The sequence below is a fragment of the Anabaena subtropica FACHB-260 genome (genome assembly GCF_014697105.1).
Lineage (GTDB): Bacteria > Cyanobacteriota > Cyanobacteriia > Cyanobacteriales > Nostocaceae > Trichormus > Trichormus subtropicus.
In genome coordinates, this window is record NZ_JACJRF010000003.1 from 1 (window position 1) to 115,343 (window position 115,343).

Below are 115,343 nucleotides of genomic sequence, written 5' to 3' on the forward strand. Positions count from 1 at the left end.
TCTTAGGTAGACTACTCATATTTTCTACAACTACTCAACCTGATCTAGATTAAAATCTAGTCCAGATTACTCAAAAGCTCTTTAGATTTTCTTTACGAATCACCTCTTATAAGCTTTATTTTCCTTAGTGATAATTGACTGCGATCGCACTTTTAAAGGTAAAGCTGTTATCCAAGCCTGTCGTTGTTTGCTTTCTAGCGACTCTGCTATCCGAAAAGGACTATCAGCAGGAGTTTCTACCCATATTTGTGATGTTATTCCTGGCTGGGTCAGTAAAGGTGCATCACTAATCCAAACCACTGACTGTGGTTTAATCGGTAGCTGCTTTTGCAGGCGATTTTGATTAATTTGAGCAATCCCTTGATAAATAATTAACTCTGCTCGTTGAATATCTGTACCATAGCGATTGGGGTCAGACACAAAAGGTATTTTCTCTAATACCTTGTCAATATCTGCTTTACTTCTACTCCTAAAATTTATGGGTACTCCCAATTCATTGACAGTCGATGTTCCTTTTGCATCTAAAACCACATCCCTAGCAAAAGGAACAACATACACAGAATCTCCAGGCTTCAGACTATCTTCAACTATCTGACGTAAGCGAATACGACCCTCATCATTTAAGCCCACGCTTTCTGTCATATCGATTGCCAATACAACATCTCGTCCGCCACCAAAAACAGATACCAAGTTTAAACCGATTTTTTGTGTAGAACTAAGCGGTTCTCCAGGGGTAATTTGTGTAATTGTCACAATCAGAGCAGCCTATCAAGTAAAATATTAGAAACGCATGAATCCTGAGGAAATATAGTTTTGATTAATTTGATTTGTGTAGATATATTAAATATTACTAAGTATTTAGTATATTGTTTGGTGTGTTGAAATCAACCAATAAAAAACAAATAATTATTGAGCCATTAAAGTAATCTTACTGTAGTACTCGATTATTTTAGCAAAATCTATACACAATCTGTATAGTTGCCATAATCCAGTAATACAAATTGCTTCTCGGGAAATATAAATACTTAAAAATAAACTAAATTTTTATTTAAAAACATACTAAATCCCCAATAGTTACTGACAAAGAAGACTATCGGGGGAAGACAATCTGAAAAATATGATGTAGTTATTATGGCTCATAGAGCCAAATTAATGAACACCATAACGATTTTTATAGTATGTCAAAATTTGCTGTACGCGTTGCCGACTTTCAGAGTTAGCATTTGCTGTCCAACAGATACACAAGCTATCAATTTGACTTTGATAGTAATCAAACTGTTGGGATGATTGGGGAATCAGGCTCACTTCTACCTCTTCAACTTGACGTAGATGAGCAGCTATCTCTCGATACACGGCTAACGGTAAACCAGCAAATTCGATTTTCTCTTTAGTCTCCATCTTTATGAGGCTCCAACAGCAGGAAGATTAGTAGTAGGAGTTACCACAGAAATCGGACTACCAGCAGGGTTTGTGTTCCCTGGAGTTGCTCCGATAGGTGCTTCACCCACCATTCTGGCAACTTCAATACCATATTGTTCCAGAATTACAATCGGATTGGAACCTGCATTCATTTCAATTCGTTTAACCAGCAAACCATTCGCTAGTCTCTGTCCAGCTTGTACATAACGACTGGCAATTTCGTCAGGTATTTTGATGATGGCTTGGGGTTCTTTCCCCACTATAACTACACCTGTTACCATAACGGCTCTAGCTAAATCAGGTTGTGCTGGTGGTGGTAATACCGAAACTAACGTGGGATTAGGGACTACTTGGGGTAAAACCTTAGGTAAAACCGGCATCAATCTAGGGCTAGATGGTGATTTTGCTACTGGTGTTGTCTTATTTGTAGTCGAAATTGCGTTATTTTTTGGATTTACCGTTTGTGGTCTAGTACCAGGCGGTAGAGGAGGTAATGAAGGAACTGTTCTAGCAGGTGTATTTGCTGACATTTCAGCAATTGGCTGTCCGATAATTTGAGCAAAGGGGTCAATTCTTCCTTTAGAAACTATATTTACCCTTTCAGTACCATTGGTCAATTGAATTAAGTTAGGAGTCGTAGAAGCGACTTTGACAGACACGTCGGGAGACACCACAGGATTATTGAAGGATTCAGCCTTAACTGGCGCTTTCGCTACAGGCGCAGCAGTTGAGGCGGGGTTAGGATTCTCGGCTTGTTGTGTATCCTCTGTGGCACATCCGGCGATCGCTACGCTGACAATAGCTGCAATTAAAATTTTTGATTTTCTGCCCATTAGCCGTTCTCAATAGCTACAGGAAACTGCATTGATGGAAATCAACGATACCCGAAATACAAACAGGTATTGTTGTCGTTTCCTTTATAACCTAATTTTGGAAATTTTAAGGGTTATCTTTGGCACTAATAGTTCAGAATAATTGCTGATGACTTAGTTGAACTTTAATCATCCGCCACACACATGAGGTCTTTTAACAAGTCCAACCCTTTTTTGACTCTTCTAGAAACTGTAACTACGCTGATCCCCAAGTGTTCTGCTACTTGTTTTTGTGTCAAGTCTTGCAAAAATACACACTCTAAAACTTCACGAGTGCGTTGTTCTAGCTGAAACAATGCTTGTTGTAAGCGAAGTTGGTCTTCTTGCGCCAACTGAAAACTGCGGTAATGATGATCGGGAACTAATTCTCCCAGGCTAGTAGCTCCTTCTTCACCATCCTGCACGGGTACATCTAGACTCAAAGGAGCGCGATTGATCCATGCTAATTTGATTTCCTGCCATTCCTCCGGGGAAATTTCCAGCGCTGTTGCTAATTCCGAGTCAGTTGGTTGGCGATTGTATTGTTCTCGCAAAGAACGCGAAACACCTATTGCTCGTTGTTGTATCGCTAAGTAGCGCCGGGGAATTCTCACTGTCACACCTTTATCACGGAGGTAGTGTTGAATTTCCCCCCGGATATAAGGAATAGCAAAGGAACTAAAAGCATGACCTTTGCCAATTTCAAATCTTTCAATAGCTCTAATTAAACCTAAACACCCAACTTGAACCAAATCATCATAGTTTTCCCGGCATTGATTCATCCAGTAGTGAGCTTCTTTTCTCACCAGTCCCAAATTAAGTTTTACCAATTGATTCCGAACAGTTTCTGAGCGAGATTGCTGATATTCTCGCAACAACTGCCAAATTTCGTACTTCAGTTCGTTGGTAGCTGTTGTAGGCATAGCACCATATTTTTGGAGAAAATTATTATTTGAGTAATCGCTTTTAAATGATGCTGCGAGAGATTAAGATCAAAGCAAATTTGATATTATTTGCACTGTGGAAATTTTTAGTAAATCACAGTTTTTATCATCAAAATGCCAATAATCTGTTAATCGAGCAGAATTTAAATGAGCGACAAAGGCTTTGTATTTTTATTGATTTTTGGTATTTTACGTAGCTCAAATAAAGCTACATACAGACAAAATATAAAATTTTTAGTTAAAATTAAAACCGGGATTGTACTTAACTTTATTAACAATTATTCAGGCTGAATTTCTACTATATTTTTGGCAGTCTTAACATCTTTATTCTCAGTAAAGTTACTAATAGATGAAAGTAAATTCATATGAACTTTAAAACTTGCAAGTCAAAAAATGTAAATTAAGATAGTGATTATGATTTTAAAAAAAGTCAAGTGTAGTAAGTGCAACACTTAAGGAACTAATTACTACTGAAATAACAGCCAGTAAGTTTATATATCTTTACAAATAGCTCATGCTTTTCCTTTATACCTCTACATCCTCTTTGAATCGCGATCGCTTTATAGGCAAACTCAAAAAAAAAGGGCTTATAGCCCTTTTTTTCATTTACTCTTAGAGTATTAAGATGTTACACACTTACCTGAAAGTTTTAGTAATCAAGAGAATTTAGGCACGGTTGGGTTCAACACGAGCGTAAAATATCCCCCGAATCTTCACTTCCTTAGGTTCATCCGCGCCTAAATCGGTATCTGAGGGCTGTTCGCTCTCAAAAGTACCAGCAATTTCACCACTAGAGCTATCAACTTTAGCTATTTGTAGAGAAATTTTGCCGTTGAGAATTTCAGCGCGCTTAACGTTAGTGCGGGTGAGTTCTTCATCATCGGCTTGAGCTGGAAGAGCAACCGCATTATCATAGCCGCTAACAACACCGCGACCTTTAGGATCTAGGAATGCAGCACCACGATAGGAAGGTACTTTGAATGTACCTTCAAAGTCTGTGGAAGTATTCAGACTGCTTAAACCAGGTTGTGTTTGAGCAACTAAGTTTTTAATGGTGAAGAGGAAGGGTACTCGCTCACCACCGGGTAGTTGCACAGTAATGGCTTGGAAGTCAAGACCATCTTTTTCCACAAAAGTCAAGCTGTTATCATCATTGAACTTGAGATCACCTGATACCTGATCAATAGTCGAAGTGTATCGAGTTAACAATTTGCCAGCTACAAATTCTGCGGTTTGGCGTTTATTAGCAGGTTCTTCTTTTACGAAGAAATTGGTTGGTTCCAAGCAAAGTTCTTTAATGACGTAGGACTGGCTAGAATCCAAAGGAATTGAACCACGGCTTGTTTCTGTCAGTTGGGGACATTTGTTAGCCAAGCCAGTGCCTCGAATTTGTTCGTAAGTGAGTATATCCTTACCACTAGCTGCTGGAGCGTCACTACAAGCAGTGAGTAGCCCCAAGCATACAGCTAAGAATGCAACAATTAAAGCGCGATACCTCATGATCAACCTCAATGTCAAAAATCGATATATAAATGGTTTGAGCAGATGGATAAGTACATTTTCGTCCAAAGTGGCATCACTACTTACTCCAAATAGCGCGAAGATTGGGTTTTGCTTCACGCTTTGCCAATGCTTGTGGTATTGGCAGGGTTGCCCAAGTCGTTCTGTACGTATGTGTTACCACTAAATACAGCCGATTGCTTTATTAGGGAAATCAGCCAGATCATACGATTTTTTTTAACTCAAAATCAAAGCACTCTAGTCTTGAGTAATTAGCGTTGATCCCATCAGGCTTCTTTTGAGGCTGTGTGAAGCGTTACTGCGCCATTTTAGTATTAAAGGTTAGGGATGGCAGATTAGGGATTAGGTACTGGGAAAATGTCTGTAAATTTGTATTAGAGCAAGAAAGACAGCTATATTCGGTAAGTTTGAGTAGACTTAATTTAAACAGAGAGGGTTGCATGAGCAACAAAAGTATTACGGAATCAGGACAATTTGCTGATAAATTACAAAAAATTACTACTGTAGTACATGATGCGACTAAAAGTTGTCAAGGAAATACTACGGCTCTTTTACAATTGCTGCGCCAGTTGGAGCAATTACACAGAGAGATTCGTGATGGAACATTTCAAGAGAGTTTGCCCAATAATCGCCAGCAACTCTACGCTTTACTGAAAGACATTGAGTCTGAGGGGGGATGGCCATACATTGAACGCATGAGATTGCAAGCTTTTTTAAGAAATTTGTTAGAGGCAGAGATAGAAGAAAATAAGCAAGATGATAGTATTGATGATTTGTTAAGTGGCGATCGCTCTTAGAACTAGTGCAGCTATGCGGAATAGAAAAAGCGTGCATAGCGGATATCATGTATGACTTTTAGATATGAGTGTCGATATCATCACAAAGTAAGCGATCGCCCTCGTCTACATTATTGTTGTGTTTGAGATAATTATTGACCCAACTACAACCACGAGAGAGTAAGTCATCAAGATGTAAGTTCCATAAAATAATTGTGTTGTCATCACTAGCTGAAGCTAAAGTTTGCCCATCTGGGCTAAAACCGACACTTAAGACCGCAGCGTGATGGCCGTTGAGGGTTTTAATCAATTTGCCCTCACGGCTCCATAATTTGACTGTTTTATCCCAATTCGCAGCAGCTAGTACCTCACCATTGGGGCTGAAAGTTACGGCATTAACACTGTCGCTGAACCCTCTTAATAAGGTTTGTAACAAAGTTCCATCCCGTCGCCATAACCTCACTGTGTTGTCCCAACCCGCAGAAGCTAGCAATTGTTCAGTGGGGCTAAAGCTGACACCTAATACCCAGCTATTATGGGGATCAAAAGTTTTGATTAAACTCCCATCAGACCGCCAAAGTTTGATGGTTTTGTCGTCACTAGCAGAAGCTAAAACTTCTCCATCTGGACTAAAACTGACGCTGTTGACTCGTGCTTCATGCCCCACTAAGGTTTTAAGCAGATTTCCATCACGATTCCACAGTTTAATTGTCTTATCCCTACTAGCTGATGCTAATAAATGTCCATCAGGGCTGAAATTAACACTGACGACAGTGTCGCTGTGTCCTGGGAGAGTTTTCAGGAGAGTTCCATCCAGTCGCCAAAGTTTGATTGTTTTGTCTTCACTGGCAGAGGCTAAAATTTCACCTTTGGGGTCAATACTCACACTGTGAACTGTGTCTGTATGACCAACCAATGTTTTGTAAAGATGAGCATCAAGTCTACCCTTATTTGATTCTCGTCGCCATAGCTTCACAGTGCGATCGCGACTACCCGAAGCCAATATCTGACCATCAGGACTCCACGCAACACTAATAACTCGATCCTCATGCCCCCGCAGAACTGGTAATCTAGGAGCATCTAAACTCCAAAGTTTGAGACTCTTGTCATAACTTCCTGACACCAGCATTTTATTATCTGGACTGAAAGCCACGCTCACAACAGCATCGCTATGACCCTTAAAAGTTTTGATTAAGTTGCCACTCTGGCTCCACAGGTTGATACTATTGTCATCACTTGCAGAAGCTAATTGTTTGCTGTCAGAACTGAAACTAAGACTCCAGACTGTACTGGTATGTTGCCGTAAAGTTTTATATGCTTGAACTTCTGGGATGTTTTGATTAGTCTCGTCCCATTGCCACATTTGAATTATGTTGTCCCGGTCTGCTGAAGCTAGTAACTTACCGTCAGGGCTAAAGGTGACAACTGTCACACCCTGTTGATGCCCCGATAAAGTTTTCACCAAACTACCATCCCGCCGCCAGATTTTTACAGTCTGATCTTCACCTGCTGAGGCAATAAATTGACTATCAGGACTGAAACTAACCCAATTCACAGCACCTTGATGTCCCTTGAGGGTTTTGACTAAGCTACCGTCCCGATGCCAGATTTTAATAGTTTTATCTTTGCTGGCAGTAGCTAGCAATTCTCCATCAGGACTAAAATTCACGCTATAAATCCAATCTTTATGTCGGATGGGATGTTTGGCTACTTCTTGGGAAAATTTTCCTGTTATTGGGTTTTTGTGCCAAATCTGCACTGTTTGGTCGAGACTAGCTGAAGCTAGAGTCTGACCATCGGGACTAAAACTAACGTTGGTGACAGCACTAGTATGACCTTCCAGGGTTTGGAGTAAAGTCCCGTCAGGTCGCCATAGTTTTACTGTCCGGTCAGTACTACCTGATGCTAATAACTGCCCATCAGGGCTAAAAGCCACACCCCAGACAATATCACTGTGTCCTTCCAAACGATTTAACTCTGTAACTCCATAAACTGCCTGTTGTAAGGCTGTCACCACGCGCATCCGGGTTTCTGGTTGTACTTCCTTGGCTCGTTTGAGTTTTTGCCAAGCTCTTAAACTTTCTAATAAAGCATCAAATTCTTGGTTGGAGGAAAACAGGGCTTCACTGGATGCGGCGATCGCACTGATTTGCAAATTGGTTTCGCTGGTTTCAGCGCGGATTGTTTGTAGTTCTGCTGCTCGTTTCTGCACATCGGCTTGCCACCACAAAGAAGCGATCGTGCCGCCCATAATTGCCAACAGAACACCTGCTGCCCGTGCTTCCCGCAATCTGCGCCGCAAAACCAAATTGAGATGCTCTTGCGATAATTTTTGGGCTACTTCTGCTTTGTTTTTTTCCGATTTGATTTTCTCTAGTTCAGCAATGATGCCATAATCATTTTTCTGCCGAATTGGTTCTACTAAATAATCATGAACTAGCTGGTAGCGATCGCCTAATTCTTCTCGCCAGCACAATATTAAACCTGAACCAATTAAAATTTCTAAAATCAACTCCCAACACGAATCAAATTCAGACTTAGCATCAATATTTTTTTCTAAAGCAACTGCCAAATCGGCTTTAGTTTTTAGCGGGCGTGTACCTTTTTCATCGGTTAACTCATATAATAATTTCCAGCTAAAATCTTCATTCTCTTGACCACAATCTTGAATAACTTCTTCTAACCAGCGTTCTATAAGTTTTTTTGTCCCACCACACAGTTTGTATTTCTCTAGAGTTGTTATATTTTCTGCTTGTAGCTGTGCGCCTACTATTTGCAATTCAATGGGATTAATTTCTCCAGTGTCTCCTGCCAAATTATGTACTAATTCGTTAATTAAATCATCCTTGGCTTCATATTGAGAAGTTTGAGTAAAATAGTGGATAACAGCTACTGCATCCTCAATGGAAAACTTTCCTAAAAAGTAGCGAATATCTTTATCTAAAATATTCTTATTTATTACATCTAAATCATGACAAGTATCTGGCTGATTTTTATCCCACCGTTCAAAATCTAATAAATAATGTAGATAGTCTTCTCGAATAGAAATAATAATTTTTATATAGGGAATATTTAAACATTCGCTAAAAAACTGATAAAATTCTAGCCTTTGCTGAAAATTGCTAACAAAAAAGAACTCTTCAAATTGGTCAAAGATAATAATTATTGAGTGATTGCGTGTAGTAGCAGAACGGAGTTTTTCCAGTAAAATAGAGGGGGTGAACTCTAAGGAACTTGATATATTTAACGGTGTTATTGAATTGTAAAAACTGCGTCCCAGAGTTGTTATCCAATCAGTATAAGCTGATAAAATAATAGGTAAAGGTATTCTCTCACCAATGACTTTGTTCTTTACAGCTGGTAATAAACCAGCTTTGAGTAGTGAACTTTTACCAACTCCTGATGGGCCATGAACTACTGTGAGTTTATAGTCTGCACGGGTAATTCTCTCAATTAAGCGATTCACATCTTTCTGTCTCCCGGATGCAGCTATCTCTTGGGCAATTTCTTCAGGAATAAATGGGATATTTTGCGGTTCTACGACTGAGTTGATTTTGTAACGTTGTGGCTGTAACTGGCTTGCACCAATGAAAGCACGCAGTCCATACTGATGTTCAATTTGGATTTTTTCTTGCTTAAGTTTAAATGCTTCTAAGTATTCATGTCGCTCGATAAAATAAAGCGATCGCAATTCCTCTAAAATTTCTAAATATAAAGAAGGCTCATACTGTAACTCACAAACTACTCTTGCCCATTCTAAGTTACTGATAGCTTCTTCCCATTCTCCTAAATGCCTCTGTGAACGTGCTAATAACAAAAGATACCAACTTTCATGCTGCCGCGATTCTGTTGCTTGCTCGGCAATTTCTAAAGCAGTATTAGCTAATTCATGAGCTAGTATCCAATCAGAATTTGCACCTGCTATGGATGCTAGAAAGCCATAGTCTTGAGCTACTTGATCTGGATTTCCGTAAGTTTTATGTAGATATAAAGACTTTTGCGCTAATTTTCTTAAATCTTCCCAAATTTGCAAGCGGTGCAACATTTCACAGGCTGGCAAAATAAATTTAGCTACTAAATCTTGTCTTTTCTTATCTTCCAATACATCCAAACATTGCTGAAACCATAATAGGGCGTGTCGCCAATAAATTTTGTTAGCACTCTGATGTAAATCTGCCATTCGGCGATAACATAACCCTAAGTGAAATAATATAATTGCTTGCCACAGTCGTTGATGATAATTCAGTTCTAGAGATTTGCTATCTTGGCTTTCTTTTTTCTCTTCTTGCTGCCATAGAGCTAGGCTTTTTTGATAATGAGATAAGGCACTATTAATTTGATCATTAGCATATTTATCTCTTCCTAGAACAAACTCTAAACTAGCTTCTAATCCTGGTTCTAATTGGATATTATACGAACGTTGTAAATCATTACGGGCTGACTCAATTTCGTGGCGACGTTGTGACTTTGGGGCTAAATCAAGGGCATCATTAGAAATAAATTTCGCTGCACCTACTTCTAGAATTTTAGTAAATAGAGATTCTGTTTGCTGTCTTATTAAATTGATTAAATCTTCTTGAGGCATCTCAAATTTAATCGTGGTTGCAGCCCAACTTTTAAAGTCAGGAGCCAACCGAGAGAGCAATGATACGACTTCATCTTGTAACCACAATATTAGAGGAAAAGGAAAACTAGCTGCATAAATATCTCTTGACTGATTAATTCCAGTTAATAAATCTTCAAGTGAAATAACTGAATCTAAACCAAAAACCATTACGGCGGATGGTAAACAATCTGTAGTAACAGTTGGATTGTCTAGAAATAATTGTGATGTAATTGTAGTGTGTAAAGCAGTAATTGAGGGTTGAATATATAGCTCTCGAACATTAATATCCTTACTGAAATTCCGAATATTATCTCGCATTCGTTCGCGTAATTGCTGGTAATTACAACGAACTAAAATAAGTGAAAATTCGCCTTTAGATAGCTTGATCGCTCGAATTAATCTTTGCAGTGAATGCTCATTATTGTTGGCGATCGCTGTTGTGATTTCACACTGATTCATAATTATTCTTTACAATTGAAATGCTAAAAATTTACATGGCAAAATTTAAAAAGGCTGATAAAACCTTTTTGAATTTTGTACTTAGAATGTTAACAAAACATAATTCAATCTAAATAAAGATTGAATTATTAGTTTTTGATATTAAATCGTTCTATTCTTTATTGTGAATTGTGACTATTTAAGTTGTCGCCAAGCAAGAACCTTTTCTGTCTCCGCTAAAGCTGGACTAATACCAAACCAACGACCCACAGGATCGCGGTATTCAAATAAATACATACTTCTGAGTAAGCTTTGGTAATCAGATTCGCCCTTAACACTTTGTTGTTGTACAACTTCAAACAACAATTCCCATTGGCAATCATCAATAGCCAAGAGTAAATCATCACGGTAATCTTTAATTACAGCTTCCAAACAATCTCTGGAAAAAGGTGGATCTTGTCGTTGGAGGCAACTGTATAGTAAACCTAATAAATTACGAATGTGACCACCACTGACGCGACATAAACGATCTAATGTTTCTGTTTGCTCAAATAACTCTGTAATGAATTGTTGTCTTTCTTGACTGGTTACTTCTGGAAAAGCTCTTGCTAGTACTAACTGACGCAGGAGTGACATTCCAGGTTCGTAGTCACTACCATCCCTCTGTCGCACTAGCACCATTGGTAATACCTTAGGCGCAATACCTCCACCCAAGCGATTTTTGAGAGTTTCGTATTCACTAGAAAAAATTAATGCTAGTGGAATTGTATAAACTACATGACATTTGAGCCTACGTAGCTGCTCACCTCGGTCAATAAATAGATATTCTGGTTGTGTCCTCCCAGAAGCTACGGGACGCATATCTACTCGATCTAAATTATCTACAATTACTACTAGTCCTTTTTGACCTCGCCGCTTGAGTTGTTCGACCGCTTTCTCTAAAATTTCTTCATTAATTGCTTGTAAGATACTATTAGTGCGAGGTTCTAAATACTGCCTAAGTTGATTACGTAACTGAGTACTGTCTTTAGTTTTCGCTGTAATTTTTGCAATTCCTAAGGAAAACTCTGCTTCACCAGAAAGTTCTATGGGAGCTTGTAAAAAATCTCCTATTTCTTTAAACAAGTTGGTAAAGTAACCAGGTTTCAGTTTGATACCAATGGCTTCTAGACTTACACAGACTTGACGAGCTACACTCAACAAAATATCACTAACGTCAATATCTGCCATGTCTAGGTCTTGACTAGACTCAAAATAAACTACATGAAATTCTGCTGCTTCTAACTCTGCCTTAAGGCGTTGCAATTCTGTTGATTTTCCACAACCAATATGACCAGTAAATAGCTGACAAGTGGGTTCATCGGGAGAAATACGACTAATAGTACGTTGCAATTCTTCTACAATTTTGCAACCACGGACATTAGCAAAATCGATATAGTACTGGCGGTCAAGCATCACACCCATGTTTAAAGTGTAGCTAGGGTTACATGCTTTGTAGAAGCGTGACAAATTGATTGTATTTCTCATTCTAAATGTAGATGCTTCTTTTTTTTGTATTTTTATATACTAATTTTCTCTCAATATTAGTATTTTTGTATAAGTAATAATGCGGAATTTTATTTAAAATAACCACAAATGCTGTTACTTTTTTTGCAGTGTACTTACAGCAAAATCATAAAGATAGGATACTTCCCACTAGAGTATGGTGTTGTTTTTTGTCGCAGTTTTGCTGGCAAGATACATGGAAGTTGTGCCATGATTCTGATGTGATTGCGGTAAAGTGTTACTAATTTGTTAATTCCAGCTAACCTGCTGAAATTAACCAATCACACAAGCGTAGTTAAGGAATTTAAACTGAACCGAAAAGAGGTATTGATGCCGGGTATAGTATCAGTTAGCCAAAAGGAATTAGCCCAACGCCGTAAAAAATTACGTCGGCAGCGTCAGATGAAGATTATTCAGGCTATTTGGCAGACTTTGGCTATTAGTGGACTAGCTGGTGGTTCGCTGTGGCTGGCACTCCAACCAATATGGGTGCTAAAAACTTCTGAGCAGGTAGTAATGAAATCAGGCAATCAATTACTGTCCAAAGAAGCGATGCAGTCTCTGCTAATTTTATCTTATCCTCAATCTTTATGGCGGATTCAACCTGGTGCGATCGCTGATTCCTTGAAGAAACAACCAACTATTGCCCAAGCAAGCGTCAGTCGTCGTCTTTTCCCGCCAGGGCTAATTATCGAAATCGAAGAAAGAATACCTGTGGCAATAGCTCAAAAGACTAATTCACAATCTGATGATACTGGCAACAAAAAAATAAACACAGGTTTAATAGATGCCAATGGAGTTTGGATACCTCTGGAAAAATATCAACTAGTGAATCCTCAACTCAAACTTCCTAACCTCACAGTAATCGGATTACCAGAACAATACGCTCCCTACTGGAGCAAACTTTATCCATATCTCAACCAGAGTTCTGTAAAAATTACGGAAATTGATTACCAAGACCCAAATAACTTAATTCTGAAAACCGAATTAGGAAAAGTCTATCTTGGTGGTACAAGCACCCATTTACCTGATCAAATTAATTTATTAGCCCAATTACGTCACTTAAATAAAAAATTGAATCCTTCGGAGATAAACTACATTGATTTAAAAAACCCTGAATCTCCCTTAGTACATATGAACCAAAAAAAAGATGAGTCTAAAACTCAAACTCCATAACAATGTGTCACCAATTCCTCGTAGTATTAATTAATTTTATTTTATAAATAAATATTATTGTTTGCTTTATATTCTTGTAGAGTGCTTCTGAAAAGCTCCTTTTTATGCCTTATAACTTACGTACAAAGTTAATTCTTTGACACTTGCTATCACCCTGTAGTTAGTTTTGAGTAGTGAGGTTTTAGTCCTTGGTAGATATTTAAATTTGTTAATCTTATGACTGAAAAGCTTGATAGGCTTAGATAGTGTTGCTATTTAGTCACAAAAAGTAATAAATTAACCGATCAGTAGGGTCTTCCTTTCTTCCTTAGCTGTGAATATGAGGATAAATAGTACATAGAAGACTAATTTTGTTGACAGAGTTGCAATTATCACCAATTTGGAAACCTATCAACTATATTATTAAGGCAGTGAAGATTGGCTTTAGCTTCTCTTTACACATAAAGTTATCTACTGAAAATTTTGCGTTATGTTATTACTTGTATTTTTATAAAGTGTATGTTTAATTGCATAGAGTTAGCCCTTAGAGCTACTTATTCCAGAGTAAATACGTCATATTGTCAGTATTTTTTATATAAAAACATAGCAAAATATACAAAATGTCATCAGTGTTAAAAGCTCTTGCTCACAATACAAACACTATTAGTAGTCAGATTTACAACCAATCAGAATTTTTAACAGAATTATTATCTGGGTATTCTGTATCCCAAAGGTATACTAGGCAAAAACTACAATATGGAGAAATTATCAATAAATTGTGGAAGTTATACAGATCAATTTTAAGTAAATGTATGTATACTTCTCTAGAATTAGCTGTGCGTTTACCTGTGGTGAGCGAAACGCTATCACTTTGGGAAGCTGCTCCAAAACCTCAGATCAGGCGAAGTCCATCGCTTGTATTGATGGCTTGTCTCATAGCAGACTTTCACACTTACAATCTTGTTAAGGTTGGCAGTAGTGATAACAATAAAGAACAGTGCCAAAATGTCTAGCACTGTCAAACTTATAGTTGACTCCTAAATGCATAACCCTTAAAAAGTCGTTTATCTACCTTTCTGAATCCAATGACACTTGATAATAACCAAGAGCTTACCTATAGAAACTCCCAATCGTTGGGACAGCCAGGTTTCTCACTGGCAGTTAACTCAAGCAACCCCTTTAATCACTCTGGGCTGAATTTTGCACAAAATAACGATAGTAAGAAAATTTCTGTGGAAAATAGTCGCATTGGCGAGATTGTCCCAGGACGCGTTGCCAACATCAAGGTAATTGGTGTTGGTGGTGGTGGTGGTAATGCGGTTAACCGCATGATTGAGTCTGATGTCTCTGGTGTAGAATTTTGGTCAATTAACACTGATGCCCAAGCTCTGACTCTGGCAGGCTCTCCTAGTCCTTTACAAATCGGACAGAAACTCACACGAGGTTTAGGTGCAGGTGGTAATCCTGCCATTGGTCAAAAAGCAGCTGAGGAATCACGAGATGAAATTGCCACTGCATTAGAAGGAGCTGATTTAGTATTTATCACAGCTGGGATGGGAGGTGGCACGGGTACAGGTGCAGCTCCGATTGTCGCAGAAATAGCCAAAGAAATGGGCGCTCTCACGGTGGGAGTGGTAACACGTCCTTTTGTTTTTGAAGGTCGTCGTCGGACTACTCAGGCAGAACAAGGCATTGAAGGACTAAAAAGTAGAGTTGATACTTTAATTATTATTCCTAACAATAAACTGCTGGAGGTGATCCCAGAGCAAACACCAGTCCAAGAAGCTTTTCGTTATGCAGATGATGTATTACGTCAAGGGGTACAAGGAATTTCGGATATTATCACCATCCCCGGTTTAGTGAACGTAGACTTTGCTGATGTGCGGGCTGTAATGGCAGATGCGGGATCAGCGCTGATGGGTATTGGTGTAAGTTCAGGAAAATCAAGAGCTAGAGAAGCTGCGATCGCCGCTATTTCGTCACCACTACTAGAATGTTCTATTGAAGGTGCTAGAGGTGTTGTTTTTAATATTACTGGTGGCAGCGACCTCACCCTACATGAAGTAAATGCCGCCGCAGAAACAATATATGAAGTAGTTGATCCCAACGCTAATATTATTTTTGGGGCAGTGATTGATGACAGGTTGCAAGGAGAGGTAAGAATTACCGTCATTGCTACTGGATTTACTGGGGAAATACAAGCAGCGCCTCAACAAAACGCTGCTAATGCACGGGTAGTATCTACTGCTCCAAAACGACCAGCGCCACAAACACCACCAGTTAATTCCCCTGCACCTATTCCCGAATTTAAAGAAAAATCTGGCTTGGATATCCCTGATTTTCTCCAGAGACGGCGGCCACCAAAGAATTAAGCGGTTTTAGATGTGAGATTATTCAAAATTTGTAGTCTCTAGTCAAGCTTAATGCTGTATAAAAACTGCTAATTTTCAAGTTCAGAGATACATTTGTGATCTCCGGTAATTCTTGTTGCTGTTACAAATAAATTGCTACTATTCAAAAGCTAGATCCACTTGGGCAAGAGTCTATTGACTTTTTTGCCCAAATTTGCATTGCAAAATAAAAGATCAGCCAGGATTGGGAACTTGGAAGAGAGGTATTCCCAACCTTTTTGGGGAATTTTCCCGTGATTAGCTATCTTTAATTTTGAATTCGTAGATTCTGTTCTACCCATGCAATTACTTGATGAGCCAGGCGAGTACCATCTAGTCGGTCAATTTCACGTATTCCCGTGGGGCTAGTGACGTTAACTTCTGTCAGATAACCACCAATCACATCAATACCTACAAAGATTAACCCATCTTGGCGTAAATTTGCGGCAATTTGGCTACAAATTTCTTGCTCTCGTGGTGTAATCTCAGTTCTTGCGACGGTTCCACCAGTTGCCATGTTATTACGAAAATCGTTGCCGCTTGCCAAACGATTGAGAGCGCCAATAGGTTCACCATTAAGTAAAATAATCCGTTTGTCTCCCTCTTTCGCCTCTGGTAAATAGGTTTGTACCATTACTGGTAATCGACCTTGTTGAGTACTAAGTTCGACTATGGAATTAAAATTGCGATCGCCTGCTTGTAAAAATAAAATTCCTTCCCCAGCTTTATTACCCAGAGGTTTGAGAACAGTAGCTCCTTTAGCTTCGACAAATTGCCGGATAAACTCTTTATCAGCACTGACAATGGTTTCTGGAATTGCCTTAGTAAACTGAAGGGCGTACATTTTTTCATTTGCCCCACGAATACCATGAGGATTGTTAACTATCAAAGTTTGATTTTGGTCAATATAATCCAGAACATAGGTTGCATAAAGGTAAGCATCGTTCACTGGTGGATCTGTCCGCATGAATATAGCATCCATCGTTTCCAAAGAATTGAAGGAACGAGCTTTTAATTTATACCAAGGATTTGCTGCTACCCAGCGTCCATCAACCAACTGCACTGGTACAAGTTCTACCTGCTGCAAGATAGCCCAAGCTTTGCTGTCTACCACACTCAAACAATTAGCCTGAGTTACCCAAACTTCATGTCCTAAAGTTTGCGCTGCTTCCATCAGCGCCACACTGGTATCATGACATGGATCTAACTGATGGATGGGATCAATAATAAAAGCCAGTTTCACGCCTTTTGCCTCAATGCCAGGAAATTCTCAGATAAATTATCCCCCGATATCCTGGCAGATTAACAATTACTAGTGAGGGAAAAAGCGTAACTCTGTTGCTTGTTCGCCTAGAGACTAGTGCTAGAGGCCAATAATTCGTCTAGTTTACCTTGACTTTCGAGAGCATGAATATCATCACAACCACCAACATGGCGATCGTTGATGAAGATTTGTGGTAATGAGCGTCTACCATTAGCTCTCTGAGCCATTTTAGCCCGTGCTTCCTCATCGCCATCGATGCTGTATTCAATAAATTCCACACCCTTCTGATTGAGCAAATTTTTAGCTCGAATGCAAAAAGGGCAAGTTCTCCAAGTGTAAATTTCTACTGTGGCAGCCATAACTTCCTCAAATTGATCTAATAATTAATTTTAGAACTTTGGTACTGATAGTAGATGCTTAACGTATTTGTGATCTGTAACGTTGCTAGATGCCATGAAATACACTGGTGAACTTGCATAACTATGCTGGAGCCAAAAGGTATAAGAACAAAAGCTTATCTGCTGTTGCGTTTTTTTTGAGTAGAAAAGCAAAAAGAAATAGAAATGTGCAAAAAAATATTATATTTACCCAATTTTCTTTTCTTTTGCTGTCTACCTTTTACCTTGCCTTAGAGAAAAATATTCATGGTGAGTTATTTAACTACTTAAGTTCTTTTGGCAATTCGGTGCTAATTAGACTTACGACGCCGACTAATGAGCATACTACCCATAACGATACCCAGACCTATGCTAGCAGTTGGTTCTGGTACTTTGACTTTCGGCGGTTCGGGAAGCTTGGCATAAGTAGCCTTAAAGATTGAGGCGTGGGACAAATCCTTACCTTGTGAACCACTCCCATTTAACGCAACACCGATTGTATTAAAGAATCCTGTTAAACCTGTTTGAGAGAAATCAATGTCTTGAAACAGATAGGTGCTATATGACGTACTTGTTTTGAGGCTAATAACAAACGTAGTAGGGCCGTTGCCAAGAGCTGTACCTAAGCTCCATGTACCGGAACTCCGTCCGTTTTGTGCTTCAAAGCCAAAATTGTCTGAACTATCAGATTTTCCAACTAAGTCCCAAGTTGCGTTAGCACCGATATTAAACAGCCCTTGATTCAAATCATTAAGTAAAGTACTTTGCGCTCCAGTGTCGTTACCGCTAAAGGGGCCTTTACAAGCAGAAGCTTGTGTACTTCCAATAGAAACATCTGTAACACTACAAGACACGCTGGAGGTAGTAGATGTAGTGGTAGTTGTAGTGGTATTGGAAGTGGAACTTTGGTTAGAGTTACCATTACCATTGCCATTTCCGTTAGATGTGGTGGTAGTTGTAGTGGTGTTGGAAGTGGAACTTTGGTTAGAGTTACCATTACCATTACCATTACCATTGCCATTTCTTGCTAAAGCGGAGGGAGCTAAAGCTAAACAATATAGTCCTATGAAAGATGTAATGGATAGCCGGAGAAATAATTTTGAAAAATTTTTGGACATTTTGATTTTTTCCTGTGTCTTATTTTTGGATAACTAGACCAAGGTCTTATTTGCTTTGCGGGCTAAAGACTTTTTAATTATCTGATAAAAAATATTAATCGAGTATAAAAATGACACAGGTTATTTATATCTTTATTTATTATTGATTTACACTAAAGATTTTATAATTAGCGATATTTTTTTTAGTACACAAGAAGCTTTATGACGAAGTTTAAGTATATTTTCTGAAGTTATAATTAAATAATTATCTGCATCATTAATGTATGTAATAAAAGGTTTTCCAGTCATCAATCGTGAAAAATACTCAAAAAACAAGCTTTATAATAGTAGGAGTTTTTGTTGTTAAATTTAATTATTAAAAATATTGATATTTTGGAAATATACATAAGAGCAAATACTATGTTGTATTTACTGAAAGATAGATAAATTATTCTTAAAGCGTGGCTGACAATATGTGTAAGTATCTATAAAACCTGGATAAAGTGGTTCTTTCGATATTTTCTAAAGATCATTTATCTCGATACCCGCCAGCATAGGTAATCACACATATCGTTCTATAGGTTTTGTGGTTTCCATAAGCTACACCAGCTACTTTAAAAGCATCATTAAAAATATTTGTGCGATGGCCCCGTGATGGTACTCCATCATCAATAATCAATTGCATGACTATATCTTGAGCAGTGTTGGGGCCGTAGCTAATATTTTCCGCAGCTGTGGTTTGCCATTCACCATAGCGATTCATTCGCATGAAGGGGGTACTACCATCATTACCGTAATGTCCTGTAGCGCCGGTTTTTCCTTGATCTTGGACGTGATCTCTGGCTGCTAAAGACATTGCCGGAGATATGCTTAATGTTCCCACAGGACGGGCTGAATTGAGAAATGCGATCGCCTCATCTACTGCTTTTATCCCTTCCTGAGTTTGCAAATAAACATAATCTGCCAACTTAACCTTGTTCCCCTGAAAGCGCTGGCGGTAACTTTGCAAAATAGGTAAGTATGCTTGGGGATTTGTCCGTACTATGTTCATCTCCTCTAGCACTCGTTGTTCTAACGGTGAGAGGATATATTGTTGTAGTGATATTTCCGGGCTTTTTCGTGATGCTTCGGCAATAAAGTTCCAAAATTGCAATTTATTCTTCAGTAATTTCATGACTGGGTAGCTAATCATCAAGATATATTTAGCTCCACAGTATGAACAGCAGTTTTCGGAAGCAGGAGTATTGTTATATCTCTACACCTATAGGTTGAGCTTCTCTTGCTAAACCGATGTGCGCTAGAGATAGTGAAATATTGTTATACTTTATTCCCGCTAAAGCCCATTGAAGTTCAGTTGATCAAGGTTTTTTGATAACGCCATAGGTGAGGAAACAAAATTTCCTGAACCTGCTCATACAAATCTAACCAATCTTGAGGCGATCGCTCTGCACCTGAAGAAGATATCCCCGCATTGACTAAAAATAGCATATTTATTTTTCTAAATATCCACCAGCGTAAGTAATCACACATATCGTTCTATAGGTTTTGTGATTACCGTAAGCAACACCCGCGACCTTAAAAGCACCGTTAAAAATATTAGTACGATGACCGCGTGATGGTACTCCATCATCAATAATCAATTGCATGACTATATCTTGAGCAGTGTTTGGGCCGTAGCTAATATTTTCTGCTGCTGTGGTTTGCCATTTACCATAGCGATTGACACGAGTGAAGGGAGTGCTACCATCGCTACCATTATGACCAGTTACACCTTTTGATCCTTGGTCTTTGACATGATCTCTAGCACCTAAAGACATTCCCTTAGATATTTTTAATGTTCCCACAGGACGGGCTGACTTGAGAAAAGCGATCGCCTCATCTACCGATCTAACACCTTCTTGGGTAATTAGATAAGTATTACTAGAAATTCTCACCCGATTTCCTTGGAAACGTTTTCTATAATTTTCTATGATAGGGATGTATGATCTAGGGTTAGTCCGCACTTTGTTCATCTCTTCAATCACCTGTCGTTCCAATGGTGAGAGGTAATTTGCTGCTAACAAAGTTGGACTACCTGTTTGAACTATTGACGAAGTAGATTGTGCCAATGAGGAACTATATGTTAACAGTGGATAAGCAATAATGCTTAATAAGCTAGTGAAAATAGATACGCAAGACTTATGAAGAAGCATCAATGACCTCAAAATTCTATACTTTGGTATTAAGTTGACGAATGATGAACAACAAGTATTTATTTAAGGTTTTGATGCTTGTAGTGCATAAAAACGCTTACAATGCTATTTTCTTTGTAGCATGACAATTCAGTATGTGCAAATGCTAATTTTACTTAGCCTATAATTTCCTAGCTTTTGATTTAACAAAATTACGTTGATCAAGCTGTGAATAACAAACAATACTTTAAATAAACCTTTTCAGGATATCTTAGTTATTATTATCAATTGCAGAATTCTCTCATTAACCGACAAGAACTGCTGACATTAGTTAATAGCAGTAACCTTAGCTTTAACACAATCCTGTAATAATGTTTAATCGTCTCAAAATTGGCTCTAAAATTGGAGCGGGCTTCACTATAAGCATCGCAATTCTGAGCATGATAGGTTTTATTTCCTATCAAAGCATTCAAGAACTAATTGCTGCTTCCCGCAAGGAAAGACATACTTACCAAGTACTCAGTCAAATAGCAGACCTTAATGCTCTATTATCCACGGCAGAGGCTGGACAAAGGGGTTACATTATTACAAAAGAACAGCGATATCTAGAACCTTATCAACAAGCTACAAAATCGTTAAATAATAAAATTCAAGAACTTGAAAATTTAATTTCAGATAATCCTAATCAACAGCGCTATTTTGATAAATTAGAGCCATTGATTAATGAAAGAATAGCTCTCATGCAAGCTGTGCTTAATCTGCGGCAAACGCAAAGTTTTGAAGCCGCTCAAAAATCTATGCTGACAGATAAAGGCAGATTACTGATGAAGCAAATCAGGAACATCAGTCAGCAGATGAATTCGGAAGAATCAAAATTATTAGAACAGCGAACACTAATAGCACGAACTGCTGCAAATAACACCCTTGCCACTATTACTTATAGCATTCCATTTATATCTATTATTATTGCTTTAATTGGATATTTGCTGACCAGACATATCTCCTTTCCATTGCGGCGCATTTCTCATGCAGCAGAAAAGATGTCTAGTGGAGATTTATCGGTTAGTTTACTTGATAGTAAACGCCAAGATGAAATTGGTGTGCTGACACGCACCTTTAACCAAATGGTGGTAAATCTGAGAGCCTCAACCCAGAAAAATGAAGAGCAAAATTGGCTCAAGTCTAATTTGGCTGAATTTACCCAGTTACTTCAAGGACAGCGTAATCTCGAAAATGTTTCTCGTTTAATTTTGTCAAAACTAACACCACTGATAGAGTCTCAACAAAGTGTTTTTTATATACTTGATAAAACTAATGATGAGCCTATATTCAAGTTAATAAGTAGCTATGCTTACAACGAACGCCGACATCTAAATAATCGCTTACGTTTGGGTGAGGGATTGGTAGGACAATGCGCCCTAGAAAAGCAGAGAATTTTGTTAACTGAAGTTCCTAGTGATTATATCCGCATTAATTCCGGGTTGGGAGAAGCTTTACCACTAAATATTCTTGTATTTCCTGTAATATTTGAAACGGAAGTAACTGCTGTTATTGAAATTGCTTCTTTTTCTCGTTTTAAAGAATTACAATTGACATTCCTTGAGCAGTTTAGTGAAATTATAGGTGTATTTTTAAATAGTATTGCCGCCAGTGTACAAACGCAACAACTCTTGGAAGAATCTGTAGCTTTAACAGAAGAGCTTAGACAAAATAATCAACTTTTAGAAGAGCAAACACAAGAATTAGAAAACTCAGAAATTCTTTTAAGAAAACAACAACAAGAGCTACAACAATCAAACGAAGAATTACAGCAACTAAATGAAGAGCTAGAGGAAAAAGCAGAATTATTAGAAATACAAAATAGTGAAGTTGCTCTAAAAAATCAGGAAATTGAAAAAACAAAAAAATCAATAGAAGAAAAGGCAGAGCAATTAGCATTATCTTCTAAATACAAATCAGAATTTCTGGCAAATATGTCCCATGAGTTACGGACACCACTTAATAGCTTATTAATTTTAGCCAAACTACTTGCCGATAATTCAGGCGGTAACTTAACTAGTAAGCAGGTAGAGTATAGTCAAACAATTTATACGGCAGGAACCGATCTTTTAGGATTAATTAATGACATTTTAGACCTAGCAAAAATCGAATCGGGAACTTTATCAGTAGAACTGGAACAAATAGATTTTAGAGATTTGCATCATCATATAGAACGTAATTTCCGACAAATTGCCCAAGATAAAGAACTAAGTTTTAGGATTGAACTTGATGATAAATTACCACCAACAATATTTAGTGATCCTAAACGCTTGCAGCAAATTTTGAAGAATCTGCTGGCTAATGCCTTCAAGTTTACTGAGCAAGGAGGAGTAACTTTAAAAATTGCTGTAGCTCAAAATAATATCATTGCATTTGCTGTTGGCGATACAGGTATTGGCATTCCTGTTGAAAAACAACAAATTATTTTTGAAGCATTTCAGCAAGCAGATGGTACAACTAGCCGCAAATACGGCGGAACTGGCTTAGGTTTATCGATCAGTCGGGAACTAGCACAAATGTTAGGTGGTAGACTCGGATTAGTCAGTCAACCAGGAAAGGGAAGTACTTTCACCCTCTATTTACCGCAAACTTATCCAGTAAATAAGACAACAGCAATTCCACAACAGCAGATATCACCCCAATACCAGCTACCGCCAGCGTCTACAGAAAACTTACAATCTGCCACTTTTTCTAGTACGACAAGCTATACCCCACCTTTAGTGATGGTTTCCGACCGACCGCAGGTCATCGCCGATGATCGAGAGATAATTCAAAAAGGTGATAGGGTTTTACTAGTCATAGATGATGATGAAAAATTTGCCCGCATCTTACTAGACATGGCAAGGCAACAAGGCTTTAAAGTGATAGTTTCTTTAAGCAGTAAACAAGGTTTAGCTTTAGCAAGAGAGTATCAGCCGAATGCCATTACTTTAGATATTTATATGCCAGATATGGATGGGTGGACGTTGCTAGACCGCCTCAAGCACGATCCCCAAACCAGACACATTCCCGTTCATATACTTTCTGTTGATGACCGAGAACAAAGAGCGTTAAAACTAGGTGCAATTACTTTCTTACAGAAACCAGTTTCTTCAGACATATTAAACCAAACATTAACTGGGATAAAAAGTTTCCTTGACCGCAAGGTAAAACGTCTTTTAGTGATAGAAGATGACCCTGTACAAGCCCAAAGTATTATTGAACTTATCGGTAATGGTGATGTTCAGACTATGGGAGTGAATACAGGAGCCGCAGCATTAGATGTTTTACGCTTACAGCACTTTGATTGTATAGTCTTGGATCTTGGTTTACCTGATATGAGTGGCTTAGAACTGCTGGAGCAAATCAAACAAGAACCAAACCTAGCGAAATTACCAATTATTATTTATACAGGAAAAGAAATCAACCGGGAAGAAGAAACGCAACTGAGAAAACTAGCTGAGACAATTATTATTAAAAATGTGCGATCGCCTGAACGTTTACTAGATGAAACTGCCCTATTCCTGCATCGAGTACAGGCAAATTTACCCCAACCACAACGCCAAATACTAGAACAACTACACCAAACAGACCCAATATTAGCAAATCGGAAAATTCTAATTATTGATGATGATTTGCGAAATATCTTTGCCATCACCAGTTTGTTAGAAAGCTACCAAATGCAGGTAATATTTGCCGAAAATGGTAGAGATGGTATTGATATGCTACAAACTAACCCCGATATTAATGCCGTGTTAATGGATGTAATGATGCCAGAAATGGATGGTTACGAAACCACTCGTTGCATCCGTCAACAACAGCAATTCCGCACCCTACCAATTATTGCTTTAACAGCCAAAGCCATGCCTGGCGATCGCGAAAAGTGCATCGAAGCTGGTGCTTCTGATTACATCACCAAACCAGTAGACACTGAACAACTACTATCATTACTAAGAGTTTGGTTGTATAAATGATCAACAATAGAACGTTTAAACACTTGGCAACCTTAGCACTTTTTACACTCGCAACAGTTTGAACTGTCTGAAGGTTTCAAACGCTATACGTTTGATGAGGCGCATTTTGGAGAAATGACCTTTGTTGTGGAAGTCTTTCGTAGTGAGGTCGAGATAGTGCCTTGTCAAGGATACTTCTCAAGTCGGTGAATTGTTAACTATTGCTCAGAGCGATCGCTATTTCAGCGAACTGAAAAATAAAATTGTATTACTTGAGATTTTTAAGCTGTATTAAGTTGCGTAAATTTTACACTATTGGGTGATGAGTAAATATCAAACGCCCTCCTAGAAGTATTTACCCCTGAGATTCGGGGGTTTTTTGCTATTTTCAGTTATTCTCTGGATGAAACAGTTGCATAAAGAAATTCTTCTTAATGTAACAAGACAAAAATTTAGGTTCTATCAAGTTATTAATAAAGATATTTGGGTCAATAATTATTTGGTTGACTCAAATTAATATCTTAAGTCTCTCATTAGCTCATGAAGGTGGAAATTCTTGCCAATCAATAGCCAAAACACTCACTCTGTGAGTATTTTCTTGTTTTTAATTTTGAATTGTTTATGATTTTGCCCAAACTCAGCTTAGAAGACATAGAAATCAAGTTGCTGTTAGAAGGAGTTTACCAGTACTACGGTCATGACTTCCGCAACTATGCTGTGTCTTCGCTCAAACGCCGCATTTACAGTTTTATGCGCTTGGAGGGTTTAGAAAATATTTCAGCGTTACAAGAACAACTACTGCACGATGGCACTTCTCTAGAAAGATTTTTGCTGAGTTTGACGGTAAATGTCACATCCATGTTTCGTGACCCCAGTTTCTATCTGGCTTTTAGAAATCAAGTTGTGCCAATACTCCGGACTTACCCGTTTATACGCATTTGGCACGCAGGCTGTTCAACGGGAGAGGAAGTCTACTCAATGGCCATCCTCCTCCAAGAAGAAAATCTTTACCACCGTTGCCGGATTTATGCTACCGACACTAATGAGAAAGTGTTACAAAATGCCAAAAGTGGGATTTTTCCGCTCAAAATGATGCAGGAATACACTCAGCTTTATTTAAGAGCAGGCGGTAAGCGGTCTTTCTCCGAATACTACACTGCGGCTTATGACCATGCGCTCTTTCGTGCGTCATTACGAGAAAACATCATCTTTGCCCAGCATAATCTAGCTACAGATAGTTCTTTCAATGAGTTCAATGTCATTTTCTGCCGGAACGTTTTAATATACTTCAATCAGGTATTGCAAAAACGGGTACATACACTTTTTTATAATAGTTTGTGCAATTTTGGCATTCTGGGTTTAGGCAGGCAAGAATCTATCAGATTTACTCCTTATGAAAAGTACTATGAAGAAATAGCCAAGGGTGAGAAACTCTACCGGAGGCTAAACTAATGTCATTTAAAATTGTCGTTATTGGAACTTCTTTAGGAGGATTATCCGCACTGCAAAACCTGCTAGGAAATTTACCAGCTAATTTCCAAATACCAGTGGCGATTGTCCAACATCGTCATAAAGATTCTGACGATACTCTCAGGGGAATGATTCAAGAATATGCTTTGTTGCCCGTGCGAGAAGTGGAAGATAAAGATGAAATCTTGCCTGGACAAATCTATCTAGCCCCAGCCGACTATCATTTATTGGTTGAACCTGGTTATTTTGCTCTTTCTACCGATGGGGCTGTTTCCTACGCTAGACCCTCGATTGATGTACTGTTTGAGTCAGCAGCCGATGTCTATGGGGAGCAAGTCATTGGTGTAATATTAACAGGGGCTAATCAGGATGGTATGCAAGGACTGAAAAAAGTCAAAGCCAGGGGAGGTATTACTATTGTGCAGGAACCCAGCACCGCCGCCAGTTCCGTCATGCCAGCAGCAGCAATATCTGCTGTTGCGGTAGACTGGATTTTGTCACTTTCAGAGATTTCTCCCCTACTCGTAAATCTTGGTTACTCTATACGGAAATGAACTCATGCAGCCAGAACCCAAAGTAAACATCCTTCTGGTGGATGATAAAGTGGAAAACTTACTGGCACTAGAGGCAATTTTAGAGCGTCTAGGGGCTAATCTAGTCAGGGCGACTTCTGGGGAGGAAGCCTTGCGGTGTCTGCTGCATCAAGATTTTGCGGTAATTTTGTTAGATGTACAGATGCCAGGGATGGATGGTTTTGAAACTGCTACCCTGATTCGTAATCGTGGGCGATCGCGTCAGACTCCGATTATTTTTCTCACTGCTTTTAGCACCAGTGAGCAAATGCTATTTAAGGGTTATGCACTAGGAGCAGTTGATTATCTCCTCAAACCCATAGATGCAAATATTCTTACTTCTAAGGTTACAGTATTTGTTGAACTTTTTAAGAAAACTCAAGCAATCCAACGCCAAGCAGCTCAACTGGCAGCGATTAATGCTGAACTCAGACAAAGTGAAGAACGTTTCCGTTCTTTAAGTACTTGCTCACCTGTAGGCATTTTTGAAACCGATGCTGAAGGACGGTGTAATTATACCAATCCCCGCTATCAAGCAATTTGCGGCTTGGATGCTACAGAGAGTTTAGATAAAAGATGGCTAGAATCTGTTCATCGAGAGGATAGGGAACGAGCGATAGCTAGTTGGTCTACTTATATTTACCAAGGTGGCGACTATTCAGATGAATTTCGCTTTCAAACCGTTGATGATCGCCTGCGATGGGTGCAGGTACGCTCCTCACCTATGCTTTCTGGTAATGGTGAATTGCTTGGCTATGTCGGTACACTCGAAGACATCACCGCACGTAAGCAATCTGAAGAAATCCGCGCTCAGGTAATCTACGAACAAACCGCTAGACAAGAAGCCGAGGCGGCAAATCGCATGAAAGATGAGTTTTTGGCTGTCCTCTCCCACGAACTCCGCACCCCCCTAACTTCCATGTTGGGCTGGTCAAAAATTCTCCGAGCTAAAAAACTAGACGAAAAAGCCACAGCCAAGGCCTTAGAAGCGATTGAACGCAATGCTAATTCGCAAGTGCAACTGATTGAAGATATTTTAGATGTGTCGCGGATTATTCGTGGTCAACTGAGGCTGAATTTATCTCCCGTCAACTTAATAACAGTGGTGGAAGCAGCCCTAGAGGCAGTGCGTCCCCTAGCGGATACAAAAAGTATTACCATCGAGACGGCACTTGATTATACTTTAAGCCCAGTCAGTGGTGATTCAGCGCGGTTGCAACAAATTGTCTGGAATCTCCTCACCAACGCCATTAAGTTTACACCAAAAGAAGGTAAGGTAGAAGTCCGGTTAGAAGGGATAAATAGTGAATTATCTGGTGATTTGACTCACGCTCAAATTCAGGTCATCGATACAGGGATTGGTATTGAAAGTGCATTTCTCCCCAAAGTGTTTGAGCGTTTCCGCCAAGCAGATAGTACCACGACGCGATCGCACAATGGATTAGGTCTAGGATTAGCAATTGTGCGGCATTTGGTGGAACTACACAACGCCACAATTTTTGCAGAAAGTCAAGGGGTAGGAAAAGGAGCCACCTTTACTGTCAGATTCCCACTCATGCAAGAAAATCGGGAAACTCAACCAGCACCAACAGAAAATACCTCTGTAGATTCCGCTAACTCTTCTCCCCTCGCTGGCTTAAAAGTTCTCATTGTCGATGATGAAGCTGATACCCGAAACTTTTTAGGATTCTTGTTTGAAGAGTATGGGGCAATTTCCTCCACCACAGCATCAGTTGAGGCTGCATTAGCCGTCATTGAACAGTTAAAACCAGATATCCTGGTTAGCGATATTGGGATGGCAGAACAAGATGGTTATACTCTCATCCGCAAACTGCGCTCCTTACCACCAGAACAAGGTGGTAAGATACCAGCGATCGCTTTAACAGCATATTCACGAGAAGAAGACCGCCAACAAGTCGTAGAATCTGGATTTCAACATCATTTATCTAAGCCTGTTGACCCCAACAAATTAATCTCTGTAGTAGCCAGTATTTTCCATCTTTCCCTTCCCGTAGAAGTTAGTTAGTTGAGGAAGTCAACAATAAAAAATTAAGAAATATTTCTAGCGGACAAAATACCAGTAATTACATCTAAAAATTCCGCTTAAATCTGGTTGTAGATTTTTAGGTAATTAACCTAAAATTACGTCTCATTACAATTTAATTTGAGTTATGTAAGGTTCATACTCGATTTCTGAAATAACTGTAGGAGAGCCACTGCGTTGGTGAAGCAACGCGGTCTTTTCTTCGTTCCCTGCGGGAAGCTTCGCGTTCGTGGAGCGTGTCGGAGACAGATGTTTCACAAAGGGAGTTTCCTCCATGAGCGATTGCCGAAAGGGTTTTCCGGCTTATTCGCTCTTAGCGTTCCCGCAGGGTAGCAAGTGGCTTTGGGCAATACCCACTCTACAGATACTGAGATTTTTTCAATAATCAAATCGGATTTCCACATAGACCATAATTAATGAATTATGTCTAATTATTTATTAAGAACACCTTGATTTATTTGATACAACTTGGAAATATCAGAATTAGGTTAAACATAATTCCCAGTTTAATCTTTGTAAACTTAAGGAGTTTAATTCATGGCTAACATCACAATCGATACACTATATCTAACAGGTTATGATTTGCTTTGTGATTTTGAGAGCTTTCTTAATGAACTATTTCCCGAGGAAATGTCATCTATCCAAGGAGGTTTTTGGGGTAAATCTTCTGGGTATAATTCCTTTTCTGGAGGTGGCTTTTCAGGACATAGTGGCTCTTATAACTCGTTTTCTGGCGGGTCTTTTGGCTACGGTGGCTACCGCAAGAAGTTCTGGTATTAACTGTTAGTGAATAGCCAATTGTGATTTTTAATAAAAATAGACACAATTGGATTTATAACTTGGCCACCTATATAATTGAGGGAATGAGGATAGCCATCTACCTAATTTAAATCAGTAAAGCTGATAATTATGTCACATCAAATCCCTGAATTAACTTTAGAAACACAAGCTAACATAATTGGTGGCGTTAATCTTTCCATCACCAATAATACTGACAAGAATCTGACTCAAATTCGTATTGACAAGGGTAGTGCTAGAATTCGGGTTAATTTAGGAGAAGTATCCCCAAATCAAAACTTTCGTAGTCAATCTGGGGATTGTAGGTCTTATTTTGATGAATTTACTGGACAATTTACTTTTTCGTGTAGTTTAAGAGATTCTAGCGGAACTGGAGAAAACTTTTTTCCTAGTTTATAGACTCTCATGAGCTTTAGTTACCAAGGTAACTGACTTCCGTCCCAGGAGAAAAACTGGCCACTATCACCGTCTTGGAGTTGTTCAATAACAGCCAATAATTGGCTAACAGTGCGTTCCACTGAAAATAATTTCTCCGCAGATACATTTTTTTGAAAGGGACGAGAAAGACGTGTATCTGTTGTCCCAGGATGTAAAGTCACTACTGTAGTTTTAGGACAACTTCTACTATATTCAATAGCGACATTCCGCATAAACATATTCAGCGCAGCTTTAGAGGCGCGATAGCCATACCAACCACCAAGCTGATTGTCGCCTATACTGCCTAATTTAGCAGAGATATTAGCAAAAACACTCTTATCATCATGTCGAAACAAAGGCAAAAGGTGTTTAGCTAGGAGAATAGCGCCTATACTGTTGACTTGAAAGTAACGCAGTAAATTTTCTGAATTAATTTGTCTCAAACTTTTTTCTGGTTGTATATTTCCATCATGTAGGAGTCCTACACAGTTGATGACCAAATGTAATTTATTAGTTTCATTGCTTATCTGTTGCAAGACTTCAGCAATCTGTAACTCATCAGTAATATTCAGTGATATACAAGTTAATCGCCGGGAATATTCATCTTGCAATACTACTAAATCTGATGCTGAATCTAATCGGCGATAGGTGGCGTAAATTTTGGCGATTCTGTCATCTTGTAGCAATTTTTTGACAAAACCTAAGCCGATGCCTTGGCTAGCTCCTATGATCAAGACATTGACATGATTAATTTCATCAATAAAAGACATACAAAATAATAGCGATCGCCTACTTGATTGCAACTATAAACTATTCCTGCACTACCTCAACCAACTCCTCAATCATCACCTCAAAAGTCCGGGCTAACTTCTGAATGGCGGTAAAATCTACAGTCGCCAATCCAGGCGATCGCGCATAGGTTCTCAGAGTGCTGTAAACTACACCAGAACGGTCAGATACTTCCTTCAACGTCCAACCTCTCTGGGCCGCATACTCTCGAATCTTAAGGCGAATCATTCCCATAATTTACTCAATTCGTGACTTGTATCAGTCGCCAAATAATTGTATCATATAAAACTATCGCCCCCCGGCCTAGGAAACTGAGAGAGCGATCGCTTACTGCGGGGCATAGCCCATCGCACGTGTTAAAATACACATCCCGTAAAAAGCGAGATTCACCTTTTTTCGGAGAAATTATCTTTCCTTACGAGGATTATCTTTTTTCTTATCAGGATTATCTTTTATGGTATCATTACTCAACCCAAAAGCAATTGTCATCCGTCCATCAAAAATTGTTCACAAATCGTTAACTCCTCATCCCTTGGCACGATTTGTCACAGAAGAAGCAATTTGTTTGATGTTCCGTATTGGGTTTGATGATATCTACACAGTAGAATGCTGGCGATATGTAGTTTACGTCCACGCCAAAGGCGTAAGTACATTTGTCAGTTATGCTGATTTTCCCCCGACTGTGGGAGTACGACCACCAACCACATTAGACTTTATTAAATGGCGTAGGCGTTGGCGCAAGCAACACGACCAAGCTCACCGCAAGCAAGCACCAGAATGGTGGGAAGAATTTTTTATTAGGGAGTTTTGGCAAGCTCCTTCCGAGTCTGTGTTACACAGTTGGGGTGAATTAGTAGGGATAATTAGATTTGTCTTTAGTGAAGAAACTTTGGCAGAACTCCGCAGACACTATCGCCAAGAAAAATTATCCTTAAATTAACTAGAGTCTCCAAGGGAGGCGCACGTTAATTTAATGTCCCTGTGGTGAACATTAACCACAGAGACACAAAGAAAAGTTTACAACTTATTCATTGAGTTTATTAGCGGCTCGGTGAGCGCGTGCTTCGGCAGAGGACATGACTTCCTCGAAATTTTCTAACACTTCGCCAGGGAAGTTTTCTAAAGCTCTAGTAGAGATAGCAACTCGACCTTTACCTTCATCTAAGTCAATAACTACCGCTTTAATTATTTGACCAATTTGAAAGACTTTCTCTAGAGACTCGATGAATTTTTGACTGACTTGCTTAATATGTAGTAAGGCACTGAGACCATTTAAATCGACAAACACACCAAAAGGTTTAATCCCAGTCACTTTACCTTCTATTAACTGACCAATTTCTAACTGGCTGAAGTTGCTAGAACGAGTTACCAAACGTTGGGAAAGGACTAGTTTTTTAGTGTTGCGGTCTACGTCTAAAAAGCCAGCCGTTAAAGTATGACCCTTAAGTGATTCTAAATTATCACGCTCTGTCAAGTGCGATCGCGGAATAAATCCCCGCAAAGTTTGATAATCAACGGTGACACCACCTTTATTTACACCCGTCACCCGTACATCCACAGTCTGGGAATTTTCCTTCATTTGTGCTAATTTTTCCCAGATATGCTGAATTTCTAACTGCCGTCGAGAAAGAGTTACTTGACCTTCTGCATCCTGCTCACGGATAATCAAAAACTCAAGTTCCTCCTGCAACGGCAGCACTTCCGATAAATCGTTAACTGCTCTCAAAGAAGCCTCATCGCGGGGAATATAAGCTGACGACTTGCCACCAATATCAACGTAAGCGCCATCAGGGTCAAGTTGGAACACTTTGCCGTAGACAATTTGCCCTTTTTGAAACTGGTAGTCGTGATTTTCTAGTGCTTTGGCGAAGTCGTCCATTGTAAAAGACGAATTGGCTGTTTGAGAAAGTTTCGATTCGGAATTCATGACTATTGAAATTGAATTGTTGTTATTTGATTTGAGACCAACGGAGTTGATAATTTGTAATTAACAAAAGCGGTGGTGTGAAAATTGAGAGTCTGTAACCTAAGTTGCTAACACAGTCTTAAATAACTGCTGCACTTGTTCCCAAGCATCAGCTGCTGCTTGAGGATTATAACTGGCACGACGGTCACAGAAAAATCCGTGGTCAGCTCCATCGTAGCGGAACACACGATGAGAAATGTTGTAGTTTTCTAACTCCTTCTCGATTTGCTCTACTTGGTCTTGAGGGATACTGGCATCTTCCGTACCAAAAAAACCATAGAGTGTGCCTTTGATTTGTGGTGTAAGGCTAATGGTAGGATTTCCACCGCCAAAGGTGCGAGTAGCAATTCCCGCACCGTAAAAAGATGCAGCCGCTTTGATATCTGGTAGAGTGGCAGCAAGATAAGTCACATGACCGCCGAAGCAGAAGCCAATACAACCAAAGCCATCTTTTTTTACTTGGGGCAGAGTTTTGAGATAATCAATGGCTGATTGAATATCGCTCAGTAATTCTGATGCTGTGGTTTGCATCGCATAGCCTCTGCCAATTTCAATAGCTTCAGCTGTGTATCCAGTTTCAAAACCTGGTGCTTGGCGCTGAAATAATGCAGGAGCGATCGCCACATACCCCAATTTGGCAATTCGTTCGGTCACATCCCGAATATGCTCGTTAACTCCAAAAATCTCCTGTAAAACCACAATTCCTGGGTAAGAACCGAGTGCTTGTGGTTGTGCTAAGTAAGCAGCAATTTGCAGGTCATCTTGCGAAAGTGTCACCGTTTCCGTGACTAATGCTGGCTCAGTCATGATAATTTTTACCTGTGTTGTATGGTGAATCTTTCTGATTATTTGATATAACTAGGCTACTTCTATCAAATTTTCAACTACCAATAGTCAATATAATTACTAATTTTTAGTTCGTAATTGTAGGTGCAAGCATTCAAGAGGTTGGATGATGATTCAATTCCGTATTCAGCCAGATAGTGAAATTCCCGCATCAACCCAACTGTTCAACCAACTCCGGTTTGCGATCGCTTCTCGGCAATATCCACCCGCATACAAATTGCCAAGCACAAGGGCTTTGGCAATGCAAACGGGTTTACACCGTAATACTATTAGTAAAGTCTACCGTCAGCTAGAGGAAGACGGTTTTGTCGAAAGTTTGGCTGGTTCAGGGATTTACGTCCGCGCTCAAGGTCATGAAGGTGGTAGTAGGCTACAATCGCCAATTCTCACACAACATCCTGAAGCATCAAAAGTTTTGCAGCAAGCACTTGATGAACTGCTAAGTCAAGACTATTCACTCAGCCAAGCACGGGAGATATTTTTAGCAGAAATTGACTGGCGCTTGCGTTGTAGTGCGCGGGTGTTGGTAGCAGCGCCTGCTCAAGATATGGGTGTTGGGGAATTAATGGCTTATGAATTAGAAGAAGAGCTAGAAATACCCGTGCAGATAGTAGCGATAGATGAGTTAGCGTCCGTACTAGATAAAACTACCTCGGCAACTGTCGTCACCAGTCGCTATTTTATCAATGATGTGGAGGCGATCGCTGCTCCTAAAGCCATCCGTGTAATTCCTCTGGATATCTATGACTACAACAAAGAAATCAACTTGCTGAAAAATTTAGCCAAAGATAACTGTGTAGGGATAGTCAGCCTCAGTTCAGGAGTTGGTCGCCAAGCAGAAGTCATCCTTCACGGATTGCGGGGTGATGATTTATTGGTGATGACTGCCCAACCAAAGGATACTTATAAAATGCAGGCGATCGTCAAGCGGGCTGAAGTGATTATCACCGACCAAGCCTGTTATGCAACTGTACAAGCAGCAGTGCAAGCAGCCTCCGAAGATATTATTCGCCCACCAAAACTAATTAAAGTGGAAAATTACATCGGCACAAATTCGATTAACTTGCTTAAACGAGAACTGGGATTGGGCTAAGAAAGAGTATAGGGACAAAAATTTTTGTTTGTTTTGAAAGCGGAAATTCTCACCATCTTCCCATAACCTTAACCCTAGAGCTAATTTATGGGTATTACTACGTGATCAGAATCTTCATCCTCACCAGATTCTCTTTGGTGAGGACTTTGATTATTTATATAACTATTTTTTATATAACAATAATTAAATATTAAAATTACCGTATACTACGATACACGAAAAAGCGCTCATAGTTTTGCTCCTGGGCGCTTATCGTGTAAGTTTATACCAAATTACTTTTCTGACGTAACAGTTAAAATCTGCAATCTCCTTTCAGGAAAAGCATTGCAGCGATTGCTTGTAACAAACATTTAAGTAAAGAGGTATCACTCCTTGCACTAATTAAGAATATCTTTTTTCAGATAAAAATAAGCCTTTAATAAGTGCCAGTTTATGAACTGACCATAGTCAAAAATCATTCATTGTGCATAGTGTCTAATAAAACATAATTAAGAGTACTAAGTTATTAATGAATAATTTCATACCAAACTTAATAAGTTCTGCACATAGATGACTCTCTCAAGGTATTCACCATACCAATTCAAAATTAAGAAAGCTAGGCATAACAAAGTTTTGGGAGCGTTTATCTGCCACATTCTTTTTTCAAATTGGTATTGAATAATACCAATTTTAGTCAACCTCACTCAAACAAAATTTTTGTGGCATTTTGGCAACCAAGGCGGTGCTGATGCAGTTTAAATGAGATATCAAGAGGGTAACGGGACAGTAGAACTTCAACTAAGGGATAAATGTTACCGACAATAGCCCTTAGGACGCCCACCCTATCGCCAGTTGTTGATTCAGTGCTGTAGATTAACTCTACATAGATAAAAAGTAAAATCTCCGCACTGAATCACCGCTTCACTACAACTGGCTAGAAATCAACCAAAAAATAAATACACTAAAACCAAGAAAAAAGACTAAAGGCTCTGAGGTTAGTAAGTTTTTACTCAGCACACATTACTTTTTCAATAGTGAACTTGACGATTATTCCTTTAACTCAGTATATTTATTTACTGCCAAGTGCCTAAGAGCAAAATAGAATATAAAGAAACATCAAATAAGCAAACCTATGTGGTCTTCAGAGGGCAAACCAGCTGATACCGGAGCAAATAGACAACAATTGCTCAACACAACTCCAATTAATTGGGAGCAAGAGTCCGAACGTGAGCAAATATTCGAGCTAATTGACAGTCTCTTGTCCTTTGAAGCTTGCCTATATCACCAGATTTTGCCCTTGAGATTACAAAATAATAGGTTATCGCTAGGTATGGTTAATCCAGAAGATAGCGGAGCATTAGATTATGTAAATCGCATTATGTCCTATATTAAAGGCACAATAGAGACTCAAGAAATTACCACTGAAATCCACTGCACCATACTTTCAGCCTACCTTAGCTATAAGAACACATCTCACTTAGAAGTCAAACCAGCAGAACAGCCAGCAACAGAGATTAATTTAGCAAAGAGTATAAATACTGCATCCTACCTACATCACTCCACAACCCCATCATCAGAAGTACAGCAGTCACATAAATATTCCGAGCCACAAATAGACGTTTCTCCACTGTCCCATTCTCAGAATTATTCTCAAACTGCCAAAAATCTTTCGGAAGTCAGTACAACACAAGAAGTGCCAACAGTTCTGCTGAGTGATGTCACGGTTTTACAAATGCAAGCTCCAGAACTATTCAGCCCGATTGAAGCACTTGTCAATTTACCCTCTAGAAAATTGTTGGAAGAATTGCTGGGACGAGTTTTAGGTGGGGGAATTGGTCGCTTATATTTGGAAAGACAGCCATATCAAGGAAGAATCATCTGGAGTGATAATGGAGTCTTGCAGTCTGTATTAGAAAATTTACCTCTCTCTGTTTTCCAAGGAGTACTTAACGAATTGAAGCGTTTTGCTGCACTTCCTCTTAGCACACTTGCAGAACCACAACAGATAGAGAAAGAATGCCAATACCAAAACAGCCGTTTATTATTACGCATACGTGTAATGCCCGGAATAAATGGCGAAGAGGCTACATTGCAAGTACTCAGGGGAGCTGCTTTAAAATTTTATCAACAACAACAGTTAGATCGTCTTAGCCGAGATGTCATAGGTATTTCTCAACAACTCAGCTATAAGTTGCATGAACTACAGCAACGCTTACTGCTGAATCCTCACCTCAAATCTGAGCAATCTGAGGCTTTGTCTATGCTCACTCGACTAGTGGAAAACTTAGACCAACAAGTTAAAATACTGACGGCAAATAATCAGTGAACAAAAAAAAGTAAATCATAGTGCTGTCAGTAAAACTTCTGATTTCGATTTTTACCATAATTGTTATGTTGTAATGATAAGCCAGACTATCTTTTACAGAGGTTTTGGTGAAATCTGTCAATATTTTTTAGAGAAATCCATAAGCCAGAATAAAGAAAACTTTCATAGCCAAGTTTGATGTTTAAAAAACAAGATTACTATAGCTACTTGTTTTGTCATCATTCTGAATTATTACCAAATTTTTTCTAAATTTATCGCCATATCTTGGCTGTAAAACTTTTACTTGACAGCTTAATTTTCAACTAGCAAATTCACTTTTAGTAGATATTTCATGCAAACTGAGGTTTTTAGTGAAATTTTTCCCTTATTGAGTACAGCCAATCCACAAACATTAGAATGGCTACTCAACGTTGCAATTGAACACGAGTATCCTACTGGCAGAGCCGTTTTAATGGAAGATGCCTGGGGTAATGCAGTTTATTTTGTTGTGTCTGGCTGGGTGAAAGTCCGACGTACCTGTGGAGATGATTCTGTAGCCTTGGCAATTTTAGGGAGGGGTGATTTTTTTGGAGAAATGGCTATTTTAGATGAATCTCCTCGGTCAACAGATGTAATTGCTCTTTCCCCAGTCAAATTACTCAGTATTTCCAGGGAACGTTTTATTCAAATTCTATTTAAAGATCCACAACTACATCATAGAATGCTGCAACTAATGGTGCGGCGATTACGACAAATTAACCAACGCTTACAAATCCGTTCTTCACCACCTGCTGTTAAATTAGCTCATACCTTAGTTAGTTTAGGCGAAAGCTATGGTCAGAAATCAGACCAAGGCAAGGAAATTTTTAATATTCCTTTTAAGGATTTAGCAGAAGTTACAGAAATTAGTGTGGAAGAAACCACAAAAATTATGGAGAAATTGCATGATAAAGGATGGATAAAAATTGACAGTGTTAATGATATTATTTATCTCATCAACTTCAAGCAATTGCTAAATTTAGCAGGAAAGATTTAATGAAAATTTGGTCTGTCGTACTAGTTTTGATGTTTCGTAATAAGGGCTTTAGTTCTGAATACGATTTGATATGGGCATCAATTCAAAATTGACAGAGTACCATACTACTCCTAATTGATTTTTGTTGGCGTAGCCTGTGCTGGCGCTTAAAAATTTAGTACAACTCCAAAAACCTTCTTTTTTATTCCTCCATTCCCGATTTCCCCTTTCCTATCTTAGCCAGTACTTTTAGAAATAAAAGCTAGAAATCAAAGCGGACTACCATAGTAGAAAAAATTAGTCCTGGTGAATTTCATACAGTACCAAATATGAAAGAGGGTCTAGGGACTAGAGACGAGAAGCAAGTATTCTGACTCCTAGCTACTGAATTATTACGTAAATATTAAATTTTTAGTATGCGTTAACGAAGTTTAACGTAACATGATTGAATGTCATGTTTACTTGATAAATAACCTCTGATAAATGTATTTTTGATGCTATGGCAAGTCTGCGCTCAAACAGGACAACCTAGAAATAACAAGATTTTTAGAGTTGTCTTTTAGTAGACTGAGTGATGTTGCTTATGTCATAGTCACTAGTATTAATGAGCCTCTAAATACTGAGTCTGCATTGCTTAACTATTGACTATTGACCAGTAACTATTAACTATTAACTATGTATGGATTGACTTTTGACTCAGAACTTATCACTCTTAACAACAGATGACTGAAGCGACAGCACCTCGTATCGATATTGGCGTTCAGGACACCGTGCCGACAATTAATTACCTGGTGGCAATGCCCCAACCAGAGACGCATCTATTTGAGGTGAGTTTGCAAATTGTAAACTATTCATCACCAATTCTTGACTTAAGAATGCCGGTGTGGACACCAGGATCATATTTGGTGCGCGAGTACGCCAAAAATTTACAAGATTTCACTGCTTTTGCAGGAGATAAAGTTTTACCTTGGCGGAAAATCAGTAAAAACCACTGGCAAATCAATAAAGGTGATGTATCAGAAGTAACGGTGCGCTATCGCATTTTTGCAAACGAACTATCAGTGCGGACAAATCATTTGGATGCTACCCACGGCTATTTCAATGGGGCAGCATTGTTTTTCAGACTACCAGGATGGGAAAATCTACCTATTTGCGTTACTATTGTACCTCCCAGCCCCCAATGGCGGGTAACTACTCCCTTACCCACAATTGGTGAGCAATCTCATACTTTCTATGCTGCTGACTTTGATACCCTTGTAGATAGCCCTTTTGAGATTGGGGAACACCAGTTATATCACTTTGATGTGTTAGGAAAGCCTCATGAATTGGCAATCTGGGGGCAAGGAAATTGTCAAGTACAGCAGCTGATTAGCGATACTCAAAAAATTATCCAAGTAGAAGCGCAGATGTTTGGCGGATTGCCTTATGAGCGATACGTCTTTTTGCTGCATTTATTTGCCCAAGCTTACGGAGGTTTGGAGCATAAAAATAGCTGTTCTTTGATTTATCAGCGTTTTGGATTTCGCTCTCAAGATAAGTATGAACGCTTTATCCAATTAGTGGCACACGAGTTTTTCCACTTGTGGAATGTCAAGCGAATTCGTCCTCAAGCATTAGAGGTGTTTAACTATGACCAAGAAAATTACACACCTTCTTTGTGGTTCTGCGAGGGAACTACTAGTTATTACGACCTGCTGATTCCTTTACGAGCAGGCATTTATGATGCCAAGACTTTTTTAAATTATTGGGGTAAGGAGATAAGTAGGTTACTTACAACACCAGGACGGAAAGTGCAACCACTTTCTGAGTCGAGTTTCGATGCTTGGATTAAACTCTATCGTCCAGATACAAATACTGGCAATTCTCAAGTCTCCTACTATTTGAAGGGAGAAATGGTATCTTTGTTGCTAGATTTGCTGATTAGAGAGCGGTATCGGAATCAGCGATCGCTAGATGATGTGATGCGCCAAATGTGGCAAAAATTCGGACAAGCCGAAATTGGCTATACTCCAGAACAGTTACAGGCGGTAATTGAATCGGTAGCTGGAGTTGATTTGACGGATTTCTTTGCACGCTATATCGATGGCACAGAAGAATTGCCCTTCAATAAGTACTTAGAGCCTTTTGGGTTGCATTTGGTAACAGAGAGAGAGGAAGAACCTTATTTGGGAGTGAAGGTAAACACGGAAAATGGCCGGGAGATGATTAAGTTTGTCGAGGCTGGTTCACCTGCTCAACTGGCAGGAATTGACGCAGGTGATGAGTTGCTAGCCATTTCTGGCATCAAAATCACAGCCCATCAATTGAGCGATCGCCTCAAAGATTATCAACCAAATGATACTATCCAGGTAACAGTTTTTCACCAAGATGAACTGCGTACCTATACAGTAACTCTAGGAACACCACGCCCTAGCAAGTATCAGCTACTGGCGATACATAATCCCAATGCCACACAGCAAGAAAACTTTGCTGGGTGGCTTGGTGCTTCCATATCTACTGTCAGTTGATAACAATAGACAAATTCTTTTTTTGTTTTCCCTGTAATCCATAGTCAGGTGAGAAAAGAAACAACCTATACAATGGGGGAGATTAGTCAATTTATGAAAGATTACTCTCCCTCATCATCTATTGTTTCAACTCTCAGTAATAATTTGATTGCGGAAATACAGACGATATAACTCACACGCAGGAGTGTAGCGATCGCCTTGTTTGGTAGCTTGTGTTATGACCCTAAGAATCAGCGAAGTTTTTCCCATCTTCTTGGATGCTTTGATGCGAATAATACCTCCTGGTTTAGCTATTTCTGCATAAATTCTTTCCTCGACTGGTGGACGAAGAATATAAAATTTGGAGTTAAAAGATACTGGGATACTAGGAGATTCCAAGGATATGGCAGTAGTAATTCGATGAAATTCTTTAATTAATTGTTGATTTGCTTTGCTTAAACAACGAGATTCTAGTGAAGAGCGAAAGTTGAATTGAGTAATAGGTTCTTGCCAAGGTGAGAATAAGTCAAAGAGCCAAAATTCTAACTCCCAAATTGTATTATCCTAGACGGGCTAAAACATAATCACGAGTGCGAGAATCATGAGGGCTATTAAAGATTTTCTTGGTAAGACCGAATTCCACTAATTGACCAATTCGATTTTCATTACTGTGGAAAAATGCCGTGAAATCTGATATGCGACTAACTTGGGATAAATTATGGCTAACTATGACTATTGTCAATTCAGAACGAAGCCGTAAACTTTGAATTAAGCTTTCTACCTTCATACTAGCTATGGGGTCAAGACCAAAACAAGGTTCATCCATCAACAAGACTTTCGGTTTAACTGCTAAAGCACGAGCAATACAGAGTCTCTGTTGTTGACCGCCAGAAAGGTCTAACGCTGATTTATGTATTTTATGTTTCACCTCATCCCAAAGATCAGCATCTTTGAGTGCAGATTCTACAATACCGTCTATTTCTACTTTTGGTCGCCATCCAACTATTTTTACTCCATAAGCAACATTATCATAAACACTCATTGGAAAAAGATTTGGCTTAGGATGTACGATGCTCACTTGTCGGCGTAGCCGATTCACGTTAACTCGACGCTCATAAATATTTTGATTATAAAATTCAACTCTACCTTCAATTCGCACTTCTGTCTCTAATTCATTCATGCGATTGAGGCATTTAATAAAGGTAGATTTTCCACAACCACTAGGGCCAATAATAGCAGTTACCTTGCTCTGGTAAATATCTATAGACACCCCTTCAAGTATTTTTTGGGTGTCACAATAAAAGCTGAGATTTTTGACTCTGATGGCTGGAATTAGTTTATTCATGCTCTAAAAAACTTGCAATAAATATTGACTCGACAAAATAGTAAAAATCAGTGCTGCTGTTTCTCGATTTGTGAAGCCAATATTGAATAGTCATGGTTTCGCTTCAGGAAGACCAGTATTCATTTATAGCTAGATAGCAGTGTTCATTATGCAGATATTTGCATCAACATTATTTTCCTAATCAAATCAACGTGGTATGATTTCATCAAGTTAAAATCAAGCAGTTTGCAACTTAGCCTAGATTTTTACAAGTTCATAAGTTTAATTTGAGGTAATCTTTTGTTTATCGGTTGAAATTATCTCATTCCTGTACCCCAAAATCAGGAATTATAATGCTTTTGTTAGCTTTAGACTGGAAAAAGTAGTATATACACTGAGTAACTTCACCCCTTCCTATCAGAGAACTTGGAAGACTTAATGTGTGAGAAAGATATTTGATGTAATACTCGTGTAATTCAGAATGGAGACTATTCTATGTAGATTTTACACAATTATAATAATTGCTATCTTAGAAGATGTATCAAAAAATATTGATAAACTCTTGCGCCTATAAGCAATAAATTTTACAAAGACTTTATAATTATTAGCCATAAGATTTTTACCTAAGAAATTAATATGTTTTTTTCATATAAAATCTCCCTGTCATGCTGAAACAGAGTTTAGACGTTAAAAACTAAAAGCTAGTGCCGCTCTGAAGTCAAAAAAAATGGTATGTCTATTTACGACGTGTTTTACTAATATTTTGGATTCAGGATAAATTGTTGTCCCGCTTCTCTTAACTACCATGCGTGATTTTACTTCTAGCTTCCTTCCACAGAAGGTTACACTAAACAAGATTTTGAATGCTGAATAATGAAAAAATCGAAAATAATATAGCCTAAAAAAATTTCAAGGCTACCAAGATAGGCAAAAGGCTCAATATTCTGCTTAAGCTATTATTTTTGGCGATTTTTTATAACTATTATTGATTTATTTTTAAAATCAGGACACTTTGAATTGCTTGATTTCCTTTTGCCATTTTCACAGTAAATGTAAGAGTTGAAGACCCATCTTTGAGAAAGTTCTGATTCATATAGCAAACTTCGCCAACACTCAAAGTAGCTCCCCTTGGCACATTAAATCACATCAAAAACAACTAACACGGGTAGCGTAGTAAAATTACGGAAAATAGGCATATTTAACTACATAACTGACTCATCCTCCATAAATCACAGTTATTTTCAGTGATAGCCGAAATTATACAAGAAATTTATACTTCCCATAGAGATTGTTAGTCATGGTCTTCGACTTCTCAAGCACGGAAGATAAAAACTAGCTGTTAGTTAACACCTAACTAGCATCCTAATGGTATGGAGGTTAGGTATACCAAGATAAATGTGCCAAAAAAATTAACCTGAATATAACCCTAAATTAATTGAATCATTATGTTTAACTGTCATTTTTTTTACAGTAAACATATTTTTTCTTCACTAGTTCTCAAATCCAGAGAACATCGTGATCCGTTTGGAGTGACTAACCCAAAACTTCACATCCAACAAACTAGGAGTGTACTTGTGAAAACAGTTAATTCTAAGCTTCATCGCCTGACTGCATTAGGTGTAATTTCAGTAGCTGCTACCTTAGGCGTATCAATATCCGCCGTGCATTCCCAAGGTGTTAGCACAGTTAAAATAGATGGTTCTAGCACCGTATTTCCAATTACGGAAGCTGTAGCAGAAGAATTTCAAAAATCTCAAGGTGGGAGAATTCGGGTTACAGTTGGTGTCTCTGGAACTGGTGGCGGATTCAAAAAATTCTGTCGCGGGGAAACAGATATTTCCAACGCTTCTCGTCCTATCTTACAAAAAGAAATTGAGGAGTGTAAAGCATCTGGTGTTCGTTATATAGAATTACCAGTAGCTTATGATGCTTTGACTGTTGTGGTTCATCCCCAAAATACATGGGCAAAAAACCTGACAGTAGCCGAACTCAAGAAAATGTGGGAACCAGGCGCACAAGGCAAAATTAATAACTGGAGTCAGATTCGTCAAGGATTCCCCAATGCACCCTTGAAATTATTTGGCCCAGGTACTAACTCTGGAACATTTGACTACTTTACCGAAGCCGTTGTTGGTAAATCTAAATCCAGTCGGGGTGATTTCACTGCTAGTGAAGATGACAACGTATTGGTACAGGGTGTTTCCCGCGACAAAAACGCCCTTGGATACTTCGGTTTTGCTTACTATTTAGAAAACAGGAACAAATTAAAGGCTGTACCTGTTAACGGTGTAACACCTTCCGAAGCAACGGTGAGAAATGGTAGTTACACTCCCTTATCTCGTCCTGTCTTTATTTACGTCAGCTCTAAATCTATTGATAAGCCAGAAGTCAAGCAATTTGTGCAGTATTACCTACGTAACGGTGCTAAGTTATCCAAAGAAGTAGGATATGTGCCTTTACCAGGGTCAGCATATACCACTGCTCAAGGCTACTTTAACAAGAAGCGTTACGGTAGTGTATTTGGCGGTAAAGAACAGGTTGGATTGAAAATTGACGAGCTAATGCGCCGTCAAGCTGTAGAATAAACCAATTTCTCAATTGGGAATTTGAGTAGAATTCAGAATTTAACAAAGGGAGGTTTTGTACCTCTCTTTGTTTGTAGACCATGATCATACAAAGAGCGATCGCACTTCCACCATGAACACTGCCCAAAAAAATCGTTTGTCCCCCAAGCTGGTACGGGACTTACGGGAACGGATAATTGAGTTTTTCCTGTTTCTGGCAGCACTTTCTTCAGTAGCAACTACGGCAGCCATCATTGCCATCTTGCTTTACGAGTCCATACTATTCTTCCAGAAAGTATCACTATGGGAATTTCTTACAGATACCCAATGGACACCTCTATTTGACGATAAGCATTATGGAATCTGGCCTCTAGTTTCCGGTACTTTAGTTACTACAGTAGTGGCTTTAGTAGTAGCAATACCACTAGGAACAATTATTGCCATTTACTTGAGTGAATTTGCACCTCCCCTAGTCAGAGAAGTAGTTAAACCAGCTTTAGAATTACTAGCAGGTGTTCCTACCGTAGTTTACGGTTATTTTGCACTTTTATTTGTCACACCACTGTTGCAGACATTCCTGCCAGAATTACCTGGATTCAATATGTTGAGTGCTGGGTTGGTCATTGGGATTATGATTATCCCCTACGTCAGTTCTCTCAGTGAAGATGCTATGCGTGCAGTTCCTACACATCTACGTGAAGGTTCTTATGCGACAGGTGCGACTCGTCTACAGACAGCATTACGAGTTGTTTTTCCTGCGTCAATTTCTGGTGTGATTGCAGCCTATATCTTAGGTATTTCTCGCGCAGCTGGTGAGACAATGGTTGTAGCGATCGCAGCTGGTGGACAACCTCAATTGACATGGAATCCCATGGAACCAGCAGCAACAATGACCGCTTATATAGTATCAGTGAGTCTTGGTGATTTGCCTCATGGCAGCCTGGAATACGAGACTATTTTTGCTGTAGGACTTTCTTTAGTGCTGATGACTTTGGTATTCAACATCATTGGTCATTTTCTTACCAAGCGCTATCGAGAAATTTATTGATATGACAAGTTTAAATATTCGCCAAATTCGCACAATTATCAATCGCAACAAGCAATATGAATATATTTTCAATATTATTGGCTTGTTATCAATGCTGGTTGGCATTGTCACCTTATTCGCCCTTATATTAGACTTATGCGGAGATGGTTTAGCCCGCATTTCCTGGGACTTTTTTACTTCATTTCCCAGTCGTAGAGCAGAACAAGCAGGTATTTTTTCAGCTTGGGTGGGAACAATATTAGTCATGCTGGTAACAGCATCAGTAGCCATTCCTCTTGGTATAGCATCGGGAATATACTTAGAAGAGTATGCCCGAAAAAACTGGCTATCTGACCTAATTGAAATTAATGTCACTAATTTAGCTGGAGTACCTTCCATTGTCTACGGACTTTTGGCATTAGGGGTGTTTGTCTATGGCTTAAATTTGGGTCAAAGTGTAATCACGGCTGGATTGACTTTGGCATTGTTGATTTTGCCAGTAGTGATTGTTTCTACTCGTGAAGCTCTGCGTGCCATTCCCGGTAGTATACGGGAAGCAGCTTACGCAATGGGTGCTTCTAAGTGGCAAATGATTTGGGATCACGTTCTACCTTATTCAACTGGCACAATTCTTACAGGGATCATTGTGGCATTGGCAAGGGCGATTGGTGAGACTGCACCACTAATTACCATAGGTGCGCTGACATTTATTGCGTTCTTACCAGACCCCCCTATAACTGGTCAATTTCCTTACATTTCTTTTGCTTGGTTACTTGCTCCATTTACTGTTTTACCCATCCAAATGTTCGATTGGGTTTCCCGTCCTCAGGCTAGTTTTCAGGTGAATGCAGCAGCAGCAGGTATTGTGCTGATAGCTATGTGCTTAAGTATGAATGCTGTAGCAATTTATCTCCGCTATCGTTTACGCAGAAAAATCAAATGGTAGAAACAACATCCCTTACCTTAGAAAGACCAATCAAAGCTGCGGTCAATTACCTAAATTTTTACTATGGTGGCAAAGTTCATGCCCTCAAAGACATTAATATGCCAGTTGGTGATAAGCAGGTAACAGCACTGATTGGCCCTTCTGGATGCGGTAAAACCACCCTTTTACGCTGTTTTAACCGGATGCACGACCTCTATTCGGGGAATCGCTACCGAGGGGAAATATCTTTAGAGCCTGACGGGATTAATTTATTGAGTAACAAAGTTGACCCCATTGAAGTCAGAATGCGGATTAGTATGGTGTTTCAAAGACCTAATCCCTTTCCTAAATCAATTTATGAAAATGTTGCCTATGGTTTGCGGGTAAGAGGTGAATCTAGAAGGGCAGTTCTTGATGAGAAGATAGAGAAAGCCCTACGTGGTGCAGCTTTGTGGGATGAAGTCAAAGATCGTTTACAAGATTTAGCCTTCAATCTTTCTGGTGGTCAGCAACAAAGGTTGTGTATTGCTCGTGCTTTGGCAACCGAGCCGGAAATAGTACTGTTTGATGAACCAACATCTGCTTTAGACCCAATTGCTACTTCTAGTATTGAAGAGTTAATTGCCCAGTTGAAAGAAACAGTCACAATTCTTATTGTGACTCATAGTATGCAGCAGGCAGCGCGTGTATCTGACTATACAGCGTTTATGTACTTAGGGGAATTAATAGAGTTTGATAAAACTGAAACAATTTTTAGCAATCCATCACATCAAAAAACAGCCGATTATGTCAACGGTCGTTTTGGTTGAGGGAAATCCTGGGATTACTTGTAAACATTATGTGTGTGCCTAAATTAACAGCTAACAATTTTTGAAATAAAAGTAGGGTGGGCATTGCACACCCTACACATATTTAGATTTTTTCAAAAATCTAATAGGATTCCTATATGTAATTGAGGTAATTAGCTATACTTAACATTAGGGAACACCAAAAAATAAATTATTCCAAATTGGCGGTTAGTAGGGTGCGTCAGTATGAATATTTTCTTGGTACAGCTAGGTTTTTAGACACTGACGCACCCTACATTTTGGGTATTTTTTTATCTGGAAGTCCCTTGTTCCCATACATAGTTAACCGGGTCTGAATGTTTATTAGATAAACCTTAGCAAGGGGTGTATTATAAAACCACTTGCTAGGGTTAGACGGTATATTCTCGCCATGTTTGATCGGGGTAGTGCTTATTTATGAGAAATAATGCCTATCCGTCATCAAGATATCTGAATTTCTTCTGATTAAGGGTTAAGAAAATTCAGTTATACGGTTAATTTAAAGTTAAAAATTCAGAAGTCATTAGTCGTTAGTTTTCTCTCATATCTCCCCGTCTTCGGTTTCGCATAGAGTTTTGTAGAAAAATAAGTTACATTTCTCACAGTATCTAGTACAGCGCTGCGTAAATAAGCGTTAAGTTGGCTGTAAGTTCAGCCCTGGAGGCTGGTTTACCTCCATAGGGACTGGCGTACCCAGAAGATGGAGTTTCCGTGAATAGGGAATTCTTTTGGCTTCTGCTTCGCGCTACTAGTCTCCAGTAGAGCAGTCAATAGCTAATAATATAAGAAGGCGCTTCACACTTCTTAAATATTTAGCTTGACTATGGCCAGAGATTTACGGGAATTTATCAAAATTTTAGAAGCAAAAGGACAATTACGGCGAATTTCTGCCTTAGTTGACCCAAATTTAGAAATTGCGGAGATTTCTAACCGGATGCTGCAAAAAGGCGGGCCGGGTTTGTTATTTGAAAACGTTAAAGGCGCATCTTTCCCTGTAGCGGTAAATCTGATGGGAACCGTGGAAAGAATATGCTGGGCGATGAATATGCAGCATCCCCAAGAGTTAGAAACACTGGGTAAAAAGCTGAGTATGTTGCAACAACCAAAACCGCCAAAGAAAATTTCTCAGGCAATAGATTTTGGTAAAGTGCTGTTTGATGTCATTAAGGCAAAACCTGGCCGGGACTTTTTTCCAGCTTGTCAGCAAGTGGTAATTCAAGGTGATGATTTAGATTTAAACAAGTTACCGTTAATACGTCCTTACCCTGGTGATGCTGGCAAGATTATCACATTGGGACTAGTAATTACAAGGGATTGTGAGACAGGTACGCCAAACGTGGGGGTGTATCGTTTGCAACTACAATCTCAGAATACAATGACAGTACATTGGTTATCAGTGCGGGGTGGGGCAAGACATTTACGCAAAGCTGCCGAAAATGGGAAAAAATTAGAAGTAGCGATCGCTCTTGGTGTAGATCCTTTAATTATCATGGCAGCCGCTACACCCATTCCTGTAGATTTATCTGAATGGCTATTTGCTGGATTGTACGGCGGTTCTGGTGTGCAGTTAGCCAAGTGTAAAACCGTAGATTTAGAAGTACCCGCAGATTCCGAGTTTGTCTTAGAAGGGACGATTACCCCAGGGGAGGTTTTACCAGATGGCCCCTTTGGCGACCACATGGGCTATTACGGCGGCGTGGAAGACTCACCCTTAATTCGCTTCCAGTGCATGACCCACCGCAAAGACCCGATCTATTTGACCACATTTAGCGGTCGTCCACCTAAAGAAGAAGCGATGATGGCGATCGCGCTTAATCGTATTTATACCCCAATTCTGCGGCAACAAGTCTCAGAAATTGTTGATTTCTTCTTACCAATGGAAGCATTAAGTTACAAAGCCGCCATTATTTCCATTGATAAAGCATACCCCGGACAAGCAAGACGAGCAGCTTTAGCCTTTTGGAGTGCATTACCCCAATTTACCTACACCAAATTTGTCATTGTCGTCGATAAAGACATCAACATTCGTGACCCCCGTCAAGTAGTATGGGCAATTAGTTCTAAAGTTGACCCCACAAGGGATGTATTCATTCTGCCAAATACACCATTTGATACTCTAGATTTTGCCAGTGAAAAAATCGGCTTGGGTGGACGGATGGGAATCGATGCAACTACCAAAATTCCTCCAGAAACAGACCATGAATGGGGTGCGCCTTTAGAGTCTGATGCAGATGTGGCGGCGATGGTAGAAAGACGATGGGCAGAGTATGGATTAGCCGAATTGCAATTAGGAGAAGTTGACCCCAATTTGTTTGGTTACGATATGAGATAGTAACCCTCCCCTCCTCATTGCGTGGAGGGGAGTAATACATAATTCTTTCGAGGTATTTTATGCCTTCACCATTTCCGGGAATGAATCCTTATTTAGAACACCCTAGTGTATGGCCAGGAGTACATCATTTATTAATTAGTGAAATCGCTAGATTTCTATCTCCCCAACTACGCCCCAATTATCGGGTTGCTGTTGAAGTACGTATGTATGAATCGAGTGGGGAAAATGCACTACTTGTAGGTATTCCTGATGTAATAGTACAAAGTTCTCAGAATACAGCAAATAGAGGAATCACAAATGTTGCAGTTGCAACTCCGGTGACCCAACCTTTAAGAGTGACAATTCCCACACCTGAAATTATCAAAGAAGCTTATTTAGAAATACGAGAAGCAGGTACAGATGTAGTAGTAACAACTATTGAGATTCTTTCGCCAACTAATAAACGTAATGGTAAAGGAAGACAGTTATATGAAGAGAAGCGCCAGCAAATATTAGGAAGCAAAACCCATTTAGTTGAGATTGATTTATTGCGTGTCGGTGAACCGATGGCGTTTTTTGATCATAATATTGAGAGCCAATATCGTATTTTAGTTTGTCGAGGCGATCGCCGTCCTTATGCTGATTTATATGCCTTCAATTTACCTGATGTAATTCCAGTTTTTCCCCTACCGTTGCGTGCAGGTGACAACGAACCAATTATAGATTTGCAGTCATTAATAAACAGTGTATATGACATATCCGGCTACGATTTAGTTTTAGACTATGGCAAAGAACCAATACTTCCATTATCAACAGAAGATGCAGGGTGGGCGGATAGCTTATTAAAGCACAAGGGATTGAGGTAGTAGTAATATTTTTTAAGACTCGTCTTTTGTATATTCACTATAATTTCTATCTGTCTTTTCCAAACAGAAATCAGCCGCCATTAAATCAATACCATCAATAATTTTACTAGATTCAGTAATTCCCAAAGCTGTAAAACATTTGTCTCGATAATGGGGATTTTTCTGAAAAAAAGATATTGCTTTTTTTAAAGGTTCAATCACAGGATAAGCGGTTTCTGCTTTGGCGATCGATTCTTTGGGAATGGGAGAATTGAGTCTTTGAACAGCCAAATCAATTAAATCTCTCGACTCTATCGAGGAATCATTCCATCTATCAGAATTAGCTAAAAGTTTTTCAGCAAAAGTATCAATATTATTTAAACATGGAACTGGCGACCAATGGGGATAAACTGGTTCTCCTAATTCTATACGCCCTTCCCTAATAATTTCAAATTTAATGAGAGTTCCATCAACTATAGTTGCAAATCTGACACCATACTGGTCAGTTTTGATTTCTCCAGGGAATTTGAGCTGATTCTGAGTATTAAAAAGAGCGTTGTATTGATTTTCTGCTATTTGTTGTCGTAGTAACCGATAGCCAGCACCATTAGAGCAAAGAAAATCTACATCTTTGCTTAGTCTATATTCACCATAATTTAAGCTAACTAGGGTTCCGCCACCAAAATATACCCCACATTCCCATAAAAAATCAGCTTTTAGTTGATTGAGAATATTTAAGATTTTTTGATGAATTTCCCTCTCAAACATTCGATACCCTAACCATGAATCATAATGTTGAGCTAACTGTTGCACAAATAAAGCTTCTGTTTGACTCAAATCACCCAAAACTCCCCGATAACGCCAGCCTCGCTCATATATACTCAGCATTTCTGCAAGAGTAAGACTTGCTATATCCTTTCGTTGCCAGCATAATTTTTCTAACAAGGGCAACTTTTCTGGGATGTTAATTTGAGGTTTAATTAGCATACAGCAGTTTAGCCTTAGCCCTGATATTAACTAAAGTTGTAACAAATTAGCGATCGCCTGGGGCATAGGCAATACAATTATCACCAACAAAGCCATAGCTAACAACCCTAAAATGTCACGTTTTGTATCTAGTTCCGTCACATCATTCAAAGCAGGTTCATCGACTAAGGGAATAAACAACAAGATAATTGCCCAGACAAAAAATTCAGGTTGAATTAACGACAGTAACAACAACAAAAGACGAGCAATTTGACCAATAAACATAGCGGTTCTTTGTCCAAACATTGCATGGACAATGTGACCACCATCTAATTGACCCACCGGCATAAGATTTAATGCTGTGACAATTAATCCTAAGAAACCGGCCACCGCTACCGGATGCAAATTAATCGCTGATTTGGCTGTCAATGCACTTCCTAAAGCCAATTTAGCCAGTACTGCTAGAAGAATCGAGTATTTAGGATTGAGGGCTTCAGGATTCAACAGACTGGTTTTTTCAGTCAAGGGAACCACATCTGAATGAACCAAACCCCAGATAATTAACGGTAATGTAGCGATAAATCCAGCCAGAGGCCCAGCAATACCCACATCAAATAAAGCCTTGCGGTTGGGAATTGGACTCCGCATTTGAATAAATGCACCAAAAGTTCCCAAGAAAAAAGGTATGGGAATAAAATAGGGCAGAGTTGAGCGAATTTTGTAGAATCTAGCTGTTAAATAATGCCCCATTTCGTGGATACCCAAGATAGTCATCAAGGCTAAAGCATAGGGTAATCCCTGTAACAGTATTTTCGGATCGGCTTGTAGCCCTGTAGGGTCAATACCGGCGATTCTTACCCCTACTAAGGTAGTGGTTAGTAAGGTAGCTACCAATAGTAATAAAGCCAATCCTGGGCGGGTTAAGCGTTCTGATTGCCTAGTATTAGCTTTAGCCGCTTGCGTATTAGGAACTAGGACAAAGAACGGTTTACCATTGAAACCTTCTTGAAAAATCAGCAAGAAGCGATCGCCAAACTGTGCTTCGATATTGGCTCTAATCTGCTGGTAAGCTTGAGTTGGTGTAGTTCGCAACTGTCCCCGGCAAATCACCGCCTGGGGTCTATACTCAATGTTTTGGACGTAGTAAATAGACCAGGGAAAGCAGTTTCGCAGTTGGGTTTCTTCCGTTGGTTCAATGGGACGTACAGGCACTGGTTCTGCGGTAGGATGGATAGCCGATTGTGATTCTGGGGTTTGGGGTGCAGTTTGTGTATCCCTCGGCGTTTGCCGTCCCCACTGAAACAACAGCCAGTATAACAAAAGGCAGATCATTGACGGCCACAAGATCAGTGATGGCGGCGGCGGTTGTTTGACCCCATAAACAAGCGACCATCCCGTTAAAACCAGTGCAGGTGTCATCAACACCAGCCATAACAGCCAGATTGGCGTTCTGGTGATGTTAGCAACACTGCGCTGCACCATCAGATAAGTAGCTATTCCCAATAGGAGGAGAAACCAAAGTGTCATGTCTTCTACAGTATTTTGGAAAAAATGCCCTGCTAGTAGTGTTAGCACCACAGCCATCACTACAAAGCAGACCTGTAACCCTAGATTTTTAGATAACGGTTAACAAGGCTAATTAATTCTTAAGAATTACTTCTTAATTAATTCAACTCTGTAACTATATTTTCACAACTCCTCAGGTTTGGTTTTTCTTATGTGTCCCTTACCTCAACAGCCTAGTCAGACAACTAAGTCACCACGGGATGTCTTTGACAATATTTTTGCCTTTCCACCAAATCGGGACACATTAGGGGGAACCTGTTATTTCATTGTAGGAAATGAAGGGAATATCCTCATTGATTGTCCAGCTTTAGACCAAACAAATCTAGACTTTTTGCGATCGCATGGTGGTGTAAAGTGGTTATTCCTCACCCATCGCGGTGCTATTGGCAAAACAGCAGAACTTCAACAAAATTTAAGCTGTAACATTCTCATTCAAGAACAAGAAGCCTATTTGCTACCAGGCTTAACTGTCACTACCTTCACTCAAGAATTCACCATCACACCCACAGTCAAAGTTATCTGGACACCCGGACATTCCCCTGGTTCCTCTTGCCTCTACTATAGCGACTTGGGCGGTGTACTATTTTCCGGTCGTCATTTACTCCCCAACCAAAAAGGCGAACCAGTCCCATTGAGAACAGCCAAAACTTTTCACTGGCCCCGACAAATCAACAGCTTACAAAAAATCTTAGAAACTTTGACTCCAGAAACCCTAAACTACATCTGTCCTGGTGCTAACACAGGCTTCCTCAGAGGTAAACGCTTCATAGACCAAGCCCACCAGCGCCTCGCCTCCTTGGACTTACCAGCATTGCTAAAGACACAACCGATTTTGTAGAGAGGCTAAATAAGTGAGCGAAAAAAATAAATTGTTTGTAGAGTATGTTATGCCGTAGGTTAACGCACCTTGGATTAATTATTGATGGTGCGTTGCGCTGCACGACAACACACCCTAAATTTAATTTGTCTTTGCCACTACAGAATTTTTACTCAATAAATCCAAAGCGGCTTGATATTGCAAATCTGTTTCTGTAGCCACTTCATCACGGGTGAGTACTTGCTGAGTAACAACCGTATCAGGTGTAATGCCTAACTTGTTAATATCTCGGTGCTGGGGAGTTTCATACTTAGCGATTGTTACTGCCAAACCAGAACCATCAGATAATTCAAATAAAGATTGAATTAAGCCTTTACCAAAAGTAGTTTCACCAACCAACTGGGCGCGACCGTTATCTTGGAGTGCGCCGGCTAAAATTTCGCTGGCGCTGGCGGTTCCTTGATTAACTAAAATCACCAGAGGATCATCTGTTAAAGCCGGGCCAAAGGCTTCAAAACTACCCTGAATACCTTGACGATTGACTGTGTAAACAATTGTGCCGGAATCTAACCACTGACGGGCAATTTCAATACCAGCTTGCAGTAAACCACCTGGATTGTTGCGCAAATCCAGAATATAGGCAGCTGCACCTTTTTTCTCTAGACTAGAAATGGCGTGTGCTAATTCCATTGAGGCGTTGGCATTAAATTGAGTGAGGCGAAGATAGCCGAAAGGTGTGCCTTGGGGGGATGAGCGCAATTCTGCCACAACGGGGTTAAGAGCGATGCGATCGCGTACTACCCTGACTTCTTTTTCTCCTTCTCCGTCCCGTTCAATCACCAGCGTGACTAAACTACCTATGGGGCCGCGCATCCTGGCGGCTGCTTCATCGAGAGTTAGGTCTGTTGTCGCCATACCTTCAATTTTCACAATGCGATCGCGCGGTCTAATTCCCGCTTTATCGGCTGGAGAACCAGCGATCGGCGAAACTACTTCTAACTTCCCACTTTGGGGATTGAGAGCGATTTGTAGCCCTACTCCAGTCAGTTCTCCAGAAGTATTGACCTGTAAACTGCGATATTGCTCAGGGTCTAAAAACCGAGTAAAAGGATCATTCAAGGTCTTGAGCATATTCTGAATAGCCCCATAAGTGGCTTTCTGGTCTAGAAGTGGCTTTTCCAGCGCCTTCTGTCTAACTGCTGCCCAATTTTGATGATTAAAGCTCTCATCCAAATAACTACGATTGACAATTCGCCAAACTTCCGAAACCAGTTTTTGTTCATCAGTCAATGCTGCTGCTGGTTGAATGAATATCCCAACCGCCAAACCAAAAGCCACTAATAGCGAAAATCCTAACCGAAAAACTCGTTTTTGCATGAACCCCATTTTCAGTTTCACCTCAACCCAAATTGCCTAGAATTGCCCAGTTGCCTAATCATTGATGAAATCTATCTCTCGACTATGTTACTTTTTTTATAGAAGTGGTGCATTCTTCTCATCAAGTTGTTAAAGCATCTGGTGTTAGTGCATCCCCTTTACCAAAAGGATTATGATCTACTTTGTACCCCCGAATAGGGTTGGCTTGCAAAGAGAACGCAATATATTCCATATTTACAGAGTGTTAAGTTTGTGAAAACTCTTGGCATTCTGCGAGAGTTAAAAACAAACAAAAAAACTCCCCTTAAAAGAAAATCCCAAAATTGCCAATTGGGAGATTGAATCAACCGCAACCGATTTTTAGGAACTTGAGATTGTATGGCCAACGTTTACGACTGGTTTGAGGAACGCTTGGAAATCGAGGCGATCGCCGAGGATGTCACAAGCAAATACGTCCCTCCCCACGTCAATATCTTCTACTGCTTAGGTGGTATTACCCTAGTTTGTTTTCTGATCCAGTTTGCCACTGGATTCGCCATGACGTTCTATTACAAGCCGACAGTTGCTGAAGCATACTCCTCGGTACAGTACATCATGAACGAAGTCAACTTCGGTTGGCTAATTCGCTCCATCCATCGCTGGTCTGCCAGCATGATGGTGTTGATGATGATTCTGCACGTCTTCCGCGTCTACCTGACTGGTGGTTTCAAAAAGCCCCGCGAATTGACCTGGGTAAGTGGTGTCATCCTCGCTGTTATCACCGTTTCTTTCGGCGTTACAGGCTATTCTCTACCTTGGGATCAAGTAGGTTACTGGGCTGTAAAAATCGTGAGTGGTGTACCAGAAGCCATTCCCGTAGTCGGTGTACTCATCTCCGACCTACTGCGTGGTGGTTCCAGTGTTGGTCAAGCAACCCTGACCCGCTACTACAGCGCCCACACCTTTGTTTTACCTTGGTTGATTGCGGTATTCATGCTGTTCCACTTCTTGATGATCCGCAAACAAGGTATTTCCGGGCCTTTGTAATCTAGTAATTAGTTTTCAGAGCCAGTAGTTTGATTTAAACTGGTGGAAAATCAGCAATTAAGACTCATCAGTCACAAACTCTAGTATCTGAAACTGAAAGCTGTCAAAAACCTAAATAAAGTCACAGTTTAGGTTTGATCAAGGCTTTAACTGAATTTTAAGCAGGAGAGCGCATTCAAAAATGTCTACACAGAAAAAACCCGATCTGAGCGATCCTACGTTAAGAGCTAAACTCGCCAAAGGCATGGGTCACAACTACTATGGTGAACCAGCTTGGCCAAACGACTTGCTGTATATATTCCCAGTGGTGATCATGGGTTCATTTGCTTGCATTGTGGCTCTAGCCGTGCTAGACCCCGCTATGACAGGCGAACCAGCAAATCCTTTCGCTACACCACTGGAAATTTTACCAGAGTGGTACTTGTACCCAGTGTTCCAAATTTTGCGATCTCTTCCTAACAAATTGTTGGGAGTATTAGCAATGGCTTCCGTACCCTTGGGACTGATTCTCGTTCCCTTTATTGAGAATGTCAACAAGTTCCAAAACCCCTTCCGTCGTCCAGTCGCAACCACCGTGTTCTTGTTTGGAACCTTGGTAACTCTATGGTTGGGTATTGGTGCTGCTTTACCATTAGACAAATCTTTGACCTTAGGATTGTTCTAAGCTAGTCACCAAAAAGCTTTGCTGACGCCTGTAGGTTTCAGGAGCGTATATCTGAAAGTTATGATGTCTAATGACAAGTCGCCTTTCGGGTGTCTATGGTAAAAAATGCCATTCATATCAAGGATATGCGCTCTTGAAAACATAAAACAGGCGTCAATTTTAGTGATGATGATAGTCCATAGTCCACAATCAAAACTCTAAGTAGTTGGCTCATAAATAATGACTGTTGACTATTGACCAATGACCAATTAAATTTTTTAGTTTTGGATACAAAAACTGATCCAAAATCTAAAATAGACTATAGCGGTTTGCAGTTGAGTCTAATACAAACCTAACCCCCAACCCCTTCCCTTGTAGGGAAGGGGAGTAAAGCTCAAAGCCTCTCTCCTTGTAGGAGAGAGGTTTGGAGAGAGGTTAGAGTGTATTGCATACAAACGAAAAGTGCTATAGAGACAATAGATTACATAAATTCTTACTCATAATTACATGAAAGCTACGGTCAATGCTTGGCATAATGCAGCACGACCATCTAACAATTAACAGCGAACTGAAACTCCTCAACCAAGTACAACAATGGTTTGAGGAATTTTCCCTAAAATACCTGTCTCAACTTGGATGGACAGAATCCCAACTTTATCGCCTCAACTTAGCACTAGCGGAGGGCTTTACAAACGCAGTCCGCCATGCTCATCGTTCTTTACCACCGGAAACAACCATAGAAATTGAGGTGAATCTATGGATTAATAAGATAGAAATTAGGATTTGGGATCATGGCAAACCTTTTGATCCTGATGCGATCGCCGAACCACAGCCTGGTACTTTACAAGTGGGAGGCTACGGCTGGTTTCTCCTGCGACGTTTGGCTGATCGTGTGGTTTATGAGCGTAGTGAAGATGGGAGAAATTGTCTGGTGATTGTCAAGTATGCCAAAGAAGGGCAATATTAGAGGGGCAAGGTGCAGAGAAAAATTTTCCCTTTTCTCTGCACCTTGCTCCTTTATCCCTCTACTGATTCGCTTCACCTAGTAGAGTGCTTTGAGTGCAAAGTGGCTTTGTATAAAAAATCATACTTATAGTAGTAGAGTTAACATACGAGTTGCTGTTACTACTTTGTTAAAATTAGGCAAAATTATTGTGGTTGGAAAATTTAACTGAAATGTTTATTTGTAGATATCATAAACGCTCAGTAATTTTTTCTTGACTCACAATAGCTGTTGAACGGTGAAAGAGGGGATAGGGAAGAAGATATGCTTAAAACAGCCCTAGTTACAGGTATTACTGGTCAAGATGGCTACTATCTCAGCCATTTACTCCTCAATCAAGGTTATCGAGTTGTGGGGCTAGTTTCACCACACCGCCAACCGAATTTGGCAAAGTTGGGAAATTTGGCAACCAAGGTAGAAATCTATACTGTTGATTTGAGAGACCCCACAGCACTTTTGAATGCAGTTGAACAACTGCGCCCCCAAGAAATTTATAATTTGGCAGCACCTAGTTTTGTTCCTGATTCGTGGAAAGACCCACTGGGAACTCTAGACTTGATTACTGGGACGGCTACTCGGCTATTGGATGCAGTTAGGCAAGTTGGTTTATCTACCAGATTTTATCAAGCGAGTAGTTCCGAGATGTTTGGGGATGTTCTATCTTCTCCCCAAGATGAAGAAACTACCTTTCGTCCCAAAAATCCTTATGCAGCAGCAAAGTTACACGCTCATTGGACAATGGTGCATCACCGACAGCGCTATGGTCTGTTTGCTTGTAGTGGAATTTTATATAATCACGAATCTCCTTTGCGTCCGCCGCAATTTGTTACACGCAAAGTTTCTTTGGCGGCTGCATCAATTAAATTGGGTTTAGCCCAGACTTTAGAAATGGGTAATTTGGATGCTAAACGTGATTGGGGATTTGCTGGCGATTACGTAAAAGCCATGTGGCTGATGTTACAAGTGCAAGAACCGGAAGAGTACGTAATAGGCACAGGTAAACTACGTAGTGTTAAAGAATTAGTGTCTATAGCTTTCGAGTCCGTGGGTTTGAACTGGGAAAATCATGTAGTTATCAATACAGATTTACTCAGACAAGATGAACATTTTCAACTGGTAGCTAACCCGGAAAAAGCCAAAAAAAATCTCGGTTGGGAACCAGAAGTTAGCTTTGAAGGACTTTTAGAGAAAATGGTGCAAACAGATGTAGCGCGATTACAAGATGGTGCGATCGCCCAAGCAGCAGAAGGAAAATTACTGGTAGAGTAGTATACCATAGCCCATCTTCTCTAAAAATCAATCAAAAACTCAATGCCAATTGATACAGTGGGAGAAAAAATCAGTTTAGGGAAAACTTCTAGTAAACCAATCAATCATGTATTCGTGTTCCTGGAAGTTTTTACACAAGAAGGTGGAATCCAATCTTATGTCAAGGATATTTTTCGGGCATATTCAGGGTTAGGTAAAGGTTATCAAGCAGAAGTATTGTTATTACGAGATAGCCCTAAATGCTCAAATCCTTTTGTATCTGATAGTTTAAGATTCCATTACTTCCAACATCAATCACCCCAACTAGGCAGAATCAAAATGGCTGGGGTGCTACTAAAATTTTTATTGCAGAGACGACCACAACGTGTTTTTTGTGGACATATTAATCTAGCAGTACTGATACAAACCCTCTGCCAACCGTTAGGTATTCCCTACACTATGCTGACTTATGGCAAAGAATTTTGGGAACCTTTGAAAAATCGAGAACGCCGCGCTTTATCAGCAGCTCATGACATTTGGACTATTAGTCGCTATAGCCGCGATCGCGCCTGTGTTGTTAATGGTATAAATCCAGACAAAGTAAAAATGTTGCCTTGCGCTATTGATGGAAATAAATTTACTCCTGGAGCAAAGCAGCCAGAATTAATTGAGAAGTATGGCTTAACCAATGCCAAGGTATTAATGACCGTCGCGCGACTATGGTCAGGAGATATATACAAAGGTGTGGATGTCACAATTCGGGCATTGCCTAAAATTAGCCAGGCGTTCCCAGAAGTAAAATATTTAGTAATTGGTCGTGGTGATGACCAGCCACGATTGGCACAATTAGCCAAAGATTTAGGCGTAAGCGATCACGTCATTTTTGCAGGTTTTGTGCCTACCGAACAACTAATGGCACACTACCGCCTAGCGGATGCCTATATTATGCCCTCACAAGAAGGTTTTGGGATTGTCTATCTAGAAGCAATGGCTTGTGGTGTACCTGTGTTGTCTGGTGATGACGATGGTTCAGCCGATCCCTTGCAGGATGGTAAACTAGGGTGGCGAGTTCCCCACCGTAACCCAGAAGCTGTAGCCACAGCCTGTTTAGAAATTCTCCAAGGAGATGATCAACGCTGTAACGGAGAGTGGTTGCGCGAACAGGCGATCGCTTTTTTCGGTATGGATGCTTTGCAAAAGCAGCTTTTGTTTTTAGTCCAGAGTCAATAGTCCAGAGTCCACAATCAAAACTTTATCTTTGACTCATAACGAATGACTGTTGACTATTGATTATTGACCAATGACTAATAACTAAACTCGCTATCCTAGAGGGAGAGCAAGACAGTATTTAAAATGAGCCTTAACAATTCTCAATTGAATCTTTTAAACTTCCGCCCTTGGCTGACGCTGTTAGCAGTCGTTTGGTTACTGGCTTCCTTGGGTTTGGGCTGGTTAGTGAATTCCTTGTTGATTCTTTTTGGATTGATACTGCTAGCACCTGTTGTTGCATTTTTTGGGTTTCGCTGGTGGTTGCAACGGAACTTAGTGACTGATCAATGTCCCATCTGTAGTTATGAATTTACGGGTTTAAATAATACTCAATTGCAATGTCCTAATTGTGGAGAAAACCTGATTGTACAAAAGGGGCATTTTCAACGCTTTGCACCAGAGGGAACAATTGATGTCACAGCAATTGAAGTCCCATCCCAACAATTGGACGAATAGGAGTGGGGAGTGCTGAGTGCTGAGTAAGAATTTCTCCCCCTTTTACGCCACTTGCTCCCCGCCCCTCAGCTTCTTCCCAATCTCTAATCCCCATTCCCTGGCAATTTTGGTTGTTGGGCTGAATACTTAGCCACAATGTTGGAAATTTCAGGATTATATAGTCGCAGATAATTCCAATAATTGCCAAATACTTGCCGCACATAATCTCTGGTTTCATTGAAGGGAATGGCTTCAACAAAATCATCTGGGTCTTCCTTTGGTAGAGTCCGCAACCATCGAGCGACGTTACCGGGGCCAGCATTATAACTAGCGATCGCTAACATGGAATTATTACCATATTGCTCATGGGTATGATCCAAATACCATGTTCCCAGCATCACGTTGTCGTTGGGATTGACTAAATCAATGGTCTTGATATCTAAGGGAATTTTTGACGCTATCCACTTAGCCGTATCAGGCATTACCTGCATTAAGCCAGTAGCACCAGCCACAGATTTGATTTTCGATTCAAAGCGCGATTCTTGACGCATCAAGGCAGTTACTAACAGAGGATTAAGTTGTCGCTCTGATGACCATTTTTCGATTTCTCTGAGGTAAGGAAAGGGGTAACGGGCTTGCCAGTAAGTAATCTGCTTACTAAATGCTTGATATTCTGCTTGTTCTTCTGGTGTTTCCCGGTCTTCTAATTTAGAAATGAGGTTAATTCCTGAGAGATATTCTCCCCTGGCTAACCGTATTAACCCTTCGGTGAATTGTTCTGCTATTGTGGGTTGTTGTTTATTGAGGTATTCCGTCTCCCATTGCAACCAAGCATCACGGTCTTGACCAAGCAAATATAATTCTTGGAAAGTAGCCGAACCAGCCGGAGGTATGGGGCGCTGGTAGGGAATTACTTCTGGGTTGAGTTGGCGGACGTTATCAAAGTTGCCTACATTCAATCCGATCAGGTTTGCCGATCGCCAGGCATAGTAAGAGTAAGGAAACTGGCTAATCACATACTCATAAGAGCTTTTAGCTTCCTGTTCCTTGCCTAAATTGGTTGCCCATTTACCCATCCAAAAACCGGCTCTGGGAGCCAAAATACTGTTGGGGTTATTGATGACAATCGGTTGCGCCCACTTCCAAGCGGATGTATAGTCTCTAACTTTGGCTTTTTCTAAGGCGTTTTTCCAACGATATTCTGCCGCTTCATCGGATTTGGCGTACTTGGTAATCAGTTCTTGCCAAGCTGCTTGGGCTGATTTTTGATCCTTGAGGGCTTGGAAAATCTGGGCTTTTCTGACTAACGCCTGACTTGCTTGTTCAGGAAATTTAGCAGTTACTTGGTTGAGATAGGGTAGGGCATCTTTACTGGTTCTCGCCATTTCTGCCAACCGTAACAAGCCCGTACCTGTTTCCCGCGCATCAGGAAATTGCTGTAGTAGTTGATTATAATTAGCGATCGCTTGTTCTCTATTTTTGCCACCTACTTGTAAACCCCTGCCAGTGCGGTAGAGGTTGCGGGCTGTTTTCGGGGCTTTGGCATAAGCATTCGCCGCTTTGAGAAATTGATTGTTTTCCCAGTAGGCTGTACCAATCACGTCCCAATCTTCTGGTTTGAGATTGGGCTGTTGTACTAGCTGGTCTAACACGCCTACTATCCCCGGCTGATTATAGGCATACTTGGCTAAAATTAACCGCAACTGTGGCTGATTGGGATTTTCTGACAAGCGCTTCCTAATAATCTCCCAGGTGAGGGGATGAGAAGGAAATTGAGCGATCGCTGTATCATGTAGCTTTGGTTGACCAATCAGATAAATAGCTCTGACAGCAGCAGCTTCCTTAGGATACTGTTTTAGTACTTGTTGCCTGAGATCAGAAGCTTTGCCATCCTCACCTAATAGATCCTGTGCTTGTGCTTGTTTTAGCAAGATATAGGGTGCTAGAGCCGGATAACTCCTGTCTAGACCTGTAAGTAATTCCAGTGCTTTTTGGGCTTGTTTTGTGTCAATATAATCACTAGCCAACAGATAACGAGCGCGTTCTCGGTCTGGCGAGCGGGATTTTTGAGTGAGTTCTTCTAGTTTGGCTGCTCGTTCTGCCGGGGATTGTGATATCAGTGGAAACACATCTGACTTAACATTAGTTACCTTAGATAACTCTTCTGGCTGACCTTTATTCAGGTTGAGCCATTGCCCCAAGGATTTGCCAATCTCAGGTGCTGACACCATCGCCCCAGCTGAAAAGGCAAACAGTGCCGCACCAGCGATTATAGAAATTTGCTTTTTTTGTAGTTTCTTCAGCATGGATACTCGCTGAACTGTGCCGATGAATTTCCTGAAACTCTAGCATTACTTGCTAGGAGTGTAATCACCTTTTCATGGGAAATTTCTTATTTTAGGAGAAATCAAACAAAATATAGATAATATTTTGCTGATATTGTGCATCTATGGCCAGTTTTATTTTGTTACATCTATCCCAGTGAATAAGCAATCTTGAAAAACAAGCGGATAATACTTAATTACATTAAATAAATGTATAAATACTTATTATTTTAATTATTTATACATAACATATCTACCTAAATCATACCTGAAATCAGAATGTACTGTGGCTAACAAAGAAATGCTATATGTGGAGAATTTAATTAAGATTAATTGTAATTAACTAGCTTTTGTAAAACAGGGATGCTCAAATTAAACGGCGATCGCTGCCAGCAAAAAGCCTCAATATTGAAAGAAGAACTGATCACGAGCAATCATGTGCGTTATAAATAAGCATTTATACTGCATCAAGCCGAGAAATGCTCTATGTCGGCACTATACAGAATTTGAGTTTAGTTTTTCGTTAAAAATTATCCTTGTTGCTGTGTGTGATTGAATTCAATGATCATTAGAATATCATCAACTTGAAAAAAATTAGCATTATATTTGACCCTCTCTTGACAAAGACTATCAATTTGCTAGAGGATTCTGCTAATCTGGTTTTTGATTCATGATGAGGCGCTAAATGGGTATTCAAAATCTGTTTACAGCAGGTGGCGTGGTAATGTGGCCACTGTTGGGTTTTTCTATATTGGCGGTGGCGCTAATTGTTGAGCGCATCAGGTTTTGGCTAAAAATCAACAACCGTCAACAGCGTGTGGTGAGAGATGTTTTGAACTTGTATCGATTAGATAATCTCGTTAGTGCAATAGATAAGCTGAGGCAAAATGTAGACTTGCCACTAGCACGTATATTTCTGTCGGCTTTAGAACTAGAAGAACCAACACCAGAAGAATTCCGACTAGCATTAGAAAGCGAAGCCCAAGCTGAGATACCTGTACTCAAACGCTTTCAAAATATTTTTGAAACAATTATTGGTCTAGCACCACTTTTAGGCTTACTTGGTACAGTATTAGGTTTGATTACATCCTTTGCCTCTCTGGATATTGGTGATGTGGGAGGGACAAAAACCGCAGGTGTAACGTCTGGGATCAGTGAGGCTCTAGTATCTACAGCAACAGGATTGATAGTAGCTATCTTTACACTTTTATTTGCCAACTCCTTTCGAGGACTTTACACCAGACAAATGGCACTATTTCAGGAGTATGGCGGTCAATTAGAATTACTTTATCGCCGCCGCTACGAACGAGGAGAGAGAACCTATGCGTCTACAAGATGAGCCAGATGTTCCAGCACAAATCAACATCTTACCGATGATTGATGTGATTTTTGCAATATTGACGTTTTTTATCATGTCTACGCTGTTCTTAACTCGCTCGGAAGGGTTGCCAGTAAGTTTACCAAAAGCGGCGACAGCACAAAAACAGCAAGTACCTACGAAGATTACGATCTCGGTAGATGAACAGGGGACGGTTAGCCTGAATCGCCAACCAGTTCTCGTTGATTCAGTAGCAGGACAATTGCGTAACTTAATTGGTGCTAACCAGGAAGCTTTAGTAATTATTAATGCTGATGAAAAAGTAGGACACGGTAAAGTAGTGGCAATTATGGATCAAGTACGTCAAGTAGAGGGAGCAAAGTTAGCGATCGCCACTCAAAAACCCTAAGGCTAATTTTTAATTCAGGTGAAGGGTAAAGCTGTTTGCCTTACCCTCAAATTTCATTATTTAACTGGCTTTGGATATTTACCAGGATACTTGCGTTGGAAATAATCTTCCATAACTTTGAGGATCATTGGCGCAGCAACGCTACCACCACCGCCACCGGAATGTTCAGCAAAGGCGACAACGAGAATCTCTGGCTTATCAGCAGGTGCATAAGCACCAAACCAGGCATGATTTTGTTTTACCCTACCCTTCCAAGCTTCAGCCGTACCGCTTTTACCAGCAACAGGGGGAATAGTTGGTTGATTTAAGACTTTTCCCGTACCATCAGAAATTACCTTACGTAGACCTTCACGCAAAAGTTTCATTGTGCTGGGCTTCATTTGTACGAGTTCTCGCCAGCTTTTAGCCTCTTCATTATCTTTGAGCAAATGGGGTTGGACACGGTAGCCACCATTTGCGGGTACAGCAAACATGACAGCAACTTGTAAAGGTGTGGTTAATAAAGCACCTTGACCAATAGACATATTAATTGTGTCGCCTATAGTCCAAGGCATTTTCCAGGCTTTCCGTTTCCATGTTTCATCTGGTACTAGACCTCTGGCTTCTTCCGAAACAAATTCAAAGCCTGTTTTTTTACCAAATCCATATTTGCGTGTCCATTCAATCAAAGTGGGGCCACCGATTCCCCTACCAATTTGATAAAAGAACGTGTCACTACTCCACTGCATCGCCCCGACAAAACCCAAAGGCCCAAACCCTGCATGATTCCACTCACCAAATCTAGTTCCACCAATAGTTAAAGAACCGTAGGTTGGCAGGATTGTGTTGGGAGCAAATTTACCTGATTCTAAACCAGCAGTTTTGGTAACAATTTTGAAGGTACTAGCAGGAGGAAACGCACTTAAAGCACGATTGACTAGAGGATGGTCTTCACCTTGCACAGATTCCCAATCTTTTTGAGTCAGTCTTTGCTTAGAAAAAATATTGGGATCAAAGGTGGGGTGAGACACCATTGCTAAGACAGCGCCATTTTTAGGATCAATGGCAATAATAGTACCATTGCGATCGCCTAAAGCTTTTTCTGCCATCTTTTGGACATCTACATCTATAGTCAACCGGATATCATTACCGGGTTTGGCTTGTTTTTCTCCTAAAACCCGCAGTGGTCTACCAGCTCCATCCACTTCTACTTGCTGACCACCCCACTCACCACGCAATAATTTTTCATAGGCTTTTTCCACACCCATTTGACCAATCACATCACCCAAACGATAACCGTCTTTCCTCCTTTCCTTTAACTGTTCAGGTGTTAATTCCCTTGTGTAACCAAGTACATGAGCCAATTCTCTACCGTGGGGATAATAGCGCACAGCTTCCGTATGTATTTCTACATCTTTCAGTTCGCTTTCATATTCCTTGATGGCTGTAATTTGGGCTTCATCCAAATTCCTAGCGATGCGAATCAGTGAAGAAGAATTAGCGCCAGCCTCTTGTAGTTTCTTTTCGATTTCTTCTTGGGGAATCTCCAAAATCTTAGCTAAACGTGGCCCAACAACCGACCAAGCGGGTTTGGTATGTGCCATCGGCCAAAGATAAATAGACCGAGGATAGCGTGTACTGGCTAAAAGTTTACCATTACGGTCAAAGATATTACCCCGTTCTGGTTGTTTGGGAATCATGCGAACCCGGTTGGACTCGGCTTGCTGCTTGTAACTGGAACCTTCAATGATTTGCAGGTATGCTAAACGCACACTAATTCCAGTCGTCATCAGCAGAGTAAAGAGAATCAAAAATATAGGTTGGGAACCTCTGCCAACAGTTCGTTTATCTTTTTTTCCTAGTAGTTGAGATGGTTGCAATATAGCCATAATGCTTAAATAATTGTTCAGATAAGAATATTTGTATTCAATAAATTATTTAGTGTGATATCCCTTAATAAATCTAGTTATGGCAATTTATTTTAAATCAGTTCTGCACATTCTGAACTAATCTTGCTAGAGTATTATTCCTGTTGTGCGAGTTATCAGTTCTAATTTGGCTATTGGGGTTTAGCATTTTTACCAGCGTAATAATACTGAACTTGACTTTTAGCATCTTTAGCGATGAATGCTAAAAATGCAGGTAACTTGTATATAATTCCCAAACCTTTCTCTAAATCTTCAACTTGTAACAATCTAGTAAGTATATTTATAAACAATTTTTTTAGCAGACTACAATAAACCAAAGACTATAAAGAGTTTGCTGAATCGACTACATTAATACATAAAATCACTGAATATCACGGCATTCTACTGATGAATATGGCTCAAATTGAGACACAAAATCCCAGGGGCATAAAAACGCTGCAACCGCTTGATGTTGAACTACGTAACGTTTTTAAGTTTTTCAACCAAGAACCGGCAGTACACGGAATAGACTTGGATGTCAGACAAGGGGAATTTTTTAGTATTCTTGGTCCCTCTGGTTGTGGTAAGACAACAACACTACGGTTAATTGCGGGATTTGAGCAAGTTGATGCTGGTAAATTATTGATTCAAGGCCAGCCAATGACCAATATTCCCCCTTATCGGCGACCAGTGAATACAGTATTTCAAAGTTATGCTCTATTTAATCACCTCAACGTTTGGGATAATATCGCCTTTGGATTACGTCTGAAAAAATTCCGGAAATCAGAAATAGAAGGTAGGGTGAAAGAGGCTTTAAAGCTGGTAAAAATGGAAAGCTTGCGATCGCGCTTTCCCAGTCAACTCTCTGGTGGTCAACAGCAGCGTGTCGCTTTAGCGAGGGCTTTAGTCAACCGTCCGGCTGTGTTGTTGCTAGATGAACCTTTAGGGGCTTTAGATTTGAAACTACGTAAGGAAATGCAAGTCGAGTTATCGAATTTACATAAAGACCTGGGTTTGACGTTTATCATGGTGACTCATGACCAAGAGGAGGCGTTATCATTAAGCGATCGCATTGCGGTGATGAATCAAGGCAAAATTGAACAAATTGGTACTCCCAGCGAGATTTACGAACGTCCCAAAACAACCTTTGTGGCTGATTTTATTGGTGATACCAATTTATTCAGTGGTGAAATTACTGCATTAGAACCTGAGGTGATGCAAATTGTCACCAAAACTGGACTGACGATTGTAGTAGTACGCAATGAAGATACACCAACAGAATTATTAAAACCAGTAGTTGTTAGTGTACGACCAGAAAAAATTCAACTTTCACTTTATCAACCTAGTTTAGCTAATAATTGCTTTGAAGGCAGACTAGTAAATGTGATGTATTTAGGAACTCATGTTAACTATGTTGTGCAGTTAATTAACGGCATTAATATTAATGTTTTGCAGCCTAATACTTTTGGCAATTTACCAGACCGTGACACACCGATTTATGCTTGGTGGGGAGAAAATGATTGTTTGGCGATCGCTCAATGAAAAATAGAAGAAAATTTTTACAAGGAATTACAGCACTGTCTAGTTTATCTTTAGCCAGTTGCGGTTGGAGATTAGCAGACGTAAGGGCTACTACCGCTTCTGGTCGCAGTGATCAGTTGTATCTTTATACTTGGACACAATATTCTGATCAAGAATTATTGCAAACTTTTAGCGCCCAAACTGGGATGAAGGTGCTTGTAGATGTTTATGATTCTAATGAAGTGATGTTAGCTAAACTTCTAGCTGGAGGGGGTGGTACTTATAGCCTGATTTACCCATCCGATTATATGGTCGAAAAGATGCTAGAAAAAAGCTTATTGATAGAATTGAACACAGACAAATTAGTTGGTTTAGATAATTTATTTCCCCAATTTCAAAACCCTAGTTATGACCCCAAAAATCGCTATAGTATTCCTTTTAATTGGGGAACAACAGGATTAATTTATAATTCTGAAATCCTCAAAGAAGCACCACAAGATTGGGAATATCTCTGGCGTAATCAAAAGTTACTCAATAAGCGCATGACTCTGTTAAATGATGTGCGTGAAGTCATGGGTGCAGTGTTGCGGATGTTGGGTTATTCGTATAATTCACAAAACGAAAACGAAATTAAACAAGCCTATGAACAATTAACTATACTCAAAGAAGCGATCGCTGCTTTTGACACTGATGCGTGGCGCAATCAAATATTAGCTGGTGATTTAACCTTAGCTATGTGTTACTCGGCTGATGCTATCAAAATTATCAAGGAAAATCCTCGACTCAAATATGTTATTCCCCGTAGTGGCTCTTCATTATGGACTGACACAATAGTCATTCCTAAATCTGCACCCAATGTAGATGGGGCTTATGCCTGGATTAACTTTATTTTACAACCAGAAGTAGCAGCGACTACGAGCGAAAGGCTGAAGATTTCTACTCCTAATAGTGCAGCATTTGAACAATTACCAAAACAGATAAAAAATAATGAAAATTTATATCCTCCTTCCTCAATTCTCGAAAAATGTGAACGCATTAGTCCTGTAGGGGAATTTGAGGATGTTTATGAACGTTACTGGACACAATTAACTAGTAGTTAAAACAATTCGCAATTTTCGCAATTCGCAATTACTATCACCTATTACCTATTATCTATTTTTAAAATTGTGACTACAGAAATTCGTGATATTGCCGATAATGCTGCTAAAATTCCGAAATTAAATCGTCCAAGGTTTAATTTCATCCAACCTTTAGTTTTATTAGCACCATCTGGTGTTTGGTTATTACTTTTACTCGTACTACCAACGCTGATAATTTTTCAGTTGAGTTTAGTACCAAATATTAGACCAGGGGATATAGTTAATCCTAGTGGATTTGATAACTATATTCGTATAATTGATCCGCTATATTTGCAAGTAATATGGCGATCGCTATGGTTAGCCCTTGGTACAACTACAATCTGTCTAATTTTGGCTTTCCCGGTTGCGTATTGGATTGCTCAAATTGCACCAAAGCGTTGGCGTAACTTGCTGCTATTGGGCTTTGTCTTACCTTTATGGACTTCTTCCCTACTCCGTTCTTACGCTTGGATAACTATTCTCCGTCCTACGGGTTTATTGAACAGTTTGCTTAGTAGTTTAGGTTTACCCACCGTAGAATTACTTAATCGCACACCAGCCGTTTTAATTGGCATGAGCTATAGCTTACTACCTTACATGGTGTTAATTTTATATGCTTCACTGGAAAAACTGGATAAGCGGTTACTAGAAGCAGCCGCAGATTTGGGTGCAAATCCCATACAAACTTTTTGGAAAGTTACAGTTCCGCAAATATCCCCAGGAATCACAGCTGGTTCTTTGCTTGTCCTCATCACAGCCTTGGGGGATTTTATTGACCCTGAATTACTTGGTGGTGCTTCTAGTATGACGGCGGCGCGGTTAGTTTATAACCAATTTCTCGGCGTTACCCAAAATTGGGGGTTTGGTTCAGCTTTGAGTATGACATTAATTTTGGCTGTGAGTATTGCGATCGCTCTTTTGATTAAGTTTGGAGAAGCTACACCCAAGCAGTAGGGGGGTAAACCGTTGACTATATTTTTAGTTTTAATCTTAAAGTTTTCTCACCCGCGTAGGTGAGTTTTTTTTATTTGTAGTCCTAACGTCTATTCGTCCAAGCTGCTGTTTTATACAAGGTTAAATCAGCATTAAGATTTTTGTCAAAATTAGTTGACTAAGAATGTTAAACATTTCTTTATAGGAAAATAAAAGTTAGGCATTAACAAACATCTTTTTGTAAACTTTTGTTTAGTTTACGGCTAGACAATGGGTTGAAATATATACATTTCTAGCTGCATTAATTTAGAGCAATCTCACCTTTTTAATAACTCAGAGCATCAATTAAAACTGATACTTCCACTAATAAAAAACGGAGATTATAACATGGCACTTCGGAATAACTCAGGTAACAATTTCTGGCAAAATGTGAGACAAGATTCAGTAAGTTGGGGTTCTTTAGCACTTTGGGTTACTGGCTTAGTTGCATTTTTACTAATTTTGACAACCTTTGCTAACGCTTAATGTCTGCTAAATAACCAGATAAATCTTTCAAGAAGTAGGGAATTCTGTTTTTTTCTGGGGACTTCCAGAAAATAAATTATCCAATTTACTCAGATAATATTTTGTTGTCTTCCTCCTGCTATGCCACTGCGCTACCCAGTAATAGGATATTTTTTTAGTTGGAAGTCCCCTGGGTTCCCCCATTCTTTCACCTCAAACCCAACTGTTCCCGCAATGCCTCTGGCATATTCAGTGCTGTCTCCAAACCCCGCACGCCTTCCCATTGCTGCTTTTCTCCCCAGGTCATTTCATCTAGATTGGCTTCACTCAAGTCTGTATCATCAAGAATGGCATAACTGAGATTGGCGCTACTGAGGTCAGCGCCATTCAGCATTGCACCACTCAAGTTACTACCACTGAGGTTGGCGCTATTCAGGTTAGCAAAGCTAAAATCAGTACCCAAAAGTACGGCATCACTGAGGTCTGCACCAGTCAAATCGGCTTCGTTAAAAATACCCCCACTCAAATCGGCATCGCTGAGAACTACACCAGTTAGGTCTACACCACTGAGGTCAGCACCTAAAAACATAGCACCGTTGAGTTTGGCGTAGTTAAGTTTCGCGCCGTTGAGTTTGGCGTAACTCAGGTCAGCAGCAACCAAAATGGCATCACTCAAGTTAGTACTAAAAAGAATGGTGTCACTGAGGTTAGTACCGTTGAGGGTGGCATGGTTGAGGTCAGCACCACTCAGGTCAGCACGACAGAGGTCAGCGCGACTGAGGTCAATATGATTGAGGATGGTATCGCTAAGATTTGCACCAAAGAGAATGGCATTACTCAGATTGGCACGGCAGAGTTCAGCATCTCTGAGGTTTGCACCACTGAGGTTAGCGTAGCAGAGTTCGCTATCGTTGAGTATGGAACTGCTAAGGTCGGCTCGACTGAGGTCAGCACGATGCAAGTTAGCACCGCTCAGGTTCGCACCAGTCAGGTTGGCACTACTGAGGTCGGCTCGACTCAGGTTGGCACCACTGAGATTAACACTGCTGAGGTTGGCATCACCAAAGTTTGCGCCTATCAGGTTAGCGTCTTGAAAATTCGCGCCAGCCAGGTTGGCATCACCAAGGTATGCACCGCTCAGGTTAGCACCGCTAAAATTCACCCCCATGAGGTTGGCATTCCCCAGGTATGCACCGCAAAAGTTACCGCCTCGGAGAAATTCCCCAACGATATTACTAAAGTTGCCAATTTCAATGGCATCACTATAATTAATTATCCGCAGTAGTTGGGAGGTGAAAAAGTTGTCTGTATCTGGTGGGGATGAGGGATAAAAGTTGATTTGTTGCCGCAGTTCTGCTTGCTCTTGGGCGTAGCGATGTAGCTCTAATAATAAAATCAAGACATTAAGCCCGGTGTAAATATCAACTTGCCTCAGTCCGATGCCGTTCCCCCCACCGTAGGCGATGACCGACCGTCGGTCGGAGACCATTGCTTGATTCTGTGTTATCATTTCGAGCGATTTTCTCTGAGGTAAGTTCTCGCTTGGTGGCGCATCAATAAATTCTCCCCGACACCAACGTTGATAAAAATCTTCTAGGCGGTGAAATAACTGTACTGGTCGAAATTGTCTTTCAGTGATGAGTAATGCTATGACTTTTTCAACTATTTCTAGAGTCAATGCACCATTGCCTAGTAAATCATAAATTTCTTCATGGAGTTGGCGATGGTCTACGCCCCACTGTAGGTCATCACTAGTCGGAAATTCCTCACTACTATCATTTATTGTCCATGCCTCTAAACTTATTTGCAATCTCTGACATAAAATTTCTTTCTGTACATTAGCTTGAGAAAAATTTACATTTTTATCTAATTTTCGTTCATGTTTTCCCAGAGATAAAAATGAGTGACTATCTACATACTTTGTTATGGGTCTATCTTTTGACCTTGTCCCCCGAACATAATTCTGCAATAGCTTCCAAACTTGAGGTAATTGTGACATTTTTTTATCCATTAATAATAATTACCAACTTTGAAATATATAAAAAATCCCCATGCTTGGGGTGCTGTCATCAAATAAAATTACAGTATAAAATAAATCCTAGTATTTAAGCTTAAAGTTACATCAACAACACCTGACATAAGGAATCAACAGCATTTTTGTCCATAAACAACTTGATATCTTAGGTGATATGTAGGTATGATTTCCCAAAAATCGGTAGAAATGAGCTATTTTAAACAAATAATTCTATTTTTACAAATATAACTCACTAAACTGATATAAAAATGATACGTACTGTTTGCTACAAAGATGATTGTTAGAAAAATACTACAACAAACCAGCGCAAAAAATCTAGAAAATGCTCTTGATAATTGAACTGAAAAGCTGAAATCTTGCTATCAATTAGTTTTAATTATTTTAAAGTGAGCCAATTAGATTATGTCAGTGGTCAGTAGCAAAGACAAAACAACTGACACGCATAGCATAGAAAAAATTAATTAGTGATAGTTATCAGGGATAGACTAAATGAAAACATTAAGCTTTTATATAATTTTTTTACATGGTTTGTTTTTAGGAATAGCAACAGCTAACGCCAAGTTATCATCTGGAAATATAGTCAATAAAACTTTACATGAGCAGCCAAACACAGTTATAGCAGCCAAACTTCAGGAAGAAAACAAAGTTCCACAGCCCCACATCCCAACACCCCAACATCCTTATACCTTTTTCTCCTCACCTACTATCAAGCAACTACATCAACCTTTGGTACAAAAGCCAGCACAAGTTTGGGTAATTAATCAAAACCAACAGGTCAAAGACCAACCATTTATTTGGGTGGTTAATGATACTAAAAAGGCAGCGCAGCAACCATTTTTAGAAGTTGGCAAATCTACAAATAAATCAGATAAAAAACCTGTTCCGACATCTAAGCCAGAAAAGAAAGATGAACTGGAAGCATTTGATGAAGTTGTTAAAGATACAGAAAAACTAAATGGTCTATTTACTCTATATCGCCATAAAGAAAAAAATAAAATATATCTAGAAGTGAAACCAGAACAACTAAATAAAAATTATTTAGCTACAGCAACCCTAGAATCTGGTATCGGCGAACAAGGGATTTATAGTGGTTTACCTTTACAAGACTTTTTATTTTATTTTCAAAGAGTAGACAAAAAGATATCTTTTGTGGTGCGTAACGTCAATTTTCGCACAAGGGAAGGAGATCCACAAGCGCGATCGCTTGCCCGGTCGTTTAGTGATTCCGTTCTCTACTCTGTGGAAATCAAAAGCATTCATCCGCAAAGAAAAACCTTGTTAATTGATTTGGGTGATTTGCTGCTGTCAGACCTAGCCGGATTATCTTTGTTTACAGGGTTGACCGCAAATAAAGACCAATCATATTTTGGGAATGCCCAAGCCTTTCCTCAAAACTTAGAAATTGAGTCAGTATTGAATTTTTCCAGTAGTGGTGCTAACACTGGCAACAATACACTTTACGGTTTGACTTCTGTAGCTGACAGTCGTGGTTTCACCTTGCGGGTTCACTACAGTCTCTCCCAACTACCAGAAAATAATTATCGTCCACGTATAGCTGATGAACGGGTTGGTTACTTTATCACCGCTTACCAAGATTTATCTAAAGATGATCGCAATGATCCCTTTGTCCGCTACATCAATCGCTGGCATTTAGAAAAAAAAGATCCAAATTTACCCATATCTCGTCCTAAAAAACCCATTGTATTCTGGATTGATAATGCCGTACCGCTACAGTACCGCGAAGCTATCAGAGAAGGGGTACTTATGTGGAACAAGGCTTTTCTCAAAGCTGGATTTATCGATGCGATTGAAGCTAGACAAATGCCAGACAACGCTACATGGAATCCAGCTGACATCCGCTACAACACAATTCGCTGGATTAACACCGTCGATGGTTATTTTGCAATGGGGCCATCTCGCGTGAATCCTTTAACTGGGGAAATTTTGGACGCAGACATCTTAGTGGATGCCAGCCTTGTCCGTTTACTCAAGAGTAGGTACAGCACGCTTGTGGAACCAAGTCAACTCAACACCAGGACTTCTTTATCAGAATTAATGCGGAATCACCGATTGTGTAACAACGGTTTAGCCGCTAAAACAAACAACACTACTCAGCAAAAACCCACAGAAACAAATGGTGTTTTGCAGCGATTATCCAAACTAGCCAGTGATTATGATTTATGCTACGGCATGGAAGCCGCTAACCAATTTGCTTTTGGTGCAATGGCGATGTCACTTTTACAAAACACAATACCTACTCAAGAACAATTACAACGATATATTCATGAATATTTGCGTCTAATTATTGCCCATGAAGTCGGACATACCCTGGGTTTGCGTCACAACTTCCGTGGTAGTACGCTGCTGTCACCAGAAGAGATGAACAATCAGGAAATCAGCCGTACCAAAGGCTTAACTAGTTCGGTGATGGACTACATTCCGCCGAATATTGCCCCCCAAGGTACAAAACAGGGAGACTATTTTCCCGATATGGTGGGGTCTTATGATGAATGGGCAATTGAATATGGTTATACACAGACTAACGCCACAACTCCCATAGCGGAAAAGCCAATTTTACAGGAAATTGCCAGTCAATCTTATAAGCCGGAATTGAGTTATTCCCCCGATGAGGATATGTATGACCTAGATCCTACCGCCGATGCTTGGGATCATAGTAGTAACGTCCTGGTTTATTCCCAGTCGCAATTAAATAATTCACGGTTGATGTGGGAAAGTCTAAATAAACGTTTCCCCATGCCTGGCGAAAGTTATAGTGATTTAAGCGATCGCTTTAGCTCAGTTCTCAGTAACTATTTTCAGAATATCTTCTACACAACAAAATACGTTGGTGGGCAGTCTTTTTACCGCCTCCACGCCAGGGACATCTCATCTACTAAGTTACGCCAAAACCGCTTACCATTTGAGCCAGTGCCGGTAGAACAACAACGAGAAGCACTCAAAACACTACAAAAGTATATCTTTGCTGAGGATGCCCTGAATTTTTCCCCAGACCTACTGAATAAATTAGCACCTTCTCGTTGGTATCACTGGGGGAGTTTTCCCCAGGTTGGACGCTTAGATTATCCCATTCATGACTTGATATTATTTCTGCAAGGTGCTGTATTACGGGAATTGCTGTCGGGCGATCGCCTTAGTCGGCTCAAAGATATCGAACTCAAGAGCTTACCCGAAAAATCACTACCATTGCCAGAACTATTTGATACTTTGCAAACTGGAGTTTGGACAGAAGTCCTCAAACCAAAAACTGGGGAATTGAAAATTACCAGCCTCCGGCGCGGCTTACAACGGGAATATTTGGATATCTTGATTGGTATGGTATTGCGGCGGCAATACGTCCCAGAAGATGCTCGTTCGCTAGCCTGGTATAAACTCAAACAATTAAATGAAAAACTCAAGTCAGTCAATACCAACGATGAATATACCAAAGCTCATTTACTAGAAACTAGCGATCGCATTGAGAAAGCCTTAAATGCCCCATTGCAGGCAAATTAGCAGAGTATGGAGAATGAAACAGGTAAATATCAACACTGTTTCATATCTCCAAATCCTCAAGCATTTTCCCATGATTCCCCCTTCAGATAACGCTCCAGTGCATCTGTTACTAACTTATTGAGATTCACTCCTCGTTGTTGGGCAAATAACGCTGCTTGACGATGAAGTTGGCTACCTACACGCACATTAAAACTACCCTTAAACGGCTTCTCTGGTTCCATACCTTTTTCTTCACAAAGAGCCAAATAATCATCAATTGCTTCTTCAAAACTAGACCGCAGACTAGTCACATCTTCCCCCTCGAAACTGATTAAACTGCGGATATATTCCACTTGTCCGTAGAATATTTTATCTTCATCGCTATAGTGAATAGACCCAAAATAATCTTTGTATTGCATCATGTTATTCATAGCAATTCTTCTCCTTGGAGAATCTCAATAATCTGTTCAATCTGATATCGTTTAAGAATATTTTGAGGATGTGGTTTGTGTAACGTTATAATCACACCCGCATCATTGAGAAAACGCCGTCGAGAACCTCCTGTCTTACCCGTGCTGACTTCCTCAAAACCAAACCCAAAAAGCAAGCTGACTAACTCCTCCCAGGTGAAATCCTTGGGAAGACTGAGAAACCGCTTAATTAATTTCTCTCTGCGGGTCATGAAAACTCCAGACTACTTAACGTCAGTTCGGGTTAAGACGATTTAGCTGCTAGTTGTACGAAAAAATAGGAGTTTCAGCCAACGACAGAATCATGGTTTCAGCTTATCCCGAACTTAGGTTACTTACTTACATTATCTGCTCTCAAAGACTTTTTGCAACTAAAATTAGTTACATGACCCTATTCAGATTAATGATAGAGTTAACTGGAAAACAGTAATTTTAGTCATTCAAAGACTGGTAATAGGTAATAGGTGAAAATTTTTTCTCAATTACCTATTACCCTAAATTAACGACTCAATGCTTTCATAAAACGTTGCAAACTTTTGAATACACTGGGTTTTCTTACCGGTGCAGCCTCTACCCCTGCTACTTGCGGTTGTCCTTTCATCAGAATTAAATCGATTTCATCACCTGAGGGCTTTTTGGGTAAATCGGCAATTTTCGCCCAATTACCATCATTTTCCACCCAAATTTCCCACTCCCCAGGATAGGAACGGAATAAAGCCGTTTCATCATCAATAGGACGTAGGTAGTAGCAGGATTGAATGGTACTCAAGAAACGCTGGCGGGTTTGTCTAGCTGTATAACCAATACCTACAGTACCGGCATCTTCTAAGCGGGGGTTTAAAAAAATGATTGGGCGATCGCCTATTATTTCACAAATTTTTTCTAACTGGGGTACTTCAACAGAAGTGGGGGAGATAAACAGGAAAATTTCATCTTCTGGTTGAATTTTCGATTCAATAGATGCAATCCTTCCCGTACCAATATCTAAAATTTGAAAAGGCGCGTCAGCCCAATCACGTCTGGCTAAAGCAGCCGCACCAGCATCAGCAAAGAAGATTTTCAAGCGAGACTCATATTCTGTCAACAAAGGCAGAAATTGTTCTGCTACCGGCATAAACTTGAGTTCTGGAAACAACAACTCAACTTGGATGCGGTTACAACCGTCTGCTAAAGCGGCTTTGGTGGCTTCACGGGATTGAGCGATCGCATCTTCTAAACTGTTGGGAAGTTCAGGCATAATATATTTGTCTCTCAAGCATTTACTTCTATTGTTTCAGTTTATGAAAAATAGAGACTGGGTAAAACTCAAGAGATCAAATTATATCCAGCCGGAAGCTTCAGTTTTTCTGTTTGCGTAATTTCATACCTAGACTACCCAAACCAAAAGCCAAGAAGCCGAAAATTGCACTTGGTTCAGGAACTGATTGGAAAATCCGTCCATTGCTATCTACAAACAGAGTAATCCCATCATTGTAAGTACGGCGCTCAGTACGCACTAGATTATAGTTTTCGTCAAGAATGGGAAAACTATACACAGGTGTCAGCGTCACCTTGGCATATTGGTTATTTCTACCACCAAGCCGTTCTAAATTAACTTCAAGATGTCCGTAGTGTTTACCACCATCGATTAATTGCAGCCCACCTGCCATTTCTTGCCAAAATTCGCCTTCACTTTGGTCGGCTGTCCATTGGCTAAAGCTGTTGTAGTTCAAGAGAGGATCGCTCAAGCTAGAACCAGCGCGTTTCTCGCCCCGTAATCCATCACCCGCTACACCCACATCATAGTAATGTACGCCAATACCATCGCCGTTTTCATCTACAAAACTGCGCTCGAACATTTCACTGTGACCAGATAAAACTGCCAAAACACCATACTGCTCAAACATATTATGGTATTGGCGCATTGGTGTACCGCCCTGACCTGTTGAGAGATTATGGTTCATTGGTTGCCCATGTTCACCACTACTGTATGGTGCGTGATGAAACTGCACGAAAATCATTTGACCTTTAGCTCGTGCATCTGCTAATTGCGCCTCTGCCCAATTCCATTGGGGGCTACCAGGGTTGAAATCTGCCAAGTCAGTACCGCCAGCCGCTTCATACTGTTCCCGTGTATAGTTCTCTTGGGTATCAGTTCCCGTGCCTGTATAATCTTGTCCACTGATTCTCGGTGGTTGTCCTTCGCCACCGTAGTTGCTGCGACGATCATCGGGTTCACCATTGGAACTATCGAGGGTAATGATAGTGATGGGGCCGTAGTCGATACGATAGTAATTATCCTGATGCTCTGGTGTACCGTTATCAGGCGCATCAAAATATACGTGATATTTATCGCGGCCAAATTTCGGGCCAAAACGTCCATCAGCATCAGTACCATAACCACCATTGAGAGCGCCAAAGTTCTCCCAATTACCGAGGGCTGGTAGGATTGGGTATTGTGACAGCCCACTGTCAAATTCACCGGCATTGTGGCGGAAAAATTCGTCCCAACCCGGCTGATAACCACCGCCTTGTACCAAATCGCCGGGCATCATCAGGAAGTCAGGATTGCGGCTATTGACGATCGCTAAATTATTCTGGTAGCCTTCATTCTCAGTTAAGGCATAGCGTAAGGTCTGTGAACCACCTGAGCCGGAAGTGCCGAAGGTGTCTGCCCACTGGCTACCAATGAGGTCAGGGCGTGGTGCTGAACCTGGAGCCAATGCGCCTGGTTGCCATTCACGACGGGTAGAGCGTCCCAATGGCTCGGTTTCGCTATCAGACATGGCAATAAAGCGGATGCTGTCCCAGTTGTCTCTAGTAGGGGCGGTTTTAAAGAATGAATTAAAAACACTCGACCCTTGGGACACCGTATATTGATATGTTGTGCCTGGTTGCAAACCACGCACATCTACTGTGTGTTTGTAGTTATTATCACTGCGTAACCAAGAACCTGGAGATAGACCAGCAATATTTTGATTCTTCTCAGCGTTGGTATATGCAAGTACTGACTGATACGCAGGTGTGCTAGTAAAGGTGAGGGGATTGGTTAGACCAGTGCCAGTAATTGAGAGGATACCGGGTGTGTCTTCCTCTGTAAACCAAGTGAAATACATACCTTCGCTGGAAGGCTGCTGTAGATAGGGATTGACGCGAAAGGAGGATGCAGTGGCTGAAGAGCTTGTTGCCATAATCAATCCAGTGGTGAGGGTCATGGCCGCCAAAGGCCGGGCGTAACCCATCGCTGTTTGCTGCAAGCGCAACTGGTTGAGGATAGACATGAATTGTAACTCCGTTGGGTTTCCTAGTCTTTCTGCTCTGGACTGAAGCTATTGAGTTCTTATCGTTCTCAAGTGAAGACTAGGTTAAGCTCCCCATACCCCTAGTTTAAGGAATTATGGGAGAGCTTGAGCCAATGGAGCGACGATGCTCCGCCCCGCCTTTGGCGATCGCCTATTCACAGCTAATTTTGGTGGTAACATTTCTCTATCAGTAACAACCTTATCTTCAAGGTGACATTGGTGGGTCATTACTAATCAAGAGTGCTTTTTTACTGCGCTGCAATTGTTTCCAAAGGGACTTAATTTGTTTGCAAGCTTCATCAGGAGAAAGTTTACCGGATGTTTCCAGCGCTGTGATATAGCCAATTTTGTGAGAAAATTCCTGCAAATTAGCATTAAATATGAGATTTTCTACTTTCACCTGACCGTAGTAACGACTGCGAGGGGAAAAAAAGTTGTTTTTGTCGTTCCGATTAGGCTGTACCATAACTCTACCCCCCTTTTTAGGGCTGTTTTTGACTAGCCTTGTTAGGCTTAGATAGATATTATTCCCAGTCCTAATTCCTAAATTACTATCAAACTCAGATTTCAGATACAAAACTTTGATTTTGCTCACAAGAGAGTCAATCGTTATCGCTGAACCAAAGATAAATCTGGTGTCAATCTCTGCAAAACTTGCTTTAATACCATCGCCGTCCAATCAATATCTGCTTCTGTCGTATCACGTCCCAAGGTCAATCGGATTCCCCCCAAGGCGGCTTTTTCAGCGTAACCCATAGCTAACAATATAGGGCTGGGGCTAAGTTTACCACTGTGACAAGCTGCGCCAGCACTAATACCAATACCTGCAAGGTTTAATTGTCGTACCAGTGTTTTACCACTGAGTTTTTCGCCGTCGGCTTGTTCGAGATAGAAACTCACATGATGGGGTAGACGATTTTCCCTATCGCCTGTGGGGATTAAACCAGGGACATCTGCTAACTGGGAAAACAAGCGATCGCGTAATTTAATTAAACGTGGTATTTCTATAGATAATTCCTCGGCGGCGAGTCCGGCGGCGACACCAAAACCGGCGATGATTGGTACTGCTTGCGTACCAGAACGTAACCCCCTTTCTTGTCCACCACCACTCAACAAAGGCATCAATTCCACGCCAGGACGAATATACAGCGCCCCTACACCTTGTGGCCCATATAGTTTATGACTAGAAAGGCTGAGTAAATCCACAGGTAGTTGCTGTACATCTATCGGTAAACGTCCCACCGCTTGTACTGCATCTGTATGGAATAAAGCCCCATGTTGTTGAACAATCTTACCTAACTCTGCAATTGGTTGGACTGTGCCAATCTCACTTTGACCGTAAATGATAGAAACTAAAACAGTATTATGTTGCAACGCCGCTTTTAAATCTTGGGGATTGACTCTCCCTGTGTTATCTACACCCAAGCGGGTTACTTCCCAACCCCATGTTTCGAGTAAGTTTGCAGGTTCGGTGACAGCCGAATGTTCCACACTGGAAATAATAATATGTTGCGGCACATTTTGCTTTCTGACAACACCCATAATTGCTAGATTGTCAGCTTCCGTACCGCCAGAGGTAAAGATAATAGATTCTGGATTGGCAGCATTAATTAACTCTGCTACCTGCACCCTAGCTTGTTCTACAATAGTGGCTGCTCGTTGTCCCCACTCGTGTAAGCTAGAAGGGTTGCCCCATTGTTGGGTGAAGACTCCTTGCATAGCTGCGATCGCTTCTGGACGTGTGGGAGTAGTAGCACTGTAATCTAGATATATTTGCATATTATTGTCTATATTTTTGTGCTTTTGTGGATAATTTTTAGTAGGAAAATTTGGGCAATATAAATCTGTTAACTCCCAATTCACTTTTAGCAGATTACCGTGCAGATTTTTTCACCATTAAGAAAATTTTTGGTCTTCTTTTTAATAGTGGCGATCGCTGCTTGTCAAAAAGTCCAATCTCACAATAATCGTCCTGCTCCTTTACCGCAAGACCCATTTGTGAAAGTTTACTTTAATCATTCCGAATCCTCAGAATATCGAGAACCATACCGTCAGCAAACTCGACTAGGGGATAACTTAGAACAGCAAATTATTGACGCTATTTCTCAAGCCAAATCTACTATAGATGTAGCAGTACAAGAATTGCGTTTACCCAGAATTGCCCAAGCCCTCGAAGAAAGACAAAAAGCAGGTATTAGAGTCAGAGTAATTTTAGAAAATAACTATAACCGTTCTTTGAGTAACTTAACACCAGATGAAGTTAAGAAATTAGAGCCTAGAGAAAAAGCCCGGTATCAAGAATACTTTAAATTTGTAGACCAAAACCAAGATAATAAACTCAGCCCAGAGGAAATAAATCAAACAGACGCACTGGTAATTTTACAAAATGCCAAAATCCCTTTAATAGATGACCAAGCTGATGGTTCAGCAGGTAGTAAATTGATGCACCATAAGTTTGTGATTGTGGACAATCGAATAGTAATTATCACTTCCGCTAATTTCACCTTAAGTGACATTTTTGGTGATTTTACAAATGCTGATAGTTTAGGTAATGCGAATAATTTATTATATATAGATAGTCCAGAATTAGCGGTTTTATTCACAGAAGAATTTAATCTTATGTGGGGTGATGGCCCTGGAGGTAAACCAGACAGTAAATTTGGTTTAAATAAACCCCTGCGTTCTCCCCAAAACATTATCTTGGGTGACAACAAAATAACTGTAAATTTTTCCCCCACTTCACCCACTTTACCTTGGAATCAAAGTAGTAATGGCTTAATTGATAAAACCTTAAATTCAGCTAACAAATCCATTAATATGGCGTTGTTTGTTTTTTCAGAACAGCGTCTTGCTAATACTCTAGAAAAACGCCATCAACAAGGAGTTTCCATCCGCGCCTTGATTGATAAACAATTCGCTTATCGTTATTACAGCGAGGCTTTAGATATGATGGGAATTGCCTTGAGCAATAAATGTCAATATGAACTTAACAATCGACCTTGGTCTAATCCGGTGACTACGGTAGGCGTACCTACTTTATCACCTGGCGACTTACTACACCATAAATTTGCACTTATCGATAATCAAATAGTAATTACAGGTTCTCATAACTGGTCTGATGCAGCTAATAATGGCAATGATGAGACTTTAATAGTCATTGATAACTCTAGAATTTCTGCTCATTACGAACGCGAATTTTCTCGTCTTTATGCTAAAGCTCAAGTAGGTGTACCTGCAAAAGCACAAGCACAAATTAAGCAAGAACAAAAAGAGTGTAATCAAATCAAAACTCTTACTTCTGGTGAACTAATTCCAACTCAAATAGTCAATATAAACACAGCAACATTAACAGAATTAGAAACTTTACCTGGTGTAGGTAAAAAATTAGCCCAAAGAATTATCACTGCCCGTCAGCAACAAAAAATCACATCATCCAAAGACTTGGATAAAATACCAGGAATTAGTAACAGAATGATAGACAAATGGCAAGGACGCATTCAATTTTAATAAATTTACCAGTACATCATCTTTCTTAAATACCGATAACTTTTCTAATAACTTCGACAATAACTTGAGGTGACTGGGAAATATCTACAAGTATGACATTATCCGGCTCCTCAAGAGAGGCAAATTGACTTGTCAATAAATCTATATTCATAAAGTGATTTTCCCGCTTTTGCAACCGTGTTTGAATAAGTTCAAACGTCCCTTGCAGATAAACTAGTTTAACATCGCTATCTAAAACTAAAAATTGCCGATAACTGGCTTTGAGTGCAGAACAAGCTAAAACAACATTTCTCTTTTCTTGCAGCCAATTTGTAATAGCTATTTGCAAACTTTGTAACCAAGGTATTCTGTCGTTATCATCCAGAGGAATACCACGCCGCATTTTCTCAATATTGTCTGGTGAGTGGAAACTGTCAGCATCATGAAAATCCCAGTGTAGAGATTCCGCCAACATTTTGCCGATGGTTGTTTTACCAGAACCAGATACACCCATGACGATAATAATCATTGATGAAATTAAATTACCAACTTTGCTAAACCTAGATAACGGATGCCTTCTGGGGTAACATCAAAACGGCAAGGTAAGACTTCTAAACCTAAAGCGATCGCTTCTCGTAACAACTTACCATATATAGGATCTGTGCTGTCACCAGGGGCAAACTCTGTACAATCACCACGGTTAATAAAATACAGCATCACTCCCCGCATTTGGGGTAATAGCGCCATTAATTCTCGTAAATGCTTCTGTCCTCTTGTGGTTTCTGTGTCTGGGAATAATGCTAAAGTTCCTTTTGCCCAAGTTGTATTTTTGACTTCTAAATAAATTGGGCGTTCCGTGTCGTTTCCTGTCAAGAAGAAATCCACACGACTTTTTTTATCTACCCCGTAGACTACCTCACCTTTGACATGGTCATAATTACCCAACTCTGGAAACAGGTATTTTGCTAAAGCTAACTTGATTATCTGATTTGGTAAAGCTGTGTTTACGCCTACCCAAGTCGGTTGGTTATCGTTTACTTGAATTAGTTCTAAAGTATAAGCCAGTTTACGCTTAGGATTGGTACTTTGAGAAAGTTGTACCGCACTACCAAGAGTTGAGACTCCAGTCATTGGCCCTGTATTGGGACAGTGTGCTGTTACTACTTCACCAGAAGTTAGTTGTACATCAGCAAAAAAGCGCTTGTAGCGCTTTAGCAGAATACCAGGATATAGGGGTGGGTAACGGTAGAGCCAATCAATCATTATGTCAAGGGAGTAATCAATTCAAAATTCCCAAACTCTTGGATATGAGTTAGGAGAAGACCTTTATTTCTTTCTCAGTTTAGCCAATATAGACCTAAGGGAACACCAAAAAATAAATTATTCCAAATTGACGGTTAGTTAGTAGGGTGCGTCAGTGCGGGAAAACTTAGCCGTACCAAGAAACTATTCATACTGACGCACCCTACCTACTTGGATATTTTTTTATCTGGAAGTTCCTAAGCATACTCCATAAATATTTTTGGCAGATTTTCAGGATAAATTTTGTCACGTCTTTATCACAATTTGTCAATTTCTGTAGTCAAATTGACGACATTTTAATAAAAAGAAGCATATACTCGGTGTTATAAGCCTCCCGTAAAAAAATGGGAGGGTTGCAACCTGCAAGGAGGAAAATCCTATGCAAACAGTCGGGGGAATGACGGAATTAGAATATGCCTTTTTATTTGCTCTCAAAAAGGTAAATTCACTAGAATTAGGAGATTTTCAGCCATTTTATAATAATTTACCAGTTGATCCTTATATTAAAGGTAACTATCGGCGAAGAAGATTATCTCGGTTCATAGTTACAGGGAATCAGTTGATTAAATTACCTCATGGTTATCTGTTTCAAAGTAAAGATTACAATCCATTATTAGGAGATGTTAAAAGAGAGTTTGCAGAATTAGATGATGCACTCATAGAACTTGATAGTTTTAGAAGTTTAGTTTTAGCATTTAGCGATTCTTGTAAACTCCATCCAGAAGCAGAAATCGGAGTACATCAAATCAGAACTACTTGTTCTCCTGAAAGTTTTGGCAATCCTGCACCTGAGGGTATCCATCAAGATGGTACAGATTTTATCGGTATCTTTTCTGTTGATAGAGACAATATTCAAGGTGGAGAAACTCATTTATATACTGCTAAAAAAGAGAAGCCTGTATTGAGTAAAATTCTCTACCCTGGAGAATTATTATTAGTCAATGATCATGATTTTTATCATTTCACAACACCGATAAAACCGCAGATTGCAACTCAAGGAATTAGGGACGTTTTTGTATTGACTTCTCCTAGTTTGTTGACGGATTAGTTAACTGAGAATATTTGACAATCTACGAGATAGGGGGAATTGAATGTTGTCATTTCCCCTGCTTTTTTATCAGGAATGGGGAATAATCTGGCTGATAAAGGTTTATTGAGTTTAAAGGCTAAAGTTGCCATATCACTTAAAATAGCTGCTATTTTTTCGATGGTAATGTCACCAGGAATGGGTATGGTATCTAAACCGCAACCACAAACTGCTGAATATAACAATAAGTTAGTAATATCATAAGTTTTTTCATTAGCTCTCGTCGCTAAACCGATATCTTCACACACTGGTAACATTAATCCAGAATAGCCACAATTTTTGGCTGATATGTTTTTTAAAACTCGTGTCAGCATTCCCGAAATTGCTAGAGTACCTGGATTGCCAAACTTTCCATCTAGCAATTTTTCATAGGCGAAAGCAATACTATTTTTTTGATCTAAAGATGGTGTCAGAGATGTATCTATGCCATGAAATTCTATCATAAATTGAGCCGATATTTGTTCAGCGATCGCCTCTATTTTTCTAACTTCTATTGCTAAGATTTTTTGTAGTTTGTTTTCAACATCTTGTAAATCACTGGCTTGAGAGAATACCTGCATCACTAAGTCGCCCAACTCTAAACCAATGCTAAAAGATGTTGCACCTGCATGATAAGATGTGGGGAAAAATGGGATACCTGATTGGCAGTTAGCCCAAGTACAAAAACGAAAATTACCATAACCATTTTCGCTTTCTTGAGAGATGCGTTTAATAGCTTGTGCCGATTCTGTGATATTTTCTAAATTACTCTTAATTTTACTTGAACAGTAAATTACAGATGTATGTTTGTTGATATCAGGAATCATTTCGATAGTTTCTGGGGTACTAGCATAGCCAATATTAAAAAAGCTGACATTCAAGCTTTGACATAATTCTTCTAAAGCTTGCGTTTCTTTAAGAATTGCACCCAGAGATAAACCAGCTAAATATTCTTCCCAAGTATTCGTACTAATTCTTGTTGTCTGCACTTCATAGCCATGTTCTGCAAAAATCATTTGGGCTTTTTCATTAAAATTAGCAACCATTTTGATTTTGCTTGTTTCTTTTGGCGAATCAAGTGATATACCAGTAGTGATAGTTCTAATTTTCATAGTTCTGCCATCGGCAAGGTGGGAATAAATAAATGCTATGAATAACGATTTTTACAACCAGGGACTGGAAAAAGCTAAACAACAAGACTACCCTGGAGCAATTGAGGAATTTAGCCGTGCTTTAAAATTGACTCCATACTCTGCTGAAGCTTATTTACAAAGAGGTTTAGCATATTATGACTCAGGAGCAATTCTTCCGGCTGTGTCAGATTACACCGAAGCTATTAAGTTGAACTCTGAAAGTGTGGAAGCATATTATTGTCGTGCATTAGCACGAGTAGCCTTGAAAAATTTACCAGGGGCGTTGGAAGATGTAGAACAGGCGATTCGGCTGAATATAAATTATGCTGCTGCCTATAGCTTACGGGGAACAGTGCAACGCAAACAAGGGTATATTCAAAATGCGATCGCTAGTTTTAAAAAAGCTGCCGAATTATACCTACAGCAAAAAGATACCGAAAATTGCCGTCTTTGTCTGGAGAGAATTAAACAACTACAGCCACCAGAAAAACCTAGTCTACAGCAAAAAACTCCTCCCATTGCACCTATCAAATCTGTTAACGAATATTTCACCCAGCTATTAGACAAAGCCGAAAAGGGAGATACCAGAGAAGCAATAGCCGATTTAAACTGGATATTACGAGCTGATCCTCAAGATGCTCAAGCCTATTGCTGTCGGGGTGTAGTGCGGTGTAAAATGGGAAATTATCGAGAAGCGATCGCTGATTTTAACCAAGCACTACAATTAAATTTTCAGGATGTAGCCGTCTATCGTAACCGAGGTAAAGCTCGTTCCTTATTAGGTGATCATCAAGGTGCGATCGCTGATTTTAAACAAGCCATCGAGATGCAGCCTGAAGACACCTTAACCTATGTTGCCAGAGGTAATACGTATCGAGCAATGGGTAATTATCTGGGTGCAATTCAAGATTATGGCAAAGCACTGCAAATAAAGCCCAATGATGCCCAAGCTTACTATAATCGTGGTGTTACTTATACTTTCCTAGAAGAAATGCAAAACGCGGTTGAAGATTATCAACGCGCAGCCAGTATCTTTTGTGAACAACAAGACTGGGAAAATTATCAACAAGCTCAAGATAGCCTCAAACAAATTCAGACATCTGTACCTGAATATAAAAAACAAAAATCTAATTTGTTACGTCAAAAACTCCTGCGATTAGTTGGGGGATATTGGGAAATTGCTCAAAGATTGATTCAGCAGCAAAAAGATTACCGTCCAGGGATGTCTGAGGAGTGGTATTTGCAAAAAGTACTTGACGATTTAGAACGCGATCGTGATAGATGAATCAATTCAAAATAAAATATTATGAGTAATGAGTAATGAGTAATGAGTAATGAGTGATTAGTAATTAGTGGTGGCTGGGGAGTCATTATGCCTAATTTGTATTAGGCGTAAATATTAATAAATAGAATACAGCTATTTTGCATTAGACACAATTTAATGGAGATTTTAAATTTTTTGATATTTTAGTAGCTAAATACACCAATATTCGCTATATTCCCGTAAGTGTCGTTTGAGGAAATATTCTTATGGGAAGACGCTGGAAAGGTATAAAAATTTTTGCAAGTATTTTTTTCACACTTACCCTTGCACAGCTTTTGGGTGCAAATACTCGTGTACAAGCGGCTGAGACAGTTGTAGTACGGTTTGGTTTATTTGCCGAATCTATCCCCGTGGCTGACTTGCAAAAAGCGGCGGAGACTGGGGAATTTCCCAGAAGTTTAGACCTTTTCACTAGGCGATTATCTGAACAACAACGCCGTACTCTCATCGGGGCGCTAAGAATGAGAGTACCTCTGAATGTAGTTACCATCAGTAGGTTATTGAATACTCAAATTGGGACAACCATTCTCAATGACCTCGCCACGGCTGTGGCTCGCAAAGATCAAGCAGGTGCAAAGGCTTTAAGAGCTGGTTTGGTGTTGGGTTCTACTGCTCCTCAGGGTCTTTCTATTCTCAGCTTTATTGCTGCTTACCCCAGTCAAAGCTTAGAAATTAACTTACCCCAAGCTTTTCAGGTGGCGGGAAGTTTAAATAATGCGTTCTGGCGTACACAACAGTTTATGCTGGCGATTAGCCCCCAACTGAACCCGACAACAACGCAGATTTCCTTACCTTTTGACCCCAGTCAACCGGGGAACGCTCAAGTACAGGTGGAAAAATTGTCCTTGAATGACCAAAAACGCAACCGAAATATTCCCGTTGATATTTACTGGTCAACAGCTGCAACACCAGAAAAACCTGTTATTGTCTACTCGCATGGGATGGGATCTGTCCGCACAGATTTACGCTATCTGGCGGAACATCTAGCTTCCCACGGTTATATATTTGTGGCTCTAGAACATCCTGGTAGCAATCAGACAAATACAGATTTAGCTACTCAAGGTAAAACTCGACTTTTACAACCCCAAGAGTTTTTAAATCGTCCTAGAGATGTCAGTTTTGTGTTGGATGAATTAGCAACACTCAACCAGACAAGTGGTAATCCTCTGCAAGGAAAACTAGCAACCAATAACACAATGGTTATCGGCTATTCTTTTGGCGGTGGTACAGCTTTGTCTCTAGCTGGAGCCGAGTTACAAATAACAGGAATCAAAGAACGTTGTCAGAATAAATTAACTATTTTAAGTTTAGGAGAAACCATCCAGTGTATTGCTCAAGAATTACCAGAAAGCAGCTACCAACTGCGAGATAATAGAATTAAACAGGCGATCGCTTTAACTCCCACGACTTCATTAATGTTTGGCGAAACTGGTTTAACTAAAGTAGAAATTCCAACTTTAATTGTTGCCAGTTCCGCAGATAAAACTACACCAGCTTTAACAGAACAAATTGTAGGATTTAGCAAAATTCCATCGCCGAAATGGCTAGTAGGGATAATTGGGGGTACACATTTGAGCGTGAAAGACCCCAGCACTACGTTAGATCAAATAGACAAACCCAATACACCTTTGAGTGGTGGTGAAATTGTCGGTGAACAAGCCGCCGATGTTCGCAGATTTATGAAAGCGATCGCTTTAGCTATGGCGGCTCAACTCACCCCAGAAGCACAAAAATATGCCGTCTTTCTCACCCCAGATTACGCTCAGGCGGCTTCAACAAATGTATTTCCTTTTCGGATAGTCACAGAAATTCCCCCTGAAGCTATTCCCATAGGTAAGCAATAGGAAATGGGAATTTTCTCGTAAAGGCAGGGAGCAGGGGGAGAAAACTAATGACTAATGACTATTAGCCCCATTTTCTAATACAGAACTTCTCAGAATCTTGAGAATTTCGACTACAAGAATATTAGGATCTAAAGGTTTATTGACGTAGCCTTGAAATCCAGATAAAAAAGCCATGCTGGAGCTTTCTTCTGAGCTTAGAGCCGTGAGAGCGATCGCCGGAATATCCCTGTTTTCCAAAAGCACATTATTTCTAATTTGGTTGATTAATGTATACCCATCCATATCTGGCATAGCGAGGTCAAAAATCAGAATATCAAACTTTAATTTTTTGATGATTTCTAATGCTTCTAATGCTGATGTTGCTGTTGTGACTTGAACGTTATAGCTTTCTAGAACGCAAGTAGTTAAAAACAGACTATCTGCATTATCATCTACTGCTAAAATTTGCAATCCATCTAAGGCATGAAAGTAATTTGTAACATTTTGTGGATGTAATTCCTCTGAGTTATTTGTCACGATATAATGGCCTCCCTATTTGCCCAAATCAATTATGGAGGAAGACACACTAAACAGCCAGTCGCCACTGGCTGTTTAGTGTGCATCTGTAAAACAAACTACCATAATCTGACGTTTTTTATTTTGCCTTTGACTCAGACGAACTAAACCAATTTTGCTTAAATATAGAGTGCTTAAATATAGAGACTAGAGACGAGATATTTTTCGTGATTTATATTTATTGCCAACTTTAAACAGTAACTCTATTTTTTTGAATAGCTAATTTCTTGGATAATAAATTAATCCGGAAGTTTTCATAAATCTTGGACGGTAAAAACTTTTTGAGTTTGATTATATTTATGACATTGTTATTTTTGAGCGGTTGATTTGAACTACTTTTGCTGGAAATTAAATATTTAACAGGGTAGGGAAATACAAAATGAATTAACGTGATCAACAAAGATAAAGAAATTTTCAAGATTTGTATATATAAATCATGCCGTAACAATGTCATAAAAAAATCTAATTGCAAAGCCTTATATAAGCAATACAAAGTTTCTGAATATTTGCCAGCAAGGCTACATTTACGAGCCATATAGATATAAAAAAGACTACAAGACCATCGATAAATAATATGAGGAATTTCTGGATGTTTTTGCTGAACTAATGTTAATACAGATTTCTGTGAATTTACCATTGAAATATAATTATGAGACATACTACTAGTAGTCTGACGATAGCCAACGAGAAATTCTGGTACTACTCTTACCTGGTAATGTTCGGTAATTCGCAAATAAAGATCCCAATCTTCACAACCTTGACAACCTTTTGCCTTAAATTCACAGTCATAAAGACCTACTTGGTCAAAACAACTACGGCGAATTAAGGTGGAACTAGCATTTCCTAAAAAATTCCGATATAACAATGCGATGTAAACATCGCCTTCATATTCAGCAATATGAAAATCACCACTAGGTTCATCTTTTCCATCAATTACCACTGACCAAGCATAAACTAAACCTACAGATGAATCAGATTCTTGAAAGCGTTGGACTTGTTTTTCTAAATTTTGAGGATACCAAATATCATCGGCATCAATTGGGGCAATAAATTCACCTCTTGCATATTTGATTGCTAAGTTCCGCGCCGCCGCTACTCCAGAATTAAGTTGATGGAATAATCTAATACGAGCATCTTTTTGAATAATTGATTGAACAATTGTAGATGTTTCATCTTGAGAACCATCATCTACAACTATTACTTCAATGTTTGAATAAGTCTGGTTAATAACTGATTTTAAGGTTCTTTCAATAAAGGCTGCTGCATTATAAGCTGGAATAATTACTGAAATCAATGGTAAATTATTTGATGATTGTGAGAGTAATTCTTTAGTTTCTAAAATAACATCTTTACTCATAATAATTATTTAAAATAATTCAAATAAGTTAGGGATTACCTACAGAATAACGTAGCTCATCACCTTTCTTTGTTCGAGGTAAAAATTCAGCCAATATTTGTTAGCAGAAACTCTCGTAGTTGCTTACCAATTGCTTCAAGAGAGAAGAATTTTTCGGCGCGATCGCGGGCGCGTTTACCCAACTCATGACCCCAAGATTGGTTGTCTAAGATGGAACCAATGGCTTCAGCTAAGGCTGTACTGTCTTCACGGGGTACAATTATTCCTCCTGATAACTCCATGTCTGGGAAAATATAAGGGACACCAGGAGCATCAGTAGCTACTACTGGTAAGCCACAAGACATGGCCTCGATGGGTGCGACAGGAAAACCTTCGTGGCGAGAAGGGAGAGTGTAGACATTAGCCGCCGATAAATAACGTTGAATAATAGTGCGATCGCAGATGTATTCATTTTTCCATATCACCCCTGGTAACTGCTTCTTAGCAATCAATTGGCGCAACTTTTCTGCATCAGAACCTGTACCCACAAGTAATAACCGTAAATTTCTACCAGGACGTTCTTCACAAATATGTTGCCAAGCATCCATCAGCATATCAAGCCCCTTACGATATACTTCTATACGCCCGTGATAAACTACAATCTCAGTCTTTGAGGGGATGCCTAATGCTGTTCTAGCTTCAGAGCGACGTTGGTCATCACTTGCGTGCCAATTTGCCACATCCATTGGTAAGTTACCCAATCTTGTTGTAATTTATCTATGGAAAGTTTGTTTGCAGTTAATTGAATTTTTCACTAAATTTTTAAGCAGATTTTTCATGATTATTATTGCGCTAATTTTTCTGCCAAACGGAAGCTGTTTCTGTTCCCAATCCTTGCGGCTTATGTAGGTAATAACTCAACCATGTCAAAGGACTTAAAATTTTACACAAAATTCGACGCTGACGATGAGGTAAATTGGAAAATGCCACATCATGCCCTAGCACGGTCAAGGGGTTAATAAAAGTAGCATATTTCTGACAAGACAAATTGATTAAAGTTTTGATTTCTGTTAAGGTGTAACCGCGTCTTACATGACCCCATTCCGCCATAACTTCGTCTTCACTGGGGCAAATAGATTGCATAAATTTGTAATAGGGAAACCGCCAGTTTTCATTGGGAGTACTAATTAATAGAAAACCATGCGGACGTAATACGCGCAATGCCTCTGATATGGCTTTTTGATCATCTGGTACGTGTTCTAACAGGTCAAACATTGTCACCGCATCAAAGGACTCGTCTGCAAAGGGTAAAGCTGTTGCATCTCCACAAACAAAATTGACTCGTTCTTGTTGATTACAGGGAGCTTTGGCGTATTCAGGATTAAAGTCTATATTAGTAATTTTTGCCTGGGGATAGAGTAAAGAAGTTAATCCGCTTTGACCGCCACCTACCTCTAAAATTTTTGGTAATTCTTGGTTAGGTGCAATATGATGAATAGCCCGCATTTTTTCCCGATAAAAAAATCCCAATGTTAGGGGTTCGGGAAAAGGATTACAAGCTAAAAAATCCTGTAGGGGTAGTTTAAAATTGTCTATTTTTTGGGATAAAGTAACCATATTCACTTGAGTAAAAATTTAACTTAAATTATTTAGATAATTTCATTTCTTCATTTTGCCAAGCTGGTTTTTTCCTGTTATCTATATAAAATTTAATTCCAGCAAAACAACCAAGAATTTGAACAAATACATAACTATATTTTGGCTGAACCCCATTTTTTAACCTCCGTAAAATTGATGTGACATAATATTTGGGCAAAGTTACACATAAACGACGCAAATTACCCCAATGCTTGTAGGTAGCAAACTGTACTAACAAAGCCGTCACATGACCGCGCATATATTGATAAGCTTGGTCTTTGAACGCATCAATATCACGACGATGGTAGTGAAAAACTACAGATGTTGGTTCATAGCGACAAATCCAACCTCCAGCCAAGATTCTGTACCACATTTCCGAATCTTCACTACATCCAGATGCGCCTGCTCCCAACCGTTCATCGAAGTACCCTACTAGTTCAAATGCTTGATGGCGAAAGGCCATGTTCGCACCGGCTCCAATTCGCCAAACAGGAACACCACGATGTTTCATATTTTCAAAAAACTGGGTATCAAAGTTGATGGCGCGGTATCCCCACCCTGAGTCCCCTGATCCTTGATGGAAAATGACTTGCGCTTCTGTTTCCAGTTCAGCCGGTAACATGAGTCCGGTAACAGCTAATACTTTGGGGTTAACAAATGCTTGCTGTAAACGGAGACACCAATCTGGGTGAACTTCTACATCATCATCGGTGAAAGCAATAATCTCTCCTGTAGAGTTGCGAATACCTGTATTCCGGGCTACGCTTAATCCTGGTTTTGGTTCTAGAATATACTCAACTTGGGGTATTTGTGCAACTATCTGGCGTGTGGTGTCGTCCGAGGGTGCATTATCGACGACGATAATTTGTTGTGGAGGTTGGGATAACTTGACGAGCGATCGCAAACATCGCTCCAGTTGTTTTGGGCGATTTCGCGTACAAATCACCACAGATATCGAATTATTAACTGATTGTGTGTAAGTTTGTTGGAGTTGTTGGAGGGGTTGCTGCAAAGCCAACAAAGCTGGAAAATCTGGTGGTTTATCCCATGTAGGGATAGGGGAAACCACCGGTAAAGGTGCTTTGAAGCCGTTTTCTAAGAGGCGATCGCCTATAGCTGGTGTGATGGTTTGCAAAGCTATATTGAGCAGTGCAGTTGCAGGTATGGGTAACTCGGATGTGAAAATTTGGCGATCGCCTAGAGGAATACCGCACCACCAAAACACAGCATATATCCCTTGATAATTGGGTTCAGGATGCAGTTCGGGGATATCTTGACTCAATTCAATATGCAACACTTTCCAAGGAGCCAAATTACTCATGAAAATTGCCTCCGAATCGTTTCAACTCTTTTTAAAGAACGAGGATATTCCCCAAAAAATCCCACAATTCCACCCCACATTTCTGCCAATATCATTTTTGGGGGTAATGGGTGATGTCCCCGCAAACTATCTCTTAATTGCTTAATTTGATCCTTGATCCACCACAATATCAGACTGCGTAACTGTGAACGTTGAGTAGGATCAGTTTGATAAGCTTTCATCACAAAAGCCATAAATCCTAAACCCCAAGTCCAGTATTGGCGGTGCAGTTTTTCATATTCCCGACGGTGTTGATGAAATACCAAATATTCCGGCTCATAAACTAGGTTATAACCTGCTCTAATTACACGATAAAAAATATCCAAATCTCCACCACCAGGTAAGGGAGCGCCTGTATCTAAGGCCTCATCAAATCCCCCAATTTTTAATAATATCTCTCGCCGAAATGCCATATTACATCCCGCGCCAAATATACCTGCGCCACAGGGATGTAAGGGATTACCTGGTAAAATTTGACCATAGCGAATTTTTTGAAACCCGCGACGAAATCCGCCTCTTTGTTCAAAGAGAATTTGCGCTTCTGTAACTAATTCATAAGGTAATACTAAACCCGTAAAAGCCGCAGCATCAGGATTTTCTCTCCATGCTGTCATCAATCCTGCTAACCATTTCCTATCTACAACAACATCATCATCTAAAAAGGCGAGAATTTCCCCATTCGCTGATTGCAGAGCTTTATTTCTCGCAAAATCTAATCCTGGTTTTGGCTCTCGCACATAACGCACCCAAGGTAAGGAATCTACCAATTGTTTGGTGCGATCGTCAGAAGGTGCATTATCTATAACTAATATTTCTAATCCAGAAGCCTGTTTTACTAGCTCTTGTAAAGATTGCAAACAACGAGCTAAATTTTCTGGACGGTCTTTTGTACAAATAGCAATAGTTAATGAGGGAAATAGGGTTTGATGAACAGCAAAACTTAATTCTTCTTGCAAATATTGTTGAATCAGTTGATTACTAATTTCTTTAGCAATTAATTGACCTACTTCTTCCCCAGAAAGTATAGTTTTTGCTGGTAATGCTTGCATGAAAAAGCCAATAGGTTTATCTTTACGGCGCACAATTAAAGCAATACCTGTGTCATCGGAAGAAAGCAAGATACTAGGTAGAGGTTCTGTTAATTCTATTTCTTGGATTCTATAAGACATAACAATTTACTAGGGGTAGTTTATATATGAGCATTGCGATGTTGTAAGTTATAAAGTTGGGCAAATAGTCCGTTTAGCTTGAGTAAATCCTGTAGATTCCCTTCCTCAATTACTCGTCCTTCATTTAGCACAATAATTTTATCTGCTTGTTCAATTGTGGCTAGGCGATGGGCAATCACAATTACTGTACGATTTTCACTGAGGGTATTAAGAGCTTCTTGAATTAAATGTTCAGAGATACTGTCAAGAGCATTCGTCGCTTCGTCGAGAATTAGAATCTCTGGATTGCGGACTATAGCTCGTGCAAGGGCGATTCTTTGTCTCTGTCCACCCGATAAGCGTACCCCGCGATCGCCTACTTTGGTATCATACCCTTGAGGTAATTCGCTAATGAATTGATGAGCATTTGCCAGTTTTGCTGCTTCGATAATTTCGCTTTCTGTTACTCCCAGACGACCATAAGCGATATTTTCTAAAACTGTCGTACTAAACATATGCACATCTTGGCTAACAATAGCAATTTGATTACGCCAATCCTGCAAATTTAGTTCTTTGAGTGAATAATCATCAATGTAAATTTCTCCTATTTCTAAATTATAAAATCTACATATCAAGCCAATGAGTGTAGATTTACCTGCACCTGAAGGACCTACAATAGCTATGGTTTTACCTTGAGGAATAAAAAGAGAAATATCTTGAATAGCCGGTTTTTCTGTAGCATTGTAAGCAAAGCTTACGGATTCAAAATAAATTCCTTTTTTTAATTTTTGGAAATTAATATTACCAGAACGAATATAAGGTTTATCAGAATCATCTAATAGAGATATTACATCATTTACCGCACTAGACAAGGCAATTAAATTTATCCGTGCTGCATCTAGTTGTTTTACCTGAGGTTGTAAGCGGTAGAGAATAAAAATAAAAGTTAGTAGTCTTGGTAAAGAAGTTTTATCTTGCAGTAACGTAATAACTAAAATACATACTAATAAAAGTGCCGATAAAACCTCAGAAATCGGATTTACACTGGCAGACAGTACATCTAGTTTAAAAAATGTACTGCGTACCTTTTTAGAAACTCTATCAAAACGCTCTTGCTCATAATTTTCACGTCCAAAAGCGCGAATTACTTTCATCCCCGCCAACCCTTCCCACATCCGGGTTGCAAGAGCAGAATTACTGTCCACGGCTTGTTGTCCTAACTCTTTTACCCGCCGTGTAACTAGCTGGATAATAACAGATATTAACGTCATCAAGATAGCAACTAATACAGTTAATTGCCAAGAAAGTAGCAGCAATAAAATGGTAAATACAAATATTGTACAGCAAGTAATGATGAGGCTAACAAATGCTGATAAAGCCTGACCAGTCCGCCAGGTTTCAGAAGCCAAAGTATTCATCAATTTACCTGATTCACTACCTTCTAAAAAACTGTAGCTGATGCTTAAAAGTTGATTAAAAATTTTTGAACGTAGTTCATGACTTATGCGTGAATTGAACCACGCAAATAACATACTATTTCCATAAATTAGCAAGTTTTTAAAAAAAATACTTCCTACAATGGCAACAGCAATAATTATCAGACGGTTATTAGGGGAAACATCAACAAATATACGATTGAGAAAGTCTACTAAAAAATTGTTCTTACCTGTTGAAAAATTCGTCTGATCCACGCTTTGCAACAGGGGAATAAATAAACTAATGCCAATTCCTTCAAAAAAAGAGGATAGTGTCCCCAGAAAAACAATTACAGGAATTGACCAAGGATAAAGTCTTAAAATCGATAATATACTTGTATATATATTATTTTTTTTCATGTTATCTCATTAAAAATAGCCATACTAGTTTCTGAAACTCTTTTCCTAATTAGTAGTATCTAAGATAAATATTACCAACATCAATTGATACTAATCTTCTCCTAAAGCAGACCACCTTTGAGATAATATACCATCATATATTTTCCAAGGATTTGGTTCTTTATTTTGTATCTCTATTTGAGTAATATCAGTTTTGTGATGACTAGAATGCAAATTCTTCTTTAAATTTAACCAAGAAATAGAGTTGCGTAAAATTAAATTTTTGGCTATTTGAATGATGATATTGAAAAGACATTTGTATAAGCCTGTATGCAACAGTAATATACTATCTAATCTAACTGCCTTATACAGCCAAATTAGAGTATGCCAATAGTCATCGCATTTGAGACTTTGCAATGCTAAATAGTAGCGAAAATAACTAGCAGACCAATTAAATATGTAATTGGGAATTTCTGGATGTTTTTGTCGGGAATCTAGCATCATTAATTTATAGGACTTGGCCATTGATATATAAGACCTAGACATACTCCCGTTTACCTGACGGTAGCCAATTAGAAATTCTCGTACCACAGAGAATTTATAACGTTCAGCAATCCGTAAATAAATATCCCAATCTTCGCAACCTTGAGCATTCTGTTTTTTTAGTTCACTATTAAAATATCCAACTTTTTCCAAACAATTTCGACGAATTAAGGGAACGCTGGCGTTGCCAATAAAATTTGTGTACAACAGATGTTTGTACACTTCTCCCTCAATACTATGTATGTTGGAATAATACCAAGAATTATACTTGCCAATAATATTATCCTCTTCGTCAATCAAAGCTGACCAAGCATAAACCAATCCTACAGACGAATCAGTATTTAATAGGCATTGTACTTGTTTTTCTAGTTTTTGAGGATACCATATATCATCAGCATCAATTGGCGCAATATATTCTCCGACAGATTTTTCAATGGCCAAGTTGCGAGCGATCGCCACTCCTTGATTTGACTGCTTTAACAAAATAACACGGTTATCTGCTTTAGCGAAAGATTCAACTAGTTCAGAAGTTCTATCTTGAGAGCCATCATCAACCACCAAAACTTCAATATTTTTGTATGTTTGGGATAAAACAGACTGCAATGTTCTGCTTATAAATTTTTCTGCATTATAGGCAGGGATGATAACTGAAACTAAGGGAAAATCGGACTTCATTTGTTTTGAATCTCCCCAAAAATTAACTTAACTAAAAATTTAATCTTTAAGTTTTAATAGCCAGATGGCAAACATGATTAATTAAGAGGTATGATAATGCAAAAATTATCCTAGCAGAATCAGATATAAAGTAACTGAATTAAGCAGTGAAACTAAAACATAAATGTGATTGATGATATCTTAACTTTGATTCCTAATGCAACACTTTTTTGTTGCGGACTGGAGTTATTGTTCATTGCGCTTCAAGTAACTTTGTTTGTAGGCGGACAATTTTATCTATGCTTCTCACATTACCAGAATTTTGTCTGTATTTTTGCTGATATTACATCTAAATTTCTTCCAGCAGACTGTAACATAGCAGATTCACAAGTGATTTATATAACTGAATATAATTACGCAAATAGTTCAATGTATTACCAGTTAAACAGCACACCTTCAAGCAAACAGTATTTATTACAAAAGAATAGTAATTTTTAATACTTGATATATCTTTTTGATAGTATAAAAATAATTAAAGATTATTGTTTGTCTGTTTTTTAGTGTAAATAAGTATCATTAACTGTGTTTAATTCACAAAAACTAAATCTTTATTACCTAGTCAAAAATTCATTCCTAAAGTCAATGTTTTCTCCACTCAAGACTTGAGTATAAGGTTTCATTGAATCCAGGTTCTCTAATTAAAAACAAATTTGTCTCTAAATAAGAACGCAAGCTAGGTGAAATATCTCTAGTACAATTCAGACAATCTAGAAGTAATTTATTCATATCCCAATACTGCTGTAAATCTTCTAATTCTTGTTGATTGAATTGCCAGTCTATTCCGATATGACGAGAATCAATCATTAGATTTCGTAATTCTTCAGCCCAAGTTTGTCCATTTACTAACCACCAAATTTTTAAAGTTTCTCTCCCTTGGTTAGAAGAAGGTAATTTTCGTTTGATATCTTGTAGAGATTTATGTAATGTTACTTGATTTACTAACAAATACTTCAAATCGAGGGCTAAATTTAAAGCAGATAACCTAGCAGAAAAAATATCGGCTGTCATAGTCAGACTGACAACTAGTGCATGACTCAAAGCTAAATCTATGGCTAACTCAATAGATAAGCTACCAGCAAACTGATGCTCCAAAGATATTGCTAAATCTTGATTACACGCTAGGGGATGCTCTGGGGGTAAAGCAATAGTAAAGTAAAAAGCACGCACACTAGCACATTGATAGATAGAATTTACTTGAGAAGACTTTTGTTCTACCCATTGCAAAAAATGATATAACTTGTGATTTCTGATAACTAAGTGATCGATTTTTTGTTTAATTAATTTAAATAAATCATCTGCTGGCTTTAGCATCCATACAGTTAATAAAAATACTTCACGCCAACGTTTATCACCCAGATGAGTGACCAAATTTTGCAGTGTTTGATGATTAGCATTAGAGACAATTTCTCTAGCTGTAAAATATTCTTGAAATATTAAATGAGGAAAAGAATAAATACCTCTTGCCCTTTTAATTAATAAGCCATGTTCTAATTCAATTGTTTTGATAAATGCTATACTCTCTATTTCTAAAGCATCTGTATCACTTGTGGTATTAGGCTGATGCAATAGATAGTTAGTTATAATTTGTTGCAGTCTTGTTTCACTGATAAAGTAATCTCCTTGATGAAAGTTAACTGCTGCTATGTGACTAAGTAGTTTAATTCTATGCAGCAAAGATAAGTTACAAAAAGACTGGTTATACTGAGTTCCTTTTACTTCATTCCATCGTACAAAAAGTAAATCTAATGCTTGTTTATAAATTTCAAAATGATGATTAGAAAAATCAGCATTAGACTGAAATACTAAGCAAAAAAGAATCAATAAAAGTGGTGTAGCAGCTAATTCTAAAATATGTGAGTTTTCTGTCAATTCTAGTGTTTTGATGAACTTATGTGCTACTAGTTTTGATGTTTCTGGAGAATTATTAGTAACTGATAAAAACCACTTATTAGCAAACTCTGCTATTTTTTGTTTATTAAAATCAGCTATCTCTACTTCAGTAAAACCATGAAAATTAGAATAAGGTGAAGCTAAACGACAAGTAACAACTATTTGATTTTTATAAAATTTATTAATAAAGCTACGAATTTTATTGAGAGTTTTTTCTGAATTTTTCCCTACAACTTCATCCAAGCCATCTAACAAAATCAACGCCCTACCATGAGACAATACTGTATTCAGTTCTACTTCAGTAATGCCAAAATTCATCAAGTCATCATGTATATATTTAAATAAATTAAGTTGACGAGAATCCTCATCATTTTCAGTAAAGCTTTTGAGATTGATAAAAACTGGTAAATAATTTGGCTGAAAAATACCTTGCGAGCAACTCAGCGCAACTGACTGTAAAAATGTAGTTTTCCCTGATCCAGGTTTTCCCAGTAATATCATTTTGGAATATTTTCTCACAGCATCTAAACCGCCAATTTGTTTTTTGTCTCCTTGTTTGACAAGAGAAATATTATTATTAGAGCCTATTTTTTCTAAATCATTAAGTTCTAACCATCTTTTACTGGAAATTTCTTCGCAGACATTGGCATCAATATAAATATCATTGAGATGGATAGGTCGAGCAATATCCAAAAGATGTAAAGTACCACATTGAGACTGGATTTTATCGTGATGAAAAGAGCGTAATTTCTGCACCAAAATATCAATATCTAGTAGGTGATATTCATGATGCTCTAGGGATAAATAATCTTCGGTGGGTTGTTGAGAAATTTCTGAAGTCTCCAGTCCCAGAACAAAGCAAATATCATTAAACACATGACGATCAATGGGTTTACCAGTAAAAAATTTCCATATAGACTGGCGTGTTTCTAAACCAACTTCCGCCGCCAGATATTCTTGTGTCCATCCTTTGCGCGTAAAAGCTATCTTTGCTTTTCTAATGCCTTCGGCAGATGCTTGGAGCGATCGCTTTGCCATCACTATGCCACTAAACTACTTTACTAGTTTGCCCATTTTTATACAAGTTATACAAGTTATACACTAACTTATACAAAAAACCCAACGCGATCGCAAACATCGGTTATACATAATAGAATTTGAGTCAGCCAAATCTACATACCCAACTAGCTTACGGCATTGTCCAAGGAGCAATCTCATTTTGAGCAATGCCCAAGCTTTTATTAAAGGTAGTGGAGACTAAAGGACAGATAGGGTAAATTTGTTTGTGTGTTTTTCCTATACAGTGTCTTGCAAGTTAACCAGGTACTCCCCTAATTAACCCAGACTTGACGATTTTTGAGAGTAAGTATTTTCACAACCATCTTCTTTTAGCAGGCTACAAGGTACCATTACTTGCACAATAGTTTTTTCGTGTGGCTTGCTTTGAATTTTTAATTTGCCTCCATGTAGTTCAGTAATGCGTTTAGCGATCATTAGCCCTAATCCTGACCCTTGTTGTTCATAGAGTTTGCGTTCAAATTGCTGATATGCTCCTAATTCTGCAATTTGTGCTGCTGTAATCCCTCGACCATGATCAATGAAAGATAAATGTAAATAATTGTTGATGGGTTGACCGTGAACTTGCACTAAGCTACCTGTAGAAGAAAACTTGAAAGCATTATCAAGCAACTCTTCTACAATTTTAGCCATCTTTGCTGTAGACATTTTAACTTTACAAGGATGTAGTTCTACTTCTAAATCTACTTCTCTTCCTACTTTTTTAGCTTTTTCATTAATAATTTCCATTAATTTTACATTAGGAAATATACTAGTTTGACTTTGTAGCAACTTGATTTGCTGTGAATCAGTTCTAATAATTTCTAATTCTGCATACATGAGGAACTTTTGAATTAATTCAAATAAACGTTCACCAGATAGGTAAATAGATTCTGCCATTTCTCGAATTGCTTGTGAATCGAGAATATCGCTCTCTTCCATCAGAATTTGTGAAAAGCCTAAGATACCATTTAAAGGCGTTCGCATTTCATGAGGCAAAGATAAAGCAATACTATTACGCAGATTATCTAGTCGTCTTTGATTTTCTTGTTTAATCGTGATGTGTTTTTCTAATCGACAGGCGATCGCTGCCAATAAATCTGCTCTTGTAAACGGTTTAATTATATAATCATCTGCTCCCATTTCCATTCCTTGACGGAAGTCAGTTTTATCAGACTTAGCAGTGAGAAAAATTAAAGGAATAGTTGCTGTTTCTTTCCATCGACGTAATGTCTTTAATACTTCATAACCGTCTAATTCCGGCATCATGACATCACAAATAATCAAATCCGGAATTTCTTCTTGAGCCAATTGCACACCGAGGAGTCCATTATGCGCTTCAAGTATGTTAAATCCCTCTCCTTCTAACAAGTCTAAGATATTTTGGCGCACATGGATATCATCTTCGATAACAAGAATTTTATTCATATTTACTTACAAAGTAATACTTTAAGTAATCGCCTGAAGTTGTATTTTTTTTTAAAATATTCAACTTCATAGTAATTTATTTTGGTTAAAAGTTACTGCCAATTACCAATATCAGTAATAATTTAGTCAATGTTTAATGAAAATTGGAAATCAGTTGTTTTGTTTATACAGATAAATGTTTGTTAGTCCATAAAAAATTTTCAAATTCTATTGCTGGTAATGGGCGACTAAAGAGAAAGCCTTGCATGGCATCGCATTTATTTTGCTTTAAGAAATACAGTTCTGATTCTGTTTCCACACCTTCGGCTACTACCTGCATATTCATATTATGTGCCATTTCGATTAAGGCTTTGGTAATCGCAGATTTTTGTTTATCTTTAGCAACATTATGAATAAAATATCTATCAATTTTTAGTGTGTTAACTGGCAAATTTTTGAGATAAATCAAAGAGGAGTAACCTGTACCAAAATCATCAATAGCAATTCTAACTCCTAGAGATTGCAATTCATTCATAGTGAAAATAGCACTATTTAAGTCTTGCATAATCATGCTTTCAGTCAATTCTAGCTCCAGATAATGTGGGGCTAAATTATTTGTTTTTAAAGCCTCAGTAATTTTTTGAATTAAATCTGGTCTATTAAATTCCATTGCTGATAAATTTACGGAAATAGTCAAGTAATCTACACCAGAATCATGCCAGTTTTTAATTTGCTGACAAACACTAGCTACTACCCATTGACCAATTGGCACAATTAAACTTGTAGACTCTGCCAATGGAATAAATTCTGAAGGAGAGACAAAACCTAATTCTGGACTATGCCAACGTAACAAACTTTCCGCAGCAACAATTTTTCCAGAAGTAATATCAACTATTGGTTGATATTGCACCTCAAATTCTTGAAATTTTTGTTGTTTAATAACTTTATGTAGACTCATCTCTAGTAACTGCATTTTGGGAGACGAGATTTTAATTCCGGTTTGATTTATTAAGTACTTTTTTAAAGTAGCTTGTCTTTCCAAACGGTTCATGACAGCACTTAGTAATTCCGCCCTGGTAAATGGTTTAGTTAGATAGTCATCTGCGCCCATATCCATGCCTTGACGGAAATCAGCTTTTGCAGATTTTGCAGTTAGAAAAATGAAAGGAATAGTTGCCGTTAATGGCTCTTGACGTAATGCTGACAGCACCCCATAGCCATCTACTTCTGGCATCATCATATCGCACAAAATTAAATCTGGAAATTCTGCCAATGCTAAATCTATGCCAATTCGTCCATTAGCAGCAGACACAGTATTAAAATCTTCAGCTTGGAGCAAGTCTAAGATATTTTCTCTGACTGATTCTTCATCTTCAATTACTAAAATCTTAATCATTATTAACCTCTTTTTATATTTGATGATTTAAAGGAAGATTCACAGTAAATACTGTACCAATTCCTATTTTACTAGAGACAGATATTTCACCTTGATGAATGTCTACACATTTTTTGACGATTGCTAATCCTAACCCTGTGCCTAAGATATTGCCAACATTTTTTGCTCGATAAAATGATTCAAATAAGTGGGTAATATCTTCTGGCGAAATGCCAATACCCCAATCGTGAATTTCAAATACTGCACGCCCATCTCGACAATAAAATACAACCCGAACATCACTCTTGCTTGGAGAATATTTAATAGCATTAGAAATTAAATTAGTGAGAATATGTCCTAATAATTTTTCGTCCATGCAACAAGGCATAGATTCATGTTCACTGGTAAAATAAACTTGTTGATTACTAAGATTTAATTGGATTTCTTCTATTAAATTGCGGCAATATGTGACGACATCAAAGGATGTGGTGACCAACTCTAGTTTTCCCGCTTCTGCCTTACCAATGATCAAAATATCGTCTAACATTTCTGTCATTCGCTTGACGGCAACTTGAATGCGATGTAAGTGAGTGAGTTGTTTTTCCTCTGTCCATTTGTGGCGGTAGTGTTCTAGTAACTCAGAGGAAGACAAAATGGTACTCAACGGCGTGCGAAATTCATGGGAGGTCATGGATACAAAGCGAGATTTAAGTTCGCTTAATTCTTTCTCTTTTTCTAGTGCTACTTTTAAGTATTCTTCTAGTTGTTTACGGTCTGTAATATCTATTAAATAACCGACAATTTCTACTGGATTAGCTGTGTCATCTTGCACTACTAGGCCTTGATCATATAGCCAATGATATGTACCATCTTTGTGTAAAAAGCGATACTCTAACTTATAACTTCCTTGCTCCAATACGTGAGAAAGTTTGTTCAATACAAATGATGCGTCTTCCGGGTGGATATGACTAGACCAAAAACCAGAATTTTCTGTAAATTCATGTGCTTCATAACCAGTCATGGTAGTGATGTTGTCGCTAATAAAAATAGTGTCAAAATTCCCAAAAGTTTTACAAGTATAAATTACGCCTGGGCTGGAGGTCAGTAAATATTGCAATCGCTGTTGGCTAACAAGTAGTGCTGTTTCTGCTTGTTTACGTTCTGTGATATCCGTTTGAATGCTGATGTAGTGAGTGAGTTGACCACCATTGTCATATACAGGGGAGATGTTTAACTCATTCCATAACAGGCTGCCATTTTTACGATAGTTGCGGAGAACTACAGTGCAAGCTTTTCCTGCTTGCATTGCCGCACTGAGTTTTCGTAACCCTGGTTGGTCGATATCTGCACTTTGGAATAGACGGAAGTTTTGTCCAATTACTTCGTCTGACGAGTAGCCAGTCATGCGCTCAAAGGCGGGATTGACATAGATAATCGGCCCGCTAGGAGTGCTAGCATCAGCAATAATGATGCCATTGCTGCTAGCATCTATCGCCCGATCGCGTAGTTTTAAACCTTCCTCTACCTGCTTACGCTGAGTTATATCTGTATGAATACATACAATTCCTGTAATTTTGCCATTACTATCTTTAATAGCATCAGAGCGGAGATAAATTTGTAATGGGCGACCACTACGCGATCGCATTGTTACTTCACCCCGCCAAGATTCGCCTTTCATGACACTAGTTAATATATTTTGACGCTCTTGAGGCTCATGGAAAATTGTGCCTACTCCTCCAAACACTTGTAATTCCTCTAGAGTATGACCGTATAATTCCTGAAAAGCCGGATTAGTATAAATAGGTATGTCAAAAATATCACTAAAGATAATAGCATCACTTGTACTTTCCATCGCTTTGTGAAAGCGTAAGAGCGAATCTTCTGCTAATTTGCGCTCTGTAATGTCTGTAGAAATACCACAGATGCCGTAGATGGTACCATGATGATCTTTTAAAGGAAACTTGATACTAAAGTAAGTATGTAAGCTATCTTCTTGGGGAACAACTTCTTCAACTTCTATGGCAATACCATCGGCTATGACTCGACGGTTATTAACTGCAAATCCATTAGCAATATCATGAGGCCAAGTATCATACAAACTCTTGCCGATGATTTCAGCCTGATCAGTATTAAATAGCTCTTCATATCGTCGGTTAACCAGCATAAATCTACCCTGGATATCCATGACATAAATCATCGCCGGGGAGTTATCTAAAATTGCTTGTAACTGCTGTTGAGTTTGGTATAAATTTGTTTCTACTTGCTTGCGAGTGGTAATATCTCGATCCATCCCTCGATAACCACAAAATTTACCCACTGTATTAAAAACTGGCATTCCACTGGTTTCGAGAACCACTAAACGACCATCTTTATGAACATTGGTGTTTTCTAAGCATTTAAATGGCTGTTGTGCCTCAATTATGGGCGTAAAAATATTCATGACACGCTCTGCTTCTGCTGGTGGCATGATTTCAAAGGGAGTTCTACCCAATATTTCTTGTGGTTCGTAACCTAAAATTTCCCTCACTTTAGGGCTGACGTAAGTATAAATAGCATTTTCATCAACTTCCCACACCCAATCACTACTAGCTTCAACTAAGTTGCGGAACCTTTCTTCACTATGTCTTAGCGCTTCTTCCGTTTGTTGGCGCTTAATCCCAATCGCAATCTCATGAGCCGCAATTCCCAAAGATTGGAAAGTAGACTCACTGAGCGCTTGGCGAGAAAACATGGCCAGTACCCCCAATATCTCACCCTCCACAATCAAGGGATAGCCAGCAAAAGCTATCATTCCTTCTTGCGTCGCCCATTCTGGGTGGCTTATGTGCGGATCTGTTGTTACAGAATTGGTGAAGTGGGGTGTGCCTTGTTGGGCAATTAAACCGATTTTGAATTGACCGACTGGTACACATCTATGAGGCCCATCTATATGGGTGTACATCCCCGAACTGACTTGCAATTCCAGTAGATTTTCTGCTTTATTGAGTATCCAGATGCGGGCAAAAGCTGCATTGAGATGTTGGACGACAGCATCGGTACAGCCGCGCATTAAATCCTGTAAGGTGTAACTTTGTGTCAGAATTGTATCAACTTCTGCTCGAAAATTTGCTAATTTTACCTTTTCTGCTAATACTTCTTCTGTACGTTTGCGATCATCAATATCAGTGTTTGTGCCAAACCAATTAATAATGTTACCTGCGTCATCACACAAGGCTAAGGCACGCCCTAGATGCCAGCGATAGGTTTGATCCATCGCTCTGAACCAGCGAAATTCAATATCTAGAGGTTCACCAGTAGCTACACAATGACTCCAAGCTTCCAAGCACCGATGGCGGTCATCCTCATGTATCCATTGATGCCACTGCCAACCCAGTATAGCTTCTGGTGTACAGTCGAAGTATTCAAGGGTACGTTGGTTAACATACTCAATATAGCCATCTGGTTGAGCTATCCAGACCTGTTGGGGGATAGATTCTGCTAAGAATCGAAAACGCTCTTCACTTTTTTCTAAAGCTTCTTGTGCCTGTTTGCGTTCTGTAATTTCTTCAAAAGTGCCAAGAATGCCTACAACATTGCCCTCAACATCATGGAGTGGAACTTTATTTGTTTCTAGCCAAACCTTTTGCCCATCTGCTTTATGTAGGGGTTCTATGATGTGATACTCAGGGATATTCGTTTCTATTACCCTAGCGTCACACTCGCGGTATAAGTCTGCATCCTGATGATTGGTGAGAAAATCATAGTCTGTTTTCCCTATGATATTTTCTGGATGCTCAAGACCTAGCATTTTGGCAAAGTGACGATTACAGCCCAAAAAGACAGAATTTCTATCTTTCCAAAAGATACACTGAGGAATCGTATCCATAACTAACTGCAACATTTGTTGAGATTGCCGTAGTTGCTCCTGAGCAATTTGGCGATCGCCTATTTCCAAAAGCAGTTGTTTATTAGCTTCCTCCAAAGCGAGGGTACGCTCTGCTACCCGCATTTCTAACTCTTGGTTGGCTTGTTGCAGTGCTACTTGTGCTTGCACTCGTTCGGTAATATCCATCGAAACACCAATCATCCGAGTGGGGTTACCTGTGGTATCTGTTATTACTGTACCTCTTGAGAGCAACCATTTATACTCAAATGGTTGCCCTGGGATTGGTAGCCGATGTTCTACTTCCAGACAACTACAATTAGCGATCGCCTCTTGAGCCGCCATCTCAACTTTTTCCACATCATCTGGATGAAAAAAAGTCAGAACTTCGCTATGAGTTAATTCTCTAGCTACTCCCAGTCCATCAACAGCATTGAGAAAGAACAATTGATCATTACTGAGATTACGCTCCCAATAAATTGTGTCAGTCGATTCCAGTGCTAACTTTAACCTGTTTGTCATTTCCTCTATGGCTGCAAAGGAATGCTTGTGTTCAGTAATATCTATACAAAAACTAATATAACCAGCAAAATTACCATTGGATGTAAATTTGGGAACACCAATATTTAGTAGCCAACAGTACTGTCCATCAACTCCCCGTAAGCGATATTCCATAGAGAAACACTGACGAGCATGAAAAGCTGATAAGTAGTTATCTAAAAAACTCTGCAAATCTTCTGGATGCACACATTCTGCCCAACCTTTGCCTATTTCTTGTTCTAGGCTATTTCCGGTAAATTCTAACCAAAGTTTGTTGAAAAAGTTACATGAAGCATCTGTGCCAGACATCCAAATTAATATGGATGCGTCATCAGCTATGTGGCTAAGGCTCTTTTCACTAGTCAAAATGGTATCGTTGGCATTAACTAGTGTTGACTCTAGCAACCGCAGATGTTCTTGGGGAATTTGTAATTCTTCTTGGTGGTTCAAGTCGGTTGCTGGTTGCAGAGCTTGATAAACACTTTCCGATGTCACTGTCCCCATTAGCTGTTCTTTTTCATCAATTACTAACAAGCAACTTGATGGATGCTTACGTAACATGGAAATGATGGCAGTTATATCCTCAAATTGTGACAGCTTGAAGGCTATCACTGAGGTGTTCATAACTTCAGAAATTTTGGTTGTTTGGAAGTCAACACCCAAGGCTACCAGCTTCACTACATCTCTTTCTGACAACCACCCTAATAGCTGAGAATTGACAATTACAACAATACCAGCATCTTGCTTGGCCATTTGTGAAACTACGTCTGACAATGGCTTTTCCGGCTCAACCGTCAGTGGCGAAAAGTCAATCATCGACTCTAAGCATTGTGGCCAGAGAAGGTGAGGTAGAGATTGCATAGAGCATTCAAATGGCTGGTATCAAACAATCATGAACTAAAGCAGATGCTTTAGTTATCTTCTAATATTTTGATACCAAATAAATAAGAATATCTGGAGTATAAACACTATAAAGTTTGTATGAAGAAATACAACAGCCAATTACTTGAACACCATCCTCTTGACTGTTGACTGTTGACACCTCTTGAAACTGATCAAGCTCTTTTCGATGACTATTTTGTAACAGTATTAGTTATCTGTTCAGAATGCAACTCTAATTGCCGTTCACCATAACGCAATAGTCTTTCTATAATTGCCAGACGATTTTCCCAGGCTCTTGCTTGATAGCTATTTTGCATTTGTTGTTGACGCATCCAAACTCGAAATAGCGATTGAAAGCGGGTTAAATTAGCTTTTGCTGTCACTAGCTTACTAGCAGAAGGAGAGGTTGCCAGTTGATTTAAAGCATTCTGCACAACTTCTGCTTGGCTATGAAAATCTGTAACGCTTTTATTCGTTACTGGTTCTTTTTCAGCTTGCAGGAATAATTGCCATTCCCGTTTTAAAGCAATATAACGCGTCACAGCACTTTGAAAAGGTTCACGATGGGGGATGGGTTCACTAATTGCTGATGTTTCCTTTCCTTGAGTATTACTAAAGAGTTTATGCAACTCATTATTTAAATTTTCGGCGGCGAACAGTGCATAACCACTCACGGGTAAGTCTCGCACCAGTTGAAGTTGGTCAAATGCCCCTAGTGTTGGCAACGAAAGTAATCGGATGCCGGGTATTAATAAGGTAGAACCTAATTGTGTCGAACCTATCCAAGGCTTTGCTAGGGTTTGGAAGCGTACCGTATCTTGGGCATAAGTCATAGGAATAATTAAATCTACATCCCCCTGTCTAGCCCAAATTTCCCAACGCTGTTGAAGTTTTTGGATACGTTCATGTTCTGGTAGAGGGAAAACAGCAACTGACAAAATCAAATTTCGGCGTTGCTGACGCAACATTTGGGAAACTTGAGTTACAAAACTATCAACTTGCTGGGTACGGAATGCTGTCCATTGCTGCCACAATTGTGTTTGACTAGGAGAAATCGTCATCGGATCTACCCCTGTCAATTGTTGAAACTGATTTCTAGCTGCTTTCCCATAGCCGTAACTTCGTCCGGCGGCTGGGTCTTGGAAGGGATAGCGGATATAGTCTAACTGTAGACCATCTACTTTATATTGAGTGATAATCTCTTGATAAAGTTTGAGTAAATATTGACGTAATTCGGGATTAGCTGGATCGAAGAAAGGCTTAGTTTGACCAAGGGGAATCATTTTTCCTTGGTGGTCATAGTTTGCCCACTCAGGATGAGCAGCGAGTACTGGCCCTGGATAATCTGGAGAAATTTTCAGTAATTCATTATGACGCTGGTTTCCAGCAGCGAATGTCCACACCCAAGCGTGTAATTCCATCCCTCGCTCATGGGCTAATTTTACCCCTGAAGCCAAGGGATCCCAACCCCGAATTAATGGGTTTTGCTGTGGTGCAACTTTACTGGGGTAAATGGTATAGCCAGCGTTGACTGTCTCAAAAAAGATAGTATTAATTCCTGCTTGCGCCAAACGATCAAAAATTTTGGCTAATTCTTGTTCACTACCTGCACGAACAATTGTCCCTCGGTCTAACCATACTGAGCGGATTTCTGCTGGTGCTAATCTGCGGTCTGTGGGAAACTGCTTCCACAAATTTGCTCTGGTTGTGAGCCATTGTTGACGAGCCAGAGCATAATTTTTATTGGCAACTAACTGAGGAATGTTTTTGGCTACTACTCTGGCCTGTGCTAAAACTTGCTCTTTGTTGGAGATGGGGGTGAGGGATGTGGTATTGGTGCGTGGGTTTTCTGCTTTCACAGACAGAGAATTGTTGGTATTACTATCATTCGATGATGCGGCTAAATGGGCGCTTTCTACTCGTCCAATCAGGTTTTCTAGTTCTTGTTGCAATGCGATCGCTTCACTACTATCTATCGGTGTATTAGAATTAGGCGCAACATCCCAATGCACTTGTTGTTCTAGTTGATCAATCGCTTCCTGAGTTACAGGTGGTTTGGTTGCCGGTAAAGTAGGTTTAGAAGAAGAAGGAGAAGAATTATTAACAGTCCTCTGCTCCTCTGCTCCCCTACTCCTCTGCTCCCCTGCTACACTCGCAACTGATGTAGAGCAATTTTGCGAACCTCCGGCTATTTTTTTGGTGTTCTTTCCTGACGAATAACGAGTCAGAGCAGCTTTTAACCAAGAAATATCTAATTCGGGCGTAGAAGCTGTATCTGTTCCCCAGCGCCAACCTAAAAAAGTAGCACGCTCAGTTGAGACTATGGCGGCGGGATTCTCTCTGGAATTCCACACAGCAACAGCTTGACTAGTACCACTATTTGGTATCAAAACACCGCCATGCACATTACCAAATAATCCACCATTGTTTGCCCAAGGATGACTTATTTTTTGTGGGGGTGTGAGCTGTTGTTTATCCTGGAGACTAAATCCCCAATAGCCCCCTAAGAGAGTTTTTAATAATTGACGGACTCCCGGAGTTGAGAGACTACCCACGGGGCCACTAGCAATTAAATTACCGCCTTTACTTTTCCATTGTTCTAAGGCGATCGCTTGGGTTGGTGTTAAAGTTTCGATATTCGGTAAAAATAACACGCGGCGATCGCCCCAGTCTGCTACACTCCTTACACTCGCTAGGGGAATTACACAATATTCCACCCCAATATTCTCCAAGCGTTTGATAATTCCTGGCCAATGCTGTGTATTCTCTTGACTTTGAACTACACTCAAAACGGGTTCTTGTGCTGCCGCTTTTGCTGTCAAAATATCAACACAATTGAAAATAATTAATTGCAGAGTAAAAATGAAGAATCCGGTTTTTTTTATTGGAAATTTGTGCTTTTCTTGATTGATTTTTTCGTGATTCTTCACTATTCCTCCCCACTACTAATTAATTATTATTTATTATTTATGAAGTAAATCAACTATGATTTACATCAGAAAAACAACTGATATTGCAAATTTAATTGCTAACACTATCAGTAATACAAGTATTTATAAGTTCTTCAACTCCGGCAACTGGGAGAATTTTGGTTTGTAATTGCCGAGCTACTTCTTCAACACTCATATCATCTAAAAATACCAATTCTCCATGTTTAAGCATGACATTAGGTAACAAAATACCTTCACCTAAATCTTGGCCTTTTAAATGGAAAAGTAAATCATGACCAGTGATTAATCCCGTAACACTAATAGCTTGTCCCCAGTAATCACTAGATAAAGCAATCATATTTACTTCTAAACCTGCTACAGCATTTAAGCTTTTGAGAATTGGTTGAAAGGCTTTTTCCACAGCATTACCAACAACCCAAGTTAACTTTTTGGGATGGTTAATTTTTGTTGGTAATAATTCCGCCGCAGCATCAGCAAATTGTTGGAGAAATAAGCGGATTGAACCTACACCATTATCAATTTGGGGATATTCTTCATACTCAGCTTCGCTGGGTAATTCTTCACCCGCAATCAAAAACCACTCATCTGCTAACCAAGCGACATTAGAACCAAATTGTTGGCGAAATTCTTGGGCTAGCGATCGCACTTGGGCAATCACTTCTTGAGCTTTTTCTCTAGTTACAGGTATGAGTTCGTCTTGTTCTGGACGAAATTTTGTTAACCCGACTGGTACAACTGCCACTGAGGCAACGGTAGGCACATCCCTATCATGAAACGACGTTAAATCTCGTAGTGTTTGTTCCAGATGTTTGCCATCATTTATACTAGGACACACAACTACTTGAGCATGGATTTGTAGTCTTCTTTCTTGGAACCACCGCAATTGATCTAAGATTTGCGCCGCACGGGGATTTTTCAGCAGTCTAATTCTTACTTCCGGTTCCGTTGCATGAACGGAAACATATAAGGGAGACAAGCGCATCTGTTCAATGCGTTGCCATTCCCTTTCCGGTAAATTGGTGAGAGTTAAATAAGAGCCATACAAAAAGCTCAAACGGTAATCATCATCTTTCAAATACAAACTAGAACGCTTACCTGGGGGTTGTTGGTCGATAAAACAAAACGGGCAACGATTATTGCACTGAATCAGAGCATCAAACAAAGCGGTCTCAAATTCTAACCCCAAGTCTTCGTCATAGTCTTTCTCAATTTCTATATGATGAGTTTTGCCACTTGCATCTAAAACTTCTAATTCTAAAAATTCATCTGAGCAGAGAAATTTATAATCAATTAAATCGCGGGGGGGTGTACCATTAATAGCTACGATCGCATCGCCCACGTCAAAGCCAATTTCAGCAGCTATAGAATCAGGTAGTACTTTAGTAATACGGGCAGGAAGAATAGCAGCCATGAATCAAAAGCCAACTTTTCATTAGTAGTCACTACTAATGAATATAGACGAATGGCAGTAGTAAGATTCATAAAGTTACAGTCTCTTTGTTACTAAAAATAGGGGTGAGTGTAGAAAAAATTGCTCAACAACTCAACGTTGGTGTAGAAGCTATCAGGCTGGCTGTGTCGGACAATACTGATAAATAAAGATGCGCTATAGCGCATCTATCAAAAATCATATGGGAGACTGAGAACCCCTGGTTTCCATTAAGGGAGATATCAAATCCTCTAAAAATTTGTAATTTTAGAGATTGGGTAGAATTCCTGCGGTAATTGCTCCCAAAATTGCTACACCAAATATTAATCGATACCAAATAAACACCCAAGTACTCTGGGTTTTGAGGAAGTTTATTAAACCAGCGATCGCAACATAAGAGAAAAGAGCGGACGAAATCACCCCCGCAGCTAGGTTAACTAACACCCCAGCCTCTAAACTTGTACCTAAAATATCTTTTAACTCAACTAACCCTGCCAAGGTAATAGCGGGAATACCTAGCAAAAAGGAAAATCTGGCGGCGGTTTCCCTTTGTAGTCCCATAAATAAACCACTTGTGAGAGTGGAACCAGAACGAGAGACACCAGGGATTAAAGCCAAAGCTTGAGCTATACCCATTAACCATCCATCTTTCATGGTTAAGTGTTCAAAATCTCGATGGCGATTGCCCAGTTTTTCGCCCAGTCCCAATAATAGTGACATAAGTATTGAGGCAATGGCGATCGCACCTAAACTTCTAACTGGTGAATTATCAAAGTCGGGAATAAATCTTTTTATCAGTAGTCCAAAAAATATGATCGGTAAAGTTCCAAAAATAATCCCTAAAGATAGACGAAAGTCATGATCATCGTAATCTTTAAGAGCGATCGCTCTTGTCGCTCCCTTAATAATTCTTGTCAAA

At 39.4% G+C, this 115,343-nt stretch carries 89 protein-coding genes and 1 pseudogene (1 of these 90 running past the window's edge); 40 read left to right on the forward strand and 50 right to left on the reverse strand.

Annotated elements, in window-relative coordinates; genetic code table 11:
• Window positions 1–105: 105 nt before the first annotated feature.
• The 5 genes and pseudogenes from H6G18_RS02325 to psbO all read right to left on the reverse strand — a co-directional run.
• A pseudogene (locus H6G18_RS02325) lies at window positions 106–753 on the reverse strand (VWA domain-containing protein); the annotation flags it as partial.
• Between the two features lie 396 nt (window positions 754–1,149).
• Window positions 1,150–1,398, reverse strand: a complete 249-nt coding sequence (locus H6G18_RS02330; protein ID WP_190405474.1) for a hypothetical protein — start codon at window positions 1,396–1,398, stop codon at window positions 1,150–1,152.
• 2 nt (window positions 1,399–1,400) lie between these two features.
• Entirely contained in the window at window positions 1,401–2,252 is an 852-nt protein-coding gene (locus H6G18_RS02335; RefSeq protein ID WP_190405475.1) for a hypothetical protein, read from the reverse strand.
• 164 nt (window positions 2,253–2,416) lie between these two features.
• The gene (locus H6G18_RS02340) at window positions 2,417–3,193 is read right to left on the reverse strand and encodes an RNA polymerase sigma factor SigF (protein ID WP_190405476.1); all 777 of its coding nucleotides are present in this window, start codon (window positions 3,191–3,193) and stop codon (window positions 2,417–2,419) included.
• A gap of 687 nt (window positions 3,194–3,880) precedes the next feature.
• On the reverse strand, window positions 3,881–4,714 hold the full coding sequence (psbO, locus tag H6G18_RS02345) for a photosystem II manganese-stabilizing polypeptide (protein WP_190405477.1): 834 nt from the start codon (window positions 4,712–4,714) through the stop codon (window positions 3,881–3,883).
• 461 nt (window positions 4,715–5,175) lie between these two features.
• Between psbO and H6G18_RS02350 the strand changes: the two genes are divergently transcribed.
• Window positions 5,176–5,532, forward strand: a complete 357-nt coding sequence (locus H6G18_RS02350) for a hypothetical protein (RefSeq protein WP_190405478.1) — start codon at window positions 5,176–5,178, stop codon at window positions 5,530–5,532.
• Between the two features lie 58 nt (window positions 5,533–5,590).
• Here the strand turns inward: H6G18_RS02350 and H6G18_RS02355 are convergent, their stop codons facing one another.
• On the reverse strand, window positions 5,591–10,576 hold the full coding sequence (locus H6G18_RS02355) for a WD40 domain-containing protein (protein ID WP_190405479.1): 4,986 nt from the start codon (window positions 10,574–10,576) through the stop codon (window positions 5,591–5,593).
• A 174-nt stretch (window positions 10,577–10,750) separates the two neighbouring features.
• Complete coding sequence (locus H6G18_RS02360; RefSeq protein ID WP_190405480.1) at window positions 10,751–12,082, reverse strand: P-loop NTPase fold protein; 1,332 nt, start codon at window positions 12,080–12,082, stop codon at window positions 10,751–10,753.
• Window positions 12,083–12,430: 348 nt separating this feature from the next.
• Here H6G18_RS02360 and H6G18_RS02365 point away from each other — a divergent pair, with 348 nt between their 5' ends.
• The 3 genes from H6G18_RS02365 to ftsZ all read left to right on the forward strand — a co-directional run bounded on the left by H6G18_RS02365 (window position 12,431) and on the right by ftsZ (window position 15,627).
• The gene (locus H6G18_RS02365; RefSeq protein ID WP_190405481.1) at window positions 12,431–13,276 is read left to right on the forward strand and encodes a cell division protein FtsQ/DivIB; all 846 of its coding nucleotides are present in this window, start codon (window positions 12,431–12,433) and stop codon (window positions 13,274–13,276) included.
• Window positions 13,277–14,067: 791 nt separating this feature from the next.
• Complete coding sequence (locus H6G18_RS02370) at window positions 14,068–14,268, forward strand: hypothetical protein (protein WP_190405482.1); 201 nt, start codon at window positions 14,068–14,070, stop codon at window positions 14,266–14,268.
• A 72-nt stretch (window positions 14,269–14,340) separates the two neighbouring features.
• On the forward strand, window positions 14,341–15,627 hold the full coding sequence (ftsZ, locus tag H6G18_RS02375; RefSeq protein WP_190405483.1) for a cell division protein FtsZ: 1,287 nt from the start codon (window positions 14,341–14,343) through the stop codon (window positions 15,625–15,627).
• Window positions 15,628–15,913: 286 nt separating this feature from the next.
• On the opposite strand, the gene gshB is transcribed toward ftsZ, so the two are convergent.
• From gshB to H6G18_RS02405, 6 genes are all read right to left on the reverse strand, one after another.
• Window positions 15,914–16,888: a glutathione synthase gene (gene gshB / locus H6G18_RS02380; RefSeq protein WP_190405484.1), complete on the reverse strand. Its 975-nt coding sequence runs from the start codon at window positions 16,886–16,888 to the stop codon at window positions 15,914–15,916.
• Window positions 16,889–16,995: 107 nt separating this feature from the next.
• Complete coding sequence (gene grxC / locus H6G18_RS02385; protein ID WP_190405485.1) at window positions 16,996–17,268, reverse strand: glutaredoxin 3; 273 nt, start codon at window positions 17,266–17,268, stop codon at window positions 16,996–16,998.
• Between the two features lie 329 nt (window positions 17,269–17,597).
• Window positions 17,598–18,404, reverse strand: a complete 807-nt coding sequence (locus H6G18_RS02390; protein ID WP_190405486.1) for a PEP-CTERM sorting domain-containing protein — start codon at window positions 18,402–18,404, stop codon at window positions 17,598–17,600.
• 508 nt (window positions 18,405–18,912) lie between these two features.
• Complete coding sequence (locus H6G18_RS02395) at window positions 18,913–19,557, reverse strand: CAP domain-containing protein (protein WP_190405487.1); 645 nt, start codon at window positions 19,555–19,557, stop codon at window positions 18,913–18,915.
• 176 nt (window positions 19,558–19,733) lie between these two features.
• Complete coding sequence (locus H6G18_RS02400) at window positions 19,734–19,871, reverse strand: hypothetical protein (RefSeq protein ID WP_190405488.1); 138 nt, start codon at window positions 19,869–19,871, stop codon at window positions 19,734–19,736.
• Window positions 19,872–19,873: 2 nt separating this feature from the next.
• Window positions 19,874–20,575 carry a CAP domain-containing protein gene (locus H6G18_RS02405; protein ID WP_190405489.1) on the reverse strand — a complete coding sequence of 234 codons (702 nt, stop codon included), beginning with the start codon at window positions 20,573–20,575 and terminating at the stop codon, window positions 19,874–19,876.
• Between the two features lie 350 nt (window positions 20,576–20,925).
• Here H6G18_RS02405 and H6G18_RS02410 point away from each other — a divergent pair, with 350 nt between their 5' ends.
• The 6 genes from H6G18_RS02410 (at window position 20,926) to H6G18_RS02435 (ending at window position 29,808) form a co-directional block, all read left to right on the forward strand.
• Window positions 20,926–24,546 (forward strand): response regulator, encoded by a 3,621-nt coding sequence (locus H6G18_RS02410; protein WP_190405490.1) that lies wholly within the window; start codon window positions 20,926–20,928, stop codon window positions 24,544–24,546.
• 600 nt (window positions 24,547–25,146) lie between these two features.
• The gene (locus H6G18_RS02415; RefSeq protein ID WP_190405491.1) at window positions 25,147–25,977 is read left to right on the forward strand and encodes a CheR family methyltransferase; all 831 of its coding nucleotides are present in this window, start codon (window positions 25,147–25,149) and stop codon (window positions 25,975–25,977) included.
• Window positions 25,977–26,549 (forward strand): chemotaxis protein CheB, encoded by a 573-nt coding sequence (locus H6G18_RS02420; RefSeq protein ID WP_190405492.1) that lies wholly within the window; start codon window positions 25,977–25,979, stop codon window positions 26,547–26,549. The genes H6G18_RS02415 and H6G18_RS02420 overlap by 1 nt, the downstream gene beginning before the upstream one ends.
• A gap of 4 nt (window positions 26,550–26,553) precedes the next feature.
• Complete coding sequence (locus H6G18_RS02425; RefSeq protein ID WP_190405493.1) at window positions 26,554–28,593, forward strand: hybrid sensor histidine kinase/response regulator; 2,040 nt, start codon at window positions 26,554–26,556, stop codon at window positions 28,591–28,593.
• Between the two features lie 555 nt (window positions 28,594–29,148).
• Window positions 29,149–29,391: a hypothetical protein gene (locus H6G18_RS02430; protein ID WP_190405494.1), complete on the forward strand. Its 243-nt coding sequence runs from the start codon at window positions 29,149–29,151 to the stop codon at window positions 29,389–29,391.
• Window positions 29,392–29,520: 129 nt separating this feature from the next.
• Window positions 29,521–29,808 carry a hypothetical protein gene (locus H6G18_RS02435; RefSeq protein ID WP_190405495.1) on the forward strand — a complete coding sequence of 96 codons (288 nt, stop codon included), beginning with the start codon at window positions 29,521–29,523 and terminating at the stop codon, window positions 29,806–29,808.
• Window positions 29,809–29,825: 17 nt separating this feature from the next.
• Here the strand turns inward: H6G18_RS02435 and H6G18_RS02440 are convergent, their stop codons facing one another.
• Together H6G18_RS02440 and H6G18_RS02445 are read right to left on the reverse strand one after the other, a co-directional pair.
• Entirely contained in the window at window positions 29,826–30,596 is a 771-nt protein-coding gene (locus H6G18_RS02440; RefSeq protein ID WP_190405496.1) for an SDR family NAD(P)-dependent oxidoreductase, read from the reverse strand.
• Between the two features lie 40 nt (window positions 30,597–30,636).
• Window positions 30,637–30,849, reverse strand: a complete 213-nt coding sequence (locus tag H6G18_RS02445) for a helix-turn-helix domain-containing protein (RefSeq protein ID WP_010995593.1) — start codon at window positions 30,847–30,849, stop codon at window positions 30,637–30,639.
• Window positions 30,850–31,069: 220 nt separating this feature from the next.
• Between H6G18_RS02445 and H6G18_RS02450 the strand changes: the two genes are divergently transcribed.
• Window positions 31,070–31,555 carry a hypothetical protein gene (locus H6G18_RS02450; RefSeq protein WP_190405497.1) on the forward strand — a complete coding sequence of 162 codons (486 nt, stop codon included), beginning with the start codon at window positions 31,070–31,072 and terminating at the stop codon, window positions 31,553–31,555.
• Between the two features lie 84 nt (window positions 31,556–31,639).
• Here H6G18_RS02450 and H6G18_RS02455 read toward each other — a convergent pair whose 3' ends face one another.
• Together H6G18_RS02455 and H6G18_RS02460 are read right to left on the reverse strand one after the other, a co-directional pair.
• The gene (locus H6G18_RS02455; protein WP_190405498.1) at window positions 31,640–32,542 is read right to left on the reverse strand and encodes a S1 RNA-binding domain-containing protein; all 903 of its coding nucleotides are present in this window, start codon (window positions 32,540–32,542) and stop codon (window positions 31,640–31,642) included.
• A gap of 99 nt (window positions 32,543–32,641) precedes the next feature.
• Window positions 32,642–33,388 (reverse strand): dienelactone hydrolase family protein, encoded by a 747-nt coding sequence (locus H6G18_RS02460; RefSeq protein ID WP_190405499.1) that lies wholly within the window; start codon window positions 33,386–33,388, stop codon window positions 32,642–32,644.
• Window positions 33,389–33,536: 148 nt separating this feature from the next.
• On the opposite strand from H6G18_RS02460, the gene H6G18_RS02465 reads away from it, so the two are divergent.
• The 4 genes from H6G18_RS02465 (at window position 33,537) to H6G18_RS02480 (ending at window position 40,326) form a co-directional block, all read left to right on the forward strand.
• Window positions 33,537–34,520 carry a GntR family transcriptional regulator gene (locus H6G18_RS02465; protein WP_190405635.1) on the forward strand — a complete coding sequence of 328 codons (984 nt, stop codon included), beginning with the start codon at window positions 33,537–33,539 and terminating at the stop codon, window positions 34,518–34,520.
• Between the two features lie 1,111 nt (window positions 34,521–35,631).
• Complete coding sequence (locus H6G18_RS02470; RefSeq protein WP_190405500.1) at window positions 35,632–36,825, forward strand: GspE/PulE/PilB domain-containing protein; 1,194 nt, start codon at window positions 35,632–35,634, stop codon at window positions 36,823–36,825.
• Between the two features lie 331 nt (window positions 36,826–37,156).
• The gene (locus H6G18_RS02475; RefSeq protein WP_190405501.1) at window positions 37,157–37,840 is read left to right on the forward strand and encodes a Crp/Fnr family transcriptional regulator; all 684 of its coding nucleotides are present in this window, start codon (window positions 37,157–37,159) and stop codon (window positions 37,838–37,840) included.
• A 701-nt stretch (window positions 37,841–38,541) separates the two neighbouring features.
• Window positions 38,542–40,326 (forward strand): M61 family metallopeptidase, encoded by a 1,785-nt coding sequence (locus tag H6G18_RS02480; protein ID WP_190405502.1) that lies wholly within the window; start codon window positions 38,542–38,544, stop codon window positions 40,324–40,326.
• Between the two features lie 126 nt (window positions 40,327–40,452).
• On the opposite strand, the gene H6G18_RS02485 is transcribed toward H6G18_RS02480, so the two are convergent.
• Entirely contained in the window at window positions 40,453–40,704 is a 252-nt protein-coding gene (locus H6G18_RS02485) for an AAA-like domain-containing protein (RefSeq protein ID WP_242040154.1), read from the reverse strand.
• Window positions 40,705–40,864: 160 nt separating this feature from the next.
• Window positions 40,865–41,650 (reverse strand): phosphate ABC transporter ATP-binding protein, encoded by a 786-nt coding sequence (locus H6G18_RS02490; RefSeq protein ID WP_190405503.1) that lies wholly within the window; start codon window positions 41,648–41,650, stop codon window positions 40,865–40,867.
• A gap of 1,553 nt (window positions 41,651–43,203) precedes the next feature.
• Between H6G18_RS02490 and H6G18_RS02495 the strand changes: the two genes are divergently transcribed.
• The 6 genes from H6G18_RS02495 to H6G18_RS02520 all read left to right on the forward strand — a co-directional run bounded on the left by H6G18_RS02495 (window position 43,204) and on the right by H6G18_RS02520 (window position 50,149).
• Window positions 43,204–44,214, forward strand: a complete 1,011-nt coding sequence (locus H6G18_RS02495) for a PstS family phosphate ABC transporter substrate-binding protein (RefSeq protein ID WP_190405504.1) — start codon at window positions 43,204–43,206, stop codon at window positions 44,212–44,214.
• A 112-nt stretch (window positions 44,215–44,326) separates the two neighbouring features.
• Entirely contained in the window at window positions 44,327–45,241 is a 915-nt protein-coding gene (gene pstC, locus H6G18_RS02500; protein WP_190405637.1) for a phosphate ABC transporter permease subunit PstC, read from the forward strand.
• Between the two features lies 1 nt (window position 45,242).
• The gene (gene pstA, locus H6G18_RS02505) at window positions 45,243–46,166 is read left to right on the forward strand and encodes a phosphate ABC transporter permease PstA (protein ID WP_190405505.1); all 924 of its coding nucleotides are present in this window, start codon (window positions 45,243–45,245) and stop codon (window positions 46,164–46,166) included.
• Window positions 46,160–46,954, forward strand: a complete 795-nt coding sequence (pstB, locus tag H6G18_RS02510; RefSeq protein ID WP_190405506.1) for a phosphate ABC transporter ATP-binding protein PstB — start codon at window positions 46,160–46,162, stop codon at window positions 46,952–46,954. The genes pstA and pstB overlap by 7 nt, the downstream gene beginning before the upstream one ends.
• A gap of 841 nt (window positions 46,955–47,795) precedes the next feature.
• Entirely contained in the window at window positions 47,796–49,304 is a 1,509-nt protein-coding gene (locus tag H6G18_RS02515; RefSeq protein WP_190405507.1) for a UbiD family decarboxylase, read from the forward strand.
• Window positions 49,305–49,363: 59 nt separating this feature from the next.
• Window positions 49,364–50,149 (forward strand): DUF4058 family protein, encoded by a 786-nt coding sequence (locus tag H6G18_RS02520; RefSeq protein WP_190405508.1) that lies wholly within the window; start codon window positions 49,364–49,366, stop codon window positions 50,147–50,149.
• Between the two features lie 12 nt (window positions 50,150–50,161).
• Here H6G18_RS02520 and H6G18_RS02525 read toward each other — a convergent pair whose 3' ends face one another.
• Window positions 50,162–51,115 carry a nucleotidyl transferase AbiEii/AbiGii toxin family protein gene (locus H6G18_RS02525; RefSeq protein WP_190405509.1) on the reverse strand — a complete coding sequence of 318 codons (954 nt, stop codon included), beginning with the start codon at window positions 51,113–51,115 and terminating at the stop codon, window positions 50,162–50,164.
• Between the two features lie 30 nt (window positions 51,116–51,145).
• The gene (locus tag H6G18_RS02530; protein ID WP_190405638.1) at window positions 51,146–52,621 is read right to left on the reverse strand and encodes a site-2 protease family protein; all 1,476 of its coding nucleotides are present in this window, start codon (window positions 52,619–52,621) and stop codon (window positions 51,146–51,148) included.
• 190 nt (window positions 52,622–52,811) lie between these two features.
• Here H6G18_RS02530 and H6G18_RS02535 point away from each other — a divergent pair, with 190 nt between their 5' ends.
• Window positions 52,812–53,498 carry an MBL fold metallo-hydrolase gene (locus tag H6G18_RS02535; protein ID WP_190405510.1) on the forward strand — a complete coding sequence of 229 codons (687 nt, stop codon included), beginning with the start codon at window positions 52,812–52,814 and terminating at the stop codon, window positions 53,496–53,498.
• Between the two features lie 120 nt (window positions 53,499–53,618).
• On the opposite strand, the gene ctpA is transcribed toward H6G18_RS02535, so the two are convergent.
• Complete coding sequence (gene ctpA, locus H6G18_RS02540) at window positions 53,619–54,863, reverse strand: carboxyl-terminal processing protease CtpA (RefSeq protein ID WP_190405639.1); 1,245 nt, start codon at window positions 54,861–54,863, stop codon at window positions 53,619–53,621.
• Window positions 54,864–55,232: 369 nt separating this feature from the next.
• Between ctpA and petB the strand changes: the two genes are divergently transcribed.
• The 6 genes from petB (at window position 55,233) to H6G18_RS02570 (ending at window position 60,499) form a co-directional block, all read left to right on the forward strand.
• Window positions 55,233–55,880 (forward strand): cytochrome b6, encoded by a 648-nt coding sequence (petB, locus tag H6G18_RS02545; RefSeq protein WP_190405511.1) that lies wholly within the window; start codon window positions 55,233–55,235, stop codon window positions 55,878–55,880.
• 181 nt (window positions 55,881–56,061) lie between these two features.
• Window positions 56,062–56,544 carry a cytochrome b6-f complex subunit IV gene (gene petD / locus H6G18_RS02550; protein ID WP_190405512.1) on the forward strand — a complete coding sequence of 161 codons (483 nt, stop codon included), beginning with the start codon at window positions 56,062–56,064 and terminating at the stop codon, window positions 56,542–56,544.
• A gap of 502 nt (window positions 56,545–57,046) precedes the next feature.
• Window positions 57,047–57,490, forward strand: coding sequence for an ATP-binding protein (locus H6G18_RS02555; RefSeq protein WP_190405513.1), 444 nt, complete (start codon window positions 57,047–57,049; stop codon window positions 57,488–57,490).
• Window positions 57,491–57,790: 300 nt separating this feature from the next.
• Window positions 57,791–58,795: a GDP-mannose 4,6-dehydratase gene (locus H6G18_RS02560; protein WP_190405514.1), complete on the forward strand. Its 1,005-nt coding sequence runs from the start codon at window positions 57,791–57,793 to the stop codon at window positions 58,793–58,795.
• Window positions 58,796–58,837: 42 nt separating this feature from the next.
• The gene (locus H6G18_RS02565) at window positions 58,838–60,004 is read left to right on the forward strand and encodes a glycosyltransferase family 4 protein (RefSeq protein WP_190405515.1); all 1,167 of its coding nucleotides are present in this window, start codon (window positions 58,838–58,840) and stop codon (window positions 60,002–60,004) included.
• A gap of 123 nt (window positions 60,005–60,127) precedes the next feature.
• Entirely contained in the window at window positions 60,128–60,499 is a 372-nt protein-coding gene (locus H6G18_RS02570; RefSeq protein WP_190405516.1) for a hypothetical protein, read from the forward strand.
• Window positions 60,500–60,582: 83 nt separating this feature from the next.
• On the opposite strand, the gene H6G18_RS02575 is transcribed toward H6G18_RS02570, so the two are convergent.
• Window positions 60,583–62,784, reverse strand: a complete 2,202-nt coding sequence (locus tag H6G18_RS02575) for a lytic transglycosylase domain-containing protein (protein WP_190405517.1) — start codon at window positions 62,782–62,784, stop codon at window positions 60,583–60,585.
• Window positions 62,785–63,487: 703 nt separating this feature from the next.
• On the opposite strand from H6G18_RS02575, the gene H6G18_RS02580 reads away from it, so the two are divergent.
• Together H6G18_RS02580 and H6G18_RS02585 are read left to right on the forward strand one after the other, a co-directional pair.
• A complete protein-coding gene (locus tag H6G18_RS02580) occupies window positions 63,488–64,141 on the forward strand; it encodes a MotA/TolQ/ExbB proton channel family protein (protein ID WP_190405518.1) in 654 nt (217 codons plus the stop codon).
• Window positions 64,125–64,529: an ExbD/TolR family protein gene (locus H6G18_RS02585; protein ID WP_190405519.1), complete on the forward strand. Its 405-nt coding sequence runs from the start codon at window positions 64,125–64,127 to the stop codon at window positions 64,527–64,529. Before H6G18_RS02580 ends, H6G18_RS02585 begins: the two co-directional genes overlap by 17 nt.
• A gap of 56 nt (window positions 64,530–64,585) precedes the next feature.
• Here H6G18_RS02585 and mrdA read toward each other — a convergent pair whose 3' ends face one another.
• Window positions 64,586–66,397 carry a penicillin-binding protein 2 gene (gene mrdA, locus H6G18_RS02590; RefSeq protein WP_190405520.1) on the reverse strand — a complete coding sequence of 604 codons (1,812 nt, stop codon included), beginning with the start codon at window positions 66,395–66,397 and terminating at the stop codon, window positions 64,586–64,588.
• Window positions 66,398–66,567: 170 nt separating this feature from the next.
• Complete coding sequence (locus tag H6G18_RS24925) at window positions 66,568–66,702, reverse strand: hypothetical protein (RefSeq protein ID WP_277875554.1); 135 nt, start codon at window positions 66,700–66,702, stop codon at window positions 66,568–66,570.
• Between the two features lie 121 nt (window positions 66,703–66,823).
• On the opposite strand from H6G18_RS24925, the gene H6G18_RS02595 reads away from it, so the two are divergent.
• The 4 genes from H6G18_RS02595 (at window position 66,824) to H6G18_RS02610 (ending at window position 70,512) form a co-directional block, all read left to right on the forward strand.
• Complete coding sequence (locus H6G18_RS02595; RefSeq protein WP_190405521.1) at window positions 66,824–67,957, forward strand: ABC transporter ATP-binding protein; 1,134 nt, start codon at window positions 66,824–66,826, stop codon at window positions 67,955–67,957.
• Window positions 67,954–69,036, forward strand: a complete 1,083-nt coding sequence (locus H6G18_RS02600; RefSeq protein ID WP_190405522.1) for a polyamine ABC transporter substrate-binding protein — start codon at window positions 67,954–67,956, stop codon at window positions 69,034–69,036. The genes H6G18_RS02595 and H6G18_RS02600 overlap by 4 nt, the downstream gene beginning before the upstream one ends.
• A gap of 66 nt (window positions 69,037–69,102) precedes the next feature.
• Entirely contained in the window at window positions 69,103–70,008 is a 906-nt protein-coding gene (locus tag H6G18_RS02605) for an ABC transporter permease (RefSeq protein ID WP_190405523.1), read from the forward strand.
• 366 nt (window positions 70,009–70,374) lie between these two features.
• Window positions 70,375–70,512, forward strand: coding sequence for a hypothetical protein (locus H6G18_RS02610; protein ID WP_190405524.1), 138 nt, complete (start codon window positions 70,375–70,377; stop codon window positions 70,510–70,512).
• A gap of 187 nt (window positions 70,513–70,699) precedes the next feature.
• Here H6G18_RS02610 and H6G18_RS02615 read toward each other — a convergent pair whose 3' ends face one another.
• Window positions 70,700–72,490, reverse strand: coding sequence for a pentapeptide repeat-containing protein (locus H6G18_RS02615; protein WP_242040156.1), 1,791 nt, complete (start codon window positions 72,488–72,490; stop codon window positions 70,700–70,702).
• Between the two features lie 525 nt (window positions 72,491–73,015).
• Between H6G18_RS02615 and H6G18_RS02620 the strand changes: the two genes are divergently transcribed.
• Entirely contained in the window at window positions 73,016–76,039 is a 3,024-nt protein-coding gene (locus H6G18_RS02620) for a zinc-dependent metalloprotease (RefSeq protein WP_190405526.1), read from the forward strand.
• Window positions 76,040–76,095: 56 nt separating this feature from the next.
• Here the strand turns inward: H6G18_RS02620 and H6G18_RS02625 are convergent, their stop codons facing one another.
• The 6 genes from H6G18_RS02625 to H6G18_RS02650 form a co-directional block, all read right to left on the reverse strand.
• Entirely contained in the window at window positions 76,096–76,449 is a 354-nt protein-coding gene (locus H6G18_RS02625) for a type II toxin-antitoxin system HicB family antitoxin (RefSeq protein WP_190405527.1), read from the reverse strand.
• On the reverse strand, window positions 76,446–76,700 hold the full coding sequence (locus tag H6G18_RS02630) for a type II toxin-antitoxin system HicA family toxin (protein ID WP_190405528.1): 255 nt from the start codon (window positions 76,698–76,700) through the stop codon (window positions 76,446–76,448). Before H6G18_RS02630 ends, H6G18_RS02625 begins: the two co-directional genes overlap by 4 nt.
• Window positions 76,701–76,987: 287 nt before the next feature.
• The gene (locus tag H6G18_RS02635; protein ID WP_190405529.1) at window positions 76,988–77,725 is read right to left on the reverse strand and encodes a DUF1995 family protein; all 738 of its coding nucleotides are present in this window, start codon (window positions 77,723–77,725) and stop codon (window positions 76,988–76,990) included.
• A 100-nt stretch (window positions 77,726–77,825) separates the two neighbouring features.
• Window positions 77,826–79,748, reverse strand: a complete 1,923-nt coding sequence (locus H6G18_RS02640; RefSeq protein WP_190405530.1) for a purple acid phosphatase family protein — start codon at window positions 79,746–79,748, stop codon at window positions 77,826–77,828.
• 226 nt (window positions 79,749–79,974) lie between these two features.
• Window positions 79,975–80,235 carry a DUF7219 family protein gene (locus H6G18_RS02645; RefSeq protein ID WP_190405531.1) on the reverse strand — a complete coding sequence of 87 codons (261 nt, stop codon included), beginning with the start codon at window positions 80,233–80,235 and terminating at the stop codon, window positions 79,975–79,977.
• A gap of 143 nt (window positions 80,236–80,378) precedes the next feature.
• A complete protein-coding gene (locus H6G18_RS02650; RefSeq protein ID WP_190405532.1) occupies window positions 80,379–81,548 on the reverse strand; it encodes a cysteine desulfurase family protein in 1,170 nt (389 codons plus the stop codon).
• A 99-nt stretch (window positions 81,549–81,647) separates the two neighbouring features.
• Between H6G18_RS02650 and H6G18_RS02655 the strand changes: the two genes are divergently transcribed.
• Window positions 81,648–83,276, forward strand: a complete 1,629-nt coding sequence (locus H6G18_RS02655; protein ID WP_190405533.1) for a DUF655 domain-containing protein — start codon at window positions 81,648–81,650, stop codon at window positions 83,274–83,276.
• A 25-nt stretch (window positions 83,277–83,301) separates the two neighbouring features.
• Here H6G18_RS02655 and H6G18_RS02660 read toward each other — a convergent pair whose 3' ends face one another.
• Complete coding sequence (locus H6G18_RS02660; RefSeq protein WP_190405534.1) at window positions 83,302–83,784, reverse strand: gluconokinase; 483 nt, start codon at window positions 83,782–83,784, stop codon at window positions 83,302–83,304.
• Window positions 83,785–83,792: 8 nt separating this feature from the next.
• Entirely contained in the window at window positions 83,793–84,518 is a 726-nt protein-coding gene (gene sfsA / locus H6G18_RS02665; protein WP_190405535.1) for a DNA/RNA nuclease SfsA, read from the reverse strand.
• A 418-nt stretch (window positions 84,519–84,936) separates the two neighbouring features.
• Between sfsA and H6G18_RS02670 the strand changes: the two genes are divergently transcribed.
• A complete protein-coding gene (locus tag H6G18_RS02670) occupies window positions 84,937–85,605 on the forward strand; it encodes a 2OG-Fe dioxygenase family protein (protein WP_190405536.1) in 669 nt (222 codons plus the stop codon).
• On the opposite strand, the gene H6G18_RS02675 is transcribed toward H6G18_RS02670, so the two are convergent.
• A complete protein-coding gene (locus H6G18_RS02675; RefSeq protein ID WP_190405537.1) occupies window positions 85,602–86,735 on the reverse strand; it encodes a DUF711 family protein in 1,134 nt (377 codons plus the stop codon). The two genes, H6G18_RS02670 and H6G18_RS02675, sit on opposite strands and share 4 nt — an antisense overlap.
• A 37-nt stretch (window positions 86,736–86,772) precedes the next feature.
• Here H6G18_RS02675 and H6G18_RS02680 point away from each other — a divergent pair, with 37 nt between their 5' ends.
• Both H6G18_RS02680 and H6G18_RS02685 read left to right on the forward strand, forming a co-directional pair.
• Window positions 86,773–88,041 (forward strand): tetratricopeptide repeat protein, encoded by a 1,269-nt coding sequence (locus tag H6G18_RS02680; protein WP_190405538.1) that lies wholly within the window; start codon window positions 86,773–86,775, stop codon window positions 88,039–88,041.
• Between the two features lie 245 nt (window positions 88,042–88,286).
• On the forward strand, window positions 88,287–89,924 hold the full coding sequence (locus H6G18_RS02685) for an alpha/beta hydrolase (RefSeq protein WP_190405539.1): 1,638 nt from the start codon (window positions 88,287–88,289) through the stop codon (window positions 89,922–89,924).
• A 51-nt stretch (window positions 89,925–89,975) separates the two neighbouring features.
• Here the strand turns inward: H6G18_RS02685 and H6G18_RS02690 are convergent, their stop codons facing one another.
• The 9 genes from H6G18_RS02690 to H6G18_RS02730 form a co-directional block, all read right to left on the reverse strand.
• Window positions 89,976–90,440, reverse strand: a complete 465-nt coding sequence (locus tag H6G18_RS02690) for a response regulator (RefSeq protein ID WP_190405540.1) — start codon at window positions 90,438–90,440, stop codon at window positions 89,976–89,978.
• A gap of 229 nt (window positions 90,441–90,669) precedes the next feature.
• A complete protein-coding gene (locus tag H6G18_RS02695; protein WP_190405541.1) occupies window positions 90,670–91,836 on the reverse strand; it encodes a glycosyltransferase family 2 protein in 1,167 nt (388 codons plus the stop codon).
• A gap of 86 nt (window positions 91,837–91,922) precedes the next feature.
• Window positions 91,923–92,561: a glycosyltransferase family 4 protein gene (locus H6G18_RS02700; RefSeq protein ID WP_190405542.1), complete on the reverse strand. Its 639-nt coding sequence runs from the start codon at window positions 92,559–92,561 to the stop codon at window positions 91,923–91,925.
• Window positions 92,562–92,667: 106 nt separating this feature from the next.
• Complete coding sequence (locus H6G18_RS02705) at window positions 92,668–93,432, reverse strand: class I SAM-dependent methyltransferase (RefSeq protein WP_190405543.1); 765 nt, start codon at window positions 93,430–93,432, stop codon at window positions 92,668–92,670.
• Window positions 93,433–93,460: 28 nt separating this feature from the next.
• Window positions 93,461–94,774 carry a glycosyltransferase family 2 protein gene (locus H6G18_RS02710; protein ID WP_190405544.1) on the reverse strand — a complete coding sequence of 438 codons (1,314 nt, stop codon included), beginning with the start codon at window positions 94,772–94,774 and terminating at the stop codon, window positions 93,461–93,463.
• Entirely contained in the window at window positions 94,771–95,982 is a 1,212-nt protein-coding gene (locus H6G18_RS02715; protein ID WP_190405545.1) for a glycosyltransferase family 2 protein, read from the reverse strand. Before H6G18_RS02715 ends, H6G18_RS02710 begins: the two co-directional genes overlap by 4 nt.
• Before the next feature lie 20 nt (window positions 95,983–96,002).
• Window positions 96,003–97,796 (reverse strand): ABC transporter ATP-binding protein, encoded by a 1,794-nt coding sequence (locus H6G18_RS02720; RefSeq protein ID WP_190405546.1) that lies wholly within the window; start codon window positions 97,794–97,796, stop codon window positions 96,003–96,005.
• Between the two features lie 90 nt (window positions 97,797–97,886).
• Entirely contained in the window at window positions 97,887–98,993 is a 1,107-nt protein-coding gene (locus tag H6G18_RS02725; protein WP_190405547.1) for a glycosyltransferase family 2 protein, read from the reverse strand.
• A gap of 618 nt (window positions 98,994–99,611) precedes the next feature.
• Window positions 99,612–101,615 (reverse strand): NACHT domain-containing protein, encoded by a 2,004-nt coding sequence (locus H6G18_RS02730; protein WP_242040158.1) that lies wholly within the window; start codon window positions 101,613–101,615, stop codon window positions 99,612–99,614.
• A gap of 193 nt (window positions 101,616–101,808) precedes the next feature.
• Between H6G18_RS02730 and H6G18_RS24660 the strand changes: the two genes are divergently transcribed.
• Window positions 101,809–102,027, forward strand: a complete 219-nt coding sequence (locus H6G18_RS24660) for a hypothetical protein (RefSeq protein WP_242040160.1) — start codon at window positions 101,809–101,811, stop codon at window positions 102,025–102,027.
• A gap of 230 nt (window positions 102,028–102,257) precedes the next feature.
• Here the strand turns inward: H6G18_RS24660 and H6G18_RS02735 are convergent, their stop codons facing one another.
• From H6G18_RS02735 to H6G18_RS02760, 6 genes are all read right to left on the reverse strand, one after another.
• A complete protein-coding gene (locus tag H6G18_RS02735) occupies window positions 102,258–103,406 on the reverse strand; it encodes a hybrid sensor histidine kinase/response regulator (RefSeq protein ID WP_190405549.1) in 1,149 nt (382 codons plus the stop codon).
• A gap of 163 nt (window positions 103,407–103,569) precedes the next feature.
• Entirely contained in the window at window positions 103,570–104,781 is a 1,212-nt protein-coding gene (locus tag H6G18_RS02740) for an EAL domain-containing response regulator (protein WP_190405550.1), read from the reverse strand.
• Window positions 104,782–104,794: 13 nt separating this feature from the next.
• A complete protein-coding gene (locus H6G18_RS02745) occupies window positions 104,795–110,023 on the reverse strand; it encodes a PAS domain S-box protein (protein ID WP_190405551.1) in 5,229 nt (1,742 codons plus the stop codon).
• Between the two features lie 212 nt (window positions 110,024–110,235).
• On the reverse strand, window positions 110,236–112,974 hold the full coding sequence (locus H6G18_RS02750) for a glycoside hydrolase family 10 protein (RefSeq protein ID WP_190405552.1): 2,739 nt from the start codon (window positions 112,972–112,974) through the stop codon (window positions 110,236–110,238).
• Window positions 112,975–113,065: 91 nt separating this feature from the next.
• Window positions 113,066–114,406: a TIGR03279 family radical SAM protein gene (locus tag H6G18_RS02755; RefSeq protein WP_190405553.1), complete on the reverse strand. Its 1,341-nt coding sequence runs from the start codon at window positions 114,404–114,406 to the stop codon at window positions 113,066–113,068.
• Window positions 114,407–114,691: 285 nt separating this feature from the next.
• Window positions 114,692–115,343 carry the 3' portion of an undecaprenyl-diphosphate phosphatase gene (locus H6G18_RS02760; RefSeq protein WP_190405554.1) on the reverse strand. Its footprint extends 311 nt past the window's final position, so only the last 652 of its 963 coding nucleotides appear in the window; the start codon falls outside the window, past its right edge — the gene reads right to left on this strand; the stop codon is at window positions 114,692–114,694.

What these genes read in the sequence shown, in the direction of transcription:
- H6G18_RS02400 (WP_190405488.1), bottom strand. Translation starts at nt 19,871, where the DNA reads ATGCTATTTTTAGTCAATGCGGGGATATCTTCTTCAGGTGCAGAGCGA.
- H6G18_RS02470 (WP_190405500.1), top strand. Translation starts at nt 35,632, where the DNA reads ATGTGGTCTTCAGAGGGCAAACCAGCTGATACCGGAGCAAATAGACAA.
- H6G18_RS02425 (WP_190405493.1), top strand. Translation starts at nt 26,554, where the DNA reads ATGCAGCCAGAACCCAAAGTAAACATCCTTCTGGTGGATGATAAAGTG.
- H6G18_RS02465 (WP_190405635.1), top strand. Translation starts at nt 33,537, where the DNA reads ATGATTCAATTCCGTATTCAGCCAGATAGTGAAATTCCCGCATCAACC.
- H6G18_RS02580 (WP_190405518.1), top strand. Translation starts at nt 63,488, where the DNA reads ATGGGTATTCAAAATCTGTTTACAGCAGGTGGCGTGGTAATGTGGCCA.
- H6G18_RS02460 (WP_190405499.1), bottom strand. Translation starts at nt 33,388, where the DNA reads ATGACTGAGCCAGCATTAGTCACGGAAACGGTGACACTTTCGCAAGAT.
- ctpA (WP_190405639.1), bottom strand. Translation starts at nt 54,863, where the DNA reads ATGGGGTTCATGCAAAAACGAGTTTTTCGGTTAGGATTTTCGCTATTA.
- ftsZ (WP_190405483.1), top strand. Translation starts at nt 14,341, where the DNA reads ATGACACTTGATAATAACCAAGAGCTTACCTATAGAAACTCCCAATCG.
- H6G18_RS02715 (WP_190405545.1), bottom strand. Translation starts at nt 95,982, where the DNA reads ATGTCTTATAGAATCCAAGAAATAGAATTAACAGAACCTCTACCTAGT.
- H6G18_RS02340 (WP_190405476.1), bottom strand. Translation starts at nt 3,193, where the DNA reads ATGCCTACAACAGCTACCAACGAACTGAAGTACGAAATTTGGCAGTTG.
- H6G18_RS02685 (WP_190405539.1), top strand. Translation starts at nt 88,287, where the DNA reads ATGGGAAGACGCTGGAAAGGTATAAAAATTTTTGCAAGTATTTTTTTC.
- H6G18_RS02440 (WP_190405496.1), bottom strand. Translation starts at nt 30,596, where the DNA reads ATGTCTTTTATTGATGAAATTAATCATGTCAATGTCTTGATCATAGGA.
- H6G18_RS02350 (WP_190405478.1), top strand. Translation starts at nt 5,176, where the DNA reads ATGAGCAACAAAAGTATTACGGAATCAGGACAATTTGCTGATAAATTA.
- pstB (WP_190405506.1), top strand. Translation starts at nt 46,160, where the DNA reads ATGGTAGAAACAACATCCCTTACCTTAGAAAGACCAATCAAAGCTGCG.
- H6G18_RS02450 (WP_190405497.1), top strand. Translation starts at nt 31,070, where the DNA reads ATGGTATCATTACTCAACCCAAAAGCAATTGTCATCCGTCCATCAAAA.
- H6G18_RS02520 (WP_190405508.1), top strand. Translation starts at nt 49,364, where the DNA reads ATGCCTTCACCATTTCCGGGAATGAATCCTTATTTAGAACACCCTAGT.
- H6G18_RS02435 (WP_190405495.1), top strand. Translation starts at nt 29,521, where the DNA reads ATGTCACATCAAATCCCTGAATTAACTTTAGAAACACAAGCTAACATA.
- H6G18_RS02415 (WP_190405491.1), top strand. Translation starts at nt 25,147, where the DNA reads ATGATTTTGCCCAAACTCAGCTTAGAAGACATAGAAATCAAGTTGCTG.
- H6G18_RS02720 (WP_190405546.1), bottom strand. Translation starts at nt 97,796, where the DNA reads ATGAAAAAAAATAATATATATACAAGTATATTATCGATTTTAAGACTT.
- H6G18_RS24660 (WP_242040160.1), top strand. Translation starts at nt 101,809, where the DNA reads ATGGGTTTACCAGTAAAAAATTTCCATATAGACTGGCGTGTTTCTAAA.
- H6G18_RS02445 (WP_010995593.1), bottom strand. Translation starts at nt 30,849, where the DNA reads ATGGGAATGATTCGCCTTAAGATTCGAGAGTATGCGGCCCAGAGAGGT.
- H6G18_RS02615 (WP_242040156.1), bottom strand. Translation starts at nt 72,490, where the DNA reads ATGTCACAATTACCTCAAGTTTGGAAGCTATTGCAGAATTATGTTCGG.
- grxC (WP_190405485.1), bottom strand. Translation starts at nt 17,268, where the DNA reads ATGGCTGCCACAGTAGAAATTTACACTTGGAGAACTTGCCCTTTTTGC.
- H6G18_RS02680 (WP_190405538.1), top strand. Translation starts at nt 86,773, where the DNA reads ATGAATAACGATTTTTACAACCAGGGACTGGAAAAAGCTAAACAACAA.
- H6G18_RS02365 (WP_190405481.1), top strand. Translation starts at nt 12,431, where the DNA reads ATGCCGGGTATAGTATCAGTTAGCCAAAAGGAATTAGCCCAACGCCGT.
- H6G18_RS02455 (WP_190405498.1), bottom strand. Translation starts at nt 32,542, where the DNA reads ATGAATTCCGAATCGAAACTTTCTCAAACAGCCAATTCGTCTTTTACA.
- mrdA (WP_190405520.1), bottom strand. Translation starts at nt 66,397, where the DNA reads ATGGCTATATTGCAACCATCTCAACTACTAGGAAAAAAAGATAAACGA.
- petB (WP_190405511.1), top strand. Translation starts at nt 55,233, where the DNA reads ATGGCCAACGTTTACGACTGGTTTGAGGAACGCTTGGAAATCGAGGCG.
- petD (WP_190405512.1), top strand. Translation starts at nt 56,062, where the DNA reads ATGTCTACACAGAAAAAACCCGATCTGAGCGATCCTACGTTAAGAGCT.
- H6G18_RS02695 (WP_190405541.1), bottom strand. Translation starts at nt 91,836, where the DNA reads ATGAGTAAAGATGTTATTTTAGAAACTAAAGAATTACTCTCACAATCA.
- H6G18_RS02395 (WP_190405487.1), bottom strand. Translation starts at nt 19,557, where the DNA reads ATGAAATTACTGAAGAATAAATTGCAATTTTGGAACTTTATTGCCGAA.
- sfsA (WP_190405535.1), bottom strand. Translation starts at nt 84,518, where the DNA reads ATGATTGATTGGCTCTACCGTTACCCACCCCTATATCCTGGTATTCTG.
- H6G18_RS02570 (WP_190405516.1), top strand. Translation starts at nt 60,128, where the DNA reads ATGAGCCTTAACAATTCTCAATTGAATCTTTTAAACTTCCGCCCTTGG.
- H6G18_RS02625 (WP_190405527.1), bottom strand. Translation starts at nt 76,449, where the DNA reads ATGAATAACATGATGCAATACAAAGATTATTTTGGGTCTATTCACTAT.
- H6G18_RS02515 (WP_190405507.1), top strand. Translation starts at nt 47,796, where the DNA reads ATGGCCAGAGATTTACGGGAATTTATCAAAATTTTAGAAGCAAAAGGA.
- H6G18_RS02535 (WP_190405510.1), top strand. Translation starts at nt 52,812, where the DNA reads ATGTGTCCCTTACCTCAACAGCCTAGTCAGACAACTAAGTCACCACGG.
- psbO (WP_190405477.1), bottom strand. Translation starts at nt 4,714, where the DNA reads ATGAGGTATCGCGCTTTAATTGTTGCATTCTTAGCTGTATGCTTGGGG.
- H6G18_RS02640 (WP_190405530.1), bottom strand. Translation starts at nt 79,748, where the DNA reads ATGTCTATCCTCAACCAGTTGCGCTTGCAGCAAACAGCGATGGGTTAC.
- H6G18_RS02555 (WP_190405513.1), top strand. Translation starts at nt 57,047, where the DNA reads ATGCTTGGCATAATGCAGCACGACCATCTAACAATTAACAGCGAACTG.
- H6G18_RS02700 (WP_190405542.1), bottom strand. Translation starts at nt 92,561, where the DNA reads ATGGATGTGGCAAATTGGCACGCAAGTGATGACCAACGTCGCTCTGAA.
- H6G18_RS02585 (WP_190405519.1), top strand. Translation starts at nt 64,125, where the DNA reads ATGCGTCTACAAGATGAGCCAGATGTTCCAGCACAAATCAACATCTTA.
- H6G18_RS02670 (WP_190405536.1), top strand. Translation starts at nt 84,937, where the DNA reads ATGCAAACAGTCGGGGGAATGACGGAATTAGAATATGCCTTTTTATTT.
- pstC (WP_190405637.1), top strand. Translation starts at nt 44,327, where the DNA reads ATGAACACTGCCCAAAAAAATCGTTTGTCCCCCAAGCTGGTACGGGAC.
- H6G18_RS02595 (WP_190405521.1), top strand. Translation starts at nt 66,824, where the DNA reads ATGAATATGGCTCAAATTGAGACACAAAATCCCAGGGGCATAAAAACG.
- H6G18_RS02360 (WP_190405480.1), bottom strand. Translation starts at nt 12,082, where the DNA reads ATGAGAAATACAATCAATTTGTCACGCTTCTACAAAGCATGTAACCCT.
- H6G18_RS02575 (WP_190405517.1), bottom strand. Translation starts at nt 62,784, where the DNA reads ATGCTGAAGAAACTACAAAAAAAGCAAATTTCTATAATCGCTGGTGCG.
- H6G18_RS02725 (WP_190405547.1), bottom strand. Translation starts at nt 98,993, where the DNA reads ATGAAGTCCGATTTTCCCTTAGTTTCAGTTATCATCCCTGCCTATAAT.
- H6G18_RS02475 (WP_190405501.1), top strand. Translation starts at nt 37,157, where the DNA reads ATGCAAACTGAGGTTTTTAGTGAAATTTTTCCCTTATTGAGTACAGCC.
- H6G18_RS02420 (WP_190405492.1), top strand. Translation starts at nt 25,977, where the DNA reads ATGTCATTTAAAATTGTCGTTATTGGAACTTCTTTAGGAGGATTATCC.
- pstA (WP_190405505.1), top strand. Translation starts at nt 45,243, where the DNA reads ATGACAAGTTTAAATATTCGCCAAATTCGCACAATTATCAATCGCAAC.
- H6G18_RS02650 (WP_190405532.1), bottom strand. Translation starts at nt 81,548, where the DNA reads ATGCAAATATATCTAGATTACAGTGCTACTACTCCCACACGTCCAGAA.
- H6G18_RS02430 (WP_190405494.1), top strand. Translation starts at nt 29,149, where the DNA reads ATGGCTAACATCACAATCGATACACTATATCTAACAGGTTATGATTTG.
- H6G18_RS02630 (WP_190405528.1), bottom strand. Translation starts at nt 76,700, where the DNA reads ATGACCCGCAGAGAGAAATTAATTAAGCGGTTTCTCAGTCTTCCCAAG.
- H6G18_RS02490 (WP_190405503.1), bottom strand. Translation starts at nt 41,650, where the DNA reads ATGAATAAACTAATTCCAGCCATCAGAGTCAAAAATCTCAGCTTTTAT.
- H6G18_RS02565 (WP_190405515.1), top strand. Translation starts at nt 58,838, where the DNA reads ATGCCAATTGATACAGTGGGAGAAAAAATCAGTTTAGGGAAAACTTCT.
- H6G18_RS02755 (WP_190405553.1), bottom strand. Translation starts at nt 114,406, where the DNA reads ATGGCTGCTATTCTTCCTGCCCGTATTACTAAAGTACTACCTGATTCT.
- H6G18_RS02710 (WP_190405544.1), bottom strand. Translation starts at nt 94,774, where the DNA reads ATGAGTAATTTGGCTCCTTGGAAAGTGTTGCATATTGAATTGAGTCAA.
- H6G18_RS02735 (WP_190405549.1), bottom strand. Translation starts at nt 103,406, where the DNA reads ATGAATAAAATTCTTGTTATCGAAGATGATATCCATGTGCGCCAAAAT.
- H6G18_RS02410 (WP_190405490.1), top strand. Translation starts at nt 20,926, where the DNA reads ATGTTTAATCGTCTCAAAATTGGCTCTAAAATTGGAGCGGGCTTCACT.
- H6G18_RS02660 (WP_190405534.1), bottom strand. Translation starts at nt 83,784, where the DNA reads ATGATTATTATCGTCATGGGTGTATCTGGTTCTGGTAAAACAACCATC.
- H6G18_RS02525 (WP_190405509.1), bottom strand. Translation starts at nt 51,115, where the DNA reads ATGCTAATTAAACCTCAAATTAACATCCCAGAAAAGTTGCCCTTGTTA.
- H6G18_RS02745 (WP_190405551.1), bottom strand. Translation starts at nt 110,023, where the DNA reads ATGCAATCTCTACCTCACCTTCTCTGGCCACAATGCTTAGAGTCGATG.
- H6G18_RS02335 (WP_190405475.1), bottom strand. Translation starts at nt 2,252, where the DNA reads ATGGGCAGAAAATCAAAAATTTTAATTGCAGCTATTGTCAGCGTAGCG.
- H6G18_RS02740 (WP_190405550.1), bottom strand. Translation starts at nt 104,781, where the DNA reads ATGATTAAGATTTTAGTAATTGAAGATGAAGAATCAGTCAGAGAAAAT.
- H6G18_RS02645 (WP_190405531.1), bottom strand. Translation starts at nt 80,235, where the DNA reads ATGGTACAGCCTAATCGGAACGACAAAAACAACTTTTTTTCCCCTCGC.
- H6G18_RS02620 (WP_190405526.1), top strand. Translation starts at nt 73,016, where the DNA reads ATGAAAACATTAAGCTTTTATATAATTTTTTTACATGGTTTGTTTTTA.
- H6G18_RS02610 (WP_190405524.1), top strand. Translation starts at nt 70,375, where the DNA reads ATGGCACTTCGGAATAACTCAGGTAACAATTTCTGGCAAAATGTGAGA.
- H6G18_RS02600 (WP_190405522.1), top strand. Translation starts at nt 67,954, where the DNA reads ATGAAAAATAGAAGAAAATTTTTACAAGGAATTACAGCACTGTCTAGT.
- H6G18_RS02675 (WP_190405537.1), bottom strand. Translation starts at nt 86,735, where the DNA reads ATGAAAATTAGAACTATCACTACTGGTATATCACTTGATTCGCCAAAA.
- H6G18_RS02480 (WP_190405502.1), top strand. Translation starts at nt 38,542, where the DNA reads ATGACTGAAGCGACAGCACCTCGTATCGATATTGGCGTTCAGGACACC.
- H6G18_RS02370 (WP_190405482.1), top strand. Translation starts at nt 14,068, where the DNA reads ATGTATACTTCTCTAGAATTAGCTGTGCGTTTACCTGTGGTGAGCGAA.
- H6G18_RS02635 (WP_190405529.1), bottom strand. Translation starts at nt 77,725, where the DNA reads ATGCCTGAACTTCCCAACAGTTTAGAAGATGCGATCGCTCAATCCCGT.
- H6G18_RS02560 (WP_190405514.1), top strand. Translation starts at nt 57,791, where the DNA reads ATGCTTAAAACAGCCCTAGTTACAGGTATTACTGGTCAAGATGGCTAC.
- H6G18_RS02330 (WP_190405474.1), bottom strand. Translation starts at nt 1,398, where the DNA reads ATGGAGACTAAAGAGAAAATCGAATTTGCTGGTTTACCGTTAGCCGTG.
- H6G18_RS02390 (WP_190405486.1), bottom strand. Translation starts at nt 18,404, where the DNA reads ATGTCCAAAAATTTTTCAAAATTATTTCTCCGGCTATCCATTACATCT.
- H6G18_RS02705 (WP_190405543.1), bottom strand. Translation starts at nt 93,432, where the DNA reads ATGGTTACTTTATCCCAAAAAATAGACAATTTTAAACTACCCCTACAG.
- H6G18_RS02355 (WP_190405479.1), bottom strand. Translation starts at nt 10,576, where the DNA reads ATGAATCAGTGTGAAATCACAACAGCGATCGCCAACAATAATGAGCAT.
- H6G18_RS02405 (WP_190405489.1), bottom strand. Translation starts at nt 20,575, where the DNA reads ATGCTTCTTCATAAGTCTTGCGTATCTATTTTCACTAGCTTATTAAGC.
- H6G18_RS02530 (WP_190405638.1), bottom strand. Translation starts at nt 52,621, where the DNA reads ATGACACTTTGGTTTCTCCTCCTATTGGGAATAGCTACTTATCTGATG.